General features: G+C 60.0%; 100 protein-coding genes, 2 tRNA genes and 3 pseudogenes (1 of these 105 only partly in view). 48 read left to right on the top strand and 57 right to left on the bottom strand.

The window, feature by feature from the left end:
* Positions 1–245: 245 nt before the first annotated feature.
* Together HX814_RS25930 and hutC are read right to left on the bottom strand one after the other, a co-directional pair.
* Positions 246–806: a HutD family protein gene (locus tag HX814_RS25930; RefSeq protein ID WP_003217978.1), complete on the bottom strand. Its 561-nt coding sequence runs from the start codon at positions 804–806 to the stop codon at positions 246–248.
* Positions 803–1,513 (bottom strand): histidine utilization repressor, encoded by a 711-nt coding sequence (gene hutC, locus HX814_RS25935; protein ID WP_003217980.1) that lies wholly within the window; start codon positions 1,511–1,513, stop codon positions 803–805. The genes HX814_RS25930 and hutC overlap by 4 nt, the downstream gene beginning before the upstream one ends.
* Positions 1,514–1,660: 147 nt before the next feature.
* Between hutC and HX814_RS25940 the strand changes: the two genes are divergently transcribed.
* On the top strand, positions 1,661–3,025 hold the full coding sequence (locus HX814_RS25940) for a formimidoylglutamate deiminase (RefSeq protein ID WP_177009263.1): 1,365 nt from the start codon (positions 1,661–1,663) through the stop codon (positions 3,023–3,025).
* 129 nt (positions 3,026–3,154) lie between these two features.
* Here the strand turns inward: HX814_RS25940 and HX814_RS25945 are convergent, their stop codons facing one another.
* The 6 genes from HX814_RS25945 to HX814_RS25970 form a co-directional block, all read right to left on the bottom strand.
* A complete protein-coding gene (locus HX814_RS25945; protein ID WP_003217984.1) occupies positions 3,155–3,724 on the bottom strand; it encodes a lipocalin family protein in 570 nt (189 codons plus the stop codon).
* A 32-nt stretch (positions 3,725–3,756) separates the two neighbouring features.
* Positions 3,757–4,011 (bottom strand): hypothetical protein, encoded by a 255-nt coding sequence (locus HX814_RS25950; RefSeq protein ID WP_003217986.1) that lies wholly within the window; start codon positions 4,009–4,011, stop codon positions 3,757–3,759.
* Positions 4,012–4,154: 143 nt separating this feature from the next.
* Positions 4,155–5,165 carry a class 1 fructose-bisphosphatase gene (locus HX814_RS25955; protein ID WP_003217989.1) on the bottom strand — a complete coding sequence of 337 codons (1,011 nt, stop codon included), beginning with the start codon at positions 5,163–5,165 and terminating at the stop codon, positions 4,155–4,157.
* 107 nt (positions 5,166–5,272) lie between these two features.
* Positions 5,273–6,628, bottom strand: a complete 1,356-nt coding sequence (locus HX814_RS25960; protein ID WP_177009264.1) for a DUF3999 domain-containing protein — start codon at positions 6,626–6,628, stop codon at positions 5,273–5,275.
* Positions 6,628–10,164, bottom strand: coding sequence for a DUF2339 domain-containing protein (locus tag HX814_RS25965; protein WP_177009265.1), 3,537 nt, complete (start codon positions 10,162–10,164; stop codon positions 6,628–6,630). Before HX814_RS25965 ends, HX814_RS25960 begins: the two co-directional genes overlap by 1 nt.
* A 185-nt stretch (positions 10,165–10,349) precedes the next feature.
* Positions 10,350–12,800 (bottom strand): glycogen/starch/alpha-glucan phosphorylase, encoded by a 2,451-nt coding sequence (locus HX814_RS25970; RefSeq protein ID WP_003217995.1) that lies wholly within the window; start codon positions 12,798–12,800, stop codon positions 10,350–10,352.
* 235 nt (positions 12,801–13,035) lie between these two features.
* Here HX814_RS25970 and HX814_RS25975 point away from each other — a divergent pair, with 235 nt between their 5' ends.
* Positions 13,036–13,470, top strand: coding sequence for a YkgJ family cysteine cluster protein (locus HX814_RS25975; protein WP_003217996.1), 435 nt, complete (start codon positions 13,036–13,038; stop codon positions 13,468–13,470).
* A gap of 203 nt (positions 13,471–13,673) precedes the next feature.
* On the opposite strand, the gene typA is transcribed toward HX814_RS25975, so the two are convergent.
* Positions 13,674–15,494, bottom strand: a complete 1,821-nt coding sequence (typA, locus tag HX814_RS25980; RefSeq protein WP_003217997.1) for a translational GTPase TypA — start codon at positions 15,492–15,494, stop codon at positions 13,674–13,676.
* A 139-nt stretch (positions 15,495–15,633) separates the two neighbouring features.
* Entirely contained in the window at positions 15,634–17,088 is a 1,455-nt protein-coding gene (gene thiI / locus HX814_RS25985; RefSeq protein ID WP_177009266.1) for a tRNA uracil 4-sulfurtransferase ThiI, read from the bottom strand.
* A 333-nt stretch (positions 17,089–17,421) separates the two neighbouring features.
* On the opposite strand from thiI, the gene glnA reads away from it, so the two are divergent.
* From glnA to ntrC, 4 genes are all read left to right on the top strand, one after another.
* The gene (gene glnA / locus HX814_RS25990; protein ID WP_003217999.1) at positions 17,422–18,828 is read left to right on the top strand and encodes a glutamate--ammonia ligase; all 1,407 of its coding nucleotides are present in this window, start codon (positions 17,422–17,424) and stop codon (positions 18,826–18,828) included.
* A gap of 189 nt (positions 18,829–19,017) precedes the next feature.
* Positions 19,018–19,554, top strand: coding sequence for a chorismate mutase (locus HX814_RS25995; protein ID WP_177009267.1), 537 nt, complete (start codon positions 19,018–19,020; stop codon positions 19,552–19,554).
* 391 nt (positions 19,555–19,945) lie between these two features.
* On the top strand, positions 19,946–21,031 hold the full coding sequence (gene glnL / locus HX814_RS26000; RefSeq protein WP_003218001.1) for a nitrogen regulation protein NR(II): 1,086 nt from the start codon (positions 19,946–19,948) through the stop codon (positions 21,029–21,031).
* Positions 21,028–22,464 carry a nitrogen regulation protein NR(I) gene (gene ntrC / locus HX814_RS26005; protein WP_003218003.1) on the top strand — a complete coding sequence of 479 codons (1,437 nt, stop codon included), beginning with the start codon at positions 21,028–21,030 and terminating at the stop codon, positions 22,462–22,464. Before glnL ends, ntrC begins: the two co-directional genes overlap by 4 nt.
* A gap of 624 nt (positions 22,465–23,088) precedes the next feature.
* Here ntrC and HX814_RS26010 read toward each other — a convergent pair.
* A complete protein-coding gene (locus HX814_RS26010) occupies positions 23,089–23,529 on the bottom strand; it encodes a hypothetical protein (protein WP_003218005.1) in 441 nt (146 codons plus the stop codon).
* Here HX814_RS26010 and HX814_RS26015 point away from each other — a divergent pair.
* Complete coding sequence (locus HX814_RS26015; protein ID WP_003218007.1) at positions 23,528–23,983, top strand: tRNA (cytidine(34)-2'-O)-methyltransferase; 456 nt, start codon at positions 23,528–23,530, stop codon at positions 23,981–23,983. The two genes, HX814_RS26010 and HX814_RS26015, sit on opposite strands and share 2 nt — an antisense overlap.
* 132 nt (positions 23,984–24,115) lie before the next feature.
* Here HX814_RS26015 and secB read toward each other — a convergent pair whose 3' ends face one another.
* From secB to HX814_RS26030, 3 genes are read right to left on the bottom strand one after another with little or no spacing between them, the layout of a single operon-like run.
* A complete protein-coding gene (secB, locus tag HX814_RS26020; protein WP_003218009.1) occupies positions 24,116–24,601 on the bottom strand; it encodes a protein-export chaperone SecB in 486 nt (161 codons plus the stop codon).
* Between the two features lie 42 nt (positions 24,602–24,643).
* Complete coding sequence (grxC, locus tag HX814_RS26025) at positions 24,644–24,898, bottom strand: glutaredoxin 3 (RefSeq protein ID WP_003218011.1); 255 nt, start codon at positions 24,896–24,898, stop codon at positions 24,644–24,646.
* Position 24,899: 1 nt separating this feature from the next.
* Positions 24,900–25,313, bottom strand: a complete 414-nt coding sequence (locus HX814_RS26030) for a rhodanese-like domain-containing protein (RefSeq protein WP_003218014.1) — start codon at positions 25,311–25,313, stop codon at positions 24,900–24,902.
* A 151-nt stretch (positions 25,314–25,464) separates the two neighbouring features.
* Between HX814_RS26030 and gpmI the strand changes: the two genes are divergently transcribed.
* Positions 25,465–26,991: a 2,3-bisphosphoglycerate-independent phosphoglycerate mutase gene (gene gpmI / locus HX814_RS26035; protein WP_003218015.1), complete on the top strand. Its 1,527-nt coding sequence runs from the start codon at positions 25,465–25,467 to the stop codon at positions 26,989–26,991.
* A 217-nt stretch (positions 26,992–27,208) separates the two neighbouring features.
* Here the strand turns inward: gpmI and HX814_RS26040 are convergent, their stop codons facing one another.
* Positions 27,209–27,721: a PBECR2 nuclease fold domain-containing protein gene (locus HX814_RS26040; protein ID WP_177009268.1), complete on the bottom strand. Its 513-nt coding sequence runs from the start codon at positions 27,719–27,721 to the stop codon at positions 27,209–27,211.
* A 296-nt stretch (positions 27,722–28,017) separates the two neighbouring features.
* Between HX814_RS26040 and HX814_RS26045 the strand changes: the two genes are divergently transcribed.
* From HX814_RS26045 to HX814_RS26060, 4 genes are all read left to right on the top strand, one after another.
* Complete coding sequence (locus tag HX814_RS26045; RefSeq protein ID WP_003218021.1) at positions 28,018–29,322, top strand: murein hydrolase activator EnvC; 1,305 nt, start codon at positions 28,018–28,020, stop codon at positions 29,320–29,322.
* A 31-nt stretch (positions 29,323–29,353) separates the two neighbouring features.
* Positions 29,354–30,661: a S41 family peptidase gene (locus tag HX814_RS26050; RefSeq protein WP_003218023.1), complete on the top strand. Its 1,308-nt coding sequence runs from the start codon at positions 29,354–29,356 to the stop codon at positions 30,659–30,661.
* Between the two features lies 1 nt (position 30,662).
* Positions 30,663–31,445: a divergent polysaccharide deacetylase family protein gene (locus HX814_RS26055; protein ID WP_177009269.1), complete on the top strand. Its 783-nt coding sequence runs from the start codon at positions 30,663–30,665 to the stop codon at positions 31,443–31,445.
* A gap of 74 nt (positions 31,446–31,519) precedes the next feature.
* Positions 31,520–32,824 carry a Vps62-related protein gene (locus tag HX814_RS26060; RefSeq protein ID WP_177009270.1) on the top strand — a complete coding sequence of 435 codons (1,305 nt, stop codon included), beginning with the start codon at positions 31,520–31,522 and terminating at the stop codon, positions 32,822–32,824.
* Here HX814_RS26060 and HX814_RS26065 read toward each other — a convergent pair.
* From HX814_RS26065 to HX814_RS26095, 7 genes are all read right to left on the bottom strand, one after another.
* Entirely contained in the window at positions 32,777–33,535 is a 759-nt protein-coding gene (locus HX814_RS26065; protein ID WP_003218028.1) for an ABC transporter substrate-binding protein, read from the bottom strand. The genes HX814_RS26060 and HX814_RS26065 overlap by 48 nt on opposite strands.
* A 66-nt stretch (positions 33,536–33,601) precedes the next feature.
* Positions 33,602–34,372: an imidazole glycerol phosphate synthase subunit HisF gene (gene hisF, locus HX814_RS26070; RefSeq protein ID WP_003218030.1), complete on the bottom strand. Its 771-nt coding sequence runs from the start codon at positions 34,370–34,372 to the stop codon at positions 33,602–33,604.
* A gap of 9 nt (positions 34,373–34,381) precedes the next feature.
* A complete protein-coding gene (gene hisA / locus HX814_RS26075) occupies positions 34,382–35,119 on the bottom strand; it encodes a 1-(5-phosphoribosyl)-5-[(5-phosphoribosylamino)methylideneamino]imidazole-4-carboxamide isomerase (RefSeq protein WP_008435688.1) in 738 nt (245 codons plus the stop codon).
* Positions 35,120–35,158: 39 nt separating this feature from the next.
* Positions 35,159–35,416: a DUF2164 domain-containing protein gene (locus HX814_RS26080; RefSeq protein WP_003218033.1), complete on the bottom strand. Its 258-nt coding sequence runs from the start codon at positions 35,414–35,416 to the stop codon at positions 35,159–35,161.
* Complete coding sequence (hisH, locus tag HX814_RS26085) at positions 35,416–36,054, bottom strand: imidazole glycerol phosphate synthase subunit HisH (protein WP_003218034.1); 639 nt, start codon at positions 36,052–36,054, stop codon at positions 35,416–35,418. Before hisH ends, HX814_RS26080 begins: the two co-directional genes overlap by 1 nt.
* On the bottom strand, positions 36,054–36,647 hold the full coding sequence (hisB, locus tag HX814_RS26090) for an imidazoleglycerol-phosphate dehydratase HisB (RefSeq protein ID WP_003218037.1): 594 nt from the start codon (positions 36,645–36,647) through the stop codon (positions 36,054–36,056). The genes hisH and hisB overlap by 1 nt, the downstream gene beginning before the upstream one ends.
* A 256-nt stretch (positions 36,648–36,903) precedes the next feature.
* A complete protein-coding gene (locus tag HX814_RS26095) occupies positions 36,904–38,565 on the bottom strand; it encodes an OFA family MFS transporter (RefSeq protein ID WP_003218039.1) in 1,662 nt (553 codons plus the stop codon).
* A 295-nt stretch (positions 38,566–38,860) separates the two neighbouring features.
* On the opposite strand from HX814_RS26095, the gene HX814_RS26100 reads away from it, so the two are divergent.
* From HX814_RS26100 to HX814_RS26115, 4 genes are all read left to right on the top strand, one after another.
* On the top strand, positions 38,861–41,077 hold the full coding sequence (locus tag HX814_RS26100; protein ID WP_177009271.1) for an AsmA family protein: 2,217 nt from the start codon (positions 38,861–38,863) through the stop codon (positions 41,075–41,077).
* Entirely contained in the window at positions 41,074–42,141 is a 1,068-nt protein-coding gene (mutY, locus tag HX814_RS26105; protein WP_177009272.1) for an A/G-specific adenine glycosylase, read from the top strand. The genes HX814_RS26100 and mutY overlap by 4 nt, the downstream gene beginning before the upstream one ends.
* Positions 42,138–42,410 (top strand): oxidative damage protection protein, encoded by a 273-nt coding sequence (locus tag HX814_RS26110; RefSeq protein ID WP_177009273.1) that lies wholly within the window; start codon positions 42,138–42,140, stop codon positions 42,408–42,410. The genes mutY and HX814_RS26110 overlap by 4 nt, the downstream gene beginning before the upstream one ends.
* Positions 42,411–42,513: 103 nt before the next feature.
* A tRNA-Phe gene (locus HX814_RS26115) sits at positions 42,514–42,589 on the top strand.
* Positions 42,590–42,680: 91 nt separating this feature from the next.
* Here HX814_RS26115 and HX814_RS26120 read toward each other — a convergent pair.
* From HX814_RS26120 to HX814_RS26130, 3 genes are all read right to left on the bottom strand, one after another.
* Positions 42,681–42,956, bottom strand: a complete 276-nt coding sequence (locus tag HX814_RS26120; RefSeq protein ID WP_008435692.1) for a hypothetical protein — start codon at positions 42,954–42,956, stop codon at positions 42,681–42,683.
* Between the two features lie 252 nt (positions 42,957–43,208).
* Positions 43,209–44,849: a glycosyltransferase family 39 protein gene (locus tag HX814_RS26125; protein ID WP_032899441.1), complete on the bottom strand. Its 1,641-nt coding sequence runs from the start codon at positions 44,847–44,849 to the stop codon at positions 43,209–43,211.
* Positions 44,850–44,936: 87 nt separating this feature from the next.
* A complete protein-coding gene (locus HX814_RS26130) occupies positions 44,937–45,902 on the bottom strand; it encodes an arsenic resistance protein (RefSeq protein ID WP_177009274.1) in 966 nt (321 codons plus the stop codon).
* Between the two features lie 172 nt (positions 45,903–46,074).
* Here HX814_RS26130 and HX814_RS26135 point away from each other — a divergent pair, with 172 nt between their 5' ends.
* On the top strand, positions 46,075–46,995 hold the full coding sequence (locus HX814_RS26135) for an alpha/beta fold hydrolase (RefSeq protein ID WP_177009275.1): 921 nt from the start codon (positions 46,075–46,077) through the stop codon (positions 46,993–46,995).
* Positions 46,996–47,068: 73 nt separating this feature from the next.
* Positions 47,069–47,482, top strand: a complete 414-nt coding sequence (locus tag HX814_RS26140; protein ID WP_008435696.1) for a hypothetical protein — start codon at positions 47,069–47,071, stop codon at positions 47,480–47,482.
* 135 nt (positions 47,483–47,617) lie between these two features.
* Here HX814_RS26140 and gabP read toward each other — a convergent pair whose 3' ends face one another.
* Positions 47,618–49,009: a GABA permease gene (gene gabP, locus HX814_RS26145; RefSeq protein ID WP_003218057.1), complete on the bottom strand. Its 1,392-nt coding sequence runs from the start codon at positions 49,007–49,009 to the stop codon at positions 47,618–47,620.
* 554 nt (positions 49,010–49,563) lie between these two features.
* On the opposite strand from gabP, the gene HX814_RS26150 reads away from it, so the two are divergent.
* From HX814_RS26150 to HX814_RS26170, 5 genes are all read left to right on the top strand, one after another.
* Positions 49,564–50,337, top strand: coding sequence for an ABC transporter ATP-binding protein (locus HX814_RS26150; protein WP_003218059.1), 774 nt, complete (start codon positions 49,564–49,566; stop codon positions 50,335–50,337).
* A 13-nt stretch (positions 50,338–50,350) separates the two neighbouring features.
* Positions 50,351–51,103, top strand: a complete 753-nt coding sequence (locus tag HX814_RS26155; RefSeq protein ID WP_003218061.1) for an ABC transporter substrate-binding protein — start codon at positions 50,351–50,353, stop codon at positions 51,101–51,103.
* Positions 51,104–51,176: 73 nt separating this feature from the next.
* Entirely contained in the window at positions 51,177–51,872 is a 696-nt protein-coding gene (locus HX814_RS26160; RefSeq protein ID WP_003218063.1) for an ABC transporter permease, read from the top strand.
* Positions 51,873–51,910: 38 nt separating this feature from the next.
* Positions 51,911–52,600: an ABC transporter permease gene (locus HX814_RS26165; RefSeq protein ID WP_032899447.1), complete on the top strand. Its 690-nt coding sequence runs from the start codon at positions 51,911–51,913 to the stop codon at positions 52,598–52,600.
* Entirely contained in the window at positions 52,581–53,795 is a 1,215-nt protein-coding gene (locus HX814_RS26170; protein ID WP_177009276.1) for a methyltransferase, read from the top strand. Before HX814_RS26165 ends, HX814_RS26170 begins: the two co-directional genes overlap by 20 nt.
* 242 nt (positions 53,796–54,037) lie before the next feature.
* On the opposite strand, the gene bcsQ (HX814_RS26175) is transcribed toward HX814_RS26170, so the two are convergent.
* The 10 genes from bcsQ (HX814_RS26175) to bcsQ (HX814_RS26220) all read right to left on the bottom strand — a co-directional run bounded on the left by bcsQ (HX814_RS26175) (position 54,038) and on the right by bcsQ (HX814_RS26220) (position 69,566).
* A complete protein-coding gene (gene bcsQ, locus HX814_RS26175; protein WP_177009277.1) occupies positions 54,038–54,979 on the bottom strand; it encodes a cellulose biosynthesis protein BcsQ in 942 nt (313 codons plus the stop codon).
* A gap of 173 nt (positions 54,980–55,152) precedes the next feature.
* Positions 55,153–56,280: a cell division protein FtsQ gene (locus HX814_RS26180; RefSeq protein WP_008435708.1), complete on the bottom strand. Its 1,128-nt coding sequence runs from the start codon at positions 56,278–56,280 to the stop codon at positions 55,153–55,155.
* Between the two features lie 12 nt (positions 56,281–56,292).
* A complete protein-coding gene (locus tag HX814_RS26185) occupies positions 56,293–57,708 on the bottom strand; it encodes an MBOAT family protein (protein ID WP_003218070.1) in 1,416 nt (471 codons plus the stop codon).
* Between the two features lie 17 nt (positions 57,709–57,725).
* The gene (locus HX814_RS26190) at positions 57,726–58,391 is read right to left on the bottom strand and encodes an alginate O-acetyltransferase AlgF (protein WP_003218071.1); all 666 of its coding nucleotides are present in this window, start codon (positions 58,389–58,391) and stop codon (positions 57,726–57,728) included.
* Positions 58,391–59,062, bottom strand: a complete 672-nt coding sequence (locus tag HX814_RS26195) for an SGNH/GDSL hydrolase family protein (protein ID WP_003218072.1) — start codon at positions 59,060–59,062, stop codon at positions 58,391–58,393. The genes HX814_RS26190 and HX814_RS26195 overlap by 1 nt, the downstream gene beginning before the upstream one ends.
* 17 nt (positions 59,063–59,079) lie before the next feature.
* On the bottom strand, positions 59,080–62,937 hold the full coding sequence (locus HX814_RS26200) for a cellulose biosynthesis protein BcsC (RefSeq protein WP_008435712.1): 3,858 nt from the start codon (positions 62,935–62,937) through the stop codon (positions 59,080–59,082).
* Positions 62,919–64,115, bottom strand: coding sequence for a cellulose synthase complex periplasmic endoglucanase BcsZ (gene bcsZ / locus HX814_RS26205; RefSeq protein WP_177009278.1), 1,197 nt, complete (start codon positions 64,113–64,115; stop codon positions 62,919–62,921). Before bcsZ ends, HX814_RS26200 begins: the two co-directional genes overlap by 19 nt.
* Positions 64,112–66,370, bottom strand: coding sequence for a cellulose biosynthesis cyclic di-GMP-binding regulatory protein BcsB (gene bcsB / locus HX814_RS26210; protein WP_008435714.1), 2,259 nt, complete (start codon positions 66,368–66,370; stop codon positions 64,112–64,114). Before bcsB ends, bcsZ begins: the two co-directional genes overlap by 4 nt.
* Positions 66,367–68,586, bottom strand: coding sequence for a UDP-forming cellulose synthase catalytic subunit (gene bcsA, locus HX814_RS26215; RefSeq protein WP_177009279.1), 2,220 nt, complete (start codon positions 68,584–68,586; stop codon positions 66,367–66,369). Before bcsA ends, bcsB begins: the two co-directional genes overlap by 4 nt.
* Positions 68,583–69,566 (bottom strand): cellulose biosynthesis protein BcsQ, encoded by a 984-nt coding sequence (gene bcsQ / locus HX814_RS26220; protein ID WP_177009280.1) that lies wholly within the window; start codon positions 69,564–69,566, stop codon positions 68,583–68,585. The genes bcsA and bcsQ (HX814_RS26220) overlap by 4 nt, the downstream gene beginning before the upstream one ends.
* A gap of 691 nt (positions 69,567–70,257) precedes the next feature.
* Here bcsQ (HX814_RS26220) and HX814_RS26225 point away from each other — a divergent pair.
* The gene (locus HX814_RS26225) at positions 70,258–70,488 is read left to right on the top strand and encodes a DUF2790 domain-containing protein (protein ID WP_177009281.1); all 231 of its coding nucleotides are present in this window, start codon (positions 70,258–70,260) and stop codon (positions 70,486–70,488) included.
* Between the two features lie 138 nt (positions 70,489–70,626).
* Here the strand turns inward: HX814_RS26225 and HX814_RS31565 are convergent.
* Positions 70,627–70,942, bottom strand: a pseudogene (locus tag HX814_RS31565) (hypothetical protein).
* 33 nt (positions 70,943–70,975) lie between these two features.
* Here HX814_RS31565 and HX814_RS26230 point away from each other — a divergent pair.
* The 4 genes and pseudogenes from HX814_RS26230 to HX814_RS26240 all read left to right on the top strand — a co-directional run bounded on the left by HX814_RS26230 (position 70,976) and on the right by HX814_RS26240 (position 73,706).
* Positions 70,976–71,051 (top strand) — tRNA-Thr (locus tag HX814_RS26230).
* Between the two features lie 243 nt (positions 71,052–71,294).
* Positions 71,295–71,432: pseudogene (locus HX814_RS31570) on the top strand (integrase); the annotation flags it as partial.
* Between the two features lie 441 nt (positions 71,433–71,873).
* Positions 71,874–72,965, top strand: a complete 1,092-nt coding sequence (locus tag HX814_RS26235) for an ATP-binding protein (RefSeq protein WP_177009283.1) — start codon at positions 71,874–71,876, stop codon at positions 72,963–72,965.
* Complete coding sequence (locus tag HX814_RS26240) at positions 72,966–73,706, top strand: hypothetical protein (RefSeq protein ID WP_177009284.1); 741 nt, start codon at positions 72,966–72,968, stop codon at positions 73,704–73,706.
* Positions 73,707–73,798: 92 nt separating this feature from the next.
* Here the strand turns inward: HX814_RS26240 and HX814_RS26245 are convergent, their stop codons facing one another.
* Genes HX814_RS26245 through HX814_RS26255 form a run of 3 tightly spaced genes read right to left on the bottom strand, consistent with a single transcriptional unit; the run spans position 73,799 to position 77,164 of the window.
* A complete protein-coding gene (locus tag HX814_RS26245; protein WP_177009285.1) occupies positions 73,799–75,679 on the bottom strand; it encodes a hypothetical protein in 1,881 nt (626 codons plus the stop codon).
* Entirely contained in the window at positions 75,669–76,178 is a 510-nt protein-coding gene (locus HX814_RS26250) for an ABC-three component system middle component 2 (RefSeq protein ID WP_177009286.1), read from the bottom strand. Before HX814_RS26250 ends, HX814_RS26245 begins: the two co-directional genes overlap by 11 nt.
* Positions 76,166–77,164, bottom strand: coding sequence for an ABC-three component system protein (locus HX814_RS26255; RefSeq protein WP_177009287.1), 999 nt, complete (start codon positions 77,162–77,164; stop codon positions 76,166–76,168). Before HX814_RS26255 ends, HX814_RS26250 begins: the two co-directional genes overlap by 13 nt.
* Positions 77,165–78,008: 844 nt before the next feature.
* Here HX814_RS26255 and HX814_RS26260 point away from each other — a divergent pair.
* Positions 78,009–78,350, top strand: a complete 342-nt coding sequence (locus tag HX814_RS26260) for a DUF6124 family protein (protein ID WP_003218106.1) — start codon at positions 78,009–78,011, stop codon at positions 78,348–78,350.
* 69 nt (positions 78,351–78,419) lie between these two features.
* Here the strand turns inward: HX814_RS26260 and HX814_RS26265 are convergent, their stop codons facing one another.
* From HX814_RS26265 to HX814_RS26275, 3 genes are read right to left on the bottom strand one after another with little or no spacing between them, the layout of a single operon-like run.
* On the bottom strand, positions 78,420–79,130 hold the full coding sequence (locus tag HX814_RS26265) for an SDR family NAD(P)-dependent oxidoreductase (RefSeq protein ID WP_177009288.1): 711 nt from the start codon (positions 79,128–79,130) through the stop codon (positions 78,420–78,422).
* Positions 79,131–79,161: 31 nt separating this feature from the next.
* Positions 79,162–79,812, bottom strand: a complete 651-nt coding sequence (locus HX814_RS26270) for a DsbA family oxidoreductase (RefSeq protein ID WP_177009289.1) — start codon at positions 79,810–79,812, stop codon at positions 79,162–79,164.
* On the bottom strand, positions 79,809–80,024 hold the full coding sequence (locus tag HX814_RS26275) for a 4-oxalocrotonate tautomerase family protein (protein WP_003218111.1): 216 nt from the start codon (positions 80,022–80,024) through the stop codon (positions 79,809–79,811). The genes HX814_RS26270 and HX814_RS26275 overlap by 4 nt, the downstream gene beginning before the upstream one ends.
* A 258-nt stretch (positions 80,025–80,282) precedes the next feature.
* Here HX814_RS26275 and HX814_RS26280 point away from each other — a divergent pair, with 258 nt between their 5' ends.
* Positions 80,283–81,056 carry an alpha/beta fold hydrolase gene (locus HX814_RS26280; RefSeq protein WP_177009290.1) on the top strand — a complete coding sequence of 258 codons (774 nt, stop codon included), beginning with the start codon at positions 80,283–80,285 and terminating at the stop codon, positions 81,054–81,056.
* Positions 81,057–81,128: 72 nt separating this feature from the next.
* Here the strand turns inward: HX814_RS26280 and HX814_RS26285 are convergent, their stop codons facing one another.
* Positions 81,129–82,415 (bottom strand): OprD family porin, encoded by a 1,287-nt coding sequence (locus tag HX814_RS26285; protein WP_003218115.1) that lies wholly within the window; start codon positions 82,413–82,415, stop codon positions 81,129–81,131.
* Between the two features lie 272 nt (positions 82,416–82,687).
* Positions 82,688–83,395, bottom strand: coding sequence for a DsbA family protein (locus tag HX814_RS26290; RefSeq protein ID WP_102367902.1), 708 nt, complete (start codon positions 83,393–83,395; stop codon positions 82,688–82,690).
* A 227-nt stretch (positions 83,396–83,622) separates the two neighbouring features.
* Between HX814_RS26290 and HX814_RS26295 the strand changes: the two genes are divergently transcribed.
* Positions 83,623–85,695, top strand: coding sequence for a TonB-dependent siderophore receptor (locus HX814_RS26295; RefSeq protein ID WP_177009291.1), 2,073 nt, complete (start codon positions 83,623–83,625; stop codon positions 85,693–85,695).
* Between the two features lie 169 nt (positions 85,696–85,864).
* Here HX814_RS26295 and HX814_RS26300 read toward each other — a convergent pair whose 3' ends face one another.
* The 4 genes from HX814_RS26300 to HX814_RS26315 form a co-directional block, all read right to left on the bottom strand.
* Positions 85,865–86,077 carry a hypothetical protein gene (locus HX814_RS26300; RefSeq protein WP_003213240.1) on the bottom strand — a complete coding sequence of 71 codons (213 nt, stop codon included), beginning with the start codon at positions 86,075–86,077 and terminating at the stop codon, positions 85,865–85,867.
* 243 nt (positions 86,078–86,320) lie between these two features.
* On the bottom strand, positions 86,321–87,427 hold the full coding sequence (gene aguA / locus HX814_RS26305) for an agmatine deiminase (RefSeq protein ID WP_102604451.1): 1,107 nt from the start codon (positions 87,425–87,427) through the stop codon (positions 86,321–86,323).
* A gap of 6 nt (positions 87,428–87,433) precedes the next feature.
* Positions 87,434–88,312, bottom strand: a complete 879-nt coding sequence (gene aguB, locus HX814_RS26310) for an N-carbamoylputrescine amidase (RefSeq protein WP_008435737.1) — start codon at positions 88,310–88,312, stop codon at positions 87,434–87,436.
* A 125-nt stretch (positions 88,313–88,437) separates the two neighbouring features.
* The gene (locus tag HX814_RS26315; protein WP_177009292.1) at positions 88,438–91,347 is read right to left on the bottom strand and encodes an aminotransferase; all 2,910 of its coding nucleotides are present in this window, start codon (positions 91,345–91,347) and stop codon (positions 88,438–88,440) included.
* A gap of 177 nt (positions 91,348–91,524) precedes the next feature.
* Here HX814_RS26315 and rfbB point away from each other — a divergent pair, with 177 nt between their 5' ends.
* From rfbB to HX814_RS26350, 7 genes are read left to right on the top strand one after another with little or no spacing between them, the layout of a single operon-like run.
* Complete coding sequence (rfbB, locus tag HX814_RS26320; protein ID WP_008435746.1) at positions 91,525–92,607, top strand: dTDP-glucose 4,6-dehydratase; 1,083 nt, start codon at positions 91,525–91,527, stop codon at positions 92,605–92,607.
* On the top strand, positions 92,604–93,479 hold the full coding sequence (rfbA, locus tag HX814_RS26325; RefSeq protein WP_177009293.1) for a glucose-1-phosphate thymidylyltransferase RfbA: 876 nt from the start codon (positions 92,604–92,606) through the stop codon (positions 93,477–93,479). Before rfbB ends, rfbA begins: the two co-directional genes overlap by 4 nt.
* Positions 93,476–94,021 (top strand): dTDP-4-dehydrorhamnose 3,5-epimerase, encoded by a 546-nt coding sequence (rfbC, locus tag HX814_RS26330; RefSeq protein ID WP_177009294.1) that lies wholly within the window; start codon positions 93,476–93,478, stop codon positions 94,019–94,021. Before rfbA ends, rfbC begins: the two co-directional genes overlap by 4 nt.
* The gene (gene rfbD / locus HX814_RS26335) at positions 94,018–94,887 is read left to right on the top strand and encodes a dTDP-4-dehydrorhamnose reductase (RefSeq protein ID WP_177009295.1); all 870 of its coding nucleotides are present in this window, start codon (positions 94,018–94,020) and stop codon (positions 94,885–94,887) included. Before rfbC ends, rfbD begins: the two co-directional genes overlap by 4 nt.
* A 36-nt stretch (positions 94,888–94,923) precedes the next feature.
* Entirely contained in the window at positions 94,924–96,732 is a 1,809-nt protein-coding gene (locus HX814_RS26340; RefSeq protein WP_023659335.1) for an ATP-binding protein, read from the top strand.
* The gene (locus HX814_RS26345; RefSeq protein WP_102604447.1) at positions 96,729–98,114 is read left to right on the top strand and encodes a sigma-54 dependent transcriptional regulator; all 1,386 of its coding nucleotides are present in this window, start codon (positions 96,729–96,731) and stop codon (positions 98,112–98,114) included. Before HX814_RS26340 ends, HX814_RS26345 begins: the two co-directional genes overlap by 4 nt.
* A 27-nt stretch (positions 98,115–98,141) precedes the next feature.
* Entirely contained in the window at positions 98,142–98,597 is a 456-nt protein-coding gene (locus tag HX814_RS26350; RefSeq protein ID WP_003213222.1) for a YiiD C-terminal domain-containing protein, read from the top strand.
* 113 nt (positions 98,598–98,710) lie between these two features.
* Here the strand turns inward: HX814_RS26350 and cysQ are convergent, their stop codons facing one another.
* Both cysQ and nudE read right to left on the bottom strand, forming a co-directional pair.
* Positions 98,711–99,547 carry a 3'(2'),5'-bisphosphate nucleotidase CysQ gene (gene cysQ, locus HX814_RS26355; protein WP_003213220.1) on the bottom strand — a complete coding sequence of 279 codons (837 nt, stop codon included), beginning with the start codon at positions 99,545–99,547 and terminating at the stop codon, positions 98,711–98,713.
* Positions 99,544–100,110 carry an ADP compounds hydrolase NudE gene (gene nudE / locus HX814_RS26360; RefSeq protein WP_003213218.1) on the bottom strand — a complete coding sequence of 189 codons (567 nt, stop codon included), beginning with the start codon at positions 100,108–100,110 and terminating at the stop codon, positions 99,544–99,546. Before nudE ends, cysQ begins: the two co-directional genes overlap by 4 nt.
* A gap of 87 nt (positions 100,111–100,197) precedes the next feature.
* Here nudE and yrfG point away from each other — a divergent pair, with 87 nt between their 5' ends.
* A complete protein-coding gene (gene yrfG / locus HX814_RS26365) occupies positions 100,198–100,860 on the top strand; it encodes a GMP/IMP nucleotidase (RefSeq protein WP_003213217.1) in 663 nt (220 codons plus the stop codon).
* A gap of 120 nt (positions 100,861–100,980) precedes the next feature.
* On the opposite strand, the gene lysM is transcribed toward yrfG, so the two are convergent.
* Complete coding sequence (gene lysM, locus HX814_RS26370; protein WP_003213215.1) at positions 100,981–101,421, bottom strand: peptidoglycan-binding protein LysM; 441 nt, start codon at positions 101,419–101,421, stop codon at positions 100,981–100,983.
* Between the two features lie 130 nt (positions 101,422–101,551).
* Between lysM and HX814_RS26375 the strand changes: the two genes are divergently transcribed.
* The 4 genes from HX814_RS26375 to HX814_RS26390 all read left to right on the top strand — a co-directional run bounded on the left by HX814_RS26375 (position 101,552) and on the right by HX814_RS26390 (position 106,459).
* Positions 101,552–102,439, top strand: a complete 888-nt coding sequence (locus HX814_RS26375) for a LysR family transcriptional regulator (RefSeq protein WP_003213213.1) — start codon at positions 101,552–101,554, stop codon at positions 102,437–102,439.
* Positions 102,440–102,534: 95 nt separating this feature from the next.
* A complete protein-coding gene (gene fdhD / locus HX814_RS26380; RefSeq protein ID WP_177009296.1) occupies positions 102,535–103,374 on the top strand; it encodes a formate dehydrogenase accessory sulfurtransferase FdhD in 840 nt (279 codons plus the stop codon).
* On the top strand, positions 103,371–105,719 hold the full coding sequence (locus HX814_RS26385; protein ID WP_177009297.1) for an FdhF/YdeP family oxidoreductase: 2,349 nt from the start codon (positions 103,371–103,373) through the stop codon (positions 105,717–105,719). The genes fdhD and HX814_RS26385 overlap by 4 nt, the downstream gene beginning before the upstream one ends.
* A gap of 257 nt (positions 105,720–105,976) precedes the next feature.
* Positions 105,977–106,459, top strand: a complete 483-nt coding sequence (locus HX814_RS26390) for a glycine zipper domain-containing protein (RefSeq protein ID WP_008435777.1) — start codon at positions 105,977–105,979, stop codon at positions 106,457–106,459.
* A gap of 150 nt (positions 106,460–106,609) precedes the next feature.
* Here the strand turns inward: HX814_RS26390 and HX814_RS26395 are convergent, their stop codons facing one another.
* The 3 genes from HX814_RS26395 to HX814_RS26405 form a co-directional block, all read right to left on the bottom strand.
* A complete protein-coding gene (locus HX814_RS26395; protein ID WP_003213207.1) occupies positions 106,610–107,041 on the bottom strand; it encodes a thioesterase family protein in 432 nt (143 codons plus the stop codon).
* A 60-nt stretch (positions 107,042–107,101) separates the two neighbouring features.
* Positions 107,102–107,959 (bottom strand): M15 family metallopeptidase, encoded by an 858-nt coding sequence (locus tag HX814_RS26400; RefSeq protein ID WP_003213205.1) that lies wholly within the window; start codon positions 107,957–107,959, stop codon positions 107,102–107,104.
* 114 nt (positions 107,960–108,073) lie between these two features.
* Positions 108,074–110,011: an ATP-dependent DNA helicase RecQ gene (locus tag HX814_RS26405; protein WP_177009298.1), complete on the bottom strand. Its 1,938-nt coding sequence runs from the start codon at positions 110,009–110,011 to the stop codon at positions 108,074–108,076.
* Between the two features lie 209 nt (positions 110,012–110,220).
* On the opposite strand from HX814_RS26405, the gene HX814_RS26410 reads away from it, so the two are divergent.
* The 4 genes from HX814_RS26410 (at position 110,221) to HX814_RS26425 (ending at position 112,279) form a co-directional block, all read left to right on the top strand.
* Positions 110,221–110,391, top strand: coding sequence for a YhfG family protein (locus HX814_RS26410; RefSeq protein WP_003213201.1), 171 nt, complete (start codon positions 110,221–110,223; stop codon positions 110,389–110,391).
* Entirely contained in the window at positions 110,391–110,984 is a 594-nt protein-coding gene (locus HX814_RS26415) for a putative adenosine monophosphate-protein transferase Fic (RefSeq protein ID WP_177015436.1), read from the top strand. The genes HX814_RS26410 and HX814_RS26415 overlap by 1 nt, the downstream gene beginning before the upstream one ends.
* A 442-nt stretch (positions 110,985–111,426) precedes the next feature.
* Complete coding sequence (locus tag HX814_RS26420; protein WP_177009299.1) at positions 111,427–111,756, top strand: hypothetical protein; 330 nt, start codon at positions 111,427–111,429, stop codon at positions 111,754–111,756.
* A 169-nt stretch (positions 111,757–111,925) separates the two neighbouring features.
* Positions 111,926–112,279, top strand: coding sequence for a DUF1493 family protein (locus tag HX814_RS26425; protein ID WP_177009300.1), 354 nt, complete (start codon positions 111,926–111,928; stop codon positions 112,277–112,279).
* Here HX814_RS26425 and HX814_RS31580 read toward each other — a convergent pair.
* A pseudogene (locus tag HX814_RS31580) lies at positions 112,257–112,379 on the bottom strand (outer membrane lipoprotein carrier protein LolA); the annotation flags it as partial. The gene HX814_RS26425 and the pseudogene HX814_RS31580 overlap by 23 nt on opposite strands.
* A 21-nt stretch (positions 112,380–112,400) precedes the next feature.
* Between HX814_RS31580 and HX814_RS26430 the strand changes: the two are divergent.
* A complete protein-coding gene (locus HX814_RS26430; RefSeq protein WP_087692724.1) occupies positions 112,401–113,252 on the top strand; it encodes a DMT family transporter in 852 nt (283 codons plus the stop codon).
* Between the two features lie 57 nt (positions 113,253–113,309).
* Here HX814_RS26430 and HX814_RS26435 read toward each other — a convergent pair whose 3' ends face one another.
* On the bottom strand, positions 113,310–114,687 hold the 3' portion of the coding sequence (locus HX814_RS26435; RefSeq protein ID WP_177009301.1) for a phosphoenolpyruvate carboxykinase. Its footprint extends 164 nt past the window's final position; the window shows 1,378 of its 1,542 coding nt (coding positions 165–1,542); its start codon lies beyond the right edge, outside the window; it ends in the stop codon at positions 113,310–113,312.

Here is a 114,687-nt window from a genome sequence, read left to right on the forward strand (position 1 = left end):
CTTGTACATACAAGCATATGCAATCAAGCGGCCAACTTTGCGCGCAAGGTTTGAAGATTTTTTCGGGACGAGGGTGGAAGCCTTGGAAAACAAGGCTTCGCAGCATGATGAATTTTCTTACGGGGGATTTTTACAGTGCGGAACACTTGTCATCGAGGCAGGGCTTTGCGCCATGCTGGGGCGTTCGGTAACAAGTTGGTGCGGGAAGAGGGAAACAAAATGTGGGGGAAGAAACCCCCACCTGTTCAGGCGGCGGCAGTCAATTCGATAACGCAGCAACGGCCAGTCACACTGACATCCAGCAGGCCGGTGTTACCGTCCAGTTGCAGGCAGTCGTGACGGTTCAGCCGCTCACCGAGCACCTTCACTTCATCGGCCACGCTGAACACCAGCACGGTGTGCGCGGCACTGAAGAAACGCTGCGTGCCGTCCATCCATTGCAACCGCGCTTGATAGCGCTGCGGCGAATAGATGAGGTTGAAATCGCGGATCGGCCCGCCGATCAAACGGCAGGACACCTGGCTGTCACCCTTGAACGGGAATGGCTGCAGCGGTAACAACCCGAGTTGTTCCTCGCCATCCACCGTCAGCACCATGCCCGAGCCTTGCAGCACGGTGATAATGCGCTGGTACCCGGCAAAGGTGGAGAACCCGCCCGACTCGGCGATATCGGCAATCGACAGGCGCCAGCCGAAACCGTCCAGGCCCTCCCCCGCGTCACGGGTGATTTCTTCAGTGCTGCCGCCACCGTTTTTCCACGGCATGCGAATGTAATCGGTAGCGCGCCAGACTTTCATCGAACTCATTTACTGAAACGTCCTTCCAGGCTATGACGGGAACCGGGGTGGATCAAACGTGCGGCCGTGACCGGCTGGCGGCCAGACCAGGTGCGGCGGCGAATCAGCAGGCACGGCTCGCTGGTTTCGATTTGCAGCAGCTTGCATTCGTCGGCGTCGGCCAGGATCGCCTCGACCACGTGCTCGCCTTCGGTCAGCGGCGCCACCTGGTTGAGGTAGGCATAGGGCGTTTGCTGGGTGAAATCCTGCTGCAGGTATTCCGGTGCTACCAGGGCGTTGACGAAACGGTCTTCGATTTGCACCGGAATGTCGTTTTCGTAGTGCACGATCAACGAGTGGAACACCCGCCCGCCTTCGCGCATTTCCAGCGCGACGGCGCGCTCGGAGCCGGCGGCTTCTTCACCGAGGGTAATGACCTTGCACGTATGGCGATGACCGCGGGAGGCGATCTCATCGGCAATGTTGTGCACTTCAAACAGCGCCGACTGGCTCTTGGGCTCGGCGACAAAGGTGCCCACACCTTGCATGCGTACCAGCAGGCCTTCGGCAGTCAACTCGCGCAGGGCGCGGTTGATGGTCATGCGGCTGAAGCCCAACTGGTTGACCAGTTCGCTCTCCGAAGGCACGCGATAATGCGGCGGCCAGTTGCCGTTGAGAATCTGCTGGCTGATCATCTGTTTGACGCGGGCGTACAAGGGCGCCGGACTTTCGTCCATGTGGGCAGCCAGTGGAGACTTGGCGGGCGGAGTCGACACAGGAAATCCTTGTAGGTGAAAAAGAAGCATAGCTTGCCGGAGTTTACCGAGCAGGCAAACGTCTGTATATGTATATACAAATAAACACACGACTGGGGTGCCTGAATCATGTCCGCTTTCTTTGCCGAACGCGCGCTGCTGCCTAATGGATGGGCCAACGATGTACGTCTTGAAGTCAGCGCCGATGGCCTGCTGACCAAGGTTGAGCCCAACGCCAGTGCAGACGGTGCCGAACGGCTCAGGGGCCCCGTGCTGGCGGGCATGCCGAACCTGCATTCCCACGCTTTCCAGCGCGCGATGGCCGGGCTGGCGGAAGTGGCCGGCAACCCGAATGACAGTTTCTGGACCTGGCGCGACCTGATGTATCGGATGGTCGGCAAGATCCGCCCCGACCAGTTGCAGGTCATCGCGCGCCAGTTGTATATCGAAATGCTCAAGGCCGGCTACACCTCGGTGGCCGAATTTCACTACGTGCATCACGACGTCAGCGGCCAGACCTATGCCGACCCTGCGGAGCTGTCGCGGCAAATCAGCCAGGCGGCCGCCAGCAGCGGTATCGGCCTGACGTTGTTGCCGGTGCTCTACAGCCACTCCGGTTTCGGCGGCCAGGCCCCCAATGAAGGCCAGCGCCGCTTTATCAACAGCACCGAAAATTACCTGAGCCTGCAATCACGCCTGCAACCGATTCTGGCCGCGCAACCGGCACAACGGCTGGGCCTGTGTTTCCACTCGCTGCGCGCCGTCACACCGCAACAGATCAGCGAAGTGCTGGCCGCCAGCGACAAGGCGTGCCCGGTGCATATCCACATCGCCGAGCAGCAGAAGGAAGTCGACGACTGCCTGGCCTGGAGCGGCCAGCGCCCGCTGCAATGGTTGTATGACCATGTTGAAGTGGATCAGCGCTGGTGCCTGGTGCACGCCACCCACGCCAATCCGGAAGAAGTGACGTTGATGGCCAGGAGCCGGGCGATTGCCGGGTTGTGCCTGACCACTGAAGCCAACCTGGGCGACGGGATTTTCCCGGCGGTGGACTTCCTGGCCCAGGGCGGGCGCATGGGGATTGGTTCCGACAGCCATGTATCGCTGAGCGTGGTGGAAGAATTGCGCTGGCTGGAATATGGGCAGCGGCTGCGGGACCAGCGGCGCAACCGGCTGTATCGCGGCGATCAGCCGATGGTTGGGCGTACGCTGTTCGATGCCGCGCTGGACGGCGGTGCCGAAGCGTTGGGGCAGCCGATTGGGCGCCTGGAAGTTGGCAAGCGTGCGGACTGGCTGGTGCTGGACGGCAACGATCCGTACCTGGCGACAGCGAACGAAGACGGGATCCTCAATCGCTGGTTGTTTGCCGGTGGTGATCGCCAGGTGCGCGATGTGCTGGTCAACGGGAAGTGGGTGGTGCGCGACGGGCATCACGCCGCCGAAGAAGACAACAGCCGGGCGTTTACCCAGGTCTTGCGGGATTTGCTGGGCTGACAGACGACACATAACAAATGTGGGAGCGGGCTTGCTCGCGAAAGCAGTGGATCAGTCAATACATCTGGTGACTGTCACACCGCCTTCGCGAGCAAGCCCGCTCCCACATTGGATTGGCGCTGTTTCGTATTACTGCGAGGTCTTCGCCATCTGCTTGTCCGACGTACGCCAGATCAAACGCGTGGTGTCATACCCCTGCTGCCGCGCCCTGCTCAGCAGGTCTTCGCGGGTGTCGGCGCTGACCGTCGGCGTGCGCGACAGCAACCACATGTAGCGCCGGCTCGGGCTGCCGACAATGGCGGTCTTGTAGTCATCGCTGACGTACAGCACCCAGTAATCGCCCTTGGCCACGCCCGGCAACAGCGAGGTGAACCAGTTATTGAATTCGACCCACAGTTTGTCGGTCTTGCCGGCGACCTGCGGCGTTGCGGTGCCCTTGGCTTCCTGCCACTTCCACTCTGGGGTCAGGCAGCGGTTGAACACCGACATGTTGCCATCGGGCAACAGCGTGTAGCGGGCTTCGGACTGCGCACAATTGCGCTGGAAGTACATCGGCAAACGGGCCAACTCATACCAGGTGCCCTGGTAACGCTTGAGGTTGACGCTGCCAACAGTCTTGGGTTGCAGATCATCGCCAGAATGGCTGGCGCAGCCCGCCAAAAACAGGCTGGCGCAGAGGTATAGAACGAAACGCATCATGTTGTTTTTCTCCCGCAGGCTTTCGCCCCGGTTTACTTCAGGCCTTGCCCGGAAAAAATCAGTACTTTGTCACCGGCATATTGCACGCTGATAAAGCTGTTTTTATCGCCCCAGGTGCAACTGGACATACCCAGCGCGCCAGAACAATCAGTCGGCTTGCCCAACAACGACTCCACCTCGGCCTTTGGCATGCCGGCCGACAGTTTTGCGTAATTTTCTTGAGTGACCTTGCTGCAAGCGGCCAGAAGCACGCAAAACGACAACAGGGCGAGACGGCGTAACGACATGGAAAAACTCCTGGAGAGACGAAGCAGCTTGGGGGTCTGCCAGAAGCTTAGAAGGGAAAAGAGGTGTCTGGTTCCCGACGAGCGAAAACAAAAAAGCCCCGAAAACGCTGAAACGTTTCGGGGCTTTTGCTTACCGCAAGGACTTACGCCTTGTGGTAGCCGGTCACACGCTCAACTTCTTCCTTCGAACCCAGGAACACCGCTACGCGCTGGTGCAGGCCTTCAGGCTGGATGTCGAGGATGCGCTGGTGGCCGTCGGTGGACGCACCGCCCGCCTGCTCAACCAGGAACGACATCGGGTTGGCTTCGTACATCAGGCGCAGCTTGCCTGGCTTGGACGGCTCGCGGCTGTCGCGTGGGTACATGAACAGGCCACCACGGGTCAGGATGCGGTGCACGTCGGCAACCATCGCAGCCACCCAGCGCATGTTGAAGTTCTTCTTCAGCGGGCCTTCCTCGCCGGCCATCAACTCGCCCACGTAGCGGGTAACCGGCTCTTCCCAGTGACGCTGGTTGGACATGTTGATTGCAAATTCCTGGGTGGACGCAGGAATGGTGATGTCTTCGTGGGTGAGCACGAAGCTGCCCATTTCGCGGTCCAGGGTGAAGCCCTTGACGCCGTCGCCCAGGGTCAGCACCAGCATGGTCTGTGGGCCGTAGATCGCGTAACCGGCAGCTACCTGCTCGGTGCCCGGCTGCAGGAAGGCCTTTTCGTTCAGGGCTTCGTTCTGGCTCAGGTATTCGTTCGGGCAACGCAGTACCGAGAAAATGGTGCCGACTGGCGCGTTGATGTCGATGTTCGACGAACCGTCCAGTGGGTCGAATACCAGCAGGTACGCGCCTTTCGGGTATTTGCCCGGGATCTGGTAGGCATTGTCCATTTCTTCGGACGCCATGCCGGCCAGGTGACCGCCCCACTCGTTGGCTTCGAGCAGGATTTCGTTGGAGATCACGTCAAGCTTCTTCTGCACTTCGCCTTGTACGTTTTCAGTGCCCATGCTGCCCAGGACACCACCCAGCGCGCCTTTGGACACGGCGTGGCTGATTTCCTTGCAAGCACGCGCCACCACTTCGATAAGGAAGCGCAGATCGGCAGGCGTGTTGTTGCTGCGGGTCTGCTCGATCAAATAGCGACTCAGGGTAACGCGGGACATGGAAGGCTCCGGAAATGGGGGGCTAAAAACCCGCGCAGTTTAACGCGAGTCGGGGCGTATTTCCTCCTATCAGAGGATTTAAACCCAATAGAGTTCATGGACTTTATTTAACGTGCCACCGGTGGCTTGCGCAGCAAACTGTAGGCCATGGCGCCCAGGGCCGCCACACCGAGCAGCAGCACGGCCCAAAGACCGAGCTTTTTCCAGTTCGGCCCGGCAACAACCGGGGCCGCGACCGCAGCCGATGTGACCACCGCCTCGCCCGCCACCTTGGCCTGCCCAAGCCCCGCGAGACGTTCGGCGCTGTAGTCCGGAATCAGGGTCGACAGCGGCAAGTTCGCGCCTTTCACCGACGGATTGCCGAGCACAAGGGTGAACGGTGGCTCGCCCCGCGCCAGGAACACCAACTGCGTGGCCCGCACCGCAAAGCTCAAGGTCGGCGCCTCCACGCCCAGGCCACCCCCACGCTCGTCCACGTCGAGCTTGAGCTGCGCAACAGCCTGGCCCGGCAACTGCAGTTCGTTCTGTAAAACGTCCTGGCCATTTTGTGTCAACCGGTAGAGCAAACCGCTGCTCATGGGCTGCCAGGCCTGATTACTTTCCCGGCGGCCCGACAAGGTGACCGGCGCCAGGCTGTTGGGTTGGCTCAAGTCGATTCGCAAGCGTTCGACGTTCAGTGCGTTGGGTAACTGCCAGCTGTATTCCCCGGCCTTGAGCCGGCTGCCCGACAACGGCTGCGACCACACCAGCGGCAACGGCAGGTTGTGGGCGCTGACACTCTCCAACTGCGCCGACGTCAGCGCCGGTGCCGCCTGGCCTTTCCACAGCAGACGCAGATACCGCGCCGACTGCCCCGGCAAACTCACTTCATGCTGCTCGACGCGCTCATCGGCAAACGACAACCGCGCCACCTGCCCTTCGCCCCACGCGCGCCAGTGCTGCAAGTCGTCGCTGGCTTCGATGCTGAAACGCTGGAAGCCGTCGCGCTCGCTCGTCCAATCGAGGATCAGTTGCTGCAACGGTGCCTTGATCGCACTCGCATCGAGCAGCCAGCCGCGCAGCACTTCTTCGCCGGCCTCCAGTTGGCTCGGCGGCTGCACTTGCACCAGCGTGCCGGTGGACGTGGATTGCACACGCACGCTGGGCACGGCTTCGGAGGAGTCAGCCGCAGCGTACAATGGGAACCACTTCACGTTGGACAGGCTGCGGCTTTCGGTGCTTTGCGCCGACTGCCGCGCCAGCGCGTAAGCCTGGGGCTCGCCAGCGGCGTTGAACACCCGCACATCACTCAGGTCGGCCTGACGGGCGCTCAATTGCACCGCCAGCGGCAGTTCCAGGCGGTACCACGGGCCTTCGCCACTGACCGTCAGCGGCACCCGCGTGGTGAAATCGGCGGGCGTCTCCTGGGCCCAGGCCGATAACGTCGTGCACAACCCCAACAGCGCCACACTCAGCTTGCCCATCAAGAGGCCACTCCTTCAGTTTCAACCACCGGCTCGGGGCGCTTGGGGGGCAGCGGGGCGAAATAGCCCACCACCAGCAACAGCCCGCCCACACCGATAAACGATACGATCCGCGCCAGCCCGCCGCGGTTGCTCAATTCGACGAAGAACAATTTGGCCACCACGACGGCAATCAATGCCGCACCGATCAGCCACACCTCACGCCGGTGACGCAGATGGCCGCCGATCATCAGGCTCAGGGCAATCAGGGTCCACACGATCGACAGCCCGGCCTGCACCAGCATCGACTCCAGCAACGCATCCAGATGGAACGGCACGCCACCCCAGTGATGAGCCGTGCGCATCACCAGCGCAGTAAAGAAGGCGAACAACGAGACACCGGAGACCGCCTGGGCGACCAGTTCGGCGCGCGGCCCGCGTTGCGGTGCGGCACTGCGGGACCACAGGTACACACCCAACAGCGCGAATAGCAATCCAATATCCAGCGGGTTAAGCAGCGGCACATACGGCAGCGGCTCGGCGGTGCCGTCGCTGAAGATATTCGCCAGCCAGAACCAGCCGAGCATCAACACCGCCAGCGGCAACGCGGCATACAACCGGTACTCGCGCGGGTACGCCGACACCGGCCACGGCCAACTGCGTGGCGCGGCGGCCAGCACCAGGTATAGGCTCGGCAGGATCGCCCAGCCCAGCCAGCGCCAGGCGTTGTATTCCTCGGACAGCAGCAACAGGCCGTAGCGCAGCTCCAGCGCCAGCACGCCGATCAGCAGCCAGCAACCAAGCACATGCGCGGCGCTCAGGGCTTTCTCCGGAATGACCGAAGCCAGGCGTCGCAGCGACACGAAGTGCACCGCAAACACCGCCGCCCAAGCCAGCCAGGCGAAGTTCGCCGCCGGGTGATAACGCGAGCCCAACGCGCCCAGCAACACCACGCCCACCGCCGGCATCAACAGCGTGCACAGCAAGCCCAGCGACGCCCATTGCAGCCTCAGGGCCAATACCGCCCAGATCGCCACACTCACCGCCGCTACCGCCAACAGCCAGGTGCCTTGCAGCATCGACGGTGCAAAACGCAGCACTTCGCTGACCAACGCCAGCGTCCACCAACCCGCACCCCACACCAGCAGCACGTCGGACAGCCGCTGCAAACTCAACGCCTCGAACACCGGCGCATGAGGCCTGCGCTGCAAGCGCCAGGCACCGACCAGCGCCGCCAGCCCGAGCACCATTGGCGTCCAGAAACCGCTATGGCCCAAAGGACGCAAACCCTCGCTGGTCAGCGGCCCGAGCAGGTCCGGCACCGCGATCAGGAACGAAGCGCCGCCGATCACTTGCAGCAACAACCCGAAGACAAAACTGACGCGCTGTTGCAGGTACAGGCTCAGCCAGATGATCAACAAACCACTGGCCGCCCACACGCCGCTGGCAGTCTCCCACGGCAGCACAAACAGCACCGCCAGGTTGATCAGCACCAACCCGGCGAGCAACACCACCGACAGGCCACGCAACAACCGCATATCGCTGCGCACCATGGTGTCCCGCGCGGCCAGCAGCATGCCGCCGATCAATGCCAGGCCAATCAGCGATGCGGTGAGCAAGCCGCTCCAGCCCGCACTGAACACCGCGCCTGAATCAGCCCCCGCTTGCAGGCGCAGCAGGAACAGCGCGCCACCCAGCAGTTGCACGGCAAACGCGGTGAAGAGGAACGTACGCGAGCCGATGCGCAGGCCCACCAGCAAGGTCGCAAGACCGGCAAGCGCCCAACTGATGGCCGTGCCTTGGGTCCACAGCAGCAACGGTGCGAGCAGGTACAAGAAGCCAAGGCCGACGCAGGCCAATACCGGCAAACCTCGACGCTCCCACTGCGCCGCGTGCTCCACCGGCGCCTTGCGCAACTGGTCGAAACTGAACAGCAAGGCCGCCCCCAGCAACAACGCACCCAAGGGTGCACCGTCCAGCAGGCTGGTCTCGCCAATCCGCAATTCGCTGAGGAACGCCAGCGCCGAACCGACTTGCAACAGCAAGCCAAACGCCCGTGCCAAAGGCCGCTGCTGACGCAGGCCGAGCCAGAAAATCCCGGCGCCTTCCACGGCCCAGGCCGCCGCGGTCCAGCGTGCGTCGAGGCCCAACGGAATCGCCAGGCTGGCGAAGATCACACCCAGCGCCAGGCAGGTTTCCGCCAGCAGCAAAGCGCGCCCGCCACTCAGCAAACGAGCCAGGCCCATATAGATGATGCCCAGGGCCAGCGCGCTGAACGCAGCGGCAAATTCCAGGTGCTGCACCAGCGCAAACTGCAAACCGAAGCCCACCAGCGGCGGACCGAACAGCATGCTGCCGTCGACATAATCGCCCTTGGCCGCCGACCAGCGCAGCAACGCGCCACGGCTGTCATCGTCCGGCGCGTCGCGCATCTCCAGCAACTTGCGCCGGGCGAACAACAGGCCGATGCCCAGGTACATCAGGAAAAATAGAATCAGGAACGGCTCGGTGCTCCACAGCAGCTCCGTTGTATAGGAGCGCATGCCCCAGGCGAAGCCGATGCCGAAGGTGCCGACAAAACCGATCAAATTGAGCAGGCGCCAGGCCTTGAACCAGGCGATGGCGAGAATGCCTGCGTTTAGCAGGGCGAAATAGCTGAACAGCGCCACATGGTTGCCGGCGCCAGTGGACGTGAGGATTGGTGCCGCAAAACCGCCGAGTGCAGCGGCGCAGGCCAGGCCGAGGGCGTCCTGGGTAATCGCCAGGATCGCCGAGAAAACGGTGACCGCCACCAGCAAGCCGAGTGCCGCGCCGGGGTCGAGCAGCGGGTGCAGGCGCATCGCGGCGAACACCGTGAGGTACAACACCGCAATGCCGGTGCCCTGCAGCATCAACCCGTAATTACTGTTGCGCAGCCGCAGCCACCAACCCAGGCCCAGCAGTGCCAATGCGCAACCGGCGACACCTGCGTAACGCAACTCGATTGGCACCACCATGCCTTCAGTGGCATAGCGCAGCAGGAAGGCCAGGCCGAGGAACAACAACACCACGCCGACCCGCAGCACGGTGTTGCCACCGAACAGCCAGTTGCGGGCACCGCTGATTGCGCGCTCGATAAAGTTGGGGCCGCGAGGCACCGCAGGCGCGGCAGGTTGTTCAGGGATTTTCGCGCTCGGTTCCGCCCGCCACACATCAGCCGGCAATGGCTGGCTGGGTTCGGCCACCACACTTGAGTAGGCAGGTTCCAGTTCGGCGGGTAATTCCCAGACGAGTTCAGGCGGCGCCGCTACCGGCAGCGGCTCTTCGACAAACACAGGTCCGGCGGTTTCAACGGCGGCAGGGCTTTCCAGCAAGGCCAGGCGTTGCTCGACCACTTTCAGGGCGTTGCGGGCAGACTCCAGCTGACGGCCTTGTTCCTCCGTACGCGAGGCGAGCATCGACAGGCGAATCGCCTGGCCAATGCCCAAACCGAGCAGCGCACCAATGCCCGCATCACTGAACGACTCGTCGAGTGTCCAGCCGAGCACCAGGCCAATCAGCATGAAAATCCATTGCATGGTCGATATCCCTAAGCAGCCCGAAGCGGGCAAAGGCGATGCTCAGTATATCGACACGGACCCCATGTGGGAGCGGGCTTGCTCGCGAAGGCGGTGGATCAGTCGAAAAATTTGTGACTGATCCACCGCCTTCGCGAGCAAGTCGAATCGTCGCACCGCCGCTCCCACATTTTGTATTGCGGTGTCTAATCCAACGCTTTCCAGATTTCCGTCGCGTATTCGCGGATGGTCCGGTCCGACGAGAACCAGCCCATGCGCGCGGTATTGAGCACCGCCGAACGCCACCATTCCTTGGAGTCGTGCCAATGGGCCTCGACCCGCGCCTGGGCATCCCAGTAGGAATCGAAGTCGGCACAGACCAGGAAGCGGTCGTAGTCGATCAGCGAATCCACCAACCCGGCATAACGGCCCGGATCATCCGGTGAGAACACCCCGCCACGAATCGCTTGCAGCACATCATTCAAGCGATGGGACGCGGCGATCTCTGGCCCGGCGTTGAACTCGCCCGCGTGTTTGCGCGCTTCCACCTGCTGGGCGCTGAGGCCGAAGATGAACATGTGGTCGGCACCCACGCGCTCGTGCATCTCGACGTTGGCGCCGTCCATGGTGCCGATGGTCAGCGCGCCGTTGAGGCCGAATTTCATGTTGCTGGTGCCCGAGGCTTCAAAGCCGGCGGTGGAAATCTGCTCCGACAAGTCGGCCGCCGGAATGATGCTTTCCGCCAGGCTCACGTTGTAGTTGGGCAGGAATACCACCTTGAGCAACCCGCGCACGGTAGGGTCGTTGTTAACGGTACGGGCGATGTCGTTGGTCAGCTTGATGATCAGCTTGGCCTGGTGATAGCTGGCCGCGGCCTTGCCGGCGAAGATCTTCACCCGCGGCACCCAGTCGGTGCCCGGCTCGGCCCGGATCGCCTGGTACAGCGCGACGGTGTGCATCAGGTTCAGCAGCTGGCGCTTGTACTCGTGGATCCGCTTGACCTGCACATCGAACATCGCCGCCGGGTTGACCGAAATCCCCAGGCGCTCGTGAATGATGTCGGCCAGTGCCCGCTTACTGTGCAGGCGCTGTTCGGCGAAGGCCTTGCGAAAGGCTTGCTTCTCGGCAAACGGTTCCAGGTCTGCCAGGCGCTGTTCGGGGTTATCCAGCACGTCCGGGCCCAGTGCTTCCACCAGCATCGCCGTGAGCTTGGGGTTGGCCTGGTACAGCCAGCGGCGGAAGGTAATGCCGTTGGTTTTGTTGTTGATGCGGTCCGGGTAGAGCTTGTGCAGTTCGGAGAACACCGTGCTGCGCATCAGTTGCGTGTGCAGGCCGGATACGCCGTTGACACTGTGGGAGCCGAGGAACGCCAGGTTGCCCATGCGTACGCGGCGACCGTTGTCTTCTTCGATCAGCGAGACGGCACGCAGCACGTCGAAGTCATGGATGCCCTTGGCCCGCAGCGAGTCGATATGCTGGGCGTTGATCAGGTAGATGATCTGCATGTGCCGCGGCAGCATGCGCTCCATCAGGCCGACCGGCCAGGTTTCCAACGCCTCGGGGAGCAAGGTGTGGTTGGTGTACGACAGCGTTTCGACGGTGACGTCCCAGGCGGCATCCCACGGGATGTCGTGCAGGTCCACCAACTGACGCATCAACTCGGCCACCGCGATCGAGGGGTGAGTGTCGTTGAGCTGGATGGCCGCGTGCTCGCCCAGGCTCAATACCGAGCCGTGCATGTTCTTGTGGCGACGCAGCAGATCCTGCAACGAGGCGGAGACGAAGAAGTACTCCTGGCGCAGGCGCAGCTCCTGCCCTGCTTCGGTGCTATCGGCCGGGTAAAGCACTCGGGAGATGCTTTCGGCGCGGGCCACTTCGGCGACAGCGCCCAGGTGGTCACCGGCGTTGAAACGTTCCAGGTGCAGGTCTTCGACGGCCCGGGCGCGCCACAAGCGCAGGGTGTTGACGCTGGCGCCGCGCCAGCCGACGACCGGGGTGTCATACGCCACCGCGCGTACGGTTTCATTCGGCGACCAGACCTGGATCGACTTGCCGGACGCATCCAGCACGGTTTCCACACCACCGCCAAAGCCGATCGGGTAGATCACTTCGGCGCGCTCGAACTCCCAGGGGTTGCCGAAATCCAGCCAGCGTTCGGTTTGCTCCTGCTGCCAGCCATCGACAATCGCCTGGCGAAACAGCCCGTGCTCATACCGAATGCCATAGCCATGGCCGGCGATGCCCAGGGTCGACATGCTTTCCATGAAGCAGGCCGCCAGGCGGCCAAGGCCACCGTTGCCCAGGGCCGCGTCGGGCTCCAGCAGGCGAATGCGCTCCATGTCCACACCCAACTCGCTCATGGCCTCACGGGCCACGTCCAGCAAGCCAAGGTTGCTCAGGCTGTCGTAGAGCAGACGGCCGATCAGGAATTCCAGCGAGAGGTAATAGACCCGCTTCTGTCCCTTGCGGTAGATGTGCCGCGTGTGGTCCATCCAGTGGTCGACCATGTGGTCGCGGGCGGCCAGTGCGATGGCTTCAAACCAATCGTGGTCGAAGGCGTGATCGGGGTCCTTGCCCACCGCATAGGTAAGTTTGGTCAAGACGGCATCGCGAAATGCGGCTACCTCTGCTTCTCGTACAAGCGGTTCCTGAGACATCGATGCGACCTCGGGCGAGATAGAAGGAGTTGCTAGAGCCTAGACGGTCTGACAGACGGTAGACGCTCTGGTTCGGCAGTTTTTTAACTCATTCACCTTTGCGGGAATTTGATGCAGGGGCCGTGCCCGTTTGTGGCCCGGCACAGCCTTCGAGCTGAAAGCTGGAAGATATTGTTCAAAAAACCACCAGTTCCGGTATGATCCCGCGCCGGATAACACCCCTCTTGGAAACCTGATGAAGCCTCAACTGATCGCCGCCGCGGAACTCGACCGTCTCGAGACCTGGCAGAAATACTCAAGCCATATGTGTGGCGGCTGTGTGTCGAGCTGCTGCACCCTGCCGGTTGAGGTGAAGATCAAGGACCTGATCCGCATCGGCATCGTCGATGAGTTCGAGCGTGGCGACCCGCCGAAGAACATCGCCAAGCGCTTGCAGAAGGAAGGCATCGTCGAGCGCTTCAACGCCAAATCCGAGATCTTCACCCTGCAGCGCATGAGCAACAACGATTGCCTGTACCTGGATCGTAAGAGCCGCTTCTGCACTATTTATGACAAGCGCCCGGATACTTGCCGCAATCACCCGAAAATCGGGCCGCGCCCGGGGTATTGCGCGTACAAGCCGAAGGAAGTGGTGCGCGAGACCAGGTTCAAGACCCTCGACAAGTTCTGATCCAGATTCTTATTACCTGAACTACCGCTTTCGCGAGCAAGCCCGCTCCCACACTTGACCTTACTCATCCTGAGAAAACGCGGTCGAATGTGGGAGCGGGCTTGCTCGCGAAGGGGCCCGCACAGTCACTACAGATATTGCAGGCATAAAAAAACGCCCCCGGCCTTTCGACCGGGGGCGTTTTTCATTCAGCCTGAGTTAACTCAGTTCTTGGCTTTCTTGGCAGCGCGGGTACGCTCGCCTTCGTCCAGGATCTTCTTACGCAGGCGGATCGACTTAGGCGTAACTTCGCACAGCTCGTCGTCCTGGATGAATTCCAGAGCCTGTTCCAGGGTGAAGCGAACAGGTGGAACCAGAGCGATGGTTTCGTCTTTACCCGAAGCACGCATGTTGTCGAGCTTCTTGCCTTTGGTTGGGTTGACGCCCATGTCGTTGTCACGGCTGTTCAGGCCAACGATCTGACCGTTGTAGATCTCTTGACCGTGTTCAACGAACAGCTTGCCACGCGCCTGGAGGGTTTCCAGGGAGTAGGTCAGCGCCTTGCCGGTTTCTACCGATACCAGAACACCGTTCTGACGACCGGACATGTCGCCGGACTTCATGGTGTCGTAGCGATCGAAGATCGAGGTCAGGATGCCAGCACCGTTGGTCAGGGTCAGGAACTGGTTACGGAAACCGATCAGACCACGAGCAGGGATGTTGTATTCCAGACGCACACGGCCTTTGCCATCCGGCACCATGTTGGTCAGGTCGCCCTTACGCAGGCCCATCTCTTCCATGACCTTGCCCTGGGATTCTTCAGGGGTGTCGATGGTGACGTTTTCAAACGGTTCCTGCTTCACGCCGTCAACCTGACGGATGATCACTTCAGGACGACCAACGCCCATTTCGAAGCCTTCGCGACGCATGGTTTCGATCAGTACCGAGAGGTGCAGCTCACCACGGCCGGAAACCTTGAACTTGTCAGCCGAGTCGCCTTCTTCAACGCGCAGAGCAACGTTGTACAGCAGCTCTTTGTCCAGACGTTCCTTGATGTTACGGGAAGTCACGAACTTGCCTTCTTTACCGCAGAAAGGCGAGTCGTTTACCTGGAAGGTCATGGAAACGGTTGGCTCGTCAACGGTCAGAGGCTTCATCGCCTCGACGTTGTCCGGCTGGCACAGGGTGTCGGAGATGAACAGCGAGTCCATACCGCTCACACACACGATGTCACCGGCAAACGCTTCTTCAACGTCGATGCGGTGCAGGCCGTGGTGACCCATCAGCTTCAGGATACGACCGTTGCGCTTCTTGCCGTCGGCGCCGATGGCGACCACCGGAGTGTTCGGCTTGACGCTACCACGAGCGATACGGCCAACACCGATAACACCCAGGAAGCTGTTGTAGTCCAGTGCCGAGATTTGCATCTGGAACGGGCCTTCACGGTCAACTTTCGGAGCCGGTACGTTGTCGACGATCGACTGGTACAGCGGGGTCATGTCTTCAGCCATGTCGGTGTGTTCCAGACCGGCAATGCCGTTCAGGGCCGAGGCGTAGACGACTTTGAAGTCCAGCTGTTCTTCGGTGGCACCCAGGTTGTCGAACAGGTCGAAGATCTGGTCCAGAACCCAGTCCGGACGCGCGCCTGGACGGTCAACCTTGTTGATGCACACGATCGGACGCAGGCCGGCTTCGAAAGCCTTCTTGGTCACGAAACGGGTTTGCGGCATAGGGCCGTCTTGAGCGTCAACCAGCAGCAGAACGGAGTCAACCATCGACATTACGCGTTCAACTTCGCCGCCGAAGTCGGCGTGGCCCGGGGTATCCACGATGTTGATGTGGTAGCCGTTCCAGTTGATGGCGGTGTTTTTCGCCAGAATGGTAATACCGCGCTCTTTCTCCTGGTCGTTGGAGTCCATCACGCGCTCATCGTTGAGCTCGTTGCGCTCCAGGGTGCCGGATTGACGCAAGAGTTTGTCTACCAGGGTGGTCTTACCATGGTCAACGTGAGCAATGATGGCGATGTTGCGTAGATTTTCGATCACTTGTGTATCTCGATCAGAGGATTCGGTGTGCTGACAGGTCGTGGCAGCGATTAACAGTAGAGTCAGGCCTTGCCGTTACAGCTTGACGGCAGAGTCGGGGGGCCGGTGACGCAGGCCACAGGCAAACAGCCCCGGGCTCTTAGCTCGGTCGATAAACGCGCACATTGGCATGCCCCTCACTGAGCAAATGGTGGGCATGCAGGCGACTCATCACGCCTTTGTCGCAATACAACAGGTACTGACGGCTGTCATCCAGTTCCTTGAAACGCGCATTCAATGCATAGAACGGCAGCGTTTGTACGTCGATGCCAGCAATTTCCAGCGGCTCGTCTTCAGCGACATCCGGGTGACGGATGTCGATGATGATCTGACCGGCCAGAGCCTCGCTGACTTCTTCGATCTGCAAATCCTGGCCCAATTCGTCGATAACCCGATCGATCGGCACCAGCTTGGCGTTCTCAAGCGCACGCTCGAGCACCGCCATATCGAACTGTTGTTCTTCGTACTCCACGCGGTTGCGCTTGGCGTGGGTCTTGGGGTTCACCGAGATGACCCCGCAATATTCCGGCATGTGCTTGGCGAAATCCGCCGTGCCGATCTGGGTCGCCAGGTCGATGATGTCTTGCTTGTGACTGGCGATCAGCGGGCGCAGTACCAGCTTCTCGGTCACAGAGTCGATCAACGACAGGTTCGGCAGGGTCTGGCTGGACACCTGGGAAATCGCTTCACCGGTGACCAGTGCGTCGATTTCCAGCCGATCCGCGATTCGGGACGCAGCGCGTAACATCATACGCTTCAATACTACGCCCATATGACTGTTATCGACTTTCCCGAGAATTTCTCCCAGGACTTCCTCGAACGGTACGCTGACAAACAGCACCCGTTGCGAGCTGCCGTACTTCTTCCAGATGTAATGCGCGACTTCCATCACGCCCAATTCGTGTGCACGCCCGCCCAGGTTGAAGAAGCAGAAGTGGCTCATCAGCCCGCGGCGCATGATCTGGTAGGCCGCGACAGTGGAATCGAAACCGCCGGACATCAATACCAGGGTCTGTTCCAGGGCACCCAGCGGGTAGCCGCCGATGCTGTCGTGCTGGCTGTGGATCACAAACAACCGTTGGTCGCGAATTTCCATCCGCACTTCAATTTGCGGCTCTTTCAGGGAAATTCCGGCAGCGCCGCACTCGCGACGCAGCTTGCTGCCCACGTATTTCTCGACATCCATGGAGCTGAACGGGTGCTTGCCGGCGCGTTTGCAACGCACTGAAAACACCTTGCCTGCCAGCACATCGCCGTAGTGCTGCTTGCACTTTTCGGTGATGTCGTCGAAGTCGCCCAGCGGGTACTCGTCGACCTGCAGGAAATGCGCGATGCCCGGCACGCAGCTCAGGCGCTCGGTCATGTCCTTCAGGGCCTTGGGGTCTGTGAGGCGGGTTTCCAGCTCGAGATTGTCCCACACACCATTCACCACCACAGCCGGGTCCAGATCGCGGAGCACGGCACGGATGTTCTTGGCCAATTGACGGATGAAACGCATCCGTACCGGTCGGCTCTTGATGGTGATCTCGGGGAAGACTTTAACGATTAATTTCATGAAAACAGCGCGCACAGGCCCAGCCGAAAAAGGGGGGCGCGGATTATAGCGGAAATCGCTCAAGGTTTAACCAGTTAATATGCAACTGACCTTTCGCGCACCAAAACGGGTCATAAACCAAAATAAGCGCTACATTGCGGTGCGCAATTTCTTCCGTTTCAGCGGATTGCACCTTTATAGGGGCGTTTTTGTGGCAAAAAACCCATGTCGGGGCACTGGCATGCAATTTGCTCTCTTGTGAGGCAGGTTGCCTTGGTCGAGTATTCGCGCCGGCATCACCCACATTCTAAGGGCTACTCCACTACCCCAGCCCGAAGCCACCCGGAGGACACTATGTCGAAGTCGGTTCAACTCATCAAAGATCATGACGTCAAATGGATTGATCTGCGCTTCACGGACACCAAAGGCACTCAGCACCACGTGACCATGCCGGCTCGCGACGCGCTGGATGACGCCTTCTTCGAAGAAGGCAAAATGTTCGACGGTTCCTCCATTGCCGGCTGGAAAGGCATCGAAGCGTCCGACATGATCCTGATGCCGGACGACAGCACTGCCGTACTCGACCCGTTCACCGAAGACCCAACCTTGATCATCGTCTGCGACGTGATCGAGCCTTCGACCATGCAGGGCTACGACCGTGACCCACGTGCGATCGCCAAGCGTGCCGAGGAATACCTGAAGTCGACCGGTATCGGCGACACCGTATTCGTAGGCCCGGAACCAGAATTCTTCATCTTTGATTCGGTCAAGTTCAAGTCCGACATCTCTGGCTCCATGTTCAAGATCTTCTCCGAACAAGGTTCGTGGATGTCCGACCAGGACGTGGAAGGCGGCAACAAAGGCCACCGTCCAGGTATCAAAGGCGGCTACTTCCCGGTTCCTCCGTTCGACCACGACCACGAAATCCGTACCTCCATGTGCAACGCCATGGAAGAGATGGGCCTGGTCATCGAAGTTCACCACCACGAAGTGGCGACTGCCGGCCAGAACGAAATCGGCGTGAAGTTCAACACCCTGGTTGCCAAGGCTGACGAAGTTCAGACCCTGAAGTACTGCGTACACAACGTGGCTGATGCCTACGGCCGTACCGCTACCTTCATGCCTAAGCCTCTGTACGGCGATAACGGTTCGGGTATGCACGTTCACCTGTCCATCGCCAAAGAAGGCAAGAACACCTTCGCTGGCGAAGGTTATGCCGGCCTGTCCGACACTGCCCTGTACTTCATCGGCGGTATCATCAAGCACGGTAAGGCCCTGAACGGCTTCACCAACCCATCGACCAACTCCTACAAGCGTCTGGTTCCAGGTTTCGAAGCTCCGGTAATGCTCGCCTACTCGGCTCGCAACCGTTCTGCTTCGATCCGTATTCCTTACGTGTCCAGCCCTCGCGCTCGCCGTATCGAAGCCCGCTTCCCGGATCCGGCAGCCAACCCGTACCTGGCCTTCGCTGCCCTGGTCATGGCCGGCCTGGACGGTATCCAGAACAAGATCCACCCAGGCGACGCCGCCGACAAAAACTTGTACGACCTGCCGCCTGAAGAGGCCAAAGAGATCCCACAAGTGTGCGGCAGCCTGAAAGAAGCCCTGGAAGAGCTGGACAAGGGCCGTGCGTTCCTGACCAAAGGCGGCGTGTTCAGCGACGACTTTATCGATGCCTACATCGCCCTGAAAAGCGAAGAAGAAATCAAGGTCCGCACCTTCGTACACCCACTGGAATACGAGCTGTACTACAGCTGCTGATCCGGTAGCGCTGCTTAACGTGGCGTGATGAAAAAGGCCTCCTTCGGGAGGTCTTTTTTTTGCCCGCAAAACCCTGTGGGAGCGGGCTTTCCCGCGAAAAATTCAAAGGCACCGCATTTCTTCAATACTTACGCGTTATCGTTAACGACCTTCGCGAGCAAGCTCGCTCCTACAGAAGAGGGATCTGCCTTGAAACTCAAAACTGGGTTCATCTTGCTGGCCATCAGCGCCAATGTATTCGCAGCACCACCCACTCTCGCCCCGCTGCTCGACAGCATTGCCGAACGCCTGGCGATTGCCGACCAGGTGGCCCTGAGCAAATGGGACAGCCACAAGCCCGTCGAAGACCGCCCACGGGAGCAGGACGTGATCGCCAGCGTCGTCGCCCAGGCGCCGAGCTACAAACTGGCACCGGCACAGGCCGAGCAGTTTTTCTCGGCCCAGATCGAGGCGAACAAACTGGTGCAGTACGCCCACCTTTCCGACTGGCAGCTGCAAGGCAAGGCGCCGAATGACCCACGCCCGGATCTGGTCGGCCAGATCCGCCCTAAACTGGACCTGCTGCAAAAACGCCTGCTGCAACAGCTGGCGGACTTCACCCCGGAGCGCACCAACCCGCAATGCCCGCAATGGCTGGCCCAGGCCAATCACGCACCTGCCAAAGACTCGCTGCAGCAGCTGGCAATGATCCGCGCCACTGCCGAGCTGTGTATCTATAAAATCTAAAATTGCGAACCCCATCAAAATGTGGGAGCGGGCTTGCTCGCGATGGCGGTGTGTCAGTTGATATATGCATGACTGACACGCCGCCTTCGCGAGCAAGCCCGCTCCCACAATTTAGATCCGACCCATTCAGCCAATCAGTCGCTGCCACCAGCTTCCTGAACAGACTTTTCAAAACCGCACTATATTGGTGCGATACGCTGCACCCTTCCCACTTACGCAACCCATTTTGGTTCGAAACTTCCCGTCCAAGCTGGCAGAACGCCACAGTTTCGCGCCTTAAGCCCCCATTTCAGGGCTTTAACGCTTCTTTTCGGAGCTTTGGTTTGGTTTTTGCATTTTCCTTGTATCAGCGTGTGCCTCAAGCCCGCGCCTTGCTCCAAAAGAGGTCCTAATGACCATCAGCGACGCACTGCACCGCCTGTTACTCGACAACCTGACCACCGCGACCATTCTGCTCAATGACGAACTGCGCCTTGAGTACATGAACCCGGCGGCGGAGATGCTGCTGGCCATCAGCGGGCAGCGCAGCCATGGGCAATTCATCAGTGAGCTGTTTACTGAGTCGGCCGAGGCCTTGAGCTCGTTGCGCCAGGCCGTGGAGCAGGCGCACCCGTTCACCAAGCGCGAAGCGATGCTCACCGCCCTCACCGGCCAGACCCTCACCGTCGACTACGCGGTTACACCGATCCTCAGCCACGGCGCCACCTTGTTGCTGCTGGAGGTGCATCCCCGGGATCGCCTGCTGCGCATCACCAAGGAAGAGGCGCAGCTGTCCAAGCAGGAAACCAGCAAGATGCTGGTGCGCGGCTTGGCCCATGAGATCAAGAACCCCCTGGGCGGGATTCGCGGTGCCGCACAGCTGCTGGCCCGCGAGCTGCCGGACGAAAACCTCAAGGACTACACCAACGTCATCATCGAGGAAGCCGACCGCCTGCGTAACCTGGTAGACCGCATGCTCGGCTCCAACAAGCTGCCGTCTCTGGCAATGACCAACGTGCACGAAGTGCTGGAGCGGGTTTGCCAGTTGGTGGAGGCCGAAAGCCAGGGCTGCATCACCTTGGTGCGCGACTACGACCCGAGCATTCCCGACGTATTGATCGACCGCGAGCAGATGATCCAGGCGGTGCTCAATATCGTGCGCAACGCCATGCAGGCCATCAGCAGCCAGAACGAGCTGCGCCTGGGGCGCATCAGCCTGCGCACCCGTGCCCTGCGCCAGTTCACCATTGGCCACGTGCGCCATCGCCTGGTGACCAAGGTCGAGATCATCGACAACGGCCCCGGCATCCCTGCAGAACTGCAGGAAACCATCTTTTTCCCAATGGTCAGCGGCCGCCCGGACGGTACCGGGCTCGGCCTGGCCATTACCCAGAACATCATCAGCCAGCACCAGGGTTTGATCGAATGTGAGAGCCATCCCGGTCACACCACCTTCTCGATCTTTCTGCCACTGGAACAAGGAGCCCCATCGACATGAGCCGTAGTGAAACTGTCTGGATCGTCGATGACGACCGTTCTATCCGCTGGGTCCTGGAGAAAGCCTTGCAACAGGAAGGCATGACCACCCAGAGCTTCGACAGCGCCGACGGGGTGATGAGCCGCCTGGCTCGCCAGCAGCCCGACGTGATCATCTCCGACATCCGCATGCCCGGCGCCAGCGGCCTGGACTTGCTGGCGCGGATTCGCGAGCAGCACCCTCGCCTGCCGGTGATCATCATGACCGCGCACTCGGACCTGGACAGCGCTGTCGCGTCCTATCAGGGCGGCGCCTTTGAATACCTGCCAAAACCGTTCGACGTGGACGAAGCGGTGGCGCTGGTAAAACGCGCCAACCAGCACGCCCAGGAACAGCAGAACCAGGAAGCCCCGCCGGCCCTGACCCGTACCCCGGAAATCATCGGCGAAGCGCCGGCGATGCAGGAAGTGTTTCGCGCCATCGGGCGCTTGAGCCACTCCAACATCACCGTGCTGATCAATGGCGAGTCGGGTACCGGTAAAGAGCTGGTGGCCCACGCCCTGCACCGTCACAGCCCACGGGCGGCGTCGCCGTTCATTGCGCTGAACATGGCGGCGATTCCGAAGGACTTGATGGAATCGGAACTGTTCGGCCATGAAAAAGGCGCGTTCACCGGTGCGGCCAACCTGCGCCGTGGCCGTTTTGAACAGGCCGACGGCGGCACGCTGTTCCTCGATGAAATCGGCGACATGCCGGCCGACACCCAGACGCGCTTGCTGCGGGTCCTGGCCGACGGCGAGTTTTATCGGGTAGGCGGGCACACGCCGGTCAAGGTCGACGTACGTATCATCGCGGCGACGCACCAGAACCTGGAAACCCTGGTGCACGCCGGGAAATTCCGTGAAGACTTGTTCCACCGCCTGAACGTGATCCGCATCCACATCCCACGGATGTCGGACCGTCGCGAGGACATCCCGACCCTGGCCCGTCACTTCCTCAGCCGCGCCGCCCAGGAGCTGGCCGTCGAGCCGAAGCTGCTGAAAAGCGAGACCGAGGAATACCTGAAGAACCTGCCATGGCCGGGCAACGTGCGTCAGCTGGAGAACACCTGCCGCTGGATCACGGTGATGGCTTCGGGGCGCGAAGTGCATATCAGCGACCTGCCGCCTGAGCTGCTGAGCCTGCCGCAGGATTCGGCACCGGTGACCAACTGGGAGCAGGCGCTGCGCCAATGGGCCGACCAGGCCCTGGCACGTGGCCAGTCGAACCTGCTGGACAGCGCTGTGCCGGCTTTCGAGCGGATCATGATCGAAACCGCCCTCAAGCATACTGCTGGACGTCGTCGCGACGCCGCCGTGCTGCTGGGCTGGGGCCGCAATACGCTGACACGCAAGATCAAGGAGCTGGGGATGAAGGTTGACGGTGGGGATGATGATGAGGGCGATGAAGGCTGATTGATCCCTCAAGTACACCGAAGATCCAGTGTGGGAGCGGGCTCGCTCGCGAAGGCGATGGTTCAGTCAACATACGTATCGACTGACGCGCCGCCTTCGCGAGCAAGCCCGCTCCCACATTTGGATCTCCACAAGGTTTCAGCACTGTGCACCGCTTCAATGCACCACGAACCGGCATCGCGCACTTATCCAACGCCTGAAACCCATGCCTTGTTAAGAAAATATTAAAACCCAAAAAAGCCAAAGCCCCGTATTCCGGGGCTTTGCGCTTTCTGAAGAAATTTTTTGGCGCCACTTCGCAATTCTGGCACGCGCCCTGCAATAACCCTGTTACTACCCAGTTTCGGGGACCTTGGTACAGGCAGGCCGAGAATCCCCTCTTTAACACCCGGGGTGCTTGATGCGGATCGCGTCGCGCCCCACACCCGTTTCGGGAACCTCGGTACAGGCAGGCCGGGGATTCCCTCTTTAACACCGAAGCCTTTGGCTTCACCCCGTTTTGGGAGCCCTGGTACAGGCAGGCCGGGAACTCCCTTCTTTACACCCGGGGCTTATGAGGCAACGCGCCCATAGCCCCAGCCCGTTTTGGGAACCTTGGTACAGGCAGGCCGGGGATTCCCTCTTTTATTGCTCCTGGAGATGGATCTCCACCCGCCAGCGTCCATCGGCCTTCTCTCCCGACCACTCCCCGCGCAACGGCCGAGCCGCCACCAGGTTCAGCAGCAAGCCGCCATCGGTCTTGCGTACGCGCCAGTTCACATCCTTGTCATTGACCTTCAATTGGCCGCCCTGGGCCTTGCCAAGCGCATCGAACAGCAGCGCCACGGTGCCGTCGATATGCTCGCCGTGCAGCTTGGGTTCGCTGTTGAACCACACCACCAGGCCATCGGCGGCGGGCTCTACCTGCTGCAGCTCAACCGGGTCTGGCGTGGTCAGCCGGCCGATCATCAGGCCTACCATCAAGCCGACAATCGCCAACGAGCCTAAAACCCGTGGCAATAGCTTCGGCCTGGGGTCTTCTTCAGGGGTAGAATGCAGCGCATCTTTGCCTTCGGAGCCGTGCATGTTTCACGTCATCCTTTTTCAACCAGAAATTCCGCCGAATACCGGCAACGTTATCAGGCTGTGCGCCAACAGTGGCTGCCACCTGCATTTGATCGAGCCCTTGGGTTTCGACATGGACGACAAGCGCCTGCGCCGCGCCGGGCTGGACTACCACGAGTACGCCACCCTGCAACGCCACGCCGACCTTGCCAGCTGCCTGGAAAGCCTGAACCACCCACGGTTGTTCGCGTTTACCACCAAGGGTTCGCGGCCGTTCCATGATGCCAGCTTTGCCGAAGGCGACGCCTTCCTGTTCGGCCCGGAAAGCCGGGGCTTGCCGGCAGACGTGCTGGACGCCCTGCCAGACGGCCACCGCCTGCGCCTGCCGATGCGCGAAGGCTGCCGCAGCCTGAACCTGTCCAATACCGTGGCCGTCGCGGTTTACGAAGGTTGGCGGCAACTGGGGTTCAAGTAACACTGCATAACGAATGTGGGAGCGGGCTTGCTCGCGAAAGCGGAGTGCCAGTCAACGAAGATATCGACTGAAGTACCGCATTCGCGAGCAAGCCCGCTCCCACATTGGATCGGCGTCGTTGCTCAGAACAGCTTACTGAACCGTTGGCGAGCCTTCCTGTTGCATGCGCTGCAGCTCTTGCGCATACAGGGCATCGAAGTTCACTGGAGCCAGCATCAGCGCCGGGAACGAGCCACGGGTGACCAGACTGTCCAGGGTCTCACGGGCATACGGGAACAGGATGTTCGGGCAGAACGCGCCAAGGGTGTGACTCATGGACGCTTCGTCCAGGCCCTGGATCAGGAAGATACCGGCCTGTTGCACTTCAGCAATGAAGGCCACTTCTTCGCCGTTCTTGACGGTGACCGACAGGGTCAGCACGACCTCGTGGAAGTCACCTTCCAGTGCCTTCTGACGGGTGTTCAGGTCCAGCGCAACGCTCGGGGTCCATTCCTGACGGAAGATGGCCGGGCTTTTCGGCGCTTCGAACGACAAGTCACGCACGTAAATACGCTGCAGGGAAAATTGTGGGCCTTGAGCTTCTTCTGCTGCCGCTTCGGTGTTCTGTTGGTCAGTCATCGCAGATCCTTCGTGATCTTGGGGTCTTTTAGGGGTTAGGAGTCAGACGTGAAGCAGCGCATCCAGTTTACCGGCGCGCTCGAGTGCGAACAGGTCATCGCAACCACCGACATGCTTGTCACCGATCCAGATCTGCGGCACGGACGTGCGTCCCGCTTTCTTGGTCATCTCGGCGCGCACCTGGGGCTTGCCATCAACCTTGATCTCTTCGAAGACAACGCCCTTTTTCACAAGCAGGGCCTTGGCCCGCATGCAATAAGGGCAATAATCGCTGGAATAAACGACAACCTGGCTCATATCACTTCACCAGCGGCAGGTTATCGCCACGCCAGCTGGAAATACCACCCGACAGTTTGGCGGCGTTGAAGCCGGTTTTCAGCATCTCGCGGGCGTGGGTGCCGGAGTGCTGGCCCTGGGCGTCGACCAGGATAATGGTCTTGGCCTTGTGCTTTTCCAGCTCGGCCAGGCGCGAAATCAGTTTGTCCTGGGGAATGTTCAGCGCGCCGACAATGTGACCGGCGGCGAAATCCTTGGCGGGACGAATGTCCACCACTACGGCCTCATCCTTGTTGACCAGGGCGGTCAGCTCGGACGTGCTGAGGCTGCGGCCACCGCGGCTCAATTCGTGAGCGATCAGCAGCGCCAGCAGTACGACGAACGCACCAGCGAGCAAATAGTGGGTAGTGGCAAATGCAATCAGGTGATCAACCATCAAGGAGGTTCCAGGGCGTTAAAATGGCGGTAAGTATACACAGCCGTCATGGTCGGCCAACCCCCGTAAAGCGGTGACGTGGTCGGAACTTCGCTTTAAACTGCCACTCCCTTTTCTATTCCCTTCATTCATTACCGCCGCGAGAGGATCTATGACTACTACGCCTAAACCTTTGGTCCTGATAATTCTCGATGGCTTCGGACACAGTGAAAGCCACCACGACAACGCCGTGTACTCGGCCAGCAAGCCAGTACTGGACCGTCTGAGCGCTACCGTTCCGAACGGCCTGATCTCGGGCTCGGGCATGGATGTTGGCCTGCCGGACGGCCAAATGGGCAACTCGGAAGTCGGCCATATGAATCTCGGTGCCGGACGAGTGGTCTATCAAGACTTCACCCGCGTGACCAAAGCGATCCGCGACGGTGAGTTTTTCGAGAACCCAAACATCTGCGCGGCAGTGGATAAAGCGGTCAAGGCCGGCAAGGCCGTGCACTTCATGGGCCTGCTGTCGGACGGCGGCGTCCACAGCCACCAGGACCACCTGATCGCCATGGCCGAACTGGCCTTCAAGCGCGGCGCCGAGAAGATCTACCTGCACGCGTTCCTCGACGGCCGCGACACCCCGCCGAAAAGTGCCCAGTCCTCCATCGAACTGCTGGACGAAACCTTCAAGACCCTCGGCAAAGGCCGCATCGCCAGCCTGGTTGGCCGCTACTTCGCCATGGACCGCGACAACCGCTGGGACCGCGTGGCACAGGCCTACAACCTGATCGTCGACGGCCAGGCCGAATTCAACGCCGCCACCGCCCAGGAAGGCCTGGAGGCCGCCTACGCCCGTGGCGAGAGTGACGAGTTCGTCAAGGCCACCACCATCGGCGAACCGGTCAAGGTCGAAGATGGCGACGCCGTGGTGTTCATGAACTTCCGCGCCGACCGTGCCCGCGAGCTGAGCCACGTATTCGTCGATGCCGGCTTCAAGGACTTCGAGCGCGCCCGCCAGCCGAAAGTCGAATTCGTGATGCTGACCCAATACGCCGCCAACATCCCGGCCCCGTCGGCATTCGCCCCGGGCAGCCTGGAAAACGTGCTGGGGGATTACCTGGCGAAAAACGGCAAGACCCAACTGCGCATTGCCGAAACCGAGAAATACGCCCACGTGACCTTCTTCTTCTCCGGCGGTCGTGAAGAACCGTTCCCGGGTGAAGAACGCATCCTGATTCCGTCGCCGAAAGTCGCCACCTACGACCTGCAGCCGGAGATGAGTGCCCCGGAAGTCACGGACAAGATCGTCGACGCTATCGAACACCAGCGCTACGACGTGATCGTGGTCAACTACGCCAACGGTGACATGGTGGGCCACAGCGGCAACCTGGAAGCGGCGGTAAAAGCCGTGGAATGCCTGGACCTGTGCGTCGGCCGCATCGTCGACGCGCTGGAAAAGGTGGGCGGCGAAGCGCTGATCACCGCTGACCACGGCAACTGCGAGCAAATGTCCGACGAATCCACCGGACAGGCCCACACCGCCCACACCACCGAGCCGGTGCCATTCATCTACGTCGGCAAACGTGACTTTAAAGTACGTGATGGCGGCGTGCTTGCCGACGTGGCACCGACCATGTTGATGCTGATGGGGCTGGAGAAGCCGAAAGAGATGACTGGCACTTCGATTCTGGTCTGACACAGTTCAGGGGTTGCTCAAAACAGGCAGCCCGTCAATAATGGACTCGAGCGCGAAACCAGTTGCCTCCAGCGGCGATAACTGGCGTAGGAACCCCGCAGATGGCTGGATATCCGCGTAGGGTGAGACCTCCACACCCCTGCTTGAGGGTGTGTATATGAATATCAAGCAAGCACTACTTAGGGCAGTTCGAAAGAGCTGCCCTTTTCTTTGGGCGTCACAAAAGCTCGTAACGCTTGTAGAGCAACTCACCATGACGATGCTTGTTCAAGGCCTTGGCGTCTGTCTGCATGAAGCTCCACAGCACATTGCCAGCCTGAATATTGACCACCACCAGCATCTGCCTCCTGGATTCATAAGCCCCAATGAATGCTAAACGGGCGGAGCAATCGCTATAAGCAACACGCCATATTTCCAGAGGCCCAGTCAATGTGTCCAAGGCGAACCTGACATAACGCTCTCTGGCGTCCTGCCGCTTTTCAACAATATGCTGCAGACAACTGCGCCTGATCGCTATTTGCCCCAAAGGCGAGTCAACTTCCACTTCCGAACAGCTCGAATGGGCAATGCCAAAATGCATTGCGACTATATCGATGGCCGCTGCGACATCGTTGCCGGCGGCCACTTCCTCAAGTGGACGCGCTCGCAAAGCCCGATCCAGACTACGAAGGTCGGGAAGCCCATAATCAAGCCACGTTTGCTGGCCTTTTGACTCGTGAATACAAGGCATTACTGACTATGCCGACCGTCGGATTAACAGGGCCGAAGAGTCTATTCCGAGCGCAAATGCACCGTCAGGGCGGAGCATTTCAAGGCATTTCGCGAAGCACACAAAACAACTGCAGAAGCACGACACGACGCTCTCTACCGCTCGTCGCCTTCAAAGGGCTATGGGACTTGCCCACAATTGCTTGCAGAATGCGGCCACTGGGCACCTAACTTGCCTGCCAAGCCGAATTGGGCGTTTTTTTTGCAGCGCTTGGCGGGCATACTAGGCCGTCCCTTTCCCTGGTGTCGCCCGCCTCTATGCTTCGCGCCTTGATTACCCTTGCTCTTGTCTGCCTGCTCCAACCGGCGTTTGCCGATGAGCGCGCACAAACCCAACAACAGTTGGACGCTACGCGTCAGGACATTACCGAGCTGAAGAAGCTGCTCGGCAAGCTCCAGGAAGAGAAGTCCGGCGTGCAGAAAGACCTGCGCGGCACGGAAACCGAGATGGGCAAGCTGGAGAAGCAGGTCCAGGAGCTGCAAAAAGAACTAAAGAAGAGCGAGTCGGAACTGGAGCGACTCGACGCTGAGAAAAAAAAACTCCAGAGCGCCCGCGTTGAACAGCAACGCCTGATCGCGATCCAGGCCCGCGCCGCTTACCAGAACGGCCGCCAGGAATACCTCAAGCTGCTGCTCAACCAGCAGAACCCGGAAAAATTCGCCCGCACCCTTACCTATTACGACTACCTGAGCAAGGCCCGCCTGGAGCAACTGAAAAGCTTCAACGAGACCCTGCGCCAGTTGGCCAACGTCGAGCAGGAAATCGCCAACCAGCAGTCGCAGTTGCTCGACCAGAAAACCGCCCTCGACAGCCAGCGCGACGAGCTGGACAAGGTCCGCAAGGAGCGCCAGCAGGCGCTGGCCAAGCTGAATGACGACGTGAAAGCCCGTGACGCCAAGCTCCAGGCCCGCGAGCAAGACCAGGCCGACCTCGGCAAAGTCCTGAAAACCATCGAGGAAACCCTGGCGCGCCAGGCCCGTGAGGCAGAGCAGGCGCGACAAAAAGCGCTGCTTGCCCAGCAGGAAGCCGAAAAAAAGCGCGAGCGTGAAGCCGCCGAGGCAGTCGCCAGCGCCACTACCGACGCCCCGGCCCCGCGTAAACCGGCGCGTGCAGCGCCTGGCCCGCTGGTTTCCAGCGCCGGCGAATCCTTCGGCGGACCTTTTGCTTCAGCTCGGGGCAAACTTCCATGGCCAGTTGATGGTCGATTACTGGCACGCTTTGGTGAAACCCGTGGCGATGACACCCGCGCCAAGTGGGACGGTGTGATGATCAGTGCCGGTGCCGGCACCCAGGTCCACGCTATCCACGGCGGCCGCGTGGTATTCGCCGATTGGCTGCGTGGTGCAGGTTTGCTGGTGATTCTTGACCACGGTAATGGCTATTTGAGCCTTTACGGCCACAATCAAACTTTGCTTAAAGCGGCAGGTGATGTTGTAAAAGCTGGTGAATCCATCTCCACTGTCGGTAACAGTGGTGGCCAGGACACCCCGGCGCTGTACTTCGCTATTCGTCAGCAGGGCCGCCCGAGCGACCCGGCACAATGGTGCCGTACCCAAGGATAAGGGTCGCATCTACATTAGGAGTTCGTTCGACATGCTGCATTTGTCCCGCCTCACATCGCTGGCCCTGACGATCGCTCTGGTGATCGGCGCGCCTTTGGCATTCGCCGACCAGACCGCCCAGTCGGCCACGGCCGCGACCACCAAGGCCCCGCTGCCGCTGGACGAGTTGCGCACCTTTGCCGAGGTCATGGACCGGATCAAGGCCGCTTATGTCGAACCTGTGGACGACAAGACCCTGCTGGAAAATGCCATCAAGGGCATGCTCAGCAACCTTGACCCGCACTCCGCCTACCTGGGCCCGGAAGATTTCGCCGAGCTGCAGGAGAGCACCAGTGGTGAATTCGGTGGCCTGGGCATTGAAGTCGGCGCCGACGACGGCAACATCAAGGTCGTTTCGCCGATCGATGACACCCCTGCGTCCAAGGCCGGCATCCAGGCCGGTGACTTTATCGTCAAGATCAACGGCCAGCCGACCCGCGGCCAGACCATGACCGAAGCCGTCGACAAGATGCGCGGCAAGATCGGCCAGAAAATCACCCTGACCCTGGTGCGCGACGGCGGCACGCCGTTCGACGTGACCCTGACCCGCGCCACCATCACGGTCAAGAGCGTGAAGAGCCAGCTGCTGGAGTCGGGCTACGGCTATATCCGTATCACCCAGTTCCAGGTCAAGACCGGCGACGAAGTGGCCAAGGCCCTCGCCAAGCTGCGCAAAGACAACGGCAAGAAACTCAGCGGCATCGTGCTCGACCTGCGCAACAACCCGGGCGGCGTGTTGCAGGCCGCGGTGGAAGTGGTCGACCACTTCATCACCAAGGGCCTGATCGTCTACACCAAGGGCCGTATCGCCAACTCCGAGCTGCGCTTCTCGGCCACCGGCAACGACCTCAGCGAAGGCGTGCCGATGGTTGTGCTGATCAACGGCGGCAGCGCCTCGGCTTCGGAAATCGTCGCCGGCGCCCTGCAAGACCAGAAACGCGGCGTGCTGATGGGCACCACCAGCTTCGGCAAAGGCTCGGTGCAAACCGTGCTGCCGCTGAACAACGAGCGTGCCTTGAAGATCACCACGGCGCTGTACTACACGCCGAACGGTCGCTCGATCCAGGCCCAGGGCATCGTGCCGGACATCGAAGTGCGCAAGGCCAAGATCACCAACGAAGCCGACAGCGAGTTCTACAAGGAAGCGGACCTGCAAGGCCACCTGGGCAATGGCAACGGCGGCGCCGACCAGCCGACCGGCAGCGGCTCGAAAGCCAAGCCGATGCCGCAGGACGACGATTATCAGTTGGCCCAGGCGCTGAGCCTGCTCAAGGGCCTGAGCATTACGCGCAGCCGTTGATATGCGCCGTGGACTGATCATCGCTTTGCTGTGCTGTCTGGCGGGTGTCGCCCAAGGCAACCCCGCCAGTGCAGCCCCCGCTGAACACAAAGCCTACCTGACCCTGATCATCGACGACCTGGGGCAAAACCTGCCCCGGGATCGTCGTGTGCTCGCCCTGCCCGGCCCGGTGACCACGGCGATCATGCCCGACACACCCCACGCCTCCGAATTCGCCCGCGAAGCCCACAAGGCCGGCAAGATCGTCATCCTGCACATGCCCATGGACCCGGCCACCGGCCCGTTCGCCTGGCACCCCGACCTGCCCATCGAAGAGCTCGGCAAACGCCTGGACGCAGCCTTCAAGGCCGTGCCCTACACCGCCGGCATCAACAACCACATGGGCAGTCGCATGACCGCCCAGCCGGAGGCCATGGCCTGGTTGATGGGTGAGCTGCAACGACGCCACAAGTTCTTCGTCGACAGCCGCACCAGCGCTAAAACCGTCGCCGCCGCCGAGGCGCAAAAGATTGGCCTGGCCAGCGTCTCGCGGGATGTGTTCCTCGACGACGAACGCACCGAAGCGGCCATCACCACCCAGCTGCAGACCGCGATCAAGCTGGCCCACAAACAGGGGTCGGCGGTGATGATCGGCCACCCTTATCCACAGACCCTGGCGGTACTCGAACGTGAGCTGCCCAAGCTCAAGGCCCAGGGCGTCGAGTGGATCGACATCAAGTTGATGATCAGCCTGCGCAGCAACCAGGCCATGGCCGGCCACGGAAAAAACGGCACTTACCGCTAGTGCTATATAGCTACCGCGCCTGACCGAGCGGACTCTTCGATAGTGGATCTTCGTATCCACTGGAGAGTCTGTAGATGAACTCACTGCAATACAAAGACCTGCTGATCAACTTCACCACCGAGTTCGTTCCTGTATGGAACGACAAAGGCACTCGCGCCGAGAAACCCGTGACCTTCTGGCGCCCGAGCACATCCTCCGACGCGCTGGGCAACTTCGTCCCGCTGGGTGATGTGGCGGTGGCGGGTTACCACAACATCAATCAACTGAACATCGTCGCGGTTGTCAGCGAAGTTGACCGGGAGAATGGCACCGCCTTGCGGCCCCCCGTCGACTTCGAGAGAGTCTGGGAACACTCGGGACCAAGGGCACGCGCCAATTTCTCAATCTGGCGGCCCACCGCTCCAGAAGGTTATGTGGCGATGGGGCTGGTCTGTGGCCTCGGTAACGACAAACCACCACGCAATACCATCCGCTGTGTCAGAGAAGACCTGGTGACTCAGGCCTATGTCGACCAGTTGATCTGGAGCGACCAAGGCAGCGGCGCCCACCGGGACTTCAGCGCCTGGGGTGTCTCCCCGTCGCAAGCAGCTCCTGGCCAAGCCTACCTGGCACCGGGCACCTTTACCGGCGCCGAGGGCTATGCCAAGCCAACCAGGCAACGCCCGGTGCACGCCCTGCGGCTGGACCTTGCGCTTCATTCCGAAGATTTGCCGCCACTTTCACCCGAAATGGCACCAGGACGCACGATGCCGGAGCAGGTAACAGAGGGCATTCATGTGTGCGAACTGCCCTGGTTTACCGTGAACGACCCGACCCTGACGCCCCTGGAAAAACTGCAAACGTGCCCGGTATATCGGTTGAAAAGAATCGACCAGTACAGCTTGGTGGCCAGCGGTCAAAACACCACGCCAGCAAGCCAAACCTTCAGTTGGGTATTCGCAAAAGGAGAGATCAGTGACTTCTCCTTGGGCCTGCGCTCCTTGACCGGCGTCGATATAAAGGCTGCCTGGGCACCCCGGCATCCGTTGAGTATCAGTGCCAACCTCAATCGCGACTTCACGCATACGGGCTTGACCGCACAAGGCTGGGAACGGGAGGGCGTGGCGGATGTGATGGCTTACATCCCGGCGAATAAATCCATCGCTGCCTACCTGGTCAAAAGCCGATACGAGCTATTGCGGGCTGACGGCAGCCAGCTCGGGCCAACCCTGACCTATGCCAGCGGAGATAACGTCTACTTCAGCGAGCTGCTGCAACCTGAAGCGGCGGTTACTGCTGTTGAGGAGCCAGAGGAAGTACCAGCAGCGGTGCCCGAGCCCACAGAAAACAACCTAGAGATAACGCCCCATGATTTCATCGACGACACCCTCCTGCCGTAACTGATCGAGGGCCGCCTGGAGTTTCGCCACTACGTCATCCGGCACGTTTTTGTTCAGCGCCAGGTACAGCTCCGCGCTGTTGAAACGCAACACAGTCTTGAGCCCGGTCACCCCGACCTGGCGTGCCAGATAACGGCCCGCCGGGTCCCCGGTGGCCCACAGGTCGATCTGGCCATCCACCAGCTTTTTCGCGTTGTCCTGATCCCGCAACACGATCACCGGCTTGAGCCCCTGCTTCTCCAGGCTCTCGGCGATGGCGTCGCCCTTGTAGGCGCCGATCTTGTAGCGCCGCGCCTGCTCAAGGTCGCTCAGCTGGATCTTGCTGTCAGCCTTGGCCAGCAGCACCCAATCGTCCGGGCCGATGGGGCCGACCCATTTGAACAGCGCCTCACGGTCCGGCAAGCGCGCCATCACGAACACGCCGTAACCGGGTTTTTCCAGGGCGAGTTTGTAGATCCGGTCCCAAGGGAACCGCAGGGTCAGGTTGTAGGAAATACCGGCACGCTGGAACGTCTCGCGGACGATGTCCACGGCAATGCCTTCGATGTTCTCTTCCTTGGCGAAGTTCTTGCCGTTTTTCGCCATGTTGTACGGCGGGAAGTTTTCCGTCAGCAACACCAGGGAAGCGCCGTCGGACGGTTCATCAGCGTAAGCCGAACCCGTCAGCAGAACGGTGGTACTGGCGAGGGCGAGCAGCAGGTCTTTGAACATGAAAGTTACCGGAATCCATGGCAAGCCCAGAGAGTGCCGCGAGCCTGCCATGGTGTCCAGTGACGTTTAGCGTACGACGATACCGCGCGCCGCCATGTAGGCCTTGGCCTCAGGCACGGTGTATTCGCCAAAGTGGAAAATACTCGCCGCCAGCACTGCGCTGGCGTGGCCTTCGATCACGCCGTCGGCCAGGTGCTGCAGGTTGCCGACGCCGCCGGAAGCAATCACCGGGATGCCCAGTGCGTCGCTGATGGCGCGGGTCACGCCCAGGTCGAAGCCGTTTTTCATGCCGTCCTGGTCCATGCTGGTCAGCAGGATTTCACCGGCACCCAGGGCTTCCATCTTCATCGCCCACTGCACGGCATCCAGCCCGGTCGGCTTGCGCCCGCCGTGGGTGAAGATCTCCCAGCGCGGGGTTTCGCCCGGGCCGGAGACTTTCTTGGCGTCGATGGCAACCACGATGCATTGCGAACCGAAGTGCTGTGCGGCTTCGCCGACAAATTCCGGGTTGAACACCGCGGCGGTGTTGATCGAAACCTTGTCCGCGCCGGCATTCAGCAAGTTGCGAATGTCCTGCACGGTGCGCACTCCACCGCCCACGGTCAGCGGGATAAACACCTGGCTGGCCATGCGCTCCACGGTATGCAGCGTGGTGTCGCGACCATCGACGCTGGCGGTGATGTCGAGAAAGGTAATCTCGTCGGCACCCTGTTCGTCGTAGCGACGGGCGATCTCCACCGGGTCGCCGGCGTCACGGATGTTCTCGAACTTGACGCCCTTGACCACGCGACCGTTGTCGACGTCCAGGCAAGGGATGATGCGTTTGGCCAGCGCCATGGTCAGTCCTCAGCCGTTGTAGGCGTCGCAGTAAGCCTGGGCTTCAGCGACGTCCAGGGTGCCTTCATAGATCGCCCGGCCGGTGATCGCGCCGATGATCCCCGGCGCCTTCGCGTCCAGCAGCGACTTGATGTCGCCCAGGTTGTGGATACCGCCGGAAGCGATCACCGGGATCCTGGTGGCGGCGGCCAGCGCAGCGGTGAACGGTACGTTGCAGCCCTGCATCATGCCGTCTTTGGCGATGTCGGTATAAACGATGGCGGAGACGCCGTCGGCTTCAAACTGCTTGGCGAGGTCGATCACCTGGACGGTACTGATCTCGGCCCAGCCGTCGGTGGCGACGAAACCGTCCTTGGCGTCCAGGCCCACGATCACTTTGCCGGGGAACGCACGGCAGGCTTCGGCGACGAAGGCCGGGTCTTTCACGGCCTTGGTGCCGATGATCACGTAGCTCACGCCCGCTTTCACGTAGTGCTCGATGGTTTCCAGGGAGCGGATACCGCCGCCGATCTGGATCGGCAGGTTCGGGTAGCGCTTGGCGATCGCCGTGACGACTTCACCGTTGACCGGCTGGCCTTCGAACGCACCGTTCAAGTCCACCAGATGCAGACGACGGCAACCGCCTTCCACCCACTTGGCAGCCATGCTCACCGGGTCATCGGAGAACACCGTGGAATCTTCCATGCGGCCCTGGCGCAGACGTACGCAGGCGCCGTCCTTGAGATCGATAGCGGGAATAATCAGCATCTGGCAAACCTTATTCGATATTCAGCGTTGCTCGGGAAATCAGGGTTTCTCGAGCGCCCACAAGTCGCTTTCGATGCTTTCGAACCTCTCTTTAAGGTGCGTCTGCACATCGAAAATCGCCCTGTTGTAATAGTGCGGAGCAATTTCAGTGGTGAACAGTTCGAGGATTTCTGCAACCTCGAACGAGCCGAGCTTGAGCTCGAAGCGGTCTTCCATGAAACGCTTGATCTTGTCGGTGGCCTCACTCTCCTGCTGGGGAGTGAGGTTCAAGATCGGCGGCTTGACCTTCTTGGCCATTACCAGCGCCCGTCCCACGCGGCGAAGTTCTGCAGCAATTGCAGGCCATGGGTATGGCTCTTCTCCGGGTGGAATTGCACGGCAAAGCGCGAACCGTCGGCCAGGGCCGCGGCGAAGTCGACGCCATAGTGCCCGCCACCCACCACCTGGCGCGGGTTACCGGCGGCGATGTAATAGCTGTGTACGAAATAGAAACGCGCCAGGTCCGGCACTTCGTGCCACAGCGGGTGATCCACGGTCTGGCGCACTTCGTTCCAGCCCATGTGTGGCACCTTCAGGTGCTCGCCGTCTTCGTGCAGGTCCTTGCCGAAAAACTTCACCTGGCCCGGAAACAGACCGATGCAGTCGACGCCGTCGTTCTCTTCACTGCTGTCGAGCAAGGCTTGCATGCCCACGCAGATGCCGAGGAACGGCCGGTCCTGGCTGACTTCACGCACCAGGCTGTCGAAGCCCAGGCGGCGAATCTCGGCCATGCAGTCGCGAATCGCGCCAACCCCCGGGAACACTACCCGGTCGGCTTCGCGAATCACGTCGGCATCGCTGGTGATCAGCACCTTGCCGGCACCTACGTGCTCGAGGGCCTTGGCCACCGAGTGCAGGTTACCCATGCCGTAGTCGATAACCGCGACCGTCTGCATTACAGGACGCCCTTGGTCGACGGCATTTGCCCGGCCATGCGGTCATCCAGCTCCACGGCCATGCGCAGGGCACGGCCGAAAGCCTTGAACACGGTCTCGATCTGGTGGTGGGTGTTGGTGCCACGCAGGTTGTCGATGTGCAGGCTGACCAGGGCGTGGTTGACGAAACCCTGGAAGAATTCCTGGAACAGGTCGACGTCGAAGCCGCCCACGGTGGCGCGGGTGTACGGCACGTGCATCTGCAGGCCCGGGCGGCCGGAGAAGTCGATGACCACACGCGACAGCGCTTCATCCAGCGGGACATAGGCGTGACCGTAGCGACGGATGCCTTTCTTGTCGCCGATGGCTTTGGCAAATGCCTGGCCCAACGTGATACCGACGTCTTCCACCGTGTGGTGGTCGTCGATATGCAGGTCGCCCTTGCTGACGATATCCAGGTCGATCAGCCCGTGACGGGCGATCTGGTCCAGCATGTGCTCAAGAAAAGGTACACCGATATCAAATCGGGCCTTTCCGGTGCCATCCAGGTTGATCGAGGCTTTGATCTGGGTTTCCAGAGTGTCGCGCTCGACGGACGCCTTACGTTCGGCCATCACCAGCTCCGCAAAATCATTGGGCGAAAAAGGCAGCCATTATAGGGGCGCGGGCGCTAAACAGAAACATCGGAGGGGATAAGACTGATGGAGTGTCGGGGATAGACATGTCAGTACAAGTGTGGGAGCAGCTTTGTGTGTGAGCGGGCTTGCTCGCGAAGGCGGTGGGTCAGCCAATACATGTGCTGACTGATCCATCGCATTCGCGAGCAAGCCCGCTCCCACACAAGCCCGCTCCCACAAGGGTTACGCGGTGTTAGTGGAACAGTACCGCAGTTTTCTGCAGGGTGACCCACACGCCCCACGCCAACGGAATGCCCACCGCCAGCCAGGCGGCAACCGCCAATGGCACGCTGCCGGAGGAGGCTTTCCACTCCAGCACGGTGCTGGAATCGGCGCCCTTGTCATGGCCCAGCGCCTGCTCGGCAGCCAGTTCGGCGTCGGTCATGAAGTACTTGTCTGCCACCGGCCGTACCAGCAGGTTGCAGATAAAGCCCAGCACCAGCAGGCCGGCGAGGATGTACAAGGTGATGTCGTAGGCGGCAGCGCGTTCAACGCCGATGCTCAACTGATACTCACGCAGGTAGTTCACCAGCACCGGGCCCAACACGCCCGCCGCTGCCCATGCGGTCAGCAGACGACCGTGGATCGCGCCCACCATTTGCGTACCGAACAGGTCCGCCAGGTAAGCCGGCACCGTCGCAAAGCCACCGCCGTACATCGACAGGATGATGCAGAACGCCGCCACGAACAGCGCGACGTTGCCCAGGTGACCCAGGTTCGGGATCAACGCGTACAGGGCAAAGCCCAATGCGAAGAACACGAAGTAGGTGTTTTTACGGCCAAGGTAGTCGGAGAACGATGCCCAGAAGAACCGGCCACCGATGTTGAACAGGCTCAACAGACCGGTAAAGCCGGCTGCGATGGCCGCGATGGAAGCCAGTTGGCCGGCATCCAGTTGGCCAAATGCCAGGCCGTTACCCAGCAACTTGCCGCCGAACACTTCCTGCAGCAGCGGCGAAGCCATGCCGAGGATGCCGATGCCGGCAGACACGTTCAGGCACAGCACCAGCCACACCAGGCGGAATTGCGGGGTTTTCCAGGCCACGTTCACGTGCACGTGACGGTGGGTGATCATCGCATTGCTGGCTTTTTTCGCCGGGGCAGTCCAGCCCTCAGGCTTCCAGCCGGTCGGCGGAACGCGATAGGACAAGGCGCCGCCGATCATGAACACGAAGTAGATCACGGCCATGACCACGAAGCTCTGCCACACGCCAACGCTGGTCGGCGAGGCAAAGTGGCCCATCAAGGCGGCTGCCAGCGGGGCACCCACCATCGCGCCGCCGCCGAAGCCCATGATCGCCATGCCGGTGGCCATGCCGCGCTTGTCCGGGAACCACTTGATCAGGGTCGAGACCGGCGAGATATAGCCCAGGCCCAGGCCGATACCACCAATGACCCCGGAGCCGATCCACATCAGCCAGATCTGGTGGGTATAGATCCCCAGCGCGGAGATCAGCAGGCCGCCACACCAGCACAAGGCCGAAACGACACCAGCCTTGCGTGGCCCGGCGTGTTCCAGCCAGCCGCCCCAGATCGCCGCAGAGCAGCCGAGGAAGATGAAGAACAGGGTGTAGATCCAGCCCAGCATGGAGATGGGCCAGTCGCATTGCGACGAGAAGACCTGGCTGATGAAGCTCATGTCCGGCGCGCAAGCGACCGGTGCGGTGATCCCCAGCGCCTTGGACAACGGCAGCCAGAACACCGAAAAACCGTAGGCCATGCCGATACACAGGTGGATCGCCAGGGCGGCCGGTGGTACCAGCCAACGGTTGAACCCGGGCTTGGCGATAATGCGTTCCTTGGACAGGAACGCAGGCTGTGCAGCAGTATTACCCGCCGCAGTGCTAGTGCTCATTGATGTTTCCCCCAGTTATTAGTATGTGTCCGTCGGGCGCTCTCTCCCTCGGCCTTACACGCAAGGCGTGGCCGTTTTGTTGAGTAAAGCTCCTTTTAAACGCGACGTTTAGTCGCAGACGGCAGACGAACATGCGCAGATTAGCATCTGTGGATGACAGAAAAACCAAACTGATATCACCTTTCTGGAGTTATCTGATTTGTTTGACGCCATGTAACGATCCCTAAACAGCCATAGGGCTACGAGCGTTATACTCTTCGGCTAAATTTTAAAATCGACATACAAGGACTCGCCCATGAAAGCGTTCGGCAAAATCCTGGGTCTGGTACTTCTCGGGCTGTTGCTGATCATTGTGGCTCTAGGCTTTGCCCTGACCCATCTCTTCGATCCCAACGACTACAAAGACGAGATTCGCCAGATTGCCCGCGACAAGGCCCACATCGAGCTGACGCTCAATGGCGACATCGGCTGGAGCCTGTTCCCCTGGCTCGGTCTTGAATTGCACGAGGCCAGCGTTGCGACCCTGACCAATCCGAGCCAACCGTTTGCCGACCTGCAGATGCTCGGCCTGTCGGTGCGCGTACTGCCGCTGCTGCGCCGTGAAGTGCAGATGAGCGATGTACGTGTCGAAGGCCTGAACCTGCGCCTGAACAAAGACGTGCATGGCCACGGCAACTGGGAAGACATCGGCAAGAATGTGCCGGACCCGGCTACCGTCGCCACCACGCCTGCCGTGGCTGAAGCGGCCACACCGCCCAAGCCTGAAAAGCCGCCGCAGCCGATCCGCCTGGACATCGACAGCCTGACCATCAACAACGCCCGCGTCGAATACAACGACGAGCAGACCGGCAAGCAGTTCAGCGCCGAAAGCATCCAGCTGAGTGCCGGCGCCGTGCACGAAGGTGCAAGCATCCCGGTCAAACTCACCGCGTTCTTCGGCACCAACCAGCCGCTGATGCGCGTCAAGACCGAGGTCAATGGCAACCTGCGCATTCAGCGCGCCCTCAAGCGCTACCAGTTCGAAGACATGAAGGTCACTGGTGAAGCCACCGGCGAGCCGCTGCAAGGCAAGACCGTGACCTTTTCGACCCAGGGCCAATTGCTGGTGGACCAGTCTGCGAATATCGCCGAATGGACCGGCATGAAGTTGTCGCTGAACCAACTGCGCGCCCTGGGCGAGCTGAAGGTCAACGACCTGGACAAGACTCCACAGCTCAGCGGCGCCCTGTCGATTGCCCAGTTTGACCTGGCCAAGTTCCTCGACAGCGTCGGCAACCCGCTGCCACCGATGGCCGCCGGCAGCCTGAGCAAGGTCGAACTGGTCAGCCGCCTCAAGGGCACGCCGACCAGCCTGGCGCTTGAAGACCTCAACCTGAAACTCGACGCCAGCACCTTCACCGGTCGCGTGGCCGTGGATGATTTCGCCAGGCAATCCCTGCGGGTGCAGCTCAAGGCCGATACGTTCAACGCCGACAACTACCTGCCGGCCAAGTCCGAAGCCGCCAAGGGCGCTGCGGCCGCGCGCCAGGCTGAAGTGCAGAACAGCGAAGCCGGCGCCATGGCGGCCGGTGGCACCACACCGCTGCCGGACGCCCCGACCAAAGCCGCCTGGAGTACCGACAAGCTGCTGCCGCTGACCCGCCTGCGCACCCTGGACGTAAACGCCGACCTGTCCTTTGGCCAACTGACCCTGAGCAAGCTGCCGATCCAGAATGCCGCCCTGAAAGCCTCCGGCCTCGATGGCCAGCTCAAGCTCGAAACCTTGAGCGGCGGCCTCTACAACGGCACCTTCCAGGCCAACGGCAACCTTGACGTGCGCCAGGACATCCCGCTGCTGGCGCTGCAAACCCGCATCAAGCAGGTACCGGTCGAACGCATCCTGCAAGCCCAGGGGCAGAACCCGCCGGTGAAGGGCCAGCTCACCCTCGACAGCAACCTCAACGGCCGCGGCAATAGCCAGAAAGCCCTGATCGACAGCCTCAACGGTACCGCCAGCTTCGCGATCAACAACGGCGTGCTGCTCAACGCCAACATCGAGCAACAGCTGTGCACCGGCATCGCCCTGCTCAACCGCAAGACCCTCAGCGGCGACCAGCGCGGCAAGGACACCCCGTTCCAGGAACTCAAGGGCAACCTGACCTTCCGCAATGGTGTGGCCAGCAACCCCGACCTGAAAGTGCGCATCCCGGGCCTGACCGTCAACGGCGACGGTGACGTCGACCTGCGCGTGCTGGGCATGGACTACCGCGTCGGCATTATCGTCGAAGGCGACCAGCGCGACGTGCCGGACCCGGCTTGCCAGGTGGGCTCCAACTTCCAGAACATCGAAGTCCCGCTGCGCTGCCGTGGCCCGCTGGAACTGGGCGCCAAGGCCTGCCGCCTGGACAAGGACGGCTTGAGCCAGGTCGCCATCAAGGCGGCAGGCAACAAGCTCGGCGAGAAGCTTGAACAGAAGCTCGACAAGGTCAATCCACAGCTGAAAGACGCGCTTAAAGGCCTGTTCAAACGATGAGAAACGAGCAGTTTTCAACGGCGGTGCTCGACTGGTACGACCGCCACGGTCGCCATGACCTGCCCTGGCAACAGGGCATCACGCCTTACCGGGTGTGGGTCTCGGAGATCATGTTGCAGCAGACCCAGGTCAGCACCGTGCTGAACTACTTCGACCGGTTCATGGCGTCCTTGCCAACGGTCGAAGCCCTGGCTGCCGCGCCGGAAGACGAAGTGCTGCACCTGTGGACCGGGCTGGGTTACTACACCCGGGCGCGCAACCTGCAAAAGACCGCGAAGATCGTCGTTGCCGAATATGGCGGCGAGTTTCCCCGTGACGTCGAAAAACTCACCGAACTGCCCGGCATTGGCCTGTCCACCGCGGGTGCGATTGCCAGCCTGAGCATGGGCCTGCGAGCGCCGATCCTCGATGGCAACGTCAAACGCGTGCTGGCGCGCTTTACCGCGCAAGAGGGTTACCCGGGCGAGCCGAAGGTCGCCAAACAGCTGTGGGCCACCGCAGAGCGCTTTACGCCCCATGACCGCGTCAACGCCTACACCCAGGCCATGATGGACATGGGCGCCACCCTCTGCACCCGCAGCAAGCCTAGCTGCCTGCTGTGCCCGCTGGAAAAGGGCTGCGAAGCGCACCTGCTCGGCCTGGAAACCCGCTACCCGATCCCCAAGCCACGCAAGACCGTGCCCCAGAAGCGCACGCTGATGCCGATGCTGGCCAATGGCGAGGGCGCGATCCTGCTTTACCGTCGCCCCTCCACAGGCCTGTGGGGCGGTTTGTGGAGCCTGCCGGAGCTGGATGACCTGGCCGACCTGGAACACCTGGCCAACCAGCACTCGCTGACGCTGGGCAAACACCAGGAGCTGCCGAGCCTGATCCACACCTTCAGCCACTTCCAACTGGCTATCGAACCCTGGCTGGTCCAGGTCCAGGAGTCTGCCCATCACGTGGCCGAGGCTGACTGGCTCTGGTATAACCTCGCCACCCCGCCGCGCCTGGGCCTTGCCGCCCCGGTGAAAAAACTGCTGAAGCGCGCGGCTGAAGTATTGAACGCAGGAGTTCCGTCATGACCCGCACCATCATCTGCCGCAAGTACCACGAAGAACTGCCCGCCCTGGAGCGCGCCCCGTTCCCTGGCGCCAAGGGCCAGGACATTTTCGACAACGTCTCCGCCAAGGCCTGGGCTGACTGGCAAAAGCACCAGACCCTGTTGATCAACGAAAAGCGCCTGAACATGATGAACGCCGAAGACCGCAAATACCTGCAGGGCGAAATGGGCAAGTACTTTTCCGGCGAGGATTACGCCAAGGCCGACGGCTACGTGCCACCTGCTGAATAATTGATCAAATTTGGGGGTTGGCCCGTAAGCGACGGTAATAATTAAATATTTTTTGAAAACTTGCTTGACGACCCCCTGAAAAACCCGTTTAATGCGCCCCGTTGCCCAGATAGCTCAGTCGGTAGAGCAGGGGATTGAAAATCCCCGTGTCGGCGGTTCGATTCCGTCTCTGGGCACCACTAATTAGTTTCAGGTGGTGCAAATGTCATCTGAAACACACAAAAAACCCGCCTGGTGCGGGTTTTTTGTTGCCTGCCGTTTTTGACTCCTTCAGCCCCCGCCCCGCATCAACGTCAACACCGCAACCCGCTCCTGCTCGGAGATGTGAAAACCACTCTCCTCCACGCGCGCAATCCAATCCTGCGCCGAGAGCGACTCGCCAAAACGCACCAGGCGTCCGTAGCGCCTGAACACAGCCTCCAGCACGCTGATCATCGAGGGGTAGCTGCAGCCTCCGTCAAAACAGATGCTGAGGCCGCCAAGCCAGGAACGGCCGATCACGTGGGCACTACCGACGCTCTCGGCACCGGCATACTCAAAATCCATTTTTACTGCTTCCATGTCGCACCCAAACTCATCACCACGAAAGTACCCAAGCCTAGCAGGCGCCTGTTTTGCGGCAGGCTGCAAAGCGCTCCAATCAGACCAACCGGTCATCCAGGCGGCGACCATACAGTAAGACGATCCAAAGTGCCGGTTATCAACACCTCATTCCGACCCCATTGATCCATCCTTAATTCCCCAGTGATCGCCACTCTCGTCGGCGTCACCACCGACAAGGATGTCAAGGCGACTGAGTCACTTCACCAGGAACACCAGCAGCGGGTTGTCATTCAACCGCCCATTGAACACCGGCGCCATGTGTTCCAGCGGCGTGCCGCTGAGCAATGCGGTTTGCTTGCGCTCCACAATCACCCAGGCGGGGCGCGGTAGCGTATCCACCAGCAAGGGTTGGTTGCGCCCGATGAACAGCGGCTGCTCGTCGTGATCCAGGTTCATGATGTAGCGAATCGCCCAGGTGTCCTTGGCCAGATCGACGAACACCAGGGTCCCGGGATTATCGGCACGCAGCTTTTCCACCGCGCTTACGAAGTTCCTGGTGTCGAATTGCAGGTCCTTGGCCGGCTCCACAACCTTCACCAGCACCAGCCATTGGGTGGCCAGCGCAATCACGCTGAGCACCACTAGGCGCTGGCCGAGATTGCCCTGCAAACGGCGCCAGGCAATCACGGCTGCGAGTTGCAGCACGATCAGCACACCCACCAGCGCCGGCACTGAAACGTCCGGCCAGTAGCCGTGCTTGTGCCACAGATGCCGACAGACAAACACCACGACAATGCCCAGCACCGGCAGGACCGCCACCAGCCACTCATAGCCACGCCGCACGCCGAGCAACCAGCCCTGGGCCTGGAGCAAGCCATAGGCGGCCACCGCGGCAAACATCGGGACCATGGGCACGATGTAGTAGGCGCGCTTGAAGTGCGGCACCGACAAGCCCAGCAAAATCATCAGGCCGCAGGCGGCCAAACGCAGCATCAACTGCACATCGGCATCGTCGTGGCGGGCCGACCATTTGTGGCGCAGGGCAATCATCGTCGCCAGGGCCAGCGGCACCACCGGGAAATAGCGGTACAGGCTCAGCTTGAAGTAGAAGTAGAACGCCTCACCGGTTTCATCAAGGCGCCCGGTGAATTGCATCCGCAGCACATCATCGACGAAAGCATCGCCACCGCTGATCCGTGCCAGTTTCAACAGCGCCCACCAACAGCCGGCCAGCAGGATCAAACCGACCACTCCGTGGGCAATCACCTTTTTCAGCAGCGCAATCCGCTCTTGCCGCGTACGAGCGGTGCCCAGCGCCCAGTAGACACAGGCCACCCCGCACACCTCGATCAACCCCAGCGGCCCGCGAATGGCAAACGCCACCACGAACAACGGAAAGATCGCATATTGGCGCAGCCGCGAGCCCAGGCGCTCACCGGTATGCAGCAGGTAGAAACACCCCAGGCACAACAACGAGATCATCTGGTCCAGGCACACCGAGCGCGACTTCTCCAGCAACTGGGCAGTCAATGCGGTGAGCAGCACCGTCAGCAATGCCCACGCCCGGCCCGACGGCACCAGCAAGCGATAGATCAGCGCCATGACCCCGGCAGACGCCAGGGCGGTGGGCATCACGTTAGCCAGGTCGTTGGGCGCGCCGAATAAACGGGCAAAGAGGTAGCTGAGGTAGGTCGCGGTGCCCGGATAGTCCGGGTAAGGCTCACCGTAGGTGGTAGGAAACAGGCTCGCGCCGTGGCGAAACATCTCTTGCATGAACACGGCCCAGCGGCCGTCGAAGCCCTGTGGCTGCTGGTCCCAGATGCCCAGGGTGAACAGCAGCAAGGCGATAAGGAAAATACCCAGCGATTCCATTCGAAAGCGATTGTGTTGATCCATTATTCAGCCTGTCAGGTGGGGTAAACCGGCTCATGTTGCCGAACGCCACCCTGAATAAGCCCTGAACGGAATCAAACATTCATCCGCCTAACGACGAGCGGGCCAGACCAGCAGCGGCAGCAGGCGGATATAGAGTAGCTCCCCTACCAATTCCACCAGGGTTTGCGTGATCACCGCTGCAGCAGCGAGCCCACGGATCTCTTCGGGCAACGCCAGCGCCAGCGGCAGCACCACCAGGGAATTACGCGTGGAGGCGCTGAAGGTGACCGCCCGCGCCGTGGGCGCCGATAGCTTGAACAGGCGCGAAGCCAGCGCCCCCATCAGCGGGGCCAGCAACAGGAAGCCGATATACACCGGGATCACCGGCGCCAGCAGGCCGATATCGCGGACCACGGCGGTGATCTGCGAACCGATCACCACCATCAGCACCAGCGCCATGGCCGGCACGGGCAGCCAGGCCCAGGCATCGTTCCAGGCACTGACGACCGGTGAGCGCCGGGACAGGGAAGTGGTCAGCACCGCCAGAATCATGGGGGCAACGATCAGCAGCAGGAAGGCCTCGACAAACGGCCCCACTGCAACCGCCACCTGCGACTGCGCCCCCAGCATCAACCCCAGGTAGACCGGCAACAGCAGCAGTTGCAGCAACAACAGAATCGGGGTCGCCGCCAGCATCAACCGCGAGTCACCCTTGCCGATATGGGTAAACACCACCACGTAGTCGATGCACGGCGTCAACAGCACCAGCAACGCACCCACCAGGATCGCCGGGTGTTCCACCAGGCCCCGAGTCAGCGCCCACACCAGCAGCGGAATCAGGATGAAGTTGGCCAGCAGCAACGCGGCCATGAAGTGTTTGTTGCCCAGCCCCTGGCGCAGGTCCAGAAACGGGATTTGCAGGAACATCGCGTACATCAGCACGGCGATGGCGGGCGTAACCAGGGCAGCCACACCTTGAACCATGGAGGGCGCCAGCAGGCCGACAACGGCAGCCAGCACCACGCTGGCGAAGTAGATCGGGATCTGGTTTTGTTCGAGGGTGTCGCGGGTCATGGGCCGGCTCTGGTGGGCGAAAGGGTCTAAGCCTAGGCATCTGTGCCGCTCAGGTCGAGCCTCAGAAAAATCCCCGGGGTCTTCATAGCAGAAATTTGTTAGTTTCGACTTCTCATAAAACTGCGCACGGGCCTTTGACACCCCATCGAAAGCGCAATGATCGAGCCTGTTCATGAACCTGCCAGTCCGACCTCAAGCCGAAGCATTCCGCGAGCCCACAGCCGATGGGCATTCCATCGGCGGCTTCACATGGCGCCATCCGCGCACAGACGTTGAACGCCCGGTCGTCATCATCAACGCCGCCACCTCCGTACGCTGCCGTCACTACTCACGGTTTGCCGATTACCTGTTTGCCAATGGCTTCGACGTCATCACCTACGACTACCGCGGCATCGGCGAATCCCGCAGCGGCTCGCTGAAAGGGTTCAAGGCCTCGTGGTCGGATTGGGGCGTGCTGGACTTCGAAGCGATCCTGCAGCGGGCCCAGCGGGAGTTTCCCGGCCAACCGATTGATGTGGTCGGGCACAGTTTTGGCGGATGTGCGGCGGGACTCGGGGCTTCCGGCGCGGTGATTCGGCGCCTGGTGACGGTAGGCGCGCAGTTTGCCTACTGGCGCGACTACGAGGCGAGCGGGCGCTGGCGGATGCTTGCCAAATGGCATGTGGTGATGCCGCTGGTGACAGCGGTTTTTGGCTACTTCCCGGGCAAGCGCATAGGCTGGCTGGAGGATACCCCGGCGGGCGTGGTACGCGACTGGAGTACGCCGACGCCGAGTTATGAAAAACGTCCGAGTGGGCGAGCCTTGTCCGAGTTGCCGTTTTCGCGGGTGAAGGCACAGATATTGGCGATCAGCATTACCGACGATCCGTTTGGTACCGTCGCAGCAATCGAACGCCTGCTGGGTTACTTCGACGGCAGCGAGCGCACGCATCTGCGAATCGCGCCTGAAGATATCGGCGAAAAAGAGGTCGGACACTTCGCATTCTTTCGCAGCCAGTATCAAGATCGGTTGTGGCCGATTGCATTGGCTTGGCTGCAAAGGGGAGAGTTGGCCAACGGCACGCCGGGGCGCCAAGTGACGGATCGCACCTAGAAAGCCTTGGGATTTCTCCAGACCTGCGCTTCAATACCCCACCCCCAGATCCTGACACCAAGGACGTGAGCCCATGGCTTCGCCGAACAAGCAGCAAAAACGCGCCCACCGGGCAAAAGCCAAGGCCAAGCAGAATCGCACCCAACGCGCCGTCGCCACCAAGCCGGATGCCTTTGCCGGCGATGACAGCCGCATTGATCTTGAATCGGTGGATTTGACCGAGCTGTTCCTGGAGATGCGCACCGCTGGCGAAACCAGCCAGCAGGCGCTGTGTGCCGTGTTCCTGGCGCACCCGCTGCTGGCAGTGGTACTGGAGCAGGAAGGTGAAGAAGAAGCGACGGACTTTATCCTCGCGGCGCTGATCGAGTATCGCCAGTGGGCCACGGATACCGAGGATGAAGCGGCAGCGCTGGCGTGGATTGAGTCGCCGGAATTCCAGGCCGATTACGTCGCGGCGTCACAGGCGCTGGTGAATTCCGAAGACTGATACAAAACGAAATGTGGGAGCGGGCTTGCTCGCGAAGGCAGCGTGTCAGTCAGCTCAAATGTCGACTGATCCACCGCATTCGCGAGCAAGCCCGCTCCCACATTTGATCAACGGTATTGCGACGAAAGCACTCCGTCAGTTAAGCACCGCAGCCCCAACCTTCCGGCCCTTGCGCCGACGCGACACCATCAGCCCCGCCGCAACGACCAGCAAGCTCAGGATCCCGGTGGCAATGATCTCCACCTGATGCGCTTCCTGGAACAACATGATCGTCAGCACGCCCACGATGAACACGATCACCGCATACGTCAGGCCCGGGAACAGCCACATCTTGAAGGCAATCTTCTCGCCCGCTTCCGTGCGTTTCTGGCGCATGCGCAGTTGCGACACGGCGATCACCAGGTACACCAGCAGCGCGATGGCGCCGGAGCTGGCCAGCAGGAATTCAAACACCGCCGCCGGTGCCACGTAGTTGGCGAATACCGCCAGGAACGCCGCGCCGGTAGACAGCAACACCGCCCAGTAAGGCGTGCCGCTCTTGTTGGTGATCTTGGACACCGCCGGTGCATCACCGCGACGGCCCAGGGAGAACATCATGCGCGAAGCGGTGTACAGCGCCGAGTTCAGGCAACTGGTCACGGCCACCAGCACCACCAGGTCAACGATCAGCTTGGCATTCGGGATGCCCATGCGTTCCAGCACGGTCTGGTAGGAACCGACCGCTGCCAGCGCAGGATCATTCCACGGCACCAGGGCCACGACGATGAAGATCGACACCAGGTAGAACAAGCCGATCCGCCAGATCACCGAGTTGGTGGCCTTGGAAATCTGCTGGCCCGGGTTCTTCGATTCAGCGGCCGCGATGGTCACGATCTCGGTGCCCATGAACGAGAACATGGTGGTCAGGATCGCCGCCAATACCGCGCCCATGCCGTTGGGCAGGAAGCCCTGGGTGTCGAACAGGTGCGAAACGCCGCTGACCTGACTGCCCGGCAGGAAGCCGAAGATCGCCAGGATGCCGAGGATCACAAACCCGATGATCGCCACCACTTTGATCAGCGCAAACCAGAACTCGAACTCGCCGTAGTTCTTCACACTGAACAGGTTGGTCGCGGTCAGCAGCAAGGTAATGATCAGGGTGAAGGCCCAGATCGCCACGCCGGGGAACCAGGCGTGCAGGATGGTCGCGGCAGCGTTGGCTTCCAGCGGAATCACCAGCACCCAGAACCACCAGTACAACCAGCCGATGGTGAAACCGGCCCAGTGCCCGATCGCACGGTCGGCATAAGTAGAGAACGAACCCGTGTCCGGCGATGCCACGGCCATCTCGGCCAGCATGCGCATCACCAACACCACCAACGTACCGGCGGCGGCATAAGCCAGCAGCACGGCCGGGCCTGCCGCAGCAATCGCGTGGCCGGAGCCCACAAACAACCCGGCACCGATAACGCCGGCAATCGACAGCATGGTGACGTGACGCGGTTTGAGCCCCTGTTCGAGGTCATTGGAGCTTTGCGTACTACTCATTGACACACCTTTGCGAGGAATTGCGAATACGGTCCACCCGGTCTGGCGTCTTTCTCGTGAAAAGAAACCAACGGGGCGTTCTTTATTTTTTACGCAAGATTTGCGCCAAAATGTTACAGAGCCGCGATTGACGCGGGCTGTAGGGAAACTCAATAGCTCTCGTAAGTCACTGACACTAATGGCATTCCGCTATAGCGTTACTGTGCGACCCACTTGAAAGACGAATCAGCGCACCAAAAACACACACAATTTGTGCGTGACGCCCCATAAAAGGGCTGATAAGGACCGTTCGCCGGTTTAACCCTTCCAACACCCGGCCAAAGCTGGCACCATCGCGCCCTTTTTTACGCGAAACCTGTAGGAATACTGGTTCAAACGGCTGTTCGGTTGTTGATGGCGCGACACACTGCTGTGCCGATGCGACACCCTGCCGCAGACCGTCTGTTTACCGCCTGCAGGGCTGTTGGCTGTCATCCGGACGCTATGCTAGCTTGGCGCCTCGCCAGGAAGGCGGGCCAACAGCAGGAGCGCAATGAACACAATGAGGACCGCACATGGCTGAGGCCACGCCCGCGCTTGAAATCCGCAACTTGCATAAACGCTATGGTGAGCTGGAGGTGCTTAAAGGTATCTCGCTGACCGCCCGCGACGGCGATGTGATCTCGATCCTGGGTTCCTCCGGTTCCGGCAAGTCCACGTTCCTGCGCTGCATCAACCTGCTGGAAAACCCGCACCAGGGGCAAATCCTGGTGGCTGGTGAAGAGCTCAAGCTCAAGGCTGCGAAAAACGGCGAACTGGTGGCCGCCGACGGCAAACAGATCAACCGCCTGCGCAGCGAAATCGGTTTTGTGTTTCAAAACTTTAACCTGTGGCCGCACATGAGCGTCCTCGACAACATCATCGAGGCCCCGCGCCGAGTGCTCGGCCAGAGCAAGGCCGAAGCTACTGAAATCGCCGAAGCCTTGCTGGCCAAGGTTGGCATCAGTGACAAGCGTCATGCCTACCCCGCGCAACTGTCCGGCGGCCAGCAACAACGCGCCGCGATCGCACGCACCCTGGCCATGCAGCCCAAAGTCATCCTGTTCGACGAGCCCACATCGGCCCTTGACCCGGAAATGGTTCAGGAAGTACTTAATGTGATCCGCGCCCTGGCCGAAGAAGGCCGCACCATGCTGCTGGTCACCCATGAAATGGGCTTTGCCCGCCAGGTGTCCAGTGAAGTGGTGTTCCTGCACCAGGGCCTGGTCGAAGAGCAAGGATCGCCACAGCAGGTATTTGAAAACCCGCTTTCGGCGCGCTGCAAACAATTCATGTCCAGCAACCGCTAACGGAGCAACATGCATGCAGAACTATAAAAAATTCCTCTTGGCCGCCGCTGTTTCGATGGCGTTCAGCGCCACGGCGATGGCTGAAACCTTGAAAATGGGGATCGAAGCGGCCTACCCGCCGTTCAACAATAAAGATGCCAGCGGCAACGTCGTCGGCTTCGACAAGGACATCGGCGACGCCCTGTGCGCCAAGATGAAAGTCGAGAAGTGCGAAGTGTATGTCTCCGACTGGGACGGCATCATCCCGGCCCTGAATGCCAAGAAGTTCGACTTCCTGGTCTCCTCGCTGTCCATCACCGATGAACGCAAGCAGGCCGTCGACTTCACCGACCCGTACTACTCCAACAAGCTGCAGTTCATCGCGCCCAAAGCCAACAAAGACTTCAAGACCGACGCGGACTACCTGAAGGGCAAGATCATCGGTGCACAGCGCGCAACGCTGGCCGGTACCTACCTGGAAGACAAGCTGCCGGACACCACCGCCAAGCTCTACGACACCCAGGAAAACGCCTACCTCGACCTGACTTCCGGCCGCCTGGACGGGATGCTCGCCGACAAGTACGTGCAGTACGAGTGGCTGAAAAGCAAAGACGGCTCCGCCTACGAATTCAAGGGCGACCCGGTGGTCGAGAGCGACAAGATCGGTATCGCCGTACGCAAAGGCGACCCGCTGCGCGAGCGCTTGAACAAAGCCCTGGCTGAAATCAAGGCCGACGGCACCTACAAGAAGATCAACGACAAGTACTTCCCTTTCAGTATCGAGTGATCCTGAATGGCCTGCCCGGCGTGCTCGCTTGAGTGCGCCGGTCCTGAGCTTTGCCTTGCGAAACGACTAAACCATGAATTTCGACCTCTACGGATTCGGCCCGGCGCTCGCCGCCGGCGCGCTGATGACCGTCAAGCTGGCGCTCACCGCCCTGTGCCTCGGGCTGGTGCTCGGGCTGGCCGGCGCCCTGGCCAAGACTTCCCCGTACAAGCCGCTGCAATGGCTTGGCGGCAGCTACTCCACCCTGGTTCGCGGCATCCCGGAACTGCTGTGGGTCCTGCTGATCTACTTCGGCACGGTCAACCTGATGCGCTCCCTCGGGGAGTTTTTCGGCAACCCCGACCTTTCCCTCAGCGCTTTCGCCGCCGGGGTGATCGCCCTGGGCCTGTGCTTTGGCGCCTACGCCACGGAAGTCTTCCGCGGCGCGATCCTGGCCATTCCCAAGGGCCACCGTGAAGCCGGTGTCGCACTGGGCTTGTCGAAGGTCCGGATCTTCACCCGCTTGATCATGCCGCAGATGTGGCGCATCGCGCTGCCGGGCCTGGGCAACCTGTTCATGATTCTGATGAAGGACACCGCGCTGGTCTCGGTGATCGGCCTTGAAGAAATCATGCGCCACGCGCAGATCGGCGTGACCGTCACCAAGCAGCCCTTCACCTTCTTTATGGTCGCGGCCTTCATGTACCTGGGCCTCACTGTCCTGGCGATGACCGGCATGCACTTCCTGGAAAAACGTGCCGCGCGCGGCTTTGCGAGGAGCACGCAATGAGTGGCGACTACAGCTGGCTGTCGCATTTCGACCTGGGCCTGAACTGGGCCGTGATCATCAAATGGCTGCCGAAACTGGCCCAGGGCGCAACCCTGACCCTGGAGCTGGTGGCCATCGCCGTGATCGCCGGCCTGCTGCTGGCAATCCCGCTGGGCATCGCCCGCTCGTCACGCCTGTGGTACGTGCGCACCCTGCCCTACTGCTACATTTTCTTCTTCCGCGGCACGCCGCTGCTGGTGCAGCTGTTCCTGGTGTACTACGGCCTGGCACAGTTCGACGCCGTGCGTGAAAGCTTCATGTGGCCGTACCTGCGGGACCCGTTCTGGTGCGCCACCGCCACCATGACCCTGCACACCGCCGCCTATATCGCCGAGATCCTGCGTGGCGCGATCCAGGCCATCCCGCCGGGTGAAATCGAAGCCGCGCGGGCGCTGGGCATGTCCAGGCCCAAGGCGCTGTTCTACATCATCCTGCCGCGTGCCGCGCGCATCGGCCTGCCGGCCTACAGCAACGAAGTGATCCTGATGCTCAAGGCCAGCGCCCTGGCCAGTACCGTGACCCTGCTGGAACTGACCGGCATGGCCCGCACAATCATTGCCCGCACCTACCTGCCGGTGGAGATCTTCTTCGCTGCCGGGTTGTTCTACCTGCTGATGTCGTACGTTTTGGTGCGCTTCTTCAAGCTGCTGGAGCGCTGGTTGCGGGTCGATGCCTGCCAGGGCCGCTGACGCCTTGTTGACGGGTGAGCACCTGCTCGCCCGCTTCCAGGCGCTGGATACGTTCCTCACCGAACATCAAGGGCTGTGGCGACCACGGCCCTTTACCCATCTGCAATTGCCGTGGGAAACCCAGCATCCCGAACTGGCCCATTGGCTGCGCCAGCGCTCGCTGGCCGAAGCGGAAAGCAGCCATAACCAGCCTCACCACCTGCCGGCGCCTGCGCCTTTCCCTGAGCTGGCCATGCAGTCGCTGAATCTCAGTGCTGTGGATAACTTACCGTCCCGCCCGCTACCGGCCGCCCGTCATCGCCTGAACGTCGATGTACCCGGCCGCAAATGGCAGCAGATCGAAGCCTTCGGCGCCGCGCTGCAATTTCGCCAAACCCCCGAACACTGGCTCGACTGGTGTGCCGGCAAGGGCCACCTCGGCCGCCGCCTGTTGCAACCCGAGCAGCAACTGACCTGCCTGGAATACGACCCGGCCCTCATCGCCTCAGGGCAAGCCCTCAGCGAACACCATCAATTGCCCGTCACCCATCGCCTGCAAGATGTGATGGCCGACGTACAGATCAGCCGCGACCAAACCCCGGTGGCACTGCACGCCTGCGGCGACCTGCATGTGCGCCTGCTCCGGCTGGCCAGCGCCGCCGGCTGCCAGCAGTTGGCCGTGGCGCCCTGCTGCTACAACCGCATCCGCGCCGAGCAGTACCAGCCGCTGTCGATTGCCGCCCAGGCGTCGTCACTGCATTTATCGGTGGAAGACCTCGGCCTGCCGCTGAGCGAAACCGTTACCGCAGGCGCGCGGGTGCGTCAGCAGCGCGATACGTCGATGGCCAGGCGCCTGGGTTTTGATGTCCTTCAGCGGCAACTGCGCGGGAGCGATGCTTACCTGCCCACTCCGTCCCTGCCCGCGAGTTGGCTGGCCAAGCCGTTCGCCGACTACTGCCGCGAACTGGCGGCCCTCAAGGGATTATCCACAGGGGAACAGCATTGGTCGGCACTGGAGGCCCAAGGCTGGCAGCGCTTGGCACAGGTGCGAAACCTGGAATTAGTGCGTGGTCTGTTTCGGCGCCCGCTGGAAATGTGGCTGGTACTGGACCGGGCATTGTTTCTCGAAGAAAACGGTTACAGGGTTCAAGTCGGCAGCTTCTGCGAAACACCGCTCACCCCGCGCAACCTGATGCTGCTCGCCGAGCGCAATTAAAGGGCATTTTGTCGCAGCGTGCCCTGTGGATAACTCTGTTGATGGAATTCTGGCAGAGGCCCTGCCGGCAAGCTTCGCGGGGCAAAATGCTGACTGGTCATTTTTTGTTCACAAAATAAAACGCACGCAAAACAGGCAGTTGCAGCGTGATGAGAACCGCTCCGCAAAATTGCGGTTTGATGACAGGTCGAACCAACCGATTGTGCATAAGCATCTGAGGTTAGCGGCATAACCCGGGCTTTTCAGTGGGCAACCAGCAGGCGGCAAAGCGCGTTTATATCGTCACAGGCCATGCTTGCGGCTTGGTTATCCAGCGGATCGCTGCCAAAAGCCAGGGCCTCGCTGATCGCCGGATCCCGATGCACCACCTCCAACAGGCTGTCACCCAGGCGCTTCCTGAACACCTCGACCATGTCCAGGCTGAAGCCCGAGGTCTCGTCGAGTTGGTTGATCACGAAGTGGCAACGCAGCGCCGGCCGATCATCAAGGTGTGGCGCCAGCAACTGCTCCATCTGCTCCAGGGTGCCAAGGGAGGCCGCATCCGCCTGGGCGATGACCAGCACCACATCGGCCACGTTCAGTGCCTGATGCAGGTAGACGTTATTGCCCGCCGGGGTGTCGATGATCACCGTGTCCTGCTCACTCAAGCCCAGGGCCGACAAATGTTGCGCCAGCCAATGCGGCTCCTGTTTCAGCCAGCGCTGGAGGTCTTCCTGCTGACGGATATCGGTTTCGCCAAACGTGATCACCTGGCAACCGGCAAAGCCTGAATGAAGGATCTGGCTCCAGCGCTCGTTGTGCAGGCTGGTGCGCCCGATGCCGGGCAAGGTATGGCTCAGGCCGAAGTGGTGATAGAGCGCGTTTTGCGGGTCCAGGTCCAGCGCCACCACTGGCTGTCCCAGGCGCTGCAAACCGCTGCTCAGCGCGGTGGCCAGGGTGCTGCGGCCGACGCCGCCATTGACCGAAACCAGCGCTACCACCTTCGCCCGGATGTTCGCGGCTTCGCGGGACTGCTCGTTGGCACAAGGGGAATGTCGGGAGAACGACGCGCCACTGCCCATATTGAGGCTGGCACTGTCGTCGACCGGCATGTCTTCGAAGAACTGCAGCATCGAATCCATCCCTTGAACATCACTGGCAGTCGTCTTATCGAACAACGAAAAAAGATCATCGGTACGGCTCATCGCCAACACTCCCTCACGACGCATCTTAAAGACGTGAAAGGTCAGCTGTACTGATGCTTACCGCAGGTCTTTTTGTGGGCGCCTTTGTGTACGCATTCTGTGACAAAGGAATGAAGGTGTCATTATTTTGGTGTTTCTGAAGAAATCTTTAAGACGAGCGGTAAATGGTCAATTTACTGACTAATCTTTATCGGGTCGTAAGGTGTTTGCAAATCCCGCTCCGGGATCTCCCAGATCAGCAGCTTGGGCGGCGTCTGCTTGAACGCCGGGCTGTCGAAATAAGCCTTGGCGGCGCCTGAAAATTCGCCGCCGTCCTTGCTGAAGTTACCCACCGGAGCGTTCAGGGCTTTTTGCAGGAAACCCACGAAATTCGAATTGCGCGAAAACGAGGTACCGATCAGCGCCACGTTCGGCAGGCCGGCGTCACCAAACAAATCGTCAGGGTTACTCGACGCCGCCGGGCCATTCTCATGCGCGGTGCTGGCCGCAACCTGCTCGCCCACCGGCTGTAACTTCGGCGGCAACCAATCGAGACCGGCCAGGCGCACCAGGTCACCCGGTCGCGGTGCGAGCGGTGCCTGGGTAATGTCGAAGGCTTGCTCCGGCGTGGCCTGGATACCGCGCTGCTGGATGCGCAGGGCCACGGCGCGGGCGCCGGCATTCGAGCCGATTTCGCTCCAGTGCGTGTCGGTACGCAGGTAGGCGTCCGGGCCGAGGGGTTTCAGGGTGTCGGTCAAATCCAGCACTTCAACGCCCGCCGCTTGCAACAGCGTGCTCCATTGCTGAATCCGACCATCCAGCACGGCCGGACGATACAAGCCGCAACGCTGGGCAGCGGCGATACGGGTTTTATCCGGCACCACCATCACTTGCAGATCAATACCGCGCTGGCCTAGCTGCTTTTTCAGGTCGATCACCGCGTCGGCCTTGGTGCGCGCATTGTCTTCGGCGTGGCGGTTGAGCTTCAGTTCATCGCTGATAAACAGCCAGCCCGGGCACCCCTGGCGCACCCGCGGCCCGGTGTCGCCGAACGCCAGCCAACTGGCGCCGCGCTCCAGGTTTGCCGCTTCGATGGCCATCGGTGCCTTGGACAGTTCCTTGGCAAACCGATGGGTCACTTCACCGTGCAGCAGCATGTCGCTGTCGACCTTGGGCGGCAGGAAACTCACCGGCCCCTTGACCATCAGCCAGACGCAAGACAACAGCCCCGCCGCCAGGAAAGGCACCAACACCCAGCCCGCCAGGGGGCTGGTGCGGACGGCCAATTCACTCGGTGGGGTCGGCGCGGTAGGGGCGGGCATCGTCAGGCTTCCTTAGAACTGAAAGTAGAGAAACGGCACGGCATCGCGGCTGGCAATCAGCGCGAACGACAACACAAACCCGGCCACCGGCCACAGCGATGCGGCCACCACAAACCAGGGCTGCGTACCAAAACGCTGCTCGCAGCGGGTCTGCCAGATCGGCGCGATGATGCACACCAAACCGAGCAACGCGGCCATGCCATGAGCCGGGCGCATGGCCACGGCCAACGCATCACCCAAGGCCATGCCATGCATGCCGAATTGGCCGGCGTACATGGTCAGTGCCGAATGGAAGTCCGGTGCGCGGAACAGCGTCCAGGCCAGGCACACAAACAGCAGCGTCAAGATGTGCGACAGCACCGGCGGAATGCTCGGCAGGCTCGAGCGCGACCACGCCCGGTCAATGCACAACGCGATACCGTGGGCCGAACCCCACAACAGGTAGTTCCAACTGTCGCCGCCATGCCACAACCCGGCAATCGCCATGGTCAGGAACAGGTTGCGGTAGGTACGCCATACGCCATCGCGGTTACCGCCGAGGGCGATGTACAGGTAGTCCCGCAGCCAGCTGGACAGCGACAAATGCCAGCGCCGCCAGAAGTCCTGGATGCTGCTGGCGAGGTATGGCCGGTTGAAGTTTTCCGGGAAGTGGAAGCCCAGCATCAAGCCCAGGCCGATGGCCATGGCACTGTAGCCGGCGAAGTCGAAAAACAGTTGCAACGAGTACGCCAGGCAGCCGATCCAGGCATCCACCAGGCTCGGATTTTCCAGGTGGAAGGCGATGTCCACCAACGGCGACAAGGTGTCGGCCACCAGCACTTTCATGCCCATGCCGATCATGAAACGCCGGGCGCCAAGGCTGAAATTCGGCCAGTTGAAATAACGCTGGTTCAGCTCGCGCCGCACCCAGTCATAACGAATGATCGGGCCCGCAATCGAGTGGCCGAACATCGAGATATAGGTCGCGTAATTGATGAAGCTGCGCTCCACCGGCACGGTGTGCCGGTGCACATCCACCAGGTACGAAATCGCCTGCAGCACAATGAACGACAACCCGGCCGGCAACGCCACGCGCTGCCAATCCAGCGGCATCGCGCCGTACCAGGTGATTACCTCACTCACGGTGCCCGCGACGATGTTGGCGTACTTGTACCAACACAGCACCGCGGTGTTGAACACGATCAACGCGATCAACAGCCGCACCCGGCCCTTGCCGTCTTCACGGGAACGGTCCACCAGCAAACCGCCGACCCACGCCACCACGGTCAACACCATGTGCAGGAACAGGAACAGCGGGCTCAACCAGCCGTAGAACAGCCAGCTGCCGATCAACAGGATGACGTTGCGCCAGCCCGGACGGGCCAGCGCATAAATCAACAGGAAGGCCGGCAGGAACAGCGTGAGGAATTCCAGTGAGGCAAAGACCATGGTGGTGTCGGGCCCGATCAGTTAGCGAGCGTGTCGGAGGTAAACAGCAACCTCGAACCGGCGGCCGATGGCAGTGCGAACACGCTGTAGCGTTCGCCGGCCTTGAGGGTGAAGGTCAGCGGCTGGCCCACCGGCGCGTTGGCGCACTTGAGCTGCACCGACAGTTCCACCGGGTTGATCATGCGGCGCGAAATCGCGCCTTCGGCGACCTTCTTGAACAGCTCGGCTTTTTGCGCCACGGCTTCCAGGCTCGCGTCGGCGCAGGCGGCGTCGGCGTTGATAAAGGCCAGCGAGGCCTTCAGTGCGTTGAAGTCATCCGGCTGTTCGTGGATCACCAACTGGCGCGTGCCGCCCTTGGCGTCCGGCACGGCCACTACGGTGGCGAACTCGCCCGGCGCGACGGTCACGGCCAGCTCGGAATCCTTGCCGCCCTGGCTCAACACACCCTTGATCGGGGTCTTGCCGCCCGACACCGGCAGGTAGTCAGACACCAGTTTGTCGCCACCCAACACCAGGCTGGCCTTGGAGCCCTGGGGCAGCAATTTCAGCTCGCCGTCGGTGCCGTTGGCCAGGCGCAGGAACGCCGAATCCTTCTCCGGGCCGGTGGGGTAAAGCGGGATGTCGGCGCTGTAGGCACTGACGCTGGCGAGCAAGGTCGCCAGGCCCAGGGTAATCCGTTTCATTATTGCGCTCCTTTGCCCACGGCGGCCGGTGGCAACTTCGCCAGGGAGTCGCCGATCGCCTTGGCCCACTTCTGGTAGCCGTCGATGGTGAAGTGCTGGCCGTCGGTGGTGATCCACTGGCCCGGCTTGGAGAAGGTCAGCGAGTCAACGTAGGTGCACGGCGCCACGTTGGTGGCGAGGAACTGCGACATCACCTTGGTGCGCGCATCATCCTTCTTGTACTGCGAACCGACCTTGCCCCACGCCGGCCCGACCCACACACACTTGGTGCCGGTTTCGGTGATGGCCTTGGTCAGGGAAGTCACGCTTTTCCAGGCCCAGACTTTCGGGAACTGCGGCTCCGGGTACGAGGCCATGGTGTCGGCGATGATGATCACCACCAGGTCCGGCTTGTCCTTGGCGATCAGGTCTTTGATCGGGGTGGTGCTCATGGCGTTCTTGCCGAAAATCTCGGCCTTGCCAACCGGCAGGCGCTCGGCACCGCACTCGACTTTCTTCGGCACGATCCAGTCGGCTGCACCGGCGCCGCACGCGCCGATGGAGTGAACCTTGGCGCCCTGGGCGGTGAGGTTGTCCTGCAGCGGGTTGAGCAGTGAATCAGGAAAGCTCATGTGACTTTCGCCCAATACCAGCAGGGTCAGGCCGGCAATAGCAGAAGCGGAAACAGGCATGGATGACTCCTATCAAATCAATTCGAATAAGGGGAACGGTACGGACTGACCGGCAAGGGCATAGGCCCGCTCAGGTCTTCAAACAAGTAGCGCAGGTAGGCGTTACCGACGTACTGGCGATAGTCCTGAGCGTTGTCGAGACCGACTTCGCCACCCAGGTAAAAGCGCGAGCTGAGGCGGTATTCGGCGGCGGCGTTGAAGCTGTAGCCGATGCCGGTCTTGCTGTCCTTGGCGTATTTCGGATCGCCCCGGGTCGGGTCATTTTGGTAATCGCTATGCCCCGGGAAATAATCGACCGCATCTTGCTCGATATGCTGGATGCCCACCGAACTTTTTATCTGGTAGCTGAACCGATCAAAACTCTGCGCCCAGCGCACCGGCACACCCAGGGAGAAGAAGCGCTGCGGGCTGAAGTAACCGCCCTGGCCGTAGGTGTAGTAACCCTGGTTTTCCTTGAAGCCCATGACCGAACCGCTGATGCCGAGGGTCAGGGTGTCGGTCGGGGTATTGCGCAGGTACCAGTAGATGCCGCTGCCCAGTTCCAGCCGGGTGTTGTCTTCGACGTTGTTGCCCAACAGCTCGTGCAACGAGGCGTAGCCATACACACCGAGCTTCTGGTTGTCGTAGCTCAGGTCGCCACGCCCGCCGTTGGCGGTCACGCCGCCCCATTTCTCGCCGGTACGCTTGTCTTCGGAACCGGCAAAGGAGGTCACACTGTCGGTGACCGGGCGCCGCGAAACGTTGACCCCGTAACGGAAGTTGGAGCCCTGGGAGAACGGCCGCGAGACGCTGGCGCCACCGACGATGGTGTCGTACAGAAAGCCCAGCGGGCTCACACCAATGTCGGCCTTGAGGCCTTCATCCGGGTTCTCCACGGCAACGGCCAGACCGACGCCCGTGTCGCTCTGGGAGCCCGCCGGGTTGGCCGTGCCACCGCCAAAGCGTGTGGCAGAGTCGCTCTTCACGCTGCCGGAACTCACATGCACCGGCGTCACGCGCAGCGCAACGTTCAGATCCCCCACCGGCATCCGCGCTTCAAACGGCGCCTCGACGTCAGTGATTTTGCTCAAGCCGCTTTCGCCATTGTTGCTGCGAACGCTCAAGCCCTGCACCAGGTAACCGGTGCGATCCCGCAGGATCGTATCCAGCGCACGACGTGCCGGGCTGAGGTTGGCGGTGTCGAGTGCAGCAATGCTCGACGGTGGCTCGAACGGCTCGTTCCAGTTGTTCGACGCCGGACGCGCGGAGGCTGCCAGGGCATTGTCCGGCACGACATTGGTCGGTGCATCAATCGGCGGCGGCACGGCGCCGGCAACGGTCAGGTCGGTGACCTGGCGACGCTGGCCCGGCAAGCCGACGAAGGGGTTGTAAGGCACGCCCTGGGAGCCGGCCTGAGCCAATTGCGTCTGGCTCTTCTGGCTGTTCTCAATCGCCAACGCCTTGCGCAGCAGTGCAGCGGCTTCGTTGTTCTTGCCCAGCCCCTGATAGATGCGCGCAGCCGAGGTGAGGATCTCGGGGTTGCCCGGTTCCAGGGACAGCGCCTTTTCACTGGCGCTTTCCGCCAGGCCACGATCACGGCCCTGCAAGGCGATATCCGCCAGGCCCAGTTGCAGGCGAGCGTTGTTCGGGTTCTGCTGAATCAGCGGCGCATAAAGCTCCATGGCCTTTTTGCTGTTGCCGCTGGCCGCGTACATCCGCGCCAGGGCACCTACCGCCATAGCGTCGTTGGGACGCTGGGCAAGGGCCGGCGACAGCATGTCGTAGGCCGCGACCAGGTCGTTTTTCTCACGCAGGGCATCAGCCTGTTTGACCCGGTACAGGTAGATCAAATCGTCGTAACGCTGGCGACCGGTTTCACTCAGCGGCTTGCCCTGCACTTCACGCAGGATGTCGCCCGCCTCGGTGTAGTGGTTGGCCTTGAGCAGCACGTTGGCGTACAGCAGTTTCTGGTCGACAGTCGGGTTCGGATTGTTATCCAGAACCTTCTGCATGATATCCAGGCCCTGCTGCGTCGCGCCGACTTCCACATAAGCGGCCGCCAGCACCGCCAGGCGCTCAGGCTTCTGCCGGGTCATGGCTTCACTGCGGCCCAGCAGCGCGAGGGCTTCCGGGCGTTGGCCACGGCGGGCGGTCTCGATGGCGATGTCGGTCTGCTTGTGCAGCGCGATATCGATACCCAGCTCGTTCATGTCAGCGGTACGTTGCCCCGCAGGGATACGCGCCAGGGTCTCTTCAGCCTTTTTCCACTCACCCAGCTCCGCCGACAGCAGCGTGCTGGTGTACAGCGCGTCCGGCTGGTTCGGCTGCTTGGCCAGCAAGCCGTCGATCAAGGCACGGGCGTTGCGAATCTGGCCGTCGCGCAGGTAAATGCGCGCCAGGGCGAAGCGCGTCCACGGGTTTTCCGGGTCGGCATCAAGGGCTTGTTTGTAGGCGGCTTGCGCGGCTTTCAAATCGCCCCGCTGCTCGGCCAGCTTGCCGACCTGGGTAGCGCGCAACGCGGTGATTTTCACACTCGGCGCGAACTTCGCGCGCTCGGCGGGCGACACCGAGTCGATCAGCTTCAAGGCTTCTTCCGGCTGCCCGGATTGGGACAGCACGTTGATCAAGCCGCTCAGCGCGTCCGGGTCGCCAGGATGACGGGCGAGCACTTTGCGGTAGCCGGCTTCGGCGGTGTCGAACTGATTGTCCTGGGCCTGGAAACCCGCCAGTGCCACGGCAGCGCCGGGCTGGCCAGGGTTCAAGCGTTCGGCCTGGGCCACCAGGTCGCGGGCCTGGCTGCCGCGCCCGCCACGCTGGGCGTCACGGGCCTGGTTGAGCAGGTTCCAGTAGCGCACATCATTGAGCGCCGACTGCCATGCCGCGCCCCCCGGCAAACGGGTGGCTTGTACGAGGTAGCTTTCAGCCTCGCTGAAGCGCTGCTGCTGTTGACGCAGCACGCCCATGCCGCCGAGGGCATCGACGTCATTGGATTTTTCATTGAGGCGCGCCGCCAATAGCGGCTCGGCGGTTTTCAGGTCGCCGTCATCCAGCGCCTTGAACGCCTTGGTCATCTGCGGATCACGCTGCCAACCGGCGCCGGTCTTGCCTTGGGCAATGCCCTTGTTCATCAGCGCGCGGATTTCGCTGTCGTCCGGATGCGCCGCCAGAAACTGCTGGAACAACGGCACCTGGTCGCTCTTCGGCGGGCCGAGCCAGATCAGCGCAAAGCGCCAGGTTTCATCGGCGTTGCCGCCCACGTCGTTGTTCGGGGCCAGCTTGGCCAGGGCGCGGATGCCGTCGGCGCGGGTGGCCGGGTTACGCGCCAGATGCTTGGCCAGGAACAGCGCCACAATCGGGTCGTTCGGCCGCTCGCGAGACAAACGCTGCAAGCCGGCGATGGCCTCGTTCGTGCCCTTGGGCGTGAAGCCCAGGGTGTTGTAATACTCGCGGGCAAGCAGGCCCTGGGGCTGGCGCCCCTGGAAGATCTGGCGATACAGCGCCACCGCTTGTTCGCGCTCTTCTTCAGGCTCGCCGAGTTCACGGGCCTGTTCCAGCAACTTGGCGTTGGCCGGGATGTTGACGGTGATGTCCTGCTCCAGCAGCAAGGCCTGGCGCGGTACCGGGCTCAGCGCCTGCAGGCGGGCCAGGTACTTTTGCGCTTCGGCCGGACGCTGTTGTTGCACCTGGATCAAGCCGATGCCGTACAGCGCATCCGGCTGTTCGGGGCTCAGGCGCAGCAGTTTCTGCCAGGTCTCGAGGGCGCGTTCCGGGTTCTTTTTCGACTGCCAGTAATAGCCCTGCTCGATCAGCAGGCTTTGCGGGTCAGTGGTTTCGGCAAAGCTGGCGCTGGAAGCCAGGGCCGCCAGAATCGCAATGGCTAGCGTGTGACGGCGCATGCAGACTCCCAGGATAATTTCACCGTGCCGTCTTGTTCGAAACGGTACTTTTGATCAGCGAAGCCCTGGCCGAACAGGCTGAGCATGTAGTCGTAGTAAATCGGCTGGGCGCTGTCCGGGGCCGAAGGCGCGAGCGCCTTGGCAAGGGCGTCGTCGACTTTCTGCTTTTGCAATTGCGCCAGGGCGGTTTCGCCACGGGCCTGGAAGAAGGCCATGGTGGAGGCCGAGAACCCCGTCGGCGTGTAGCCGTTGTTTTTCTCGACTTCACCGGTCAGCACGTGGACTTTCTCCGGCGGCAAACCGCTGACCGACGCAGCGGTGGCACGGGAAATCCCGCCCAAGGCCTTGAGCATCGGCGCGGCCAGCGGGTCGCTCTTGGCGGTCATGCCGGCCCAGAGGTAAGTGCGGATCGCGTCGTAGCTGCCCAGGTCATCGGAAAACGGGTCGACGATAAACAGCCCGGTGTTCGCGCTGGTGGCGCGATAACCGACCCAGTTGGCCGCCAGGCCATGGGGATTGCTCGGCAGGTCGGCGAGCATCTTCGCGTTGCTCTCGGCCACTTCGTTCCAGCCGGCGTTCGGGCGCTCTTTTGCAAAGCGGCGCAGTTGCGGCAGTACTTGATAGCTGGGGTTGAAGCGCCACAGGCCTCCCGCGTGTGCATAGCCTACCGGCCCCGGCAACAGCATCTTGCCCAGGCCCGGTACGCGCACTATCAGGTTGCGTTCAACGTTGGCCAACACCAGTTGCGCGTCGCTGCGGTACTGCGGTGCGTTCCACACACGCGCGGCTTCGAGCAACGCATAGGCCATCCACAAATCGGCGTCGCTGGCGGAGTTGCTGTCGATCGCACCCCACTTGCCATCGTCACGCTTGCCCCACAGCCAGGCCGGCAGGTTCTGGCCGATATCGGCGCCCGCCATGTTGGACTTGGTCCAGGTCCAGAGCTTGTCGAAGGTCGCCCGGTCGTTGCCCACCAGGGCAAAGAACATCGCGTACGACTGCCCTTCCGAGCTGCTTTCCGTCGGCTTCATGGACGAGTTCAACACCCGGCCATCGTCCTGGATAAAGCGCTTGGCATAGTTCTGCCACAGCGGCCAATCGCAGGTCTGTGCCTGGGCGGCACCGGCAAGCAATGTGCTGCCAATCACCGCCAGGATCGCGCTACGCAAAGGGTTCATGCCAACCGCCGTTTTGCACGGGCACGCAGTGCCAGATAGATCAGGCAGGTCAGCACCAGCAGCCCCAGGAAGGTAATCGCCAGCATCCAGCCCAGGTTCTGGGACAGCTGCCATTGCATGAATTTGAAGTAGTTCAGGTCGCCGACGTAGTACTGCTGGTCCGCGACCAACGAGCTGATCTGCGTGCCCTGCACCACCGCCAGGCTGCCCTGGATCGAGTCTTTGTAGTCGTCACCGCCAATCAGCGCCGAGGTCGCTTCAAGCAGGCCCTGAGGCTGGTTGCTGGCGATCAGCACCACGCTGCGCCCGGCCTTGAGCGGCGATTGGAAGCCGGCGAACCAGGTGCTGTTGCTCAGGCCGCTGAAGGTGATGCCGGCATTGGCCGTATGCTGGTTGGCCGCGGCGTCCGGGCTGATCCAGCTGCGCACATAACGTGGCAGGTCAGACAACAGGAAGTGGTGCTGCAGGCCGTCACTGGTGGCCGGCAGGTATTGCTGCCATTGCTGCAGCAGCGGCTGGTTGCCGCCGGTGGCGAGCACCAGCAGGTCTTTGTCCGCAACGCTTTGCACGTCTTTGGCCTGCACCACTTTGACGGCGGTGGCCGGGTAGCCGGTGGACTCGCCGAAGCGGCCCATCACAGTCAGGTAAGCGCTCAATTCATCGGTGCCGACGTTGTCCGGCATCACCACCGCCGACTCCGAAAGGTCAGCCAGACGAGTGAACGGGAAGCCGGAATCGTTGAACACGCCGAGGTTCGGCATGGCGATAAAGTGCTGGTAGCTGCTCAGGTCCAGGCTCGAGTCCGGGTCAATCGCACCGCGCATGTTGTCGACGATGATGTCCCGGCATTCGCCTTCCTTGATGTAGTCGTACATGAAGCGCAGTTGCAGCTTGGACTTGGGCGAAGCCGAGCTGATCGGCAACAGGGTCGTCACTTCACGGGGCAGGGTTTCGTCTTTCTTCAGCTGGTCCAGCAGGCTCTGCCCACCGCCCAGGTTGCTCACCGACGGCAACGCGACAGACTTCATGAACTGGTCGTTCAGGCCGATCAGCAAGGAGGAGTTGGTGGACACCTGCTGCGGCGTGTAGCGGTATTTGACGTTGAGCGGCACGCCCTCTTCACGCCAGTTGAACAGGTCGGGCGGCAGGCGCAGGTCGACGCTGATCGGGCCCGGGTTGTAGCCGGAGACGTTGAGTTTTTTCAGTTCTACCAGCTCGCCAAGGCGTACCGGACGGTTGCTGGGCAGCCAGTTCGGCGCGTCGTAAGGGCTGCGCGGGGCCAGGGTGTCGAGCCTGGTGATGACCACGCTGTTGCCGGTCAACACCGGGTTGCCCAGCACCACGGCGGTGGCGGCACGCTTGAGTTCAGCGCCATCACGGCCGGAGACGATCAGCAGCTTGCCATTCGGGTCGTTGGGGTTGGTGATCAGGGTCAGGGTCGGCCCTTTAGGCTCAGGGACCGCCACACCGTGTACATCCACAGCCTGGGTACTTTGCACCAGCACGATGGCGTTGCCCTTGGCCGGAATCTCGCCAAGGGTGGTCGGGAACGTCGCACCCCGGTAGCTGGCCAAGCCGCCTACCCACGACGACAGCGCGCCGGCAGCTTCCAGCGCGGCGTTGTCCGGCGCGCTGGCAAACACGAACGGCAAGCTGACCTGGCGCGCATCGCGCTTGTCGAAGAACGGCAGCGGCAACACCGACAGGTCGTCTTTCAAGACGATCGGCTGCACCTGCACTTTCAGCTCACTGCTGTTGCTGATCTTGGCCCACAGGCTGCTGTGCAGCGGGTCTTCACAGGACATGGTGTAGTGGCCGATGAACTGCAGGCTCAAGCGGTTGAATTCGGTGATCAGGTGCGCCGGAATCTGCACCAGTTTTTCCTGCTGGATGCCTGCGCCTTCCTTGGGCAGCGGCAGGCTGGCGGCGACTTCGTCGTTGACCAGCACGTTGATCTGCGACAGGTCCGCCAGCAGCGCCGGCGAGTAGCTGTACTTGAGCAACAGTTGCGCGCCCTTCACCACTTCATCGGCACGGATGTCGAAGTTGACGCTGTCGGACGCTTCCACGCCTTGCAGGTTCATGGTGTCGCGACGGCCCAGTTGCTTGAGGGTCAGGCTGTAGCCGTCGTCAGTGCTCTGCACCGCAACAGCGGGTGCAGCGGCCTGTGCCTGCGAGCCCAAGCCCAGCAGCGAAGCGATCATCAGCGCGAGCACGCCGCGCGACTGCGGGCGGGCAAATAGTGTGGAAGTCATGGCTTGTCCATCAGCGTATCGAGCGGTTGTGAGGGAGTGCGGCGCAGGGCCAGACGCAATTCATGCAGCGTGGCGCGACCCAGGGTAAACAGGCCGCCGATGCCGATGGCACCGACTTCACGCAGGGCTGACAACGGTGTATCGGGCTGGCCGGCGCCCCAACTCGCGGCCCAGGTGTCGGCGCGGGAAAACGTCAGGCGTACCAGTTCGCTTTGTTGGCGCAGGGACAGTGCATCGAATTGCGCGCCAATCTGCGCGCCCTTGCTGAACACCACCCGCGCCTGGAACAGGCTGTCTTGTCCGTTGCGCGACAGCACCAACTGCAACTGTTCGCCCCGGGCAATCTGGTGCCCGTCGGCGAGGATCAGGCCGAAGCCGTTCTGCGAGAAATCCTGGGTCGTGCCTTTGAGCACACGACCGTCGGCGCAGATCACACTGACCGGCAATTTCGCGCTGACCCGCGGCTCGGAGCGCACTTGCCGCGCTTCGGAAGCCACTGCCACTGCCGCGCTGGTGATGATCAGGTTGTAGAGGGTCCAGGTCAGGTTGATCGCCACGGTGACCGCGGTGGACTCGTCGCCCCAGATCAATTGATACAGACCGAAGCACAGCCCGACCAGGTTCACCGCCAGCAGTACCAGGTACGGCCGGGCGAGTTTCCAGTCGAAGAATTGCTTGTCGATGATTCCGCCCTTGTCGGTGACGTTGAAGCCGCCCGCCTTGGGGTTGACCAATGCAACCAATACCGGCGGCAGGATGTACCAGGCCAGTACGGTCTCGTAGACCTCGTTCCAGAACGAGTGGCGGAAGCGCCCCTGGATCCGCGAGTTGGTCAGGCTCGAATGCACGAGGTGGGGCAACACATAGGCGACAATCATCAGCGCCGAGGCGTGGAAAATCTGCGCGCCGAAAATCAGGTAGGCCAGCGGCGCGGTGAGAAACACCAGCCGCGGCAAGCCATAGAAGAAGTGCAGCATGGCGTTGGCGTAGCAGATGCGCTGCCCCCACTTCAGGCCTTTGCCCAGCAGCGGATTGTCGGTGCGGAAAATCTGCGCCATGCCCCGCGCCCAACGGATGCGCTGGTTGATGTGGCGTGACAGGCTTTCGGTGGCCAGGCCAGCGGCTTGCGGGATCGCCAGGTAAGCGGTGTTGTAGCCCAGGCGGTTGAGCTTGAGCGCGGTGTGGGCGTCTTCGGTGACGGTCTCGACGGCCACGCCGCCGATTTCCAGCAAGGGCTTGCGGCGGATCACCGCACACGAGCCGCAGAAGAACGTCGCGTTCCACAGGTCGTTGCCGTCCTGCACCAGGCCGTAGAACAACTCGCCCTCGTTGGGCACGGCGCGGAAGGTGTCGAGGTTCTTTTCAAACGGGTCGGGTGAAAAGAAGAAGTGCGGCGTTTGCAGCATCGCCAGCTTGGGGTCCTTGAGGAACCAGCCGAGGCTGACTTGCAGGAAGGAACGGGTCGGCACGTGGTCGGCGTCGAACAGCGCGATGTACTCGCCGTCGGTGACCTTCAACGCTTCATTGAGGTTGCCGGCCTTGGCGTGGAAATTGTTGTCGCGCCGGATGTAGTTCACGCCGATCTTGCGGCAGAAATCGCGGAAGTCGTCGCGACGGCCATCGTCGAGCACGTGGACGCGCAACTTGTCCTTGGGCCAGTCCATCGCCTGGGCGGCGAAGATGGTCAGTTTGACGATGCTCAACGCCTCGTTGTAGGTCGGGATGAACACGTCGACCGTGGGCCACTCCGACGGTTCGGTCTTGAGCCACACCGGCCCGCGGCGCAGCGGCCAGGCGGTTTGCACGTAGCCGAAGATCAGCACCACCAGCGCGTACAGCTCGGCGAGCACCAGGCCGTAGCCGAACAGCATGTCGAGCCAGGTTTCAAAACCCAGGGTGGAAGTCAGCCGCCAGTACATGTAGCGCAGCGACGCCACCAGCGACAACACCACCAGCGCGAGGATCGCCATGCGCCCGGGAATCTTGCGCAGCACCAGCACCGCGAGGAAGCACACGGCGGCAAACAGGCATTGGCTATAGAGGTCCAGCGGGGCGCTGACAATGCTCACCAACAGCAAGGTGCCGACCACACAACTGATCACCACCAGCACTTTGCGCAGCGTATCGGGCCAGCGATTGAAGCGCGAAATCGCGGCGTCCAGCCGCTGCTCGGCGCGCCCCGGAGTGTGGGGCGTAGAGGACGTAGTGTCGGTCATGGAAGGTCCGAATCGATGCGTTCGAGCAGCGTGCGGCACAGGGCGTGAATGTCCTGGCAGCCGAGACTGTTGACGGTAGGGTCGAGGGGATCGCGGCCGCAGGCCTGGGCTTCACTGAACACCGGGTCACGGTGGACCGTGCCGAGCAGTGCATCGCCGAGGCGGGCCTTGAACACTTCGGCCATGTCCAGGCTGAAGCGGTGGGCGCCGTCGAGTTGGTTGATCACGTAGTAACGCTGTGGTGGTTTTTCGCACTCAAGGTACGGCGCCAGCACACTGTCCATCTGGGCCAGGGTGCTGAATGAGGAAACATCCGCCTGCACCGCCACCAACACCACGTCTGCCAGGGCCATGGCCTGGTGCAGGTACACCGTGTTGCCGGCAGGCACGTCGATCACCACCGTGTCCTGGCCATTCAACTGCAAGCCGGCCAGGTGCCGGGGCAGCCATTGGGCGTCTTCGCCGAGCCAGCGATTGAGGTTTTTTTGCTGGTCGTTGTTGGTCTCACCGAAGGCCACCAGACGGCAACCGGCAAAGCCGCGCTCAGCCAGGCCTTCCCAGGACTCATTGCTCAAGCTCGTCGCGCCGATGCCGGGCAAATTCAGGCCCAGGCACAAGTGATGACGCAGGGCATTTTGCGGGTCCAGGTCCAACGCCACGGCCGGGTGGCCTTGACGCTGCAAGCCGCTGGCAATGGCCGCGGTCAGCGTGCTGCGACCGACACCGCCCTTGAGCGAGACCACCACGATCACCTTGGGTGAGGATTGATCCGAGTACACCTCACCGGTCGGCCCTTCGACCACTTCGGGAGGTTGCAGGTGATCGGCTTCGCCCTGGGTCAGCTCTTCGAGCAAGCGCAGCAATGGCGCCGACGGCGGCTCATCCAGCGCGACGGTGCAAGCGGTTTGGGCCGGGATGGGCACGGCGTCGAAACGCTCGACCACCACGTCATCCTCAAGATAATCATGGACGGCGTACATCTCCCGGTAGCCATTTGGATTGGCGCCCAGCTTATTGAATAGTTTTGAAATATCGTCTGCGCGACTCACCCACGGCCCTCCCCGGTTATTACGCTTTAAAGGCGTTAAAAAGGTCAGCCCGTTGAGCTGACCTTGGTTTTTCTAGTTATGTGTTGGCTGGCGGCATTCTGTGATATCAGATTGATGGTGTCAGTATTTTGATGCTTTTTGATGAATTCTTTCCGACGAGCGGCTGAGTGCCGTATTTTTGACTTATTTAGCGAATTTTTATCATTTTCTTTCAGATCAGAAGCTTGCGGCGGCTTCTAACAATTTTTCTGGCCGCATGGTCAGGAAAAATTGCTTAGCTGACGAATCAAATTACAACTTAGTAATTAACCGCCAACGTTCCGTAAACCGGGTTAAACGATTCCGCTATTTATATGACGTTTAATATTTCGAAACAGAATACGGTAAGACTCACCTTATTCAAGGGAAAAACGATGACCGTTATGTCGAAAACATCTAAGAGAAAGACCATGAGGCACTAATGCCTCTAATGGATATGTTTCTGTATCAAGTTGTATGCAATCCCCTTCTCAACACATGCCGAGGCAAAACGCCGGGGTGCATGACACAGGCCGGATACCTCCCGGGCGCTCAATAGGCTCCAACGCAACACACACCCTATTGAACCTCAGAGGACACCACCATGAACCGCAACACCCTCATCGCCAGCAGCCTGTTTGCCTTGCTCAACGCTGCCGCCTTTTCGGCCCAGGCCAGCCCCAAGCTGGATGTACAGCAAGTACTGTCGACCGTGGACGATGGAGGCGCGGCGTGTGGCGTGGTGAATGCGCGGATGACCTGCCTGGATTCCCATGGGCAGAAGCGGGTGTTTGAGTACAAGAAATTTGCCGATTCATGCAACGAAGGCAGCTAAAAAGCTGAACGACAAAACCTGTGGCGAGGGAGCTTGCTCCCGCTGGAGTGCGCAGCGCTCCCACTGTTTTGGGCCTGCTGCGCAGCCCAGCGGGAGCAAGCTCCCTCGCCACAAAACCTCATCTGAAGCTAAATGGGATTAACCGCGAATACGGTGCTCGGTGAACTCATAATCCTCCTGGCAATCGTCGGTCGGGTCCGCCGCCACACCAGGTGCCGTTCTCGGTTTGAATCGGCTGGGTTTGCTGCGCATCGCGGAAAAACGTGATGGTGAAGCGGCCGTCGGGCTTGAGGTTGTTGTTCCAGGACAGGAACTGGCACTTGCCGCTCTCTGCACGCAGGCCTTTCCAGTGATCCAGCGCATGGGATTGGCGGGGCTGGGGTGGCTGAAACGAGGCCGCGCAGAGAAAACCCGGTCGGTTGCAAAAATAGTCAGAATTCAGGGGTTTACAGATGCTTGCCAATCGCTATAATCGTCGCCCTAACACGCCGGTATAGCTCAGTTGGTAGAGCAACTGACTTGTAATCAGTAGGTCCCGGGTTCGACTCCTGGTGCCGGCACCATACAAAACGAAGCCCTCGCAGAAATGCGGGGGCTTTGTTGTTTCTGGATTGCTCTTACCACAGATCCTGATCTGACAGCCTCTCTACTTTCCGCTGATCATCTACCTGCTCCCACGCCCCTCTGCAATCCTTTCGAAACCCCCACCTTCTGTAACCACGCTCGCATCGATCTTTGCATGCGAAATTTTGGGTTGAGACGGAACAGCGCAGAGCGATAAATAAATCCGTCCCCTTTACGCACATCACCGGGCACCGATCTCCGGAGGCAGGTGCTACCAGTTCAACCGACAGGTCGATCAAGAGGCTCGAGCACAAATCAGCTACGAACTTGGACACGGACGCATCGACGTGGTATCGGCTTACATCGGTGGCCAAGTATGAGCAAATCATTCAACATCGAAATTTTCCTAACCGGGGTGCTTACCGGATCGAATGCGACTCGCCAGCGCCATGTACGTCAGGCAAAGCTTATCCATGAAGCAATCTCGAAGCGCTGGCATCTTGACAACCCATGGAACTGGAAGCGAAAGCATTTTTTGTGGTTTATTGAGCACCACAAAAAAAACAAAGCGGAGGTAACACGATATAGGTATAAGTTAACGATAAACCTGATAGCGGAACGACTTGGAAAAAACTGGTGCTTTTTAACAGAACTATCTCCACCTACGGTCAATGCAGAGCTCCACATTAGAAATATTCAACACGTGAATCGTTAGCACAAACTAAACAACGAGAACCAATTAGAGATAAGCAGAGCGGATTCCAAACACAACCAGTATTCACCTACAAAACTATCGCAAACCTCGAAAAAGGAAGAGCTTGGTGAACCCCATAAAATTCAAAAAAATCAGAATCGATAACATTGAGATATTATTTAAAGAAGGTGCGAACTACATAATAGGAAATAGCGACACAGGAAAAACCACAATATTCAACTGCATGAGATATGTCCTTGGCTTAACCAAAGAGCTGAAACACAAAAACATCAATCAAGTTGAGATCTCAATAAGCGTCAAAAATCAAGCCATGACCTTCTCCCGTGAGAATGATAGCCCAGCATTAACCATCTCAACTAATGATAAAGTTGAACGATACAGGGCACTTTCCATAGAGCTAAATAATTTTTTCAATGAGATATTAGAGCCAAACTTTCTATACGAAAGCGCCTTAGAGTCATCGTTAAAAATATTAGACTTTTGCTTCCTGCCTGAGGCTTTCCAGATTAACAGAAAAGCCAACTGGGATGCCGTCCGCTTAATTTGTGGATTTAATATTTCAATGCTCGCAAGTGTAGAAAAAGACATCACCACACTTGGCAGTGAAGTTCTAAAAAACAGACAGATAGAAAATGCAGTAAATGCATTTACAAAAAAACTAATTGAAGACAGCAAAAACCAAAACACAAGCGACCTTGAATTAATAATTGGAAATACAAAACAAAACTTCTTCGAAGAGCACAGAAGCAAAGAAGACCTCTTATTCAACGTCACCATGAAACTCGAAGAATTTAAAACAAAATCAAACAGCCAACTAACTAAAAAACTTTCTGAGTTTGAGCGCTCCTACTTAAATCTTATGAGTTTGGCGGGTATCAACGATCAAGATTTCTCAACAATAGAGCAATTAATCATAGAAAGAAAAAGTTCGCATGGAATGGAACGCATATCAAAATTAATACTCAGTCTAGCCATTGCACACGTATCAGGCGACAACCAGAAAAACTATAACCATCCGATGTTTCTAATTAATGACCACACCAGTTCGGGGGTTTTTCCAAGCTTTAACCATACAATACGACCTACGATTGTCGAGGCAATATCACGAACTCCAGAACTACAATATATAGAATTCACATACAATGAAAATATCTCCCTGTCAGACGTAGTTATTGATCTAAACAAGGAGGGCTTTTAAATGCCTCCAATCACATCTAGGATGTCACTAGGAGAAAAGTTCACGTTAGTTATCTCGGTACTAAGTTTCATCGTCGGTTTTTTTGGACTTGCTTTAAGCGAAAGCGTATCAAATCTTTATAGTGATGCTAAAATTTTCGCAACCAAAGATTCCAGCAACTTAAACTCACTAACCGGTCAAGAAGGCTACATAGGAGTCATCACCATTTCCAACCGCGGCATTAGCGCCTCGGAAAAAATGAAGCTGGTAATTTCATTTGACTCTACCCCTCCTAAATATGAGGTCACGAGCGATGAAGAAATCAGTAAGTCAGAAACGAACGGAAACGATATAAAAATCTTCTTAGATAGGCTATCGAAGGACGCAAAAATAAAATTAGCGATGTACTCCAAACTTCCTATCTCTTACAGAATCCAGTATATCGATAACAAAGGGAAGGGCCCCATCGAACTGGAAGATCACTCCAAACAAGACAATATAAAAGAAATAATACTTCTTCTAGTAACAATAATTTCGATATTGGTCATATTTTACATATTTAGACGACACGCAGAAACTTTAGTAACCGAAAAAATAAATTCGCACTACATCGAATTACAAAACAAAATTAGCGAGTTGCGCGATGAAATTGGAAATATCGAAATATTGATTAGCGAACCTTCAAATAGTAGCGCACCAATTACTGAAGAGACATCAAAGGGCTTTACTCAACGACTGGCTGATTTTATGTTAAAAACCTAACACCAAAACACATTATAAAAATACTCGGCTGGCAACTAATTTTACCAGTAGTCAGCCGAGATAATTACGATTAAAAATAAGAACTTTACAACTTATGTCTGAGGCAGCATAGGAAATAGCCCATAACGACCGCCACCTGAACTACCATAGAAAACTTCTACTTCAGCAATATCCTCTATACCATATGGAGGATCAATATTTTCCAAAATTATAAATTGGCCCAAATCGCTTATTCTAGAAAGATGCTCGAAGAAATTTGCCTTTACAGATGTCTTAGCCAGTTTAATCTCGTCATCACTTAACTCTCCACGACTTGGGTTCTTCAGAGGATCCCGATAGGTTAACAACGGCGAATCCAGAATCACAAATCCTGGGTGTGGAAGATTATGCTCCCTGCAATACAGTAAAAGCGCAACCTTGAAAGCGGCATGCGTGATTGCACGAACCCCCTTCCCGTTATCCACTCGCAATTTGCCATCAATTATTATTTCGTATTTATCTTTATCGAAGCTAACCAAGTGCTCGCCAGGAAAACCCCACTCTTTCAACACTAGGGAGATAACCTTACAAAACTCATGAACGACATCACCAGGAACCGAAAGATTGGGACGATCCGCTTTAGTAGGTGCTTTAAGTGCTTCAAACTCCTTTATTTTTAGAAGGTAACTACTCTTCTGATCTAGCAATGAAACCCCTCTCATAACTTGGTCTTTTTTAGTGAGAATTTCATTAAGTGACAATTGATGCTCGCCCATCTCAGGTAATTGGACGGCTAGAATTCTCTCTATTTCTATAATTCGTTCTTCAACTGTAGGGATACCTTCTTCTATCCTATACAACTCAACACGAAGAGCCCCAATAGTCGACTCGAGTTCAGATTGCAATGTTTTTATTTTCTGAATTTCTATTAATGCCGATTGCTGTTCATTTTTCACTTGCTGCAATTGGGTCTTCATACTTTGCGCTTCGGGAGGAGCACCACAAACAGAACACTCTACTTCCTCTAGCGTCAGCAGAAAACTGGCTTCTTCAATAGAAGTCAGCCTGGCTATATCTGAATCATAAATACTGTTCAGCTGATAAAATCTCTGCAGGTGCAGGCGGATATCCTCTGCCCGCTCTGAAGACTGAGATAATGTTTGCGACAGAGTTCTTTTTTCTGAAAGCAACTCTGTCGATAGTGATCTATACGATTGCATCTGAAGCTTGATTTTGTCTAAACTAGCATCAAGCCTGTCTTTCTGAGCATATAAGTCAGAAACATCTGGATAATCAGCATCTAGCCGCGACTCAATATCTTTCAGCAGACTTTGTATTACTTCAATTTTCGTCGACCTCGACGCATTGAATCGTGTCGAATCAAGGACAGGGATAATTGATTTATCATCAGCACCGGTTAATAATGCTCTAAAGACGCTACGCTCCTTCGGCCTTGTTACCGGTCCAAGATCAGTCTCCACAGGTGATCGCTCAGCTTGAATGCTCGTTTCGTCCACTAGGACATATGGCATAAGCTCTCGAAAACTCAAGTTCTCCTTTTCTCCAGATTGGTTTTTTGCCAGCTGTTTACCGGAAAGCTCCAGATACTCCAAAAGAAAACCAGGAAGGCTCTCCTTATTTCTACTTCTCTGAGTAGGTTGGAGAACTTTACAGGTTTCCGGAAGCTGCGAAAAATCATGCAGTCCGTCGAAAAACTTATAAGCACCACCTGATAACGAACGTAGTATTGTGTGCTTTCCTACACCACGTAACTCTATTCCCATCAAGATTGTATCGTAATCACTTTTCTCCGGAAGATCAGGTAAGCTATCCCCTCCTCCAAGCATGAAATCTATTGCTTTTAACGCAAACGACTTTCCTGTGTTGGAAGCTCCGTAGACGAGATTCAGGCCTGCTCCAAAACTAAGCCTCACTGGCACAACTTGAACACCGACAAATTCCAGACTTTTGATTATTATTCCTTTATAGTCCATTGTCATCTAGCTCCATGAAAAGGTCGCTCTGAAACTCAACTGCCCAATTACCTATCTTTGAATTTATTATATCTCTTAAGTCAACCTTAGATAAGTTCGCCACCGTATCAGCAAGCCATTGCGCCCTATCTTTAAGATTTTTTGAATATTCCGAGGACAGTAACTGCACCAGCGGATAAGCACTCTCTGTAGCTTGGTAACATATCCCGCTAGTCGATGGAACGACTGCGATCAGTCCAAACTTCTGCATTAAATTCAAACCATTTTGAACGAGTTCCCGACGCACTAGGATTTCCCCGCTCCGTTGCGGAAGTTTAGGGTGGATACTCGGAGGGCCGCCTACATCAGCACTATGGACAACCAAGTGATCAAACCAAACCAACTCGTTTATATCATGAGCAGATGGGTAGGTTGCATTCAAAATAACTAATGATCTAACCCCTGTTTCAATCGGGCTATTAAATAGAGAACGTGCGCCGGAGTCATTCAACTTATCCATTTGAATTTCCCATCATTTACGAAGTGGTGGCAAATACCTTGCTTCACTGGCACTCTCGCGTATTTTGCAGTGGCCCCTGAAGTTTGGGTCGCAGCCGCCTGAGTCATCACAGATTGGATTTTTTCCATTCCACTCTTATGTGGTGACTCAAAAACATCTACGACACCGTGAAAAACGTCCTCTTCAAAACTATCAATAACAGTGGGATCGGTATTATCTCGATAGTAACGCTTAAATGCGTCCGCATCGAAAAACCGTTCTCGCTGTAGCGTTAGGTTTTTTTGATACTGAGGATAAAGCTCTAAATCTTCATGATTATTGAAAACCACACATTCCTTTTCAGCGTATGCGCCGACAAGCTGCTTTATATACTCAGATTCAGACTCTAAAATAGCTATTGGCACAATTCCTTTAGGTGAACTCCCAGGATCAGCGCCAAAATATTTATAAAGAACTTTTTTTGCTGCCGGATCTGAAAGCATATCCTCTAGTGCTATACGCGTAACATTCGAGTAATTGAACCTCTCCAGAACATCCAGCAAATCATCCGTCAGCGGAATATCTCCATTCTCAATTATCTTATACCGACAGAATTTATCCCATTCATCAATCAGCTTGGACTTCAATTTGCTAGGATTAAATATCAATGTTTCTAAGTTTCTGTTCAAGCCTTTGGGGGCCACGAAGAAATACTTCGTTGGCGGGGTGAAGTCTCCCTGCCATGAGTAATATAAAATTTTTCCAAGTTCGCAAATTGCAGTATCCGTTGGAAGGCGCTTCCCATACTGTTTGCATTGATAGTTTTCCCAGGCTCCTTCATGCTTCTCAGGTGTCAAAAACCCTACAACATCCCTGCCAAGGTCCTTTGCTCCTGAAAACCGACATACTTCCACATAAGTTTCCAACTTATTTGAAACCCAGTCTCTTACAAAGAGCTCTAACTCTGTATCATCCAATGTGAGTACAGCACGAGTATAATTCTCCATTTCTCACACCCAACTTCCAGACTGTCGAATCCATATATACCCCCTCAACATTTCACCAGTCGAGGCCATGTATACAGCGCATTGTTCAAATTTTAGCCAACAAAGGCAAAATGATACTACGGCCGAAGTATTTGTTCCAACGCTCCTTACTCATTGGGAGGGTGAAAGAAATCTCTGGCACTCGTAATTTTCGCCCCCACTCAGCGTCTGCCAGACTCTAATCAACCTTAAGGGTAGAATTAGGGATAAAGTGTTATGCAAAATTTTTATCTGTTTGATTTAATTAGATAAAATAAACAGTTCGACTCCTGGTGCCGCACCATACAAAACGAAGCCCTCGCAGAAATGCGGGGGCTTTGTTGTTTCTGGGGTGTTCATATTCTGTCTACGCCTGGCGCCCCAACTGAACAAGCCGGTGAGCCTCCAGAAAGACCAATTTCTGAAGCGAAGTACCGTCTTCAGCGTTTTATGCAGAATAATGGGTAGCCAATAATTATGGCGTATCCATAAAAAGAGCTAATTCATGAGCACATGCCGCTGCGGCCCCGAATTTTCGTACACCCATATCAGCTTGCCTCCCCATCCTCCACCCCGCTAACCTCCCCCAGTCGCTGCAAAATCAGCGGCCGGATGTGGAAGTCCGTACTATGGCTAAAGGCGCTCAAACGCCCATGAACACCTGCCGGCGTTTTTTTTCGCCTGTATTCTTGTGTTATGGCGGCTGTGTGCGGGGCACTTCGGTGCGCCGGGTTCCTTTAGCCCCGGTCTTCCACACCTGCGCACAGCTGCCACCCTCATGTGGAAGTGAGATTGGCAGTTCCTGAATCGCTAAAGGAGCTTCGCCATGTTCAAGGTCACACCCAACCCGCCTCAAGCCCCAATCGACGCCAAGCTTCATGCCGCCGCACAGCGGGCGATTGATCATTACTTGCACCCATCAGACGATGCAGAACCTGCGGCGCGTCCAGGCAGTAATCTGTTCTCCGTTTCGCCCGATGTGGATACCGAAACGCTGCTGGCCAATGCCGCAGAAACCCTCTCATCAGCCAACGAGATGGTCTCGAATCTGGCATTTGAGTTGGAAGGATCACAAAGGGCAGTGGCATTGGGGATTCAGCAACTGATTGAGTTGAGTTCAATGCTGGTAGATCGAGCGTTGGAACAAGTCGCGCCTGCAACCCGTTAATTTCGACAGGCCAACAAAAAACGCCCCGAACGATCACTGTCCGGGGCGTTTTTCGTTCAACCGCTTCGCTTAGTGCCCAGCACTCTGCCCACCGTCCACATGCAGAATTTCCCCGGTCACAAACCCAGCCGATTCCAGGTACACAATCGCCTGCGCAATATCCCGTGCTTCACCCATATGCCCCACCGGATGCAGGCTGCCCAACGCCGCATGCGTCTCTTCACTGTGCATCGGCGTCTTGATAATCCCAGGGCTCACCGCGTTCACGCGAATCCCGCGCTTGGCGTATTCAATCGCCAGCGATTTGGTCGCCGAATTCAGCCCGCCTTTGGTGAGCGATGCCAGCACCGACGGCACGCCATCAATCGCGTGGTCCACCAAACTGGTGGTGATGTTGACGATGTGCCCGGCGCCCTGTTTCAGCATCTCGGTAATCGCCAGTTGGGTGATGTAGAAGAACCCGTTCAGGTTCACCGCCAACACGTTTACGTAGTCTTCGTGGGTGTAGCTGGTGAACGGTTTGGCAACGAAGATCCCGGCGTTGTTGATCAGGCTGTCGATGCGGCCAAAACGCGCTACGCCTTCGCGGATGACGCGCTCGGCGGTGGCCGGGTCGGCGATGTCGCCGGCCACGGTGAGGATGTCCGGATCCGTCGACGGTTTGATCGACCGGGAGGTGGCAACCACGCGGTAATCCAGCTCACGGTAAGCCTTCACTGCAGCAGCGCCCAGGCCTTGGGATGCGCCGGTGATCACAACGACTTTTTTCGAATTGCTCATGATGAAACCTCTATATGGAAAATGGGATGGTTCAAGCAGCCGCGGCGGACATTTCCCGCAGCATCTGTTCGTAGTAACTGACTGATTGCGACCCGGAGACCAACTGGCGGCCATTGAGGACCATGGCCGGTACGGAGTTGATGCCGTGCTCGCGGTAGAACGCTTCCAGCTCGCGCACTTCATTGGCGTAGGCGGTAGAACCCAGCACCCGTCGTGCGCTTTCAATTTCCAGCCCGGCCTCGGCGGCCAGACGCGCCAGGGTTTCGTGGTCGCTGACGTTCTGGCCATCGCTGAAATACCCGCGCAACAGCGCCTTTTTCAGCTCGAGCTGGCGCCCTTGCTGCAACGCCCAAAACAGCAACCGATGGGCGTCGAAGGTGTTGTAGAAGTGGCTGCGCTTTTCCAGGTCGAAGGTGAAGCCGATGGCCGCACCCCGCTCCATCAACATCCTTTTGCCGCTGGCAACTTCTTCAGCGCTGCGCCCGTATTTGCGCATCATGTGGGCGACGGCGTTTTCGCCTTCGGCCGGCATGTCAGGGTTGAGTTCGAAGGGTTTGTAGGTCAGTTCAACCTTCACTTCGCCCGCCAGGTTGTCGATGGCTTGCTCCAGGGCGGTGGCGCCGAGGGCGCACCACGGGCACACCACGTCGGAGATGAAGTCGATGGTGACAGGCGTGCTCATGACGGATTTTCCGCGAGCTGTTTGCGGTACTGGGTGGTGGTGATGCCGGCGTAGCCCCAGTTATCGGTGTCGACTTCTTCGATGACGATGTGGGTCAGGTCCGGGCGTTTGTTGAGGACGCGTTCGAGGGTTTCGGTGATTTCGGCAATGACCTGGGCTTTCTGCTCCGAGGTAACGCCGTCGCGGGTGATACGTACGCTGACAAATGGCATGACAAGGCTCCAGTGACTTGCCCATCGACATGGTGGGCAGGCAGTGAGGCCAATTTAAGAGGTTGCTTGAGGTGGATAAAGGTGGGTCGGAGTACTTCATTAGTGATTCTATGTAATCAATCGAGACGTCCGGCGCTGCGTTTTTTTACTGCTCCCTGGAATAACCGCCCTCCCCGCGCGTCTTGCCTACAGGCTTAAGGCAGGCTGCAAACGCCTTGAGTGCTGGCCGATAACCCCTCACTTACGGACGTGCCCCACATGCTTAAATCCACAGTCAAAACCCTGTTGCTGCCTACACTGATGGCCGCCGCGATGCTCACCGGCCAGGCCTATGCCGCCACCCCGGCGCTATCGGACACCACCGTGGTGCTGGTGCACGGCGCCTTTGCCGATGGCTCCAGCTGGAACAAGGTGATTCCGTTGTTGCAGGCCAGAGGCTTGAAGGTGGTGGCGGTGCAAAACCCGCTGACGTCCCTGGCCGATGATGTGGCCGCCGCCCAGCGGGTGATTGATGCCCAGAGTGGGCGGGTGGTTCTGGTGGGCCATTCGTGGGCCGGCAGTGTGATCACACAGGGCGGCACCAGCGACAAGGTCAAGGCACTGGTTTATGTGGCCGCGTTCGCGCCGTCCGAGGGCCAGAGCTCTGCCGAGTCCGAGAAAGGCTACCCAACCCCGCCGGGTATCGAGACCATCAGTGCCGACGCTTCCGGCTACTTGTATTTGCCCGCCGCGTCCGTGGCGAAAAACTTCGCCCAGGACTTGCCTGCCGACCAGGCCAACCTGATTGCCGTGACCCAGGGGCCGATTCTGGGCAAGGCGTTCGACGATAAAATCACGGTCGCCGCCTGGAAAACCAAACCCAACTATTACATCGTCGCCGCCAAGGACCGCATGATCGACCCGGGCCTGGAGCAGGCCTACGCGAAGAAAATCAATGCCACCACCACCGTGGTGCAAACCAGCCATGTGCCGATGCTGTCGCAGCCGCAAAAGGTCGCAGATGTGATCATCGCAGCCGCCAGCAAGCGCTGATCGCAGGCATAAAAAAACCCCGAACCAGTCGGGGTTTTTTATCGCCTTGAATCAGGCGCGACGCCGAATCAATTAGAAAACGTTGATTGGGTAGTCGGCGAACAGGCGGATCTCGTTACCACCCACGTTGTAGTTGCTGGCGTTGTTGGAAACGCGCAACCACGACGCACGGGCACGCAGGCTCAGGTCTTTCGCCGGGCCGCTCTGTACTACGTATTTGAACTGGTTGAAGATTTCACGCTCGGTGCCACTGCCGCGGTTGGAACCGTCGTCAATGTTGGTGCCGCGCACGTAGGCGATGTTGTAGGTCAGGCCAGGCACGCCGAAGGCGCTGAAGTCCAGGCCGTAGCCTGCTTGCCAGGAGCGCTCGTCCTTGCCGTTGAAGTCAGACCAGTAGGAGTTGGCCAGCAGGATGGTGTTGCCACCGTCGCCGATGCCGCCAGCGTTGCGGTAGCCGCCGTACAGGTAACCGGTGTCACCGGTGCTGCGCTGGTGAGCCACGGTGAAGCTGTGCGGGCCAACGGCCCACGTGGCGCCCAGGCTCCAGATTTTGTTGTCGCGAGCGTCGGCGTCACCTTGGTTTTCCAGGGCGAAGCTACGGTCGAGCTTGGTCTTGTAGCCGTTGAAGTCGAAGGTCAACGATTGCTTCTCTGGCAGGGCCAGCACGTAGTTGACGTTGACGTATTGCTTCTTCAGCACGTCCTGCATGTTGGAAGCGTAGAGCGCTGCCGACAGGCTTTCGGTGAATTTGTAGCTACCGCCGATGTAGTCGATGCTTTTCAGCGCGCCACTGTCGGAACCCTCGGCGCTCTTGCGAGCTTCCTTGGTGAAGTGACCAGCGTCCAGCTGCAGGCCGGCGATTTCCTTGGAGACGATCGAGGTACCGGTATAGGTTTCGGACAACAGGCGGGAGTTGTCGTATTCCAGGACCGGCACGGCTGGCATCTGATCACCGTACTTGATCACGGTGTTGGAGATGCGTGCCTTGACGGCAGCGCCGCCCTTGGCCAGGTCGTTGGCCGCTTCGCCGCTGTCGCCTTGCTTGAAGAAGTCGATACCGCCAGCGCCGCTGCGACCTTTACCACCATCCAGGCGAATGGCGTATTGGCCGATCACGTCCACACCCACACCAACGGTGCCTTGGGTGAAACCGGATTCGAACTTGCCGATGAAGCCCTGGCCCCATTCGGCTTTGTCTTGCTTGCCGTTTTTGTAGTCGCGGCTGATGTAAGCGTTGCGTGCCGCGATGTTCAGGTGGCTGTCTTCAACAAAACCCTTCGATTGGGATTGGTCGTCAGCCATTGCTTGCGTAGCGCTCAAAATCCCCAGAGCGATCAGCCCCATCCGTTGCTTCAACATTTTCTTATATTCCTTATTACTGGTTGAGTACGCGCTGTGACACCAGGCTCCGTGTTGCTTTTCTGGTGTCGACTTTCCCAGATAAAAAAAGGCCCGCGGACGACGTGAAATGCCGCGGGCCTTTTTTTATTGGGGAAGTCATGGCGGTTAGCCACAGGCGTTGGGGCGAATCCTATCCGCGCCCTTTACTGTGTGTCAATTTCGTGAATCTTCTGTATTTAGGCTAAAAAAGTCTAAGAACCATTAAATAGCCATCATTGCGCAAGGCTCTATCAAGCGCTTCCTGGATCTGCACACCCCTGCAGGCCACACATTGGTGCACTCGATTGGGTGGGTTGAATCGAAATTGCGACTCTTTGTCTCAGCCACTCAACGAAGGCTTCTGGCTTGCCCAACCAGGGGCTGATATCGAGCAATTGCAGCTGCCCATTCTGCTCCAGGGCCAGCGTGGGGAAGCCCTGGCCACCGACTTTTGCCAGCCATTGGCGGCTGTCATTGATGTGCGCTTGAGTTGCTGCGCCAAGGATTTCACTGAAAGCGGCGGTGAAGGCTTGGGGATCCAAACCGATGGATTCGGCCAGGGTCAGCAGCACGTCCTTATCGGCAATTCGGCGACCTTCGACGTAGTGCGCCGTTTGCAAACGCGCCAATAATTCCAGCCCGCGACCGGCGATTTTTTCTGCGGCCAGCACGGCGCTGGTCGGCGGGGCTGAGTCGAACACCGCACCGTGGTCCCGCAACAAACCTTCGAAATACGCTTCGCCAAACGGTTGCCCGGTGTACTCGGCGATGCGCCGGTCGTGGGGCATTACGTAGTCACGCAACTGCGGCGATACGGATTGGCGATTCGCGCCGGTCATCATGCCGCCGCCATGCAACTGGATCGATAACACGCTCCGGGCGGCGCTCAGCAGCGGCTCGGCGCCGTAACACCAGCCGCACAGCGGGTCGTAAATGTAGTGAAGTGTGGCTGCCGACATGACGGGCTCCGATGGATGTTGATGACCGGCAGATTAGTCTTACGCACAATTGGGAAAAACCCCGGATCGGCTTTCAGACTGTTTCGAGAATCGGTCGAATACCCTTGAAAAACATACGCCGTAACATTTTTCAGAAAGGTCCGCCCAGGAATAGATAACCTGCGCAAATAGTAAGCATTACCATTAACGCGCTTTTATCCTGCCAACCTTTTTGGATACACACCCCGATGCCTGCCCTTCGCCTGACGCCCATGACCCTTGGGCTCTCTGTCCTGCTGTCTGCCGGATTTACCTGCGCTGCCACTGTCCTGCCGGAAACCTCCGTGAGCGCCGAAGCTGACGAGGACGACCCGCGCGTCAAGGAAACCAGCACCGCCACCCGCACCGCCACACCCGTGCGTTATGTGCCCCAGGCCATCGACTCGGTAAAAACCGACAACCTGCGTTCCTACGGCACCAATGACCTGGGCCAGGCCTTGAGCGGTATACCCAACGTCAGCAGCGGCGCCGACACACGGTTCGACAGCCTGCGCATCCGCGGCTTCGACGCCAGCAACGACTTCTACCTGGACGGCGTTCGCGACGACAGCCAATACGTGCGCGACCTGCACAACATCGAACGCATCGAAGTACTCAAGGGCCCGGCAGCCGTGTTGTACGGCCGCGGCGGCCAGGGCGGCATCGTCAACCGTGTGAGCAAGCTGCCCCAGGCCGGTCGCGCCTCCAGCATCGAGGCCCAGGGCGGCAGCAATGATTTGCGCAGCCTGTACGCCGACCTCAGCACCGACCCCACCGACACCATCAGCCTGCGCCTGAACATGGGCAACCAGGACAACAACAGTTTCCGCGACGGCGTCAGCGGCAATCGCCAACTGTTTGCGCCGTCCATGAGCTGGCAACTGAGCCCCGACCTGAACTGGCTGGTGCAGTACGAATACAGCCGCTACAACCGCACGCCGGACCGGGGCATTCCCGGGGTCAATGGGCGGCCGGCGGATGTCAGCCGCGGCACCACTTATGGTGACAAGCGCGATTACATCGACGACACGTCCCAATCCCTGCGTTCGCGGCTTGCCTATGAGCTGAACGACAGTTGGCAACTGCGCCATACGTTGGGCGTGTTCACCCTAGACAGCGACTTCGATAACACTTACGCCGTCAGCTACGACCCAAAAACCGGCAAGGTCGGACGCCAGCGCTGGCAGCAGGACTTGACCACCCGCAACATCCTCAACAACGTCGAACTGGAAGGCGGCTTCACCACCTTCGGCCTGGAGCATCGCTTGCTCACCGGAGTGGAATTGGGCAACCAGCGCCGTGACCCGAAACTCTATCGAGCGCCGCTCGCCGCTGTGCCGAGCGTGGATGTGTACAACCCCAACCCGGACCTGCGCCACTACGGTCGCCTGCCGGCATTCAGCAGCAGTCACACCGAAGCGCAAAGCCAGGGCGTGTATGTGCAGGACCAACTGCGCCTGAACGATCAATGGCAACTGCTCGCCGGTTTGCGCTATGACCGCTTTGATGTGGAGTCCACCAACAAACTGACCAACGCCTCGGAACAGGTCGTGAGCCACAGCACCAGCCCGCGCGTGGGCCTGGTCTGGACGCCGCTGGAACACCATTCGTTCTATGCCTCGTGGAGCAAGACGTTCTCGCCGACCGGCGGCGGCCTGATCGGCATCACGCCCAATGCCACGGGCAACGCCAACGACCTGAGCCCGGAGCTGACCAAACAGAAGGAAATCGGGGTCAAGAGCGACTGGCTCGACGACCGCCTGAGCACCACCCTGGCGGTGTATGAACTGGAGCTCTACAACCGCCGCACCCGCGACCCGCTGGACCCGACCATCACCCTGCTCAGCGGCGAGCAGCGTTCCCGTGGCGTGGAGTTGACCGCTACCGGCAAGATCATCGGCAACTGGTACATGCGCGGTGGCGTCGGCCTGCAGGACGCCACGGTGGTGAAAGACAACAATGGCTTTGAAGGCAAGCGCATCAGCGACGTGGCCAAGCGCAACGCGAGCCTGTTCGTCACCTGGAAACCGGAGATGGGCTGGTACGCGGAAACCGGGCTGACGCTGGTGGGTGAGCGTTATGCGGATAACGCCAACACGGTGTTGTTGCCGGGCTATGGGCGCTGGGACGCACTGGCCGGGTTCCGGCAGAAGGAATGGGATGTGCGGGCGGCGCTGAACAATATCAGCGACAAGACATACTACGCGTCAGCGACGAGTGCGGCGCAGATTCAGTTCGGCGACCCGCGCAGTCTGGTGGTGACCGGAACCTACAGTTTCTAACAGGCTTGCGTGGCGAGGGAGCTTGCTCCCGCTGGGGTGCGAAGCGCCCCCAAAATAGGCGACTGTGTTTTTTCAGATAGAACTCGATGACCTGTTTTGGGGCTGCTGCGCAGCCCAGCGGGAGCAAGCTCCCTCACCACAAGGTCCAGTGCAACATTGAAAACAACCGTCAGCCTTGCATCAATTCACACAACGCCTGCACCTCGTCCTCGCTGAACAGCCCCGCCGGGTACCGTTCGCTCATCACCCGGCGCGGGTCGGGCGTCCTGATCTGCCGCGAACCGTTTGCCTTCAACCAGAGCGCCAGCGCGTGGATCGCGTCACCGTTCACCCGCAAAGGGTGGAACGTGCGCGTGTACATCAGGTTGATATCGGCATTCATTTCAGCGCTCTCTCCGACGGCATGAGCGGCTAACTTACTCAAGGTTTATGACAGAACCGCTTAGTCATACACCGTGCTGTGTGTCGCAACAGCGATACAAGAGCTATGCCAATGTGCCCGGTTTGTCGGCACTTGCACACAAAAAAGCCCGCGAACCTGACGGGCCGCGGGGTTGCTGTAAGCGCGCAAAACATGGCGCACTCGATTGCCGTTAAACCCGGCACCAGGCTGTTACAAGTGCACTCAGTTTTTGTGCGGGGCCGGCTGTTGCTGGGTCAGACAGTGGATGTTGCCACCCCCCAGTAACAGTTCGCGGCCAGGCACCATCACCACTTCATGCTGCGGGAACAGGCTCTGCAGAATCTCCTTGGCGCGGCTGTCCAGCGGGTCGTCGAAGCTCGGCGCGATGATGCCACCGTTGACGATCAGGAAGTTGACGTAGGAACCGGCCAACCGCACGGTGGGATTGCGCTCCTGGGTGCCGTCTACCGGGTCCACGCCTGCGCATTCTTCCTCGGTGGCGTACAGCGGCCCCGGGATCGGCATTTTATGCACTGTGAACGAGCGGCCCTGGGCGTCGGTGCTGCTTTGCAGTACGTCCATGGCGGCATGGCAGCGCGCATAGTTCGGGTCTTGCGGGTCGTCGGTCCAGGCCAGCAACACTTCGCCTGGGCGTACGTAGCAGCAGAAGTTATCCACATGCCCATCGGTTTCGTCGTTGAACAGGCCATCCGGCAGCCAGATGATCTTATCCACCGCCAGGTTGGCGCTGAGCACCGCTTCGATTTCCTCACGCTGCAGGTGCGGGTTGCGGTTGCGGTTAAGCAGGCATTCTTCAGTGGTGATCAGGGTGCCTTCGCCGTCGACGTGGATCGAACCGCCTTCCAGCACAAACCCTTCGGTGCGATAACGCGGGCTGCGCTCGATCTCGAGGATCTTGCCGCCCACCTGGGAGTCGCGGTTCCACGGCGAGTACAAGCCGCCATCAAAACCGCCCCAGGCGTTGAAGTCCCAGTTCACACCGCGCACTTCACCGCTGTTGTTGATCACGAAGGTCGGCCCGGTATCGCGGACCCAGGCGTCGTCGCTGGACATTTCCACCAGGCGAATATTCGGCACGTCCAGGCGCGCCCGGGCGTTTTCGTACTGGCCGGCCGAGACCGCCACGGTCACCGGTTCAAAACGTGCGATGGCCTTGGCCACCGCCACATGGGCGGCCTGCGCCGGCTTGCCGCCCAGGCGCCAGTTGTCCGGGCGTTCGGGCCAGATCATCCAGGTCTGGGTCTGTGGCGCCCATTCGGCAGGCATATAGAAGCCGTCGGCGCGGGGGGTGCTGTGCAAAGTGGTCATGGCGATTCAGGACTCCAGGGAACCGTCGAGGGTTTTAAGCGCACCATACAGGTTCGGACGGCGATCGCGGAACGAACCCCAGGCGCTGCGAATGTGTTCAAGTTCATCGAGATCGAAGCGGTGCACCAGGATGCCTTCTTCGGTTTCGTTGAGTTCTTCTACTTTCTCGCCGAACTGATTGGCAATGAAGGATGAGCCGTAGAAGGTGATGTCGTAGCCGTCTTGCTCTTCGTTACCGATGCGGTTGCTGGCGATCAGCGGCATCAGGTTGGCGCCGGCATGGCCTTGCTGTACCCGCTGCCAGTGGTCACGGGACGAAATTGTCTTGTCGTGGGGCTCGCTGCCGATGGCGGTCGGGTAGAACAGGATTTCCGCGCCTTGCAGCGCCATGCTGCGTGCGGCTTCCGGGAACCACTGGTCCCAGCAGATGCCCACGCCGATCTTCGCATAGCGGGTGTTCCACACCTTGAAGCCGGTGTCGCCGGGGTTGAAGTAATACTTTTCATGGTAGCCCGGGCCGTCCGGGATGTGGCTTTTCCGATAAATCCCGAGGTTGGAGCCGTCAGCGTCGATGATCGCAATGCTGTTGAAACGCGCGCGGCCGGCCAGTTCATAGAAACTGATGGGCAACACCACCTGCAGTTCCCGGGCGACCTTCTGGAAGTGCTTGATCGCGACGTTATCTTCAACCGTGGTCGCCAGTTGCAGGTAGTCCGGGTTCGGCTTCTGGCAGAAGTACGGGGCCTCGAACAGTTCCTGGATCAGGATGATCTGCGCGCCCTTGGCGGCGGCCTCACGCACCAGCCTTTCAGCGGTTTCGAGATTGGCATCAAGGTCCCAGGAACAAGCCATCTGGGTCGCGGCAACGGTAACGATACGGCTCATGAATCATCTCCTCGGCGGCGGGCAAGTGGACGCCTTTATAGCGGATAAAAATCGGCTTTTGAAGCTAATAAATATCCACCCATCGAAAAATGATCAAATTTTACCGATAACAATCGAGTTTATTGTTACAAGCCTTCCTCCAAAACCTTCGCCAGCATGTCGACGAAGAAATCCACACTGTGCCGTGAGGTGACCATCGGCGGCTTGATCTTGAGGATGTTCAGGTAGTCGCCGGTGGGCTGCATGAAGATCCCCAGTTCCCGCAGCCGGTCACACAGCAGCGCGGTCTCTTCGGTGGCCGGTTCCAGGGTCTGTCGATCGCGGACCAATTCCAGCCCCAGGTAAAACCCGGAACCATGCACCGCGCCCACCAATGGATACTGCTCGACCAGCGCCTCCAACCGCGCCTTGAAGTGTCCGCCCACCTCCTGGGCGTTTTTCCACAGCTTTTCTTCCTCCATCACATCCAGCACCGCCATGCCGATCCGGCAACTCACCGGGCTGCCTCCCGATGAGGAGAAGAAGTAACCCTCGGCCTCCAGCGCCTCGGCGATTTCCCGGCGGGTGATTACCGCGCCCAACGGCTGGCCATTGCCCATGCCCTTGGCCATGGTGATGATGTCCGGCACCACGCCCTGCTCTTCAAAGCCCCAGAAGAAATGCCCCATGCGGCCGTAACCCACCTGCACTTCGTCGGCGATGCACACGCCGCCCTGCTCCCGGACCAGCGCGTACACCTGCTGCAAATATCCCGGCGGCAAAGAAATCCCGCCGGCATTGCCGTACACCGGCTCGCAAATGAAACCCGCCAGCTGGCGATTCTGCGCGGCGATTTTCGCCAGGTTGTGTTCCACGCTGCGTACGTAGTCGGGGGCGCTGTCCTGCCCGCGAAACTCGCCGCGATAGGTATTCGGCGCGGTCACCGGGTGCACCCAGTCCGGGCGGCTGCTCAAGGCCTTGGGGTTGTCGGCAATCGAGGTCGACACCGCATCCGCCGCCACCGACCAGCCGTGGTACGCCTCCAGCACGCTGAGCATGTCGCGCCCGCCGCTGTAGGCCCAGGCCAGGCGAATCGCCAGGTCGTTGGCCTCGGTGCCGCTGTTGACCAGAAACACCCGGTCCATGGAGTCCGGCGCCAGCGCCAGCAAACGCTCGGAGAATTCGGCAATCGCCGCATAGTGGAAGCGCGAGTTGGTGTTGAGCAGCGACCATTGCCGCGCCGCCACCTCGGCCATGCGCGGGTGACCGTGACCGAGGACGGCGACGTTGTTGAGCATGTCGAGGTAGGAACGGCCCTGCATGTCGATCAAATGGTTGCGCCAGCCGCGCTCGATGCGCGGCGGGTCGACGTAATAGTGCTTCTGCGAGCGGGCGAAACTGGCGTCCCGACGCGCCAGCAGGGCTTCGGGGTCCAGCTCCGGCTCGGCGTCGCAGGCCAGTCCCAGCAAGGTAGCCGGGGATGGGCAGAGCGTTTGCCATGCCGCCGCCCGGGAAGGCGTGCAGAACAGCGGTGGCTCAAGCTCGGCGCGGCACAGTTGTACTGTCAGCGGCGCGACCACGTCGCCGATTACCTGGCCTTTTACCACTGCGGCGCCGTGCTTCAACAAGGCGTTCACGCCCCACAACCGAACACTCAACTGGGCGCTATGCAGGCTCAGCAGGCCGTCGGCGCCATGGCGCAAGGTGCCGGCGAACGGTGCTTCCACCGTGGCGCCCAAGGGCATGTGCAGTTCTACGTGAAGCGCGAAGGTGTCCGGCTCCACGGCACTGTCGGGTTGGGTGCGGGACAGACGGTATTGACCATAACGACTGGCTGCCAGGCCATGGACCACGGCCGCTTGTTCCAGCGATCGGCGATCAATGCCCTCCTGCTCCCAGTTACCCGCCTCGAAATGCGGGCTGAGCACGCCCAGATCGATCAACGCGAATTCACGCCCAACGAGCCCCGGCAACAAAGGCGCGAAGCCTTCACCGACAATCGGCGGCAATTCGGCACCGACGCAGTTCAGGATCGCCGCCTCCATCAATTCAAAGGGCACCGAGGTGGCTACGTGGAAAATTTCCCACTCATGCTCGGCATTCTTCAACAGGTACGCGTTATCCGGGTCCAGGCGTTGCTGCTGTTCGCTGCTCAGCACCAACACCGCGGCCCGCGCGACGATCAGCGGCCATAGCACCTGCAACTCTTCGCGCTGCAACGGCGTGATCCGGTGGCACGCCTGGATCGCCGGCAGGATCGCGAACGGATCACCCTCGACATGATGCAGCAGCGCCGCGCAGGTCACCGACAGGTCGGCAATGCGCCAGGTGCGCACCAGGTCGCCAAAATCGATCACGCCTTCAATCTGCCAATGCCGCTGGGCATCGCGCTGCCAGACCACGTTGTCATCGGTGATGTCCATGTGCACGGCTTGCCAGGGCAAGCGGTCGGCCAACGGCCGCAGACGCTGCCCGACCTGCTCCACCACGCGCTCCAGCCCGGCCCGATGCGGGAGGTTTTCGAGGGTCGACAGCAAATGAGTGATCAGCTCAAGGGCATGGCGTGGGTCCCATTGCAGGGTACGTTCCAGGCCCGGATGCTCGAAGTCGGCCAGCGCCTGGCTCATCCGCCCGCAGAGTTCGCCGAAGCCTGCGATCACCTCGCGCCCCAGATGGGGCAGATGGGTCAGCGGCTGGCCGTCGATGTAGTCCAGCAACCGCAGGTGCACGGTTTGCCCGGCGACGGTCTCGGTCAGCAGTTCTTCGCCAGCAAGCGACGAGATCACCTTGGGCACCCGTACATCCGAATGTTCCTGCAGATGCTTGAGGGCTGCGTGCTGGGCCTGCAGCTCGACGGCGGCGTAGTCGCCCCGGCAGACTTTCAGCACAAAACGGCCACGCTCGCTGTCGATACGGTAGTTGAGGTCTTGCTGGCTGCCGAGGGACTGCAACGCCCCACCCAGGCCGTAATGCTGCTCAAGTAGCTGCGTCGCAGGCACAGGCCCGACTTGCGGGCATGGCAGGCTGGCGCGATGAATCAACGTGGCGAGCAACATGTGAAGACCCCTGGCTTTTTTATCAGGCGCTTATATCGCCATTGTTGACGGGGGTTACGCAACCCCCAGTCCCGCGCAGTGCCGTCAATCTGACTGTGGCCCCTTGCACCACCTGGCTCCACAACTCAAGCTATGCTCCATTCGCTTAATGTCTGTCTAAGGAAAAGGGCCTCCGACATGCGCATTCTCATCACCGGCGGCGCCGGATTCATCGGCTCCGCTCTGATCCGGCACCTGATTCAACACACCGGGCACGAAGTGCTCAACCTGGACAAATTGACCTACGCCGGCAATCTTGAGTCGCTGGCCAGCATCGCAAGCAACAGCCGCTACGAGTTCGTCCAGGCCGATATCATCGACCAGGCCACCGTCAGCGCCGTACTGGCGCGCTTTGAGCCCCACGCGATCATGCACCTGGCGGCCGAGTCCCATGTGGACCGTTCCATCGACGGCCCGTCGGATTTTATCCAGACCAATATCGTCGGTACCTACAGCCTGCTGGAGGCCGCACGCGGTTATTGGCAGAAGCTGGAAGAACCGGCCAAGAGTGCCTTCCGCTTCCACCACATCTCCACCGATGAAGTGTATGGCGACCTGCACGGCGTCGATGACCTGTTCACCGAAACCACGCCCTACGCCCCAAGCTCGCCGTACTCGGCCAGCAAGGCCGCATCCGATCACCTGGTACGCGCCTGGCAGCGCACTTACGGCCTGCCGGTGCTGTTGACCAATTGCTCGAACAACTACGGGCCGTTCCACTTTCCCGAGAAGCTGATTCCGCTGGTGATCCTCAACGCCCTCGCAGGGAAACCATTGCCGGTGTACGGCGACGGCCTGCAAGTGCGCGACTGGCTGTTCGTCGAAGACCACGCCCGCGCGCTGTTCAAAGTGGTGACTGAAGGTGTGGTAGGCGAAACCTACAACATCGGCGGCCATAACGAGCAGAAGAATATCGACGTGGTGCGCAGCATCTGCGGCCTGCTGGAAGAACTGGCACCACAACGCCCGGCGGGCGTGGAGAAATTCACTGACCTGATCACTTTCGTCAAGGATCGCCCGGGCCACGACCAGCGCTATGCGATCGACGCCAGCAAGATCGAACGCGAGCTGGGCTGGGTTCCGCAGGAAACCTTTGAAACCGGCCTGCGCAAAACCGTGCAGTGGTACCTCGATAACCTGGAATGGTGCCGCAGGGTCCAGGACGGCAGTTATCAAGGCGAACGACTGGGCAACACCGACTTTAAGGATCTGATCGCATGATGAAGGGAATCGTACTGGCCGGTGGCTCCGGCACGCGTTTGCACCCCATTACCCTGGGCGTTTCCAAGCAACTGTTGCCGGTGTATGACAAGCCGATGATCTACTACCCGATCTCGGTGCTGATGCTGGCCGGGATCAAGGAAATCCTGGTGATCTCCACCCCGGTAGACCTGCCGCAATACCGCAACCTGTTGGGCGATGGCAGCCAGTTTGGCGTGCGGTTCACTTATGCGGAGCAGCCGTCCCCGGACGGCCTGGCCCAGGCGTTCTTGATTGGCGAAGAGTTTATCGGCGATGACCCGGTATGCCTGATCCTGGGCGACAACATCTTCCACGGCCAGCACTTCGGCGAACAACTGCGCACTGCTGCCGAACGCCCATCTGGCGCCACGGTATTCGGTTACTGGGTCAAGGACCCGGAGCGTTTCGGCGTGATCGACTTCGACAGCCAGGGCCGCGCGCTGTCCATCGAGGAAAAACCAGCCAAGCCAAAGTCGAGCTACGCGGTGACCGGCCTGTATTTCTACGACAACGACGTGATCAAGATCGCCAAGGCGGTCAAGCCATCGCCGCGCGGCGAATTGGAAATCACCGACGTCAACAACGCCTACCTCAATCGTGGCGACCTGCACGTGGAGCGCTTCGGCCGTGGTTTCGCCTGGCTCGACACCGGCACCCACGACAGCCTGCTGGAGGCCTCGACGTATGTGCAGACCATCGAGCACCGCCAGGGTTTGAAAGTGGCGTGCCTGGAAGAAATCGCCTACGAGAACGGCTGGATCGACCGTGACCACTTGCTGGAGCGGGCCAAGTACTTCGGCAAGACCGGCTACGGCCAATACCTGTATTCACTGGCCGGGGAGCAAAAATGAAGGTCACCCACACGTCGTTGCCGGGCGTATTGATCATCGAACCGAAAGTGTTCGGTGACGAGCGCGGCTTTTTCTACGAAAGCTTCAACGCCCGCGCCTTCGAAGAGGCCACCGGGCTCAAGCGTGATTTCGTGCAGGACAACCACTCGCGCTCGCAAAAAGGCGTGCTGCGCGGCCTGCATTACCAGCTCGAACATACCCAGGGCAAACTGGTGCGCGTCATCGCCGGCGAAGTGCTGGATGTGGCCGTCGACATCCGCCGCAGCTCGCCCAACTTCGGGCAATGGGTGGGCGTGCGGCTTAGCGCCGATAACCATCGCCAGTTGTGGGTACCGGAAGGTTTCGCCCACGGCTTTGTGGTGCTGAGCGACTACGCCGAGTTCCTCTACAAGACCACCGATTACTACCAGCCGAGCGCCGAGCGTTGCATCCTCTGGAACGACCCGACGCTGGCCATCGACTGGGAACTGACGGAGACGCCGCAACTGTCTGCCAAGGACCAGGCCGGGAAAAGCCTGCAAGAGGCCGACCTGTTCCCATGAAAATCCTTATCAGCGGCCAACATGGCCAAGTCTCCCGGGAGTTGCAACAGCGCCTCCGGGGCCTGGGCGAGTTGATCGTGCTGGGCCGCGACCAGCTTGACCTGACCCGTCCCGAGCAGGTCCGCGACCAAGTACGCGCCCATCGCCCGGGCCTGATCATCAACGCAGCCGCCCATACGGCCGTCGATCAAGCCGAGAGCGAGCCGGACGTGGCCTTCGCCATCAACGCCACCGCGCCCGGGATTTTTGCCGAGGAAGCCAAGGCACTGGGCATTCCGCTGATTCACTATTCCACCGACTACGTGTTCGACGGCAGCAAGGCCGCGCCCTACAACGAGGACGACGCAACCAACCCGCTGGGCGTCTATGGCGCAAGCAAGCTGGCGGGCGAACAGGCGATCGCGGCCGTCGGTGGTGAACACTTGATCCTGCGCACCAGCTGGGTCTACTCGACCCACGGCAAGAACTTCCTGCTGACCATGCAACGCCTGCTGCAGGAAAAACCGCAGATGCGCATCGTCGCCGACCAGATCGGCGCGCCAACCTGGGCCGGGACCATCGCCAACAGCACCCGCGCACTGATCGAGCGCTGGCAGGCGGGCCAGGCCGGGGACTGGGGTGTCTACCACCTGACGGCCCAGGGCGAGACCTCGTGGTTCGGCTTTGCCCAGGCCATCGGCGAGCAACTACGGGCCAACGGTCGTGCCTGCGCCGAGCTGGAAGCGATTCCCTCCAGCGCCTATCCAACGCCGGCCAGGCGCCCGCTGAACTCGCGCCTCGATTGCAGCCGCCTGCAACAGCAATGGCATGTTTCGCAACCGCAGTGGCATGACGCATTGCGCGAGTGTCTTGCCGAGCAGCACTAGGCATAATGCGCCTGTACCCACAGGCGCATGACTCCCATGACTCCACCCCTTCCGCGAAGACCCCGCTGGCGCAGCCTGGCATTGCTGGCGCTATGCCTGGCACCGCTGTTGTGGCCGCTGGAGCACTTGGCCGAGCGTTATTACCGCAACGAACTGGCCGGCCAGAATCGCCAGACGCTGGACCTGTACGTCGCCAACCTGCTGGGCACCCTGCACCGCTACGAAGTGTTGCCACAAATCCTCGGTGACCTGCCGGCCCTGCGCACCGCCATCGACGCGCCTCACGTCAGCACCAACCTGGTCAATGCCAACCACCTGCTCAAGGACGTTGCCGCCCAGGCCGGGGTGGAAGTGATGTACCTGATGGACACCACCGGCAAGACCCTCGCCGCGTCCAACTGGGACAAGCAGGACAGCTTCGTCGGGCGTAATTTTTCCTTTCGCCCCTACTTCAGCGAAGCCATGGCCGGGCGCCTCGGGCGCTTCTTCGGCCTGGGCACCACCTCAGCCAAGCGCGGTTACTTCTTCGCCGCCGCCGTACGCGATGGCGACAAGATCATCGGTGTGCTGGTGGTAAAGGTCGACCTGGACCACACCGAAAGCCTGTGGGGCAACACCCCCGAACAACTGCTGGTCACCGACCACAACGGCGTGGTGATCCTGACCTCGCGCCCGCAATGGCGCTTTCGTGCCACCCGGCCGCTGACGGATGAAGAACGCCGCGCCATCATCGCCATCCAGCCCTATCCGACCCGCGACCCGCAGCCGCTGAGCCTCAGCCCGACGGCGTGGGTGCGCCAATCCACCGACATCGCCGAAACCGGCTGGAAAGTCGAGATTCTCGCGCCGCGCACCTTGATCAGCCGCCCGGTGCGCACCGTGGTCGCGGTGGGTGGCGCCGCCTTGCTGGTGCTGATGCTGTTGCTCGGCCTGATGATGCAGCGCCGTCGTCACTACCTGGAACGCATCGCCTTCGAAGCCAAGGCCCGTCGCGAGCTGGAGATGCGCGTGATCGAGCGGACCAGCGACCTGGAAGGCCTCAACCGGCGGCTGAAGCAGGAAGTGCTGGAACGCGAACATGCCCAGCAGGAACTGGTGCGGGCTCAGGATGACCTGGTGCAGGCCGGCAAGTTGTCGGCGCTGGGCACCATGTCGGCGAGTATCAGCCATGAACTCAACCAGCCGTTGGCGGCGATTCGCAGCTACGCGGAAAACGCCGGGATTTTGCTCGACCATGAGCGCACCGACGACGCCCGTGGCAACCTCAAACTGATCAGCGAACTGACCGGGCGCATGGCCTCGATCATCGCTCACTTGCGCGCCTTCGCCCGGCGCGACCGGCATGCGCCGGAAAGCGTGGCCCTGCAACCGGCCCTGGACGATGCCCTGGCGCTGCTGGCCAAGCGGCGGCGGGCAATGGAAGTGGAACTGATCCGCGACCTGCCCGAGGCCACCTTGTGGGTGGCGGCCGGCGAAACCCGCCTGCGCCAGGTGCTGGGCAACCTGTTGGCCAACGCTCTGGACGCCCTGACCGAAAAAGGCCCGCCGCGCAAACTCTGGCTGAGTGCCCAAACCACCGAACAGGGCGTCAACCTGTACATTCGCGACAACGGCCCGGGTTTCTGCATGGAAGCCCTGGGCCGCGCCAGCGAGCCCTTCTACACCACCAAGACCCGCACCCAGGGCCTGGGGTTGGGCCTGGCGATCTGCGACACCCTGATGCGCGCCTTTGGCGGTGAACTGTTGTTCGCCAACCACAAGGAAGGCGGCGCACTGTTAACCTTGAAACTGCGCGCCGGAGCACCGGGTGTCAGTCTGCAACCGTCCGAGGACCGCAGTGTATGAGTATCGATAACCAGATTCAGGTGGTGTTGATCGACGATGATCCACACCTGCGTCAGGCCCTCTGCCAGACCCTGGACCTGGCCGGGCTGAAAGTCCTGACCCTCGGCGAAGCCCAGGGCCTGACCGCGCGCCTGTCCCGGGATTGGCCGGGGGTTGTGGTGAGCGACATCCGCATGCCCGGCATGGACGGCCTGGAACTGTTGAAGGAACTCCACGCCCAGGACCCGGAGCTGCCGGTACTGCTGATCACCGGCCACGGCGACGTGCCACTGGCGGTGCAGGCGATGCGCACCGGCGCCTATGACTTCCTGGAAAAACCCTTCGCCAGCGACGCCCTGCTCGACAGCGTGCGCCGCGCCCTGGCCCTGCGCCGCCTGGTGCTGGACAACCGCAGCCTGCGCCTGGCCCTGAGCGACCGTCAGCAATTGAGTACGCGCCTGGTGGGCCACTCCCCGCAAATGCTGCGCCTGCGCGAGCAGATTGGCGCGCTGGCGGCGACCAAGGCTGATGTGCTGATCCTCGGTGAAACCGGTGCCGGCAAGGAAGTGGTAGCGCGTGCGCTGCACGATCTGTCGAACCGCCGCAGCGGCCCGTTTGTGGCGATCAACGCCGGCGCCCTGGCCGAGTCGGTGGTGGAAAGCGAGTTGTTCGGGCATGAGCCAGGGGCCTTTACCGGCGCCCAGAAGCGGCGCATCGGCAAATTCGAATTCGCCAACGGCGGCACGCTGTTTCTCGACGAAATCGAAAGCATGAGCCTGGATGTGCAGGTCAAGCTGCTGCGGCTGTTGCAGGAGCGTGTGGTGGAGCGTCTGGGGGGCAACCAACTGATCCCGCTGGATATCCGCATCATCGCCGCCACCAAGGAAGACCTGCGCCAGTCCGCCGACCAGGGGCGCTTCCGGGCGGACTTGTATTACCGCCTCAACGTTGCGCCGCTGCGCATTCCACCGCTGCGCGAACGGGGTGAGGATGCGTTGATGCTGTTCCAGCACTTTGCCGACGAAGCCAGCACACGCCACGGGCTACCGATGAAAGAGCTGCAACCGGGCCAGCGCGCCCTGTTGTTGCGTCACAGCTGGCCGGGCAATGTGCGCGAGCTGCAAAACGCCGCCGAGCGTTTCGCCCTGGGCCTCGAACTGGCGCTGGACAGCACCCCCGACAGCACTTCGCCTGGCATCCTCACCAGCACGCCCGGCGGCTTGAGCGAACAGGTCGAACAGTTTGAAAAAAGCCTGATCGCCGCCGAACTGGCGCGCACCCACAATTCCATGCGCAGCCTCGCCGAGGCATTGGGCGTGCCGCGTAAAACCCTGCACGACAAACTGCGCAAGCACGGGCTGAACTTCGCTGACAGCGGCAACAGTCACGCTGACGACGAATGACCCTTTTCCCCCTGCCACGAGGCCACCATGAGTCGCGATAGCCGTTACCTGGAATCGATCCTTCACCACGACATTCCCCTGACCCGGGAAATGGGCCTCAAGGTTATCGACTGGCAGGACCGGCAGCTGCAACTGCGCTTGCCGCTCGACGCCAACATCAACCACAAGAGCACCATGTTTGGCGGCAGCCTGTATTGCGGCGCCGTGCTGGCAGGTTGGGGCTGGCTGCATTTGCAGTTGCGTGAGGAAGGGATTGAAGACGGGCATATCGTGATTCAGGAAGGGCAGATCAGTTATCCGCTGCCGGTGACTACCGATGCGACGGCGATTTGCCAGGCGCCTGATGACAAGGTGTGGAAGCGATTCGTCGCCACCTACAAGCGTTATGGCCGGGCGCGCTTGGCGCTGGAGACGTGGATCGTCAATGAGGGCAGTGAAGAGCGGGCCGTGGCCTTTACCGGGCAGTACGTCCTGCACACATAACAAATGTGGGAGCGGGCTTGCTCGCGAAAGCGGTGGATCAGCCAATACATCTGGTGACTGACACACTGCCTTCGCGAGCAAGCCCGCTCCCACATTTTTGATCGGCGCTGTGTTTAAGAACGGGCCAGAGTCAGCAACCGCTCACGCCATTCAGCCTTGGCCGGCAGTGCCAAAAAGAACGGATTCAACAGCGATTCCCGCGCCGGGTAACTGAACGGCTGCCCATTCAATTCCAGCACTTCACCGCCCGCTCCTTCCAGCACACCCTGTGCCGCAGCGGTGTCCCACTGCGAGGTGGGCGCCAGGCGCGGGTAGCAATCGGCGCTGCCCTCAGCCAACAGGCAAAACTTCAAAGAACTGCCGATATTGGCCAGCTTCAGCTCGCCCAATCCGGCACTCAAGCCAGCGAGCAAGCGATCCTGTTCAGGGCTCGTATGGCGACGACTGGCAACCACAGTAAATGCTTCACCGCTCGCCGGGGTCTGGCGCACCTGGATTTGCTTGGGCGCAGCACCTACATCGGAACGCCAGGCACCCAGCCCGGCACCCCCGAAGTAGCACCGACCGCTGGTAGGCATCGACACCACACCGAACACCACGCGACCTTTTTCGATCAGCGCGATGTTGACGGTGAACTCCTCGCTGCCGGAGATGAATTCCTTGGTGCCATCCAGCGGGTCCACCAGCCACCAACGCTGCCAACCGGCACGCACGCTCTGGTCAATGTCGGCGTCTTCCTCCGAGAGCACCGGAATGCTCGGGTCCAGGGCAGTCAGCCCGGCGAGGATCAAGTGATGGGCAGCCAAGTCGGCGGCAGTGACCGGTGAATCATCGGTCTTGGTGGTGACGGCAACATCGGCGCGCCAATACGGCAGGATGACCTCGCCAGCCTGGCGGGCCAATTCGATCGCGGGGGCAATAAACGGGTGACCCAGGAACAGTTCGCTCATGGCTGGAACGCTCCACGTTGAGTCAACAGGTCGCGTACCAGGTACAGCGCGGCCAATGCGCGGCCCTCGCTGAACTGCTCGTTCTGCGCCAACTGCGAGAGCTCCCGCAGGTTGACCCGGTCGACGCGCATCGGCTCGGGCTCGTCGCCTTCCAGGCGCTCTTCATACAGTTCGGTGGCCAGCACCACCTGAATTTTCTGGCTCATGTAGCCGGGGGACAGCGACAGCTCGGTGATGTGCTCCAACTGGCGGGCGCCGAAACCGGCTTCTTCCTTGAGCTCACGGTCGGCTGCCGCCAACACGTCTTCGCCCGGTTCGATCAGGCCCTTGGGCAGTGACAGTTCATACTCGTCGGTGCCGCCGCAATATTCTTCGATCAGCAACGCATGGTCCGAGTCGATCATCGCCACGATCATCACCGCGCCATATCCGGCACCCCTGCCCACCAGGCGCTCGTAGGTCCGCTCCACGCCATTGGAAAAGCGCAATTGCACTTCCTCCACGCGGAACAAACGGCTACTGGCGACTATTTCGCGGGCGAGGACGGTGGGTTTCTGGCGCATGAGCGGCTCCTTGGCGTGATCGGGTTACTATACCGTGGCTTTTCCGATTGTCTGTGTCGGATATCTTTTCTTACATGAGTGTTCTTTATGCCTCCATTGCCCTGGCACGCCATCGACACCGTCCTGCTGGACATGGACGGCACCTTGCTCGACCTGCACTTCGACAACCATTTCTGGATGGAGCACCTGCCTCAGCGCTATGCCGAGTTGCATGGTGTGAGCCGGGCCATGGCCGAGATGGAGCTGCAGCCGCTGTTCGAGCGTAACGCCGGACAGTTGCAATGGTATTGCCTGGATTTCTGGAGCGCCGAACTCAAGATCCCGGTGCGCGAGCTCAAGCTGGAAACCGCGCACCTGATTGCCTTGCGCCCGGATGCCGACACCTTCCTGGCGGCGATCAAACAGGCGGGCAAGCGGGTGATCCTGATCACCAACGCCCATCGGGATTCGCTGTCGTTGAAGCTGGAACGCATCGAGTTGGCGCCTTATTTCGAGCGACTGATCAGCTCCCATGACTATGGTTTCGCCAAGGAAAACCCGCAGTTCTGGGACGCCCTGCACGCCGACATCGCCTTCGACCCGGCCCGCAGCCTGTTTATCGACGACACCTTGCCGATCCTGCGCAGCGCCCGGGATTTTGGCGTGGGGCACTTGCTGGCGGTGAAGGAACCGGACAGCCGGAAGGGGCCCAAGGACACGGCGGAGTTTGCAGCGGTTGGGGATTACCGGGACTTGATCGTAGGTTTGTAACAACGCTGAAGGTCCAATGTGGGAGCGGGCTTGCTCGCGAATACGGTGTGTCAGCCACTGAATATATTGACTGATCCACCGCTTTCGCGAGCAAGCCCGCTCCCACATTGGGTCCGCGGATTACTCAGGAATACGCAGCGTCTGCCCTGGATAGATTTTGTCCGGATGGGACAGCAGCGGCTTGTTGGCCTCGAAGATTTTGTTGTACTGGTTGGCGTTGCCATACACCGCCAGCGAAATAGCGCTCAGGGTGTCGCCCTTTTTCACCACGACAAAGCGGGCCGCCGCGACAGCAGGACCGGAAACGGTGATCTGGTCATCAACACTCGCAACGCCGGCGATGTTGCCCAGCGCCAGCAATATCTTCTCTTTCTCTTCCTGGCTGGCGACTTCACCTGTCACGGTCACCTTGTCACCGTCGACGGTGGTTTGCACATTGGGGTTACCCAATCCAACCTTGGCCACGTGCTCTTTTAACTGCTCGCTCGCGTTGGCATTACCCGGTGTCAACAGGTCAATCAACTTCTCGCCTGCTTCCTTAACAAAGCTTAAAAGACTCATGGTGCGCTCTCCTTGGGATTTAATTTCCAGATGCCAAAGACTAGACCAGTCCTACAGAATTGGGTTCCAGCCTGACCAAAGACCCAAACACGCTAGAATCCCACCGCATTGGAATAAGCCCGGAGCGAAGATGGACATCAAACAGCTGAAATTCCTCATCGCCCTCGACGAAACCCGTCACTTCGGCCAGGCGGCGGCGCGCTGCCATATCACCCAGCCGACCCTGTCGATGCGCCTGCGCAGCCTGGAGGAAGAGCTGCAGTTGCCGCTGGTCAATCGCGGGCAGCGCTTCGAAGGCTTTACCGCCCCCGGCGAACGCGTGCTGGCCTGGGCACGCACGGTGCTGGCGGCCTATGACGGCTTGCAGGCCGAGGCCGCTGCGTGTCGCGGCAACCTGGTAGGCACGTTGCGCCTGGGGGTGGTGCCGTTGTCGAGCTTCGATCCGCTGGCGTTGATGCAGAAGCTGCACAAGGAACACCCCAGCCTGCGCTTTGAGTTGTCCGCGTTAAGCTCCGAGCAAATCCTTGAACAACTTGCCAGCAACCGCCTGGACCTCGGTGTGTCGTACCTCGAGCGCCTGGACGCCGAACGTTTCGACTCCCTGGCCCTGGGCGAAACCCGCATGGGCCTGCTGTACGACCAACGGTTCTTCAGCTTCGGCGACAAGCCCCTGAGTTGGGAGGCGCTGATCGAACTGCCCTTGGGCATGCTCACCAGCGGCATGCACTTTCGCCAGTCCATCGACCATAACTTCCACAGCCGTGGCCTCAACCCGCAGCCGCTGTTGCAGACCGATGCCGTCCATCAATTGTTACAAGCGGTGCACGGCGGCCTGTGTTGCGCGGTGATGCCACTGGACGGCGGCCTCGACGCCCTCACCGAGCACCTGCGCCTGCAACCCATTGAAGACGCTCACACTTTGGCTCGCCTGGGGTTGATCATGCGCCGCAGTGCACCCCGTTCGGCCTTGGCGGAAGCGTGTTTTGCGCTGTACCAGAAATCGCTGATCGAGACTTGATCGACGGCATCTATCGGCAGATCAGTACTGACGATTAGACGCGACCCTTTGTCGCGCCTAGTCTTACAGCTGAATACTCCCGGTGGTAATGCCCAATGAACGCCCAGCGCCCAGTCTGCGCGGCGCCTGCCCTCGAAACGCCCGCGCCCGCCGCCAGCCAGAGCTACCAGTTTTGTAATCTCGAACACACCGAATCGGCCAGCACCGCGCTTGCCGAGGAAGTCGCGTTGGCGATTGCCTATAACGACATCAGCCAGGCGGTGATGCTGGTGACGCCGACCGACCTTGAAGACTTTATTGTCGGATTCAGCATGGGTAGCGGCATTATCGAAGACGTTAGCGACATTTATGACCTGAAAATCAGCGGTTCGGGCTCGACCCAATACGCTCAGGTGCAGATTTCCAGCCGCGCGTTCTGGAATATGAAGCAGCAGCGCCGGCAACTTGCCGGCACCAGTGGCTGTGGGCTGTGCGGCGTAGAAGCCGTGGAGCAGGCGCTGCCCAACCTCAAGGTGTTGCCCGGCGCGCCGTTGCCGCCTGCCGAATGGCTGGATGGCCTGCGCCAGCGCATCAGCGCGTTCCAACCGCTGGGCCAGTACAGCGGCGCGGTGCATGCGGCGGTGTTCATGAACAACCAGGGCGAATTGCTGCTGGGCCGTGAAGACATCGGCCGGCATAACGCCCTCGACAAGCTGATCGGTGCGCTGATCCGCCAAAAGATTCCGACCGACGGCGGCCTGGCGATTGTTACCAGTCGCTGCAGCCTCGAACTGATCCAGAAAGTCCTGCGTGCAGGCATCCAGACCCTGGTCAGCCTGTCGTCGCCCACCGGCCTGGCCCTGCAATGGGCTCGCCGGCACAACCTCAATCTCATCCACCTGCCGCAGAAAAGTGCGCCGCGGGTCTATAGCCCTGCGATGGAGAATCAAGCGTGAGCAATCATCATCAAGCCGACGACAAACCCACCCCGCGCTACAAGCCCTATAAAGGCCCGGCGGGTGGTTGGGGCGCACTGATCAGCGTGGCGCAAGCCTGGCTGACCAGCGACAACGCGCTGAAAAACATCCGCATGATGCTCAAGACCAACCAGAACGGCGGCTTCGACTGCCCGGGCTGCGCCTGGGGCGACTCGCCGGAAAGCGGCATGGTCAAGTTCTGCGAGAACGGCGCCAAGGCGGTCAACTGGGAAGCCACCAAGCGCCGGGTCGACGCGGCATTCTTCGCCAAGCACAGCGTCAGCGCGCTGCTGGAGCAGAGCGACTACTGGCTTGAGTATCAGGGCCGCCTGACCGAGCCGATGAGCTACGACGCCGAAACCGACCGTTACAAACCTATCAGCTGGGAATCGGCTTTCGACTTGATCGGCAAGCACCTCAATGCGCTGCCAACCCCGGACATGGCCGAGTTCTATACCTCGGGCCGGGCCAGCAACGAAGCGGCTTACCTGTATCAACTGTTTGTGCGCGCCTACGGCACCAACAACTTCCCGGATTGCTCGAACATGTGCCACGAAGCCAGCGGCGTCGCCCTGGCGCAAAGCGTGGGCGTGGGCAAAGGCACCGTGACCTTCGATGACTTCGAGCATGCGGACGCGATTTTCGTCTGGGGCCAGAACCCCGGCACCAACCACCCACGCATGCTGGAGCCACTGCGCGAAGCGGTAAAACGCGGCGCCCAGGTGGTGTGCATCAACCCGCTGAAAGAGCGTGGCCTGGAACGCTTCCAGCACCCGCAACACCCGCTGGAAATGCTCACCAACGGCGACAAGCCAACCAACACCGCCTACTTCCGCCCGGCGCTGGGAGGCGACATGGCCATCCTGCGGGGCATGGCCAAGTTCCTGCTGCTGTGGGAACGCCAGGCCCAGGCCGAAGGCAAGGAGGCCGTGTTCGACCACGACTTCCTCAACGAACACACCGCCAACGTGCTGGATTACCTGGGCAAGATCGACGACACCTCATGGGATGAAATCGTCGAGCAGTCCGGCCTGACCCTGGTGGAGATCGAGCAAGCGGCGCGCATGTACGCCAAAGGCAAGAACGTGATCATGTGCTGGGCGATGGGCATCACCCAGCATCGCCACTCGGTGCCGACCATCCAGGAAATCGCCAACCTGATGCTGCTGCGCGGCAACATCGGCCGCCCAGGCGCGGGCCTGTGCCCGGTGCGTGGCCACAGTAACGTGCAGGGCGACCGCACCATGGGCATCAACGAACGCCCGCCGGTGGCGTTCCTCGATGCCCTGGAGCGTCGTTTCCAGTTCCAGGTGCCGCGCGATAACGGCCACAACGTGGTGGAAGCGATTCACGCCATGCTCGAAGGCCGCTCCAAGGTATTTATCGGCCTGGGCGGCAACTTCGCCCAAGCCACCCCGGACAGCCCACGCACCTTTGAAGCACTGCGCAATTGCGACCTGACCGTACAGATCAGCACCAAGCTCAACCGCAGCCACCTGATGCATGGCAAGGACGCGCTGATCCTGCCATGCCTGGGCCGCACCGACATCGACATCCAGGCCGAAGGCCCGCAAGCCGTGACCGTTGAAGACTCGTTCAGCATGGTCCACGCTTCCAACGGCCAACTGCAGCCGTTGTCAAAACAGATGAAATCCGAGCCTGCGATTCTGGCGGGCATTGCCGCCGCCACCCTGGGCAGCAAGCCGGTGGACTGGAACTGGCTGGTGGCCGATTACGACCGTATTCGCGACCTGATCGCCGACACCATTCCGGGCTTCAAGGACTTCAACGAGCGCCTGAAAAACCCGGGCGGTTTCTACCTGGGCAACTCGGCTGGCGCCCGTCGCTGGAACACCCCGTCGGGCCGCGCCAACTTCCGCCCGAACATCCTGCCCAAGGACCTGGTGCACGAACGCACCCGCAACACCGGGCAATTGCCGGACCTGATCATGCAGTCGATGCGCTCCCACGATCAGTACAACACCACCATCTATGGCCTGGACGACCGCTATCGCGGGGTCAAGGGCCAGCGGGATGTGTTGTTCGTCAATGAAGCCGACATCATCCGCCTGGGCTTCAAGCCGGGGCAGAAGGCTGACATCGTGTCGATCTGGGACGACGGCCGTGAGCGTCGGGTGAAAGGCTTTACCTTGCTGGCATTTGATATTCCGGCGGGGCAGGCTGCGGCTTATTATCCGGAAGTGAATCCGCTGGTGCCCTTGGAAAGCACGGGGGATGGCAGCCATACGCCAACGTCGAAGTTTGTAGCGATCCGCCTGGAAGCAGCGAGTGCGACCGGCTTGATCATGGCGAAGTCGGCCTAAGCGACACCTCATTGTGGCGAGGGAGCTTGCTCCCTCGCCACAGACAGCACCCGAGTTTCTTACGGGCACAAAAAAGGCCGCTTTTGCATAAAAGCGGCCGTTCCGAAGTAACTAAAGACTCGCAAAACTCATTTAAGTTCCTCATACAAAACAGTAACTTAGAGAATTGTATACAACCCATACCACTGGTCGGGTTTCGATTGTCACCGTCTCGATACAACCTCAGGATCGCGCCGTCATCCTCTTGAGGTTCCTCTATGAAGTTCTCCTCGATTCTCTTGTTGTCCCTTGGCCTGGTCAGTGGCGCAGCCATGGCCGGTGGCACCACCGAAGCCGGTGTGGGCGGCGCATTGGGCGGGGTTCTAGGTTCTGTCGTAGGTCAGCAGTTGGGCGGTAACACCGGCTCGGCGATTGGTGCAGCACTCGGCGGCGCGGGCGGCAGTGCGGTCGGCGCAGACAAGCGCAGCCGCGGTGAAGCAGCCATTGGCGGCGCATTGGGCGCGGCCGGCGGCAACGTGGTGGGTCGCAGTGTCGGCGGCAGCACCGGCAGCCTGATCGGCGCAGCAGCCGGCGGTGGCGCCGGTGGTGCACTGGGCAACTACATGGGCAACAAGAGCGATGACGATGATCGTCGTTACCGTGGGCGTGATAACCGCCGCTATGACCGCGATGACCATCGCGGGCGCGGCCATGCTTATGGGCATCGCAAAAACAAGCATCACTATCGCCACCACCGGTAACACGCGAATCGAAAGAACAACGCGGGTTTAATGTGGGAGCGGGCTTGCTCGCGAAGGCGTTGTATCAGCCGATACATCCGGCGACTGATCCACCGCCTTCGCGAGCAAGCCCGCTCCCACATTTGACTTTCATTGCTTCGCAGATCGTATTCAGATCACCAATCGCTGTAACGCCTCGCGCAACATCCCCGGGATCGTCACCGGCTGGTTCGACGCCCGATCCACAAACACATGCACAAACCTCCCCGCAGCACAGGCATCTTCTTCTCCCGCCTTGAACACCGCCAACTCATACTGCACCGAACTGTTGCCCAACTTGCCCACCCGCAGGCCGATCTCGATGCGGTCCGGAAAGGCAATCGAGGCGAAGTAGTCGCACGCCGAACTCACCACAAACCCAACCACTTCGCCGTCATGAATATCCAACCCGCCCTGCTCGATCAGGTAGGTATTCACCGCGGTGTCGAAGAAGCTGTAGTAGGTGACGTTATTCACATGGCCATATACATCGTTGTCGTGCCAGCGCGTGATGATCGGCTGGAAGTGGCGGTAATCGGCGCGTTGTGGCATGGCGTTGGTCATCGGTAAAACCCGGGCAGGAGGAGGCTCTCTTGATACTGGGTTCAAGCACTACCCGCAAGCCTAGGTTGGGCTTTGCTCAATCGTTTGCTGGACGCACGCCATACGCTTGAGCGCTTGATCCGTCTCGGCCGATTGCTGCAGGCACTGGCGATAGGCGGTGATATAGGTCTCGACTGCAGCGCTGGCCTGCTGCGGCGTGACCCGCGCCAGATACTCCACGAACGAACGCCGGCCGATCTGGAAGTGTTGGTAATCCAGCGGAAAATCCCAATAACCACCCCAGGTCAAAAAACCGTGTTCGGCGAACAGGTCAATCACCTCTTCTGCCCGGCCAGGGCGCGCCGGCTTGCCGGGGCGGGCATCCAGGCGGTTAACGGCATTTGCGGTACTTGCCCTGGGCTCAACAGTGGCCTGGCCGGTGAATTCACCTCGCGGGTTACGCCCGAACAAAACGAATGGGTTTTGCAGAGGGTTAAGGTCGATTGCGGCGCCATAGGCGTGCAGCGACCACCCCGAAGCGCCACTGACCTGGCGCCCATTAAAACCACTGGTATTGTTGCGGGCCATCGAGACCTTGTCGTTGCCTCGATAGGTTTCCAGCCTGACCGCCTGATGCACCGGGAACCGACGTTGCAGCAACTGCCTGAAGATCTCCTCCACATGGGGTGCGATGGCATCCAGCACCACGAGCTGCCCGTTGTTATGCAGCACTCCGCCAAAGTCCACATAGCTGAACGTCACCCGCGCCAGGCGTGCGCAGGGCAATGGATTGGCGGCGGTGATGGTGTTGCGAAGCTGCATCTGCCGACAGTCATTCACGCTCAACGGGATGACCGAGGCCAGCGTGCCTTGTGCGACCAGCAACCCGGCGAACAGCAAGACGCCGGGGACAACACCACGAGAAAAACCAAAAGCCATGGGCAATTCCTTTGCAGAAGAAGTGAAGCGTCAAACCTTCTCACCTGCGGGCACGGTCCGGCTGTCGGCGGCGTCTGCCACTGGAAGGGAAAGCGCGCCCCTCCAGACCGGAAATCAGAGTGCCTCCAACCCTGCCTCCGCCCATTCACGAACCTCTGCATAGGGATACTCCTCCAGTACCGCGAAACCTGGAATCCCTCGTGCCTTCAGCTTGGTAAACAACGGCACGCTGAGACCGCATAAAAACCGTGTCAGCCGCTCCGCGCTTGGCAAGTCGCCGCTGTACTCATGGTGGCTGTGGATAAATTCACCGCACAGCGCGAGAAAGTTTTTATCCACAAGCGGCGGCAAGCTCGGCGGCGCCGGCAAGTGGGCGACGTTACCGTGGCACACCGAGCAGTGCCCGCACTGCCGGGGCGCGTTTTCATCGCCGAAATAGTGCGCCAGGCGGTAACCCAGGCACTCCTGTGTCGCGAACAGATCCAGCATGGCGTGAATTCGCGCCACCTCCGTCACCTCATGCTGCTTGAAGCCTGTGTATAACTCCGTGCTCAGCGCCTGTGGATCGAAGTCGGTATTCAGCAGGGCGTAAACCTCGGTCATCTGCCGGCTTTCCATCTCGATCAGGCCTTGTTCCTGAAAGTAATCCAGGGCCTTCACCACCCGGCTGCGCTCGGCCTGGTGCTGTTGATACAGCGCGTCGAAGTCCACCGTCGCCCAGGTTTTCGCCCGTTTGCAGACCTGGATAATCGCTGCGACAAACTGCTGCCGCTCGCCGGCAAAACGCGCCAGCAATGCCTCTGGTTCAATCAAATACTTGAAGCGGTATTCGGCATAAAACGCGTAGCGCGGCGCGATCACAGCCTTGAGTTCAAGCTGCACGAGCAAGGTCTTCAGCGGTAGTTCACGGATGTTGCTGTGGTCCGACAGTGAGCGGAGCATAAACTCCCACTGTCCATCGGCACGGACCGCCTGTATTTCCTCCAGGACTCGGCGAATACCTTCCTGTTCCGGCGTATCGCCGTACACAAAGTTTTCCAGGATATTCAGGCTGTCGCGGTTGGCCAGAACCAGACACTCAGACGGCTGCCCGTCACGCCCGGCGCGGCCGATTTCCTGGCTGTAGTTCTCGATGGATTTGGGCAGGTCGAAGTGCACCACGTTGCGGATATCGCTTTTGTCGATGCCCATGCCGAAGGCAATGGTGGCGACGATGCAGTTGGACTGCCCGCCCATGAATCGCTTCTGAATGGCTTCCCGCTTATCGTGAGCCAGGCCCGCGTGATAAGCCTCGGCCTGGATTCCATTGCGATTCAAATGCTCGGCAATCTGCTCTGCGGTTTTTTGCAGCGTGACGTAGACGATGCTTGGCTGATTGGCTCGCTCCTGCATCCACGTCACCAGCCGTCGTCGCTTGTCCTGGCCACTGACGGGCTCAACCAGCAGGTTGAGGTTGGAGCGGTAGAACCCGGTGGTGATCACATCGTCAGATGCAATGGCGAACTTGGCCTGCATGTCGGCGATCACCTTGGGCGTCGCCGTGGCGGTCAGCAGCAGCGCCTGGGGGATGCGGAACTGGCGCTGGTAATCCGGCAGCTTCAGGTAGTCCGGGCGAAAGTTATGGCCCCATTCGGAAATGCAGTGAGCCTCATCCACCACCAGCAGCGAGATCGGCACGCTTTGCAGGAAGTTGCGAAAGCGCTCGTTCTTCAAGCGCTCCACGGAAACCATCAGGATCTTCAGCTCGCCCGAACGCGCCCGGGCCATGACGTCATTGGCATCATCGCGGCTCTGGGCCGAGTCGATGCTGCCCGCCGAGATACCGTGGCGCTGCAGGAAACCCAACTGGTCCTGCATCAGCGCCAGCAACGGCGACACCACCAGCGTCAGGTGCGGCAGCAACACGGCGGAAAGTTGATAACACAGGGACTTGCCGGAACCGGTGGGGAAAATCGCCGCCGCCGAACGGCCGGCCAGCACGGCACTGACCACCGCCTCCTGGCCCAAACGAAACTGTGGATAACCAAAGACCTGTTGGAGGGTGTTGTGCATAAGCTGTCACTCCATTGACCGCTGAACGAGCCCAAAACATAGACCAGCGCATTCAGCGAATCGAGAAAGGTCGCAAGGAAAAAAGAGTCTGGATGATACACAGCCTGGGAAGTGGAGTAGGCACCCGTAAGAATCGTTCCAACCTTACGCGGGACGCATCTCGAAACTCATTGCGCTACAATCAACCTTCGCACCGAGAGGACGCTGTCATGGCCGAACTGACGTTTGAGCAAAAGCAGGATCACTACGACAAGATCCGCCGTTCCAACTACCTGGCCAGCCTGCGCCTGGAAGGGTTCGACACCCAGCCCGCCGATGTCGACAAACCCCTGCCGACCCGCGAAGCCGTCCTCGCCAAGTACCGCAACACCCCACGCTGATGCTCGACAAATATGGCGTGGGCCAGGACCCGTACTGCTACCCCGGTAGCAGCGTCCTGCGCAACTGCCTCGATTTGTTCGACGAAGAGCGCCTGCACCAGGCCGAGCGGGAACTGTCTGAAATCGCTGTCGGCAGCCTTCCGCTGTATCCCCCGCCCTACGACCTGGAACGCCTGCAACACATCCACCGCACCCTGTTCGCAGACATTTACGAATGGGCCGGGGAACTGCGTACGGTCAACATCCAGAAAGGCGACACGCTGTTCTGCACACCGGAGCGTATCCCGCCTGAGGCGAGCAAGATCATCCAGCACATGGCGCAGGCGAACTGGTTTGTCGGGGTGACGCAGGCGGAGTTGGTGACGCAAGTCGCCGAAGCTTATGGCGACCTCAACGTGATCCACCCGTTTCGCGAAGGGAACGGCCGGGCGCAGCGGATTCTGTTCGAGCAGATCATCGTGAATGCCGGGTTTTCAGTGAACTGGTGGCTGGTGAAGAACGCAGCGTGGATACCGGCGAACATTGATGCGGTGGCGTGTGATTATCGGGGGTTGGAGGCGATTTTCGAGCGGTGTATCAGCACCCCGCGCTAGCCCCGATCGTTCCCTACGCTCCGCGTGGGAATGCCGCCAGGGACGCTCCGCGTCCCGTCATCCGCGCACGACCCAAGCCATGAACACTGGTGACGCGGAGCGTCACGGGATGCATTCCCACGCGGAGCGTGGGAACGATCAGTATCCGTTAAAGCTGGTAACGATCTGTTTATTGCTCTCGCCCCACACTCCCGCCAAGGTTCGCCCTGTCGTTGCAAATTCAGCGACCGGGTTTGGTCACTCGAAAACAGCACACATAAGTGCCATCACTTGTCTGGCGGACGTCTATCGTCCTCTCAGCGCAATGTTATGGCGGCTGTGTGTGGGACGTCCTCGGACGTGCCGGATTGCTGTTTCCGGTTGGCCAACCTGCGCACAGTCCGCCACCCATCGTTTGGCCACGGTGACGACGGTTACTTAACAGCAAACCGAGTACCTTCAAATGCAAACACCTGAAGCGAAAAACCGCTACCTTCCACTTGGCACCAACTTCACCGATACCCACCCCCTGCTCATCGACACCGAAGCCGCCGCCGAAGATATCCAGTCCGTAGCCCACCAACGCATCCGCGCCGCAGCCGATCTCCTGGAAACCTTCTCCTGCCTGACCTTCGAACAGGCCGACCTCAAAGATATTTCGCATATCACCAACGCCCTGTATCTGCTCGTCCAGGACGGTTGCGATCTACTGGAAGTCGCCCAAACCGGCATGATGCGACTCACCACCACCGACGCCGTAAAGCGAACACCACCTGAGCAGCCACACAGCTAAAAATGTGGGAGCTGACTTGCCTGCGATAGCGGAGTGTCAGACAACACCTTTACCACTGAAACACCGCCATCGCGGGCAAGCCCGCCTCCCACATTTGACCAGTTTCGTTTGAAGGATCGCGGTGCCATCGATAAAGTCGGTCGCCTCCACCCACTCTCGCGTAACCACCATGAACCTGGCCCCCAACTTCCCCGAAGACATCGCGATGCAGCAGCTCCTGCAACTGCTGCATGAAGAAATTGGCCTGCCCGAACATAAGACGTTGCGCCTTGAAACCGCCATCAACCTCGAACTGGGCTGCGACGTCACCGAAGCCAATCAATTGATGGAAGCTCTGGAGCAAGACTTCGCTGTCGACTTGAACGACTACGACGCTTATCGTTATTTCCAACCTCCTGTCTTCGATGTCTTCCTGAAGCACAGAGCCAAAGGCCACGGCGACAAAATCCCGCTGACCATCGGCATGCTTTACCTGGCTATCAAGGCCCAACGCTGGGACACGCAAACCCTGGAAAACCTGTAGGAGCGAGCTTGCTCGCGAAAAACCTGAGAGCGCCGCGTTCCCCCTGAAAGCCCGCATTATCGTTAACGACCTTCGCGAGCAAGCTCGCACCTACAACCAAGGACCTTACATGGACGTAATAATGGGCCTGCTGGCCGCCCTGCTCTGGGGCGGCACGGACTTCCTCGTGGGCCTCAACGCCCGAGCTGTCGGCGTCAAACGCGCGGTGTACTTCGGCCAGGCGCTGGGCTTCCTGATCATGACCCTGCTGCTGGTCATATTCCCGGCCTTCCTCGTCAAATCCCTCGCGGCGCCTTTGAGTGTGTGGCTCCTGGGAGCCGCAGCAGCCCTGCTGACCGTCTCCGGCGCCCTTGCGCTGTCCAAGGCCTTCTCGCTGGGCAAAGCGGCGATTGTCGCGCCGCTGGTGACGTCCTACGGTGTCGTGACTACTTTGCTGTCATGGGCCAGCGGCGAACACATCAGCCTGATCCAACTCGGCTGCATCGCTCTCTGCGTAATTGGCGTGATCCTGTCCAGCATTCACAAGGACAATGGCGTCCCTCACAACAGTTCCAGCCGCTCAATCGCCTACGCGATGCTCGCAGCGTTGCTCTACGGCACAAGCTTTTGGGTGCAGGGCCGCTACACCCTGCCGACGCTTGGCCCGGTCACGATGCTTTGGCTTGGGTATTTGGTTGGCCTGTGCGTCCTGGTGTTGATGGTGCTTAAGATCAAAGACGGCCTGAAAATCCCACCGCTGAAAAACTGCGCAACGCTGACCAGCGCGAGCCTGATGAACCTGGGTGGGTTCTCGGCGTTCTCGTGGGGTGCAATGGCGGGGTCGGTTTCCGTGGTGACGGTGATCAGCACCCTGTCCGGTGGGATCGCCGCGATTCTGGGGTTTGTGTTTTTCAAGGAGCGGCTGTCAGCGGTGCAAGTGACCGGTGTGGTGCTGGTGTTAGTGGGAGCCGTGGTTCTGCACCTCGTCGACTGATCCTTCGCCCACAAAAAAGCCGCCCACTAGGGGCGGCTTTTTCACAACGGCCGAATCTTACAACTTCGGACCCGCAGCCTTGATCGCATCGCTCACTTCAAACTTCTTGAAGTTCTCGATGAACAGACCCGCCAAGGCTTTCGCCGCTTCATCGTAGGCAGCCTTGTCAGCCCAAGTGTTACGTGGGTTCAACAGGCCAGTCTCGACGCCCGGTACAGCCAATGGCACGTCCAGGTTGATGGTGTCCAGGTGCTCGGTCTCGGCACCAATCAACGCACCGCTCTGGATCGCTGCAATCACGCCACGGGTGGTCGGGATGTTGAAGCGCTTGCCAACGCCGTAGCCGCCGCCGGTCCAGCCGGTGTTGACCAGGTAGACCTTGGAGCCGAAGCCACGCACGCGCTTGATCAGCAGTTCTGCGTATTCACCAGCCGGGCGTGGGAAGAATGGCGCGCCGAAGCAGGTGGAGAAGGTCGACTTGATGCCGCCGCCCGAACCCATTTCGGTCGAGCCCACCAGAGCGGTGTAGCCGGACAGGAAGTGGTAGGCCGCTTGTTCTTCGCTGAGGATCGACACGGGCGGCAGTACGCCGGTCAGGTCGCAGGTCAGGAAGATCACAGCGTTTGGCTCGCCACCGAGGTTTTTCTCGGAACGCTTGGCCACGTGCTCCAGCGGGTAGGCGGCGCGGCTGTTCTGGGTCAGGCTGACGTTGGTGTAGTCGGCGTGCTTGGCATCGTCGATCACCACGTTTTCGAGCACGGTGCCGTGCTTGATGGCTTTCCAGATCACCGGCTCGTTCTTCTCGGACAGGTCGATGCACTTGGCATAGCAACCGCCTTCGATGTTGAACACCACACCTTCGCCCCAGCCGTGTTCGTCGTCGCCGATCAGGTAGCGGCTTTCGTCGGCGGACAGGGTGGTTTTACCGGTGCCCGACAGGCCGAAGAACAGGGTCACGTCGCCGGCTTCGCCGATGTTGGCTGCGCAGTGCATCGGCAGCACGTCGGAGGCCGGCAGCAGGAAGTTCTGCACCGAGAACATGGCTTTTTTCATTTCACCGGCATAACGCATGCCGGCGATCAGGACTTTTTTCTGGGCGAAGTTGAGGATCACGCAACCGTCGGAGTTGGTGCCGTCACGCTCTGGCACGCACTCGAAGTTGGCCACGTTGAGCACTTGCCACTCGTCACGACCGGCCGGGTTGTACTGGGCCGGGTTGATGAACAGGCAACGACCGAACAGGTTCTGCCAGGCAGTCTGGGTGGTCATTTTCACGGCCAGGTAGTGGTCTTCTGCAGCCCCTACGTGAACGTGGGAAACGAAATGCTCTTGCGCGTTGTTGAATGCCTCGACGCGAGCCCACAGGGCATCGAACTTGTCGGCCGGGAACTTGCGGTTGATCGGGCCCCAGGCAATGGCAGCCTGGGTGGAAGGC

This window comes from Pseudomonas sp. C8002 (assembly GCF_013385765.1).
Lineage (GTDB): Bacteria > Pseudomonadota > Gammaproteobacteria > Pseudomonadales > Pseudomonadaceae > Aquipseudomonas.

Bases quoted from the DNA above. Each gene is read 5' to 3' on its own strand.
- HX814_RS25930 (WP_003217978.1), bottom strand. From the start codon at position 806: ATGAGTTCGATGAAAGTCTGGCGCGCTACCGATTACATTCGCATGCCG.
- hutC (WP_003217980.1), bottom strand. From the start codon at position 1,513: ATGGACGAAAGTCCGGCGCCCTTGTACGCCCGCGTCAAACAGATGATC.
- HX814_RS25940 (WP_177009263.1), top strand. From the start codon at position 1,661: ATGTCCGCTTTCTTTGCCGAACGCGCGCTGCTGCCTAATGGATGGGCC.
- HX814_RS25945 (WP_003217984.1), bottom strand. From the start codon at position 3,724: ATGATGCGTTTCGTTCTATACCTCTGCGCCAGCCTGTTTTTGGCGGGC.
- HX814_RS25950 (WP_003217986.1), bottom strand. From the start codon at position 4,011: ATGTCGTTACGCCGTCTCGCCCTGTTGTCGTTTTGCGTGCTTCTGGCC.
- HX814_RS25955 (WP_003217989.1), bottom strand. From the start codon at position 5,165: ATGTCCCGCGTTACCCTGAGTCGCTATTTGATCGAGCAGACCCGCAGC.
- HX814_RS25960 (WP_177009264.1), bottom strand. From the start codon at position 6,628: ATGGGCAAGCTGAGTGTGGCGCTGTTGGGGTTGTGCACGACGTTATCG.
- HX814_RS25965 (WP_177009265.1), bottom strand. From the start codon at position 10,164: ATGCAATGGATTTTCATGCTGATTGGCCTGGTGCTCGGCTGGACACTC.
- HX814_RS25970 (WP_003217995.1), bottom strand. From the start codon at position 12,800: ATGTCTCAGGAACCGCTTGTACGAGAAGCAGAGGTAGCCGCATTTCGC.
- HX814_RS25975 (WP_003217996.1), top strand. From the start codon at position 13,036: ATGAAGCCTCAACTGATCGCCGCCGCGGAACTCGACCGTCTCGAGACC.
- thiI (WP_177009266.1), bottom strand. From the start codon at position 17,088: ATGAAATTAATCGTTAAAGTCTTCCCCGAGATCACCATCAAGAGCCGA.
- glnA (WP_003217999.1), top strand. From the start codon at position 17,422: ATGTCGAAGTCGGTTCAACTCATCAAAGATCATGACGTCAAATGGATT.
- glnL (WP_003218001.1), top strand. From the start codon at position 19,946: ATGACCATCAGCGACGCACTGCACCGCCTGTTACTCGACAACCTGACC.
- ntrC (WP_003218003.1), top strand. From the start codon at position 21,028: ATGAGCCGTAGTGAAACTGTCTGGATCGTCGATGACGACCGTTCTATC.
- HX814_RS26015 (WP_003218007.1), top strand. From the start codon at position 23,528: ATGTTTCACGTCATCCTTTTTCAACCAGAAATTCCGCCGAATACCGGC.
- HX814_RS26010 (WP_003218005.1), bottom strand. From the start codon at position 23,529: ATGCACGGCTCCGAAGGCAAAGATGCGCTGCATTCTACCCCTGAAGAA.
- secB (WP_003218009.1), bottom strand. From the start codon at position 24,601: ATGACTGACCAACAGAACACCGAAGCGGCAGCAGAAGAAGCTCAAGGC.
- grxC (WP_003218011.1), bottom strand. From the start codon at position 24,898: ATGAGCCAGGTTGTCGTTTATTCCAGCGATTATTGCCCTTATTGCATG.
- HX814_RS26030 (WP_003218014.1), bottom strand. From the start codon at position 25,313: ATGGTTGATCACCTGATTGCATTTGCCACTACCCACTATTTGCTCGCT.
- gpmI (WP_003218015.1), top strand. From the start codon at position 25,465: ATGACTACTACGCCTAAACCTTTGGTCCTGATAATTCTCGATGGCTTC.
- HX814_RS26040 (WP_177009268.1), bottom strand. From the start codon at position 27,721: ATGCCTTGTATTCACGAGTCAAAAGGCCAGCAAACGTGGCTTGATTAT.
- HX814_RS26045 (WP_003218021.1), top strand. From the start codon at position 28,018: ATGCTTCGCGCCTTGATTACCCTTGCTCTTGTCTGCCTGCTCCAACCG.
- HX814_RS26050 (WP_003218023.1), top strand. From the start codon at position 29,354: ATGCTGCATTTGTCCCGCCTCACATCGCTGGCCCTGACGATCGCTCTG.
- HX814_RS26055 (WP_177009269.1), top strand. From the start codon at position 30,663: ATGCGCCGTGGACTGATCATCGCTTTGCTGTGCTGTCTGGCGGGTGTC.
- HX814_RS26060 (WP_177009270.1), top strand. From the start codon at position 31,520: ATGAACTCACTGCAATACAAAGACCTGCTGATCAACTTCACCACCGAG.
- HX814_RS26065 (WP_003218028.1), bottom strand. From the start codon at position 33,535: ATGTTCAAAGACCTGCTGCTCGCCCTCGCCAGTACCACCGTTCTGCTG.
- hisF (WP_003218030.1), bottom strand. From the start codon at position 34,372: ATGGCGCTGGCCAAACGCATCATCCCTTGCCTGGACGTCGACAACGGT.
- hisA (WP_008435688.1), bottom strand. From the start codon at position 35,119: ATGCTGATTATTCCCGCTATCGATCTCAAGGACGGCGCCTGCGTACGT.
- HX814_RS26080 (WP_003218033.1), bottom strand. From the start codon at position 35,416: ATGGCCAAGAAGGTCAAGCCGCCGATCTTGAACCTCACTCCCCAGCAG.
- hisH (WP_003218034.1), bottom strand. From the start codon at position 36,054: ATGCAGACGGTCGCGGTTATCGACTACGGCATGGGTAACCTGCACTCG.
- hisB (WP_003218037.1), bottom strand. From the start codon at position 36,647: ATGGCCGAACGTAAGGCGTCCGTCGAGCGCGACACTCTGGAAACCCAG.
- HX814_RS26095 (WP_003218039.1), bottom strand. From the start codon at position 38,565: ATGAGCACTAGCACTGCGGCGGGTAATACTGCTGCACAGCCTGCGTTC.
- HX814_RS26100 (WP_177009271.1), top strand. From the start codon at position 38,861: ATGAAAGCGTTCGGCAAAATCCTGGGTCTGGTACTTCTCGGGCTGTTG.
- mutY (WP_177009272.1), top strand. From the start codon at position 41,074: ATGAGAAACGAGCAGTTTTCAACGGCGGTGCTCGACTGGTACGACCGC.
- HX814_RS26110 (WP_177009273.1), top strand. From the start codon at position 42,138: ATGACCCGCACCATCATCTGCCGCAAGTACCACGAAGAACTGCCCGCC.
- HX814_RS26120 (WP_008435692.1), bottom strand. From the start codon at position 42,956: ATGGATTTTGAGTATGCCGGTGCCGAGAGCGTCGGTAGTGCCCACGTG.
- HX814_RS26125 (WP_032899441.1), bottom strand. From the start codon at position 44,849: ATGGATCAACACAATCGCTTTCGAATGGAATCGCTGGGTATTTTCCTT.
- HX814_RS26130 (WP_177009274.1), bottom strand. From the start codon at position 45,902: ATGACCCGCGACACCCTCGAACAAAACCAGATCCCGATCTACTTCGCC.
- HX814_RS26135 (WP_177009275.1), top strand. From the start codon at position 46,075: ATGAACCTGCCAGTCCGACCTCAAGCCGAAGCATTCCGCGAGCCCACA.
- HX814_RS26140 (WP_008435696.1), top strand. From the start codon at position 47,069: ATGGCTTCGCCGAACAAGCAGCAAAAACGCGCCCACCGGGCAAAAGCC.
- gabP (WP_003218057.1), bottom strand. From the start codon at position 49,009: ATGAGTAGTACGCAAAGCTCCAATGACCTCGAACAGGGGCTCAAACCG.
- HX814_RS26150 (WP_003218059.1), top strand. From the start codon at position 49,564: ATGGCTGAGGCCACGCCCGCGCTTGAAATCCGCAACTTGCATAAACGC.
- HX814_RS26155 (WP_003218061.1), top strand. From the start codon at position 50,351: ATGCAGAACTATAAAAAATTCCTCTTGGCCGCCGCTGTTTCGATGGCG.
- HX814_RS26160 (WP_003218063.1), top strand. From the start codon at position 51,177: ATGAATTTCGACCTCTACGGATTCGGCCCGGCGCTCGCCGCCGGCGCG.
- HX814_RS26170 (WP_177009276.1), top strand. From the start codon at position 52,581: ATGCCTGCCAGGGCCGCTGACGCCTTGTTGACGGGTGAGCACCTGCTC.
- bcsQ (WP_177009277.1), bottom strand. From the start codon at position 54,979: ATGAGCCGTACCGATGATCTTTTTTCGTTGTTCGATAAGACGACTGCC.
- HX814_RS26180 (WP_008435708.1), bottom strand. From the start codon at position 56,280: ATGCCCGCCCCTACCGCGCCGACCCCACCGAGTGAATTGGCCGTCCGC.
- HX814_RS26185 (WP_003218070.1), bottom strand. From the start codon at position 57,708: ATGGTCTTTGCCTCACTGGAATTCCTCACGCTGTTCCTGCCGGCCTTC.
- HX814_RS26190 (WP_003218071.1), bottom strand. From the start codon at position 58,391: ATGAAACGGATTACCCTGGGCCTGGCGACCTTGCTCGCCAGCGTCAGT.
- HX814_RS26195 (WP_003218072.1), bottom strand. From the start codon at position 59,062: ATGCCTGTTTCCGCTTCTGCTATTGCCGGCCTGACCCTGCTGGTATTG.
- HX814_RS26200 (WP_008435712.1), bottom strand. From the start codon at position 62,937: ATGCGCCGTCACACGCTAGCCATTGCGATTCTGGCGGCCCTGGCTTCC.
- bcsZ (WP_177009278.1), bottom strand. From the start codon at position 64,115: ATGAACCCTTTGCGTAGCGCGATCCTGGCGGTGATTGGCAGCACATTG.
- bcsB (WP_008435714.1), bottom strand. From the start codon at position 66,370: ATGACTTCCACACTATTTGCCCGCCCGCAGTCGCGCGGCGTGCTCGCG.
- bcsA (WP_177009279.1), bottom strand. From the start codon at position 68,586: ATGACCGACACTACGTCCTCTACGCCCCACACTCCGGGGCGCGCCGAG.
- bcsQ (WP_177009280.1), bottom strand. From the start codon at position 69,566: ATGTACGCCGTCCATGATTATCTTGAGGATGACGTGGTGGTCGAGCGT.
- HX814_RS26225 (WP_177009281.1), top strand. From the start codon at position 70,258: ATGAACCGCAACACCCTCATCGCCAGCAGCCTGTTTGCCTTGCTCAAC.
- HX814_RS26240 (WP_177009284.1), top strand. From the start codon at position 72,966: ATGCCTCCAATCACATCTAGGATGTCACTAGGAGAAAAGTTCACGTTA.
- HX814_RS26245 (WP_177009285.1), bottom strand. From the start codon at position 75,679: ATGGACTATAAAGGAATAATAATCAAAAGTCTGGAATTTGTCGGTGTT.
- HX814_RS26250 (WP_177009286.1), bottom strand. From the start codon at position 76,178: ATGGATAAGTTGAATGACTCCGGCGCACGTTCTCTATTTAATAGCCCG.
- HX814_RS26255 (WP_177009287.1), bottom strand. From the start codon at position 77,164: ATGGAGAATTATACTCGTGCTGTACTCACATTGGATGATACAGAGTTA.
- HX814_RS26260 (WP_003218106.1), top strand. From the start codon at position 78,009: ATGTTCAAGGTCACACCCAACCCGCCTCAAGCCCCAATCGACGCCAAG.
- HX814_RS26265 (WP_177009288.1), bottom strand. From the start codon at position 79,130: ATGAGCAATTCGAAAAAAGTCGTTGTGATCACCGGCGCATCCCAAGGC.
- HX814_RS26270 (WP_177009289.1), bottom strand. From the start codon at position 79,812: ATGAGCACGCCTGTCACCATCGACTTCATCTCCGACGTGGTGTGCCCG.
- HX814_RS26275 (WP_003218111.1), bottom strand. From the start codon at position 80,024: ATGCCATTTGTCAGCGTACGTATCACCCGCGACGGCGTTACCTCGGAG.
- HX814_RS26280 (WP_177009290.1), top strand. From the start codon at position 80,283: ATGCTTAAATCCACAGTCAAAACCCTGTTGCTGCCTACACTGATGGCC.
- HX814_RS26285 (WP_003218115.1), bottom strand. From the start codon at position 82,415: ATGTTGAAGCAACGGATGGGGCTGATCGCTCTGGGGATTTTGAGCGCT.
- HX814_RS26290 (WP_102367902.1), bottom strand. From the start codon at position 83,395: ATGTCGGCAGCCACACTTCACTACATTTACGACCCGCTGTGCGGCTGG.
- HX814_RS26295 (WP_177009291.1), top strand. From the start codon at position 83,623: ATGCCTGCCCTTCGCCTGACGCCCATGACCCTTGGGCTCTCTGTCCTG.
- HX814_RS26300 (WP_003213240.1), bottom strand. From the start codon at position 86,077: ATGAATGCCGATATCAACCTGATGTACACGCGCACGTTCCACCCTTTG.
- aguA (WP_102604451.1), bottom strand. From the start codon at position 87,427: ATGACCACTTTGCACAGCACCCCCCGCGCCGACGGCTTCTATATGCCT.
- aguB (WP_008435737.1), bottom strand. From the start codon at position 88,312: ATGAGCCGTATCGTTACCGTTGCCGCGACCCAGATGGCTTGTTCCTGG.
- HX814_RS26315 (WP_177009292.1), bottom strand. From the start codon at position 91,347: ATGTTGCTCGCCACGTTGATTCATCGCGCCAGCCTGCCATGCCCGCAA.
- rfbB (WP_008435746.1), top strand. From the start codon at position 91,525: ATGCGCATTCTCATCACCGGCGGCGCCGGATTCATCGGCTCCGCTCTG.
- rfbA (WP_177009293.1), top strand. From the start codon at position 92,604: ATGATGAAGGGAATCGTACTGGCCGGTGGCTCCGGCACGCGTTTGCAC.
- rfbC (WP_177009294.1), top strand. From the start codon at position 93,476: ATGAAGGTCACCCACACGTCGTTGCCGGGCGTATTGATCATCGAACCG.
- rfbD (WP_177009295.1), top strand. From the start codon at position 94,018: ATGAAAATCCTTATCAGCGGCCAACATGGCCAAGTCTCCCGGGAGTTG.
- HX814_RS26340 (WP_023659335.1), top strand. From the start codon at position 94,924: ATGACTCCACCCCTTCCGCGAAGACCCCGCTGGCGCAGCCTGGCATTG.
- HX814_RS26345 (WP_102604447.1), top strand. From the start codon at position 96,729: ATGAGTATCGATAACCAGATTCAGGTGGTGTTGATCGACGATGATCCA.
- HX814_RS26350 (WP_003213222.1), top strand. From the start codon at position 98,142: ATGAGTCGCGATAGCCGTTACCTGGAATCGATCCTTCACCACGACATT.
- cysQ (WP_003213220.1), bottom strand. From the start codon at position 99,547: ATGAGCGAACTGTTCCTGGGTCACCCGTTTATTGCCCCCGCGATCGAA.
- nudE (WP_003213218.1), bottom strand. From the start codon at position 100,110: ATGCGCCAGAAACCCACCGTCCTCGCCCGCGAAATAGTCGCCAGTAGC.
- yrfG (WP_003213217.1), top strand. From the start codon at position 100,198: ATGCCTCCATTGCCCTGGCACGCCATCGACACCGTCCTGCTGGACATG.
- lysM (WP_003213215.1), bottom strand. From the start codon at position 101,421: ATGAGTCTTTTAAGCTTTGTTAAGGAAGCAGGCGAGAAGTTGATTGAC.
- HX814_RS26375 (WP_003213213.1), top strand. From the start codon at position 101,552: ATGGACATCAAACAGCTGAAATTCCTCATCGCCCTCGACGAAACCCGT.
- fdhD (WP_177009296.1), top strand. From the start codon at position 102,535: ATGAACGCCCAGCGCCCAGTCTGCGCGGCGCCTGCCCTCGAAACGCCC.
- HX814_RS26390 (WP_008435777.1), top strand. From the start codon at position 105,977: ATGAAGTTCTCCTCGATTCTCTTGTTGTCCCTTGGCCTGGTCAGTGGC.
- HX814_RS26395 (WP_003213207.1), bottom strand. From the start codon at position 107,041: ATGACCAACGCCATGCCACAACGCGCCGATTACCGCCACTTCCAGCCG.
- HX814_RS26400 (WP_003213205.1), bottom strand. From the start codon at position 107,959: ATGGCTTTTGGTTTTTCTCGTGGTGTTGTCCCCGGCGTCTTGCTGTTC.
- HX814_RS26405 (WP_177009298.1), bottom strand. From the start codon at position 110,011: ATGCACAACACCCTCCAACAGGTCTTTGGTTATCCACAGTTTCGTTTG.
- HX814_RS26410 (WP_003213201.1), top strand. From the start codon at position 110,221: ATGGCCGAACTGACGTTTGAGCAAAAGCAGGATCACTACGACAAGATC.
- HX814_RS26415 (WP_177015436.1), top strand. From the start codon at position 110,391: ATGCTCGACAAATATGGCGTGGGCCAGGACCCGTACTGCTACCCCGGT.
- HX814_RS26420 (WP_177009299.1), top strand. From the start codon at position 111,427: ATGCAAACACCTGAAGCGAAAAACCGCTACCTTCCACTTGGCACCAAC.
- HX814_RS26425 (WP_177009300.1), top strand. From the start codon at position 111,926: ATGAACCTGGCCCCCAACTTCCCCGAAGACATCGCGATGCAGCAGCTC.
- HX814_RS26430 (WP_087692724.1), top strand. From the start codon at position 112,401: ATGGGCCTGCTGGCCGCCCTGCTCTGGGGCGGCACGGACTTCCTCGTG.